This is a genomic window from Edaphobacter flagellatus, assembly GCF_025264665.1.
GTDB lineage: Bacteria > Acidobacteriota > Terriglobia > Terriglobales > Acidobacteriaceae > Edaphobacter > Edaphobacter flagellatus.
On sequence record NZ_CP073697.1, the window covers coordinates 3,052,841 to 3,168,183 of the forward strand.

General features: G+C 55.9%; 84 protein-coding genes (2 of these 84 running past the window's edge). 42 read left to right on the top strand and 42 right to left on the bottom strand.

Annotation, left to right across the window (positions count from 1 at the left end; genetic code table 11):
* The 4 genes from KFE13_RS12770 to KFE13_RS12785 all read left to right on the top strand — a co-directional run.
* Positions 1 to 1,100: the 3' portion of a hypothetical protein gene (locus KFE13_RS12770; protein WP_260703495.1), read on the top strand. Its footprint begins 232 nt before the window's first position; 1,100 of the gene's 1,332 nt are visible here — the last part of the coding sequence; its start codon lies beyond the left edge, outside the window; its stop codon occupies positions 1,098 to 1,100.
* A gap of 213 nt (positions 1,101 to 1,313) precedes the next feature.
* Positions 1,314 to 2,111 (top strand): c-type cytochrome, encoded by a 798-nt coding sequence (locus tag KFE13_RS12775; RefSeq protein WP_260703496.1) that lies wholly within the window; start codon positions 1,314 to 1,316, stop codon positions 2,109 to 2,111.
* A complete protein-coding gene (locus tag KFE13_RS12780) occupies positions 2,104 to 3,105 on the top strand; it encodes an SMP-30/gluconolactonase/LRE family protein (protein ID WP_260703497.1) in 1,002 nt (333 codons plus the stop codon). Before KFE13_RS12775 ends, KFE13_RS12780 begins: the two co-directional genes overlap by 8 nt.
* The gene (locus tag KFE13_RS12785; protein WP_260703498.1) at positions 3,102 to 4,751 is read left to right on the top strand and encodes a pyrroloquinoline quinone-dependent dehydrogenase; all 1,650 of its coding nucleotides are present in this window, start codon (positions 3,102 to 3,104) and stop codon (positions 4,749 to 4,751) included. Before KFE13_RS12780 ends, KFE13_RS12785 begins: the two co-directional genes overlap by 4 nt.
* Here the strand turns inward: KFE13_RS12785 and KFE13_RS12790 are convergent.
* Positions 4,732 to 6,015 (bottom strand): D-tagatose-bisphosphate aldolase, class II, non-catalytic subunit, encoded by a 1,284-nt coding sequence (locus tag KFE13_RS12790; RefSeq protein ID WP_260703499.1) that lies wholly within the window; start codon positions 6,013 to 6,015, stop codon positions 4,732 to 4,734. The genes KFE13_RS12785 and KFE13_RS12790 overlap by 20 nt on opposite strands.
* A 101-nt stretch (positions 6,016 to 6,116) precedes the next feature.
* Between KFE13_RS12790 and KFE13_RS12795 the strand changes: the two genes are divergently transcribed.
* On the top strand, positions 6,117 to 7,163 hold the full coding sequence (locus tag KFE13_RS12795) for an amidohydrolase family protein (RefSeq protein ID WP_260703500.1): 1,047 nt from the start codon (positions 6,117 to 6,119) through the stop codon (positions 7,161 to 7,163).
* A gap of 42 nt (positions 7,164 to 7,205) precedes the next feature.
* On the opposite strand, the gene KFE13_RS12800 is transcribed toward KFE13_RS12795, so the two are convergent.
* On the bottom strand, positions 7,206 to 8,135 hold the full coding sequence (locus tag KFE13_RS12800) for a carbohydrate kinase family protein (RefSeq protein ID WP_260703501.1): 930 nt from the start codon (positions 8,133 to 8,135) through the stop codon (positions 7,206 to 7,208).
* Positions 8,136 to 8,137: 2 nt separating this feature from the next.
* Positions 8,138 to 9,184, bottom strand: coding sequence for an SIS domain-containing protein (locus KFE13_RS12805; protein ID WP_260703502.1), 1,047 nt, complete (start codon positions 9,182 to 9,184; stop codon positions 8,138 to 8,140).
* Between the two features lie 373 nt (positions 9,185 to 9,557).
* On the opposite strand from KFE13_RS12805, the gene agaR reads away from it, so the two are divergent.
* Positions 9,558 to 10,319, top strand: a complete 762-nt coding sequence (agaR, locus tag KFE13_RS12810) for a transcriptional repressor AgaR (RefSeq protein WP_260703503.1) — start codon at positions 9,558 to 9,560, stop codon at positions 10,317 to 10,319.
* Between the two features lie 22 nt (positions 10,320 to 10,341).
* Positions 10,342 to 11,889, top strand: a complete 1,548-nt coding sequence (gene garD, locus KFE13_RS12815) for a galactarate dehydratase (protein ID WP_260703504.1) — start codon at positions 10,342 to 10,344, stop codon at positions 11,887 to 11,889.
* Positions 11,890 to 12,265: 376 nt separating this feature from the next.
* On the opposite strand, the gene KFE13_RS12820 is transcribed toward garD, so the two are convergent.
* Positions 12,266 to 12,910 carry a Pr6Pr family membrane protein gene (locus KFE13_RS12820; protein ID WP_260703505.1) on the bottom strand — a complete coding sequence of 215 codons (645 nt, stop codon included), beginning with the start codon at positions 12,908 to 12,910 and terminating at the stop codon, positions 12,266 to 12,268.
* A 298-nt stretch (positions 12,911 to 13,208) separates the two neighbouring features.
* Here KFE13_RS12820 and KFE13_RS12825 point away from each other — a divergent pair, with 298 nt between their 5' ends.
* The 3 genes from KFE13_RS12825 to KFE13_RS12835 all read left to right on the top strand — a co-directional run bounded on the left by KFE13_RS12825 (position 13,209) and on the right by KFE13_RS12835 (position 15,008).
* Complete coding sequence (locus tag KFE13_RS12825) at positions 13,209 to 13,502, top strand: ArsR/SmtB family transcription factor (RefSeq protein WP_260703506.1); 294 nt, start codon at positions 13,209 to 13,211, stop codon at positions 13,500 to 13,502.
* Positions 13,483 to 13,992, top strand: a complete 510-nt coding sequence (locus tag KFE13_RS12830) for an SRPBCC family protein (protein WP_260703507.1) — start codon at positions 13,483 to 13,485, stop codon at positions 13,990 to 13,992. The genes KFE13_RS12825 and KFE13_RS12830 overlap by 20 nt, the downstream gene beginning before the upstream one ends.
* Before the next feature lie 107 nt (positions 13,993 to 14,099).
* Positions 14,100 to 15,008 (top strand): class I SAM-dependent DNA methyltransferase, encoded by a 909-nt coding sequence (locus KFE13_RS12835; protein ID WP_260703508.1) that lies wholly within the window; start codon positions 14,100 to 14,102, stop codon positions 15,006 to 15,008.
* Between the two features lie 96 nt (positions 15,009 to 15,104).
* On the opposite strand, the gene gudD is transcribed toward KFE13_RS12835, so the two are convergent.
* The 6 genes from gudD to KFE13_RS12865 form a co-directional block, all read right to left on the bottom strand.
* Positions 15,105 to 16,436, bottom strand: coding sequence for a glucarate dehydratase (gene gudD, locus KFE13_RS12840; RefSeq protein WP_260703509.1), 1,332 nt, complete (start codon positions 16,434 to 16,436; stop codon positions 15,105 to 15,107).
* A gap of 80 nt (positions 16,437 to 16,516) precedes the next feature.
* Positions 16,517 to 17,866 (bottom strand): MFS transporter, encoded by a 1,350-nt coding sequence (locus KFE13_RS12845; RefSeq protein ID WP_260703510.1) that lies wholly within the window; start codon positions 17,864 to 17,866, stop codon positions 16,517 to 16,519.
* A complete protein-coding gene (gene kdgD, locus KFE13_RS12850; protein ID WP_260703511.1) occupies positions 17,866 to 18,792 on the bottom strand; it encodes a 5-dehydro-4-deoxyglucarate dehydratase in 927 nt (308 codons plus the stop codon). The genes KFE13_RS12845 and kdgD overlap by 1 nt, the downstream gene beginning before the upstream one ends.
* 72 nt (positions 18,793 to 18,864) lie before the next feature.
* Entirely contained in the window at positions 18,865 to 19,896 is a 1,032-nt protein-coding gene (locus KFE13_RS12855) for a DUF2235 domain-containing protein (protein WP_260703512.1), read from the bottom strand.
* A gap of 262 nt (positions 19,897 to 20,158) precedes the next feature.
* Entirely contained in the window at positions 20,159 to 21,010 is an 852-nt protein-coding gene (locus KFE13_RS12860) for an IclR family transcriptional regulator (protein WP_260703513.1), read from the bottom strand.
* A gap of 61 nt (positions 21,011 to 21,071) precedes the next feature.
* Entirely contained in the window at positions 21,072 to 22,127 is a 1,056-nt protein-coding gene (locus KFE13_RS12865) for a ComEC/Rec2 family competence protein (protein ID WP_260703514.1), read from the bottom strand.
* Between the two features lie 211 nt (positions 22,128 to 22,338).
* On the opposite strand from KFE13_RS12865, the gene KFE13_RS12870 reads away from it, so the two are divergent.
* The 3 genes from KFE13_RS12870 (at position 22,339) to KFE13_RS12880 (ending at position 25,796) form a co-directional block, all read left to right on the top strand.
* Entirely contained in the window at positions 22,339 to 23,457 is a 1,119-nt protein-coding gene (locus tag KFE13_RS12870; protein WP_260703515.1) for a cellulase family glycosylhydrolase, read from the top strand.
* A gap of 441 nt (positions 23,458 to 23,898) precedes the next feature.
* Positions 23,899 to 25,047: a sensor histidine kinase gene (locus KFE13_RS12875; protein WP_260703516.1), complete on the top strand. Its 1,149-nt coding sequence runs from the start codon at positions 23,899 to 23,901 to the stop codon at positions 25,045 to 25,047.
* Complete coding sequence (locus KFE13_RS12880; RefSeq protein ID WP_260706954.1) at positions 25,047 to 25,796, top strand: LytR/AlgR family response regulator transcription factor; 750 nt, start codon at positions 25,047 to 25,049, stop codon at positions 25,794 to 25,796. The genes KFE13_RS12875 and KFE13_RS12880 overlap by 1 nt, the downstream gene beginning before the upstream one ends.
* Before the next feature lie 35 nt (positions 25,797 to 25,831).
* Here KFE13_RS12880 and KFE13_RS12885 read toward each other — a convergent pair whose 3' ends face one another.
* From KFE13_RS12885 to KFE13_RS12895, 3 genes are all read right to left on the bottom strand, one after another.
* Positions 25,832 to 27,001: a phosphatidylinositol-specific phospholipase C1-like protein gene (locus tag KFE13_RS12885; protein WP_260703517.1), complete on the bottom strand. Its 1,170-nt coding sequence runs from the start codon at positions 26,999 to 27,001 to the stop codon at positions 25,832 to 25,834.
* Between the two features lie 73 nt (positions 27,002 to 27,074).
* Positions 27,075 to 30,572 carry a TonB-dependent receptor gene (locus tag KFE13_RS12890; RefSeq protein WP_260703518.1) on the bottom strand — a complete coding sequence of 1,166 codons (3,498 nt, stop codon included), beginning with the start codon at positions 30,570 to 30,572 and terminating at the stop codon, positions 27,075 to 27,077.
* Positions 30,573 to 31,017: 445 nt separating this feature from the next.
* Complete coding sequence (locus KFE13_RS12895; RefSeq protein WP_260703519.1) at positions 31,018 to 31,887, bottom strand: inositol oxygenase; 870 nt, start codon at positions 31,885 to 31,887, stop codon at positions 31,018 to 31,020.
* A 373-nt stretch (positions 31,888 to 32,260) separates the two neighbouring features.
* Here KFE13_RS12895 and KFE13_RS12900 point away from each other — a divergent pair, with 373 nt between their 5' ends.
* Entirely contained in the window at positions 32,261 to 32,806 is a 546-nt protein-coding gene (locus KFE13_RS12900; protein WP_260703520.1) for a DinB family protein, read from the top strand.
* 181 nt (positions 32,807 to 32,987) lie between these two features.
* On the top strand, positions 32,988 to 34,055 hold the full coding sequence (locus KFE13_RS12905) for a phosphatidylinositol-specific phospholipase C1-like protein (protein WP_260703521.1): 1,068 nt from the start codon (positions 32,988 to 32,990) through the stop codon (positions 34,053 to 34,055).
* 18 nt (positions 34,056 to 34,073) lie between these two features.
* Here the strand turns inward: KFE13_RS12905 and KFE13_RS12910 are convergent, their stop codons facing one another.
* From KFE13_RS12910 to KFE13_RS12925, 4 genes are all read right to left on the bottom strand, one after another.
* Entirely contained in the window at positions 34,074 to 34,373 is a 300-nt protein-coding gene (locus KFE13_RS12910; RefSeq protein WP_260703522.1) for a MoaD/ThiS family protein, read from the bottom strand.
* Positions 34,370 to 35,485: a WD40/YVTN/BNR-like repeat-containing protein gene (locus KFE13_RS12915; RefSeq protein WP_260703523.1), complete on the bottom strand. Its 1,116-nt coding sequence runs from the start codon at positions 35,483 to 35,485 to the stop codon at positions 34,370 to 34,372. Before KFE13_RS12915 ends, KFE13_RS12910 begins: the two co-directional genes overlap by 4 nt.
* Before the next feature lie 51 nt (positions 35,486 to 35,536).
* A complete protein-coding gene (locus KFE13_RS12920; protein ID WP_260703524.1) occupies positions 35,537 to 36,556 on the bottom strand; it encodes a LacI family DNA-binding transcriptional regulator in 1,020 nt (339 codons plus the stop codon).
* Between the two features lie 62 nt (positions 36,557 to 36,618).
* Entirely contained in the window at positions 36,619 to 37,908 is a 1,290-nt protein-coding gene (locus KFE13_RS12925; protein WP_260703525.1) for a GRP family sugar transporter, read from the bottom strand.
* A 322-nt stretch (positions 37,909 to 38,230) separates the two neighbouring features.
* Here KFE13_RS12925 and KFE13_RS12935 point away from each other — a divergent pair, with 322 nt between their 5' ends.
* From KFE13_RS12935 to KFE13_RS12965, 7 genes are all read left to right on the top strand, one after another.
* Positions 38,231 to 38,803, top strand: a complete 573-nt coding sequence (locus KFE13_RS12935; RefSeq protein WP_260703527.1) for an RNA polymerase sigma factor — start codon at positions 38,231 to 38,233, stop codon at positions 38,801 to 38,803.
* Positions 38,800 to 39,591, top strand: a complete 792-nt coding sequence (locus KFE13_RS12940; protein WP_260703528.1) for an anti-sigma factor — start codon at positions 38,800 to 38,802, stop codon at positions 39,589 to 39,591. The genes KFE13_RS12935 and KFE13_RS12940 overlap by 4 nt, the downstream gene beginning before the upstream one ends.
* A complete protein-coding gene (locus KFE13_RS12945; protein WP_260703529.1) occupies positions 39,592 to 40,881 on the top strand; it encodes a HEAT repeat domain-containing protein in 1,290 nt (429 codons plus the stop codon).
* A gap of 340 nt (positions 40,882 to 41,221) precedes the next feature.
* Positions 41,222 to 41,959 (top strand): HEAT repeat domain-containing protein, encoded by a 738-nt coding sequence (locus KFE13_RS12950; protein ID WP_260703530.1) that lies wholly within the window; start codon positions 41,222 to 41,224, stop codon positions 41,957 to 41,959.
* Positions 41,960 to 42,093: 134 nt separating this feature from the next.
* On the top strand, positions 42,094 to 45,423 hold the full coding sequence (locus KFE13_RS12955) for an alpha-mannosidase (RefSeq protein ID WP_260703531.1): 3,330 nt from the start codon (positions 42,094 to 42,096) through the stop codon (positions 45,421 to 45,423).
* Positions 45,424 to 45,529: 106 nt separating this feature from the next.
* Positions 45,530 to 45,865 (top strand): cupin domain-containing protein, encoded by a 336-nt coding sequence (locus KFE13_RS12960; RefSeq protein ID WP_260703532.1) that lies wholly within the window; start codon positions 45,530 to 45,532, stop codon positions 45,863 to 45,865.
* A gap of 9 nt (positions 45,866 to 45,874) precedes the next feature.
* Positions 45,875 to 46,516, top strand: coding sequence for a carbohydrate-binding family 9-like protein (locus KFE13_RS12965; protein WP_260703533.1), 642 nt, complete (start codon positions 45,875 to 45,877; stop codon positions 46,514 to 46,516).
* A 6-nt stretch (positions 46,517 to 46,522) separates the two neighbouring features.
* Here KFE13_RS12965 and KFE13_RS12970 read toward each other — a convergent pair whose 3' ends face one another.
* The 4 genes from KFE13_RS12970 to KFE13_RS12985 all read right to left on the bottom strand — a co-directional run bounded on the left by KFE13_RS12970 (position 46,523) and on the right by KFE13_RS12985 (position 53,821).
* Entirely contained in the window at positions 46,523 to 47,968 is a 1,446-nt protein-coding gene (locus KFE13_RS12970; RefSeq protein ID WP_260703534.1) for an APC family permease, read from the bottom strand.
* Complete coding sequence (argH, locus tag KFE13_RS12975) at positions 47,958 to 49,463, bottom strand: argininosuccinate lyase (RefSeq protein ID WP_260703535.1); 1,506 nt, start codon at positions 49,461 to 49,463, stop codon at positions 47,958 to 47,960. Before argH ends, KFE13_RS12970 begins: the two co-directional genes overlap by 11 nt.
* 77 nt (positions 49,464 to 49,540) lie before the next feature.
* Complete coding sequence (locus tag KFE13_RS12980) at positions 49,541 to 52,444, bottom strand: TonB-dependent receptor (RefSeq protein ID WP_260703536.1); 2,904 nt, start codon at positions 52,442 to 52,444, stop codon at positions 49,541 to 49,543.
* A 147-nt stretch (positions 52,445 to 52,591) separates the two neighbouring features.
* Positions 52,592 to 53,821, bottom strand: a complete 1,230-nt coding sequence (locus KFE13_RS12985; protein ID WP_260703537.1) for an ROK family transcriptional regulator — start codon at positions 53,819 to 53,821, stop codon at positions 52,592 to 52,594.
* A gap of 198 nt (positions 53,822 to 54,019) precedes the next feature.
* On the opposite strand from KFE13_RS12985, the gene KFE13_RS12990 reads away from it, so the two are divergent.
* Positions 54,020 to 56,884: a PIG-L family deacetylase gene (locus KFE13_RS12990; protein ID WP_260703538.1), complete on the top strand. Its 2,865-nt coding sequence runs from the start codon at positions 54,020 to 54,022 to the stop codon at positions 56,882 to 56,884.
* Between the two features lie 291 nt (positions 56,885 to 57,175).
* Entirely contained in the window at positions 57,176 to 58,303 is a 1,128-nt protein-coding gene (locus KFE13_RS12995) for an SIS domain-containing protein (RefSeq protein ID WP_260703539.1), read from the top strand.
* A 142-nt stretch (positions 58,304 to 58,445) separates the two neighbouring features.
* Here the strand turns inward: KFE13_RS12995 and KFE13_RS13000 are convergent, their stop codons facing one another.
* The 6 genes from KFE13_RS13000 to KFE13_RS13025 form a co-directional block, all read right to left on the bottom strand.
* A complete protein-coding gene (locus KFE13_RS13000; RefSeq protein ID WP_260703540.1) occupies positions 58,446 to 59,189 on the bottom strand; it encodes an MIP/aquaporin family protein in 744 nt (247 codons plus the stop codon).
* A 12-nt stretch (positions 59,190 to 59,201) separates the two neighbouring features.
* Entirely contained in the window at positions 59,202 to 60,761 is a 1,560-nt protein-coding gene (locus KFE13_RS13005) for a glycerol-3-phosphate dehydrogenase/oxidase (protein ID WP_260703541.1), read from the bottom strand.
* Entirely contained in the window at positions 60,758 to 62,260 is a 1,503-nt protein-coding gene (gene glpK, locus KFE13_RS13010) for a glycerol kinase GlpK (RefSeq protein WP_313900645.1), read from the bottom strand. Before glpK ends, KFE13_RS13005 begins: the two co-directional genes overlap by 4 nt.
* A complete protein-coding gene (locus KFE13_RS13015; RefSeq protein WP_260703542.1) occupies positions 62,260 to 62,403 on the bottom strand; it encodes a hypothetical protein in 144 nt (47 codons plus the stop codon). Before KFE13_RS13015 ends, glpK begins: the two co-directional genes overlap by 1 nt.
* A 186-nt stretch (positions 62,404 to 62,589) precedes the next feature.
* Positions 62,590 to 63,192 carry a glycerol-3-phosphate responsive antiterminator gene (locus tag KFE13_RS13020; RefSeq protein WP_260703543.1) on the bottom strand — a complete coding sequence of 201 codons (603 nt, stop codon included), beginning with the start codon at positions 63,190 to 63,192 and terminating at the stop codon, positions 62,590 to 62,592.
* Positions 63,193 to 63,216: 24 nt separating this feature from the next.
* Complete coding sequence (locus KFE13_RS13025) at positions 63,217 to 65,070, bottom strand: M2 family metallopeptidase (RefSeq protein ID WP_260703544.1); 1,854 nt, start codon at positions 65,068 to 65,070, stop codon at positions 63,217 to 63,219.
* A gap of 116 nt (positions 65,071 to 65,186) precedes the next feature.
* Between KFE13_RS13025 and KFE13_RS13030 the strand changes: the two genes are divergently transcribed.
* The gene (locus KFE13_RS13030) at positions 65,187 to 66,446 is read left to right on the top strand and encodes a glycoside hydrolase family 28 protein (RefSeq protein WP_260703545.1); all 1,260 of its coding nucleotides are present in this window, start codon (positions 65,187 to 65,189) and stop codon (positions 66,444 to 66,446) included.
* Between the two features lie 96 nt (positions 66,447 to 66,542).
* On the opposite strand, the gene KFE13_RS13035 is transcribed toward KFE13_RS13030, so the two are convergent.
* Positions 66,543 to 66,854, bottom strand: a complete 312-nt coding sequence (locus KFE13_RS13035; RefSeq protein ID WP_260703546.1) for a DUF167 domain-containing protein — start codon at positions 66,852 to 66,854, stop codon at positions 66,543 to 66,545.
* Positions 66,854 to 67,552, bottom strand: a complete 699-nt coding sequence (locus KFE13_RS13040) for a YggS family pyridoxal phosphate-dependent enzyme (protein ID WP_260703547.1) — start codon at positions 67,550 to 67,552, stop codon at positions 66,854 to 66,856. Before KFE13_RS13040 ends, KFE13_RS13035 begins: the two co-directional genes overlap by 1 nt.
* Before the next feature lie 52 nt (positions 67,553 to 67,604).
* Between KFE13_RS13040 and KFE13_RS13045 the strand changes: the two genes are divergently transcribed.
* Positions 67,605 to 67,934 carry a DMT family protein gene (locus KFE13_RS13045; protein WP_260703548.1) on the top strand — a complete coding sequence of 110 codons (330 nt, stop codon included), beginning with the start codon at positions 67,605 to 67,607 and terminating at the stop codon, positions 67,932 to 67,934.
* Between the two features lie 249 nt (positions 67,935 to 68,183).
* On the opposite strand, the gene trxB is transcribed toward KFE13_RS13045, so the two are convergent.
* Entirely contained in the window at positions 68,184 to 69,137 is a 954-nt protein-coding gene (gene trxB, locus KFE13_RS13050; RefSeq protein ID WP_260703549.1) for a thioredoxin-disulfide reductase, read from the bottom strand.
* A 408-nt stretch (positions 69,138 to 69,545) separates the two neighbouring features.
* On the opposite strand from trxB, the gene KFE13_RS13055 reads away from it, so the two are divergent.
* The 4 genes from KFE13_RS13055 to KFE13_RS13070 all read left to right on the top strand — a co-directional run bounded on the left by KFE13_RS13055 (position 69,546) and on the right by KFE13_RS13070 (position 74,889).
* Positions 69,546 to 69,746, top strand: a complete 201-nt coding sequence (locus KFE13_RS13055; RefSeq protein ID WP_186695064.1) for an allantoinase — start codon at positions 69,546 to 69,548, stop codon at positions 69,744 to 69,746.
* 55 nt (positions 69,747 to 69,801) lie between these two features.
* On the top strand, positions 69,802 to 70,500 hold the full coding sequence (locus tag KFE13_RS13060) for a hypothetical protein (RefSeq protein WP_260703550.1): 699 nt from the start codon (positions 69,802 to 69,804) through the stop codon (positions 70,498 to 70,500).
* Positions 70,497 to 73,385, top strand: coding sequence for an IPT/TIG domain-containing protein (locus KFE13_RS13065; RefSeq protein ID WP_260703551.1), 2,889 nt, complete (start codon positions 70,497 to 70,499; stop codon positions 73,383 to 73,385). The genes KFE13_RS13060 and KFE13_RS13065 overlap by 4 nt, the downstream gene beginning before the upstream one ends.
* A gap of 121 nt (positions 73,386 to 73,506) precedes the next feature.
* Positions 73,507 to 74,889, top strand: coding sequence for an NAD(P)/FAD-dependent oxidoreductase (locus tag KFE13_RS13070; RefSeq protein ID WP_260703552.1), 1,383 nt, complete (start codon positions 73,507 to 73,509; stop codon positions 74,887 to 74,889).
* Here the strand turns inward: KFE13_RS13070 and KFE13_RS13075 are convergent.
* A complete protein-coding gene (locus KFE13_RS13075) occupies positions 74,886 to 75,803 on the bottom strand; it encodes an MBL fold metallo-hydrolase (protein ID WP_260703553.1) in 918 nt (305 codons plus the stop codon). The genes KFE13_RS13070 and KFE13_RS13075 overlap by 4 nt on opposite strands.
* Positions 75,804 to 75,894: 91 nt before the next feature.
* Between KFE13_RS13075 and KFE13_RS13080 the strand changes: the two genes are divergently transcribed.
* From KFE13_RS13080 to KFE13_RS13090, 3 genes are all read left to right on the top strand, one after another.
* On the top strand, positions 75,895 to 77,334 hold the full coding sequence (locus KFE13_RS13080; protein WP_260703554.1) for a sodium:solute symporter family protein: 1,440 nt from the start codon (positions 75,895 to 75,897) through the stop codon (positions 77,332 to 77,334).
* A 129-nt stretch (positions 77,335 to 77,463) separates the two neighbouring features.
* Entirely contained in the window at positions 77,464 to 78,741 is a 1,278-nt protein-coding gene (locus KFE13_RS13085; protein WP_260703555.1) for a GGDEF domain-containing protein, read from the top strand.
* Between the two features lie 125 nt (positions 78,742 to 78,866).
* Complete coding sequence (locus tag KFE13_RS13090; RefSeq protein WP_260703556.1) at positions 78,867 to 79,241, top strand: hypothetical protein; 375 nt, start codon at positions 78,867 to 78,869, stop codon at positions 79,239 to 79,241.
* A gap of 80 nt (positions 79,242 to 79,321) precedes the next feature.
* Here KFE13_RS13090 and KFE13_RS13095 read toward each other — a convergent pair whose 3' ends face one another.
* On the bottom strand, positions 79,322 to 80,308 hold the full coding sequence (locus tag KFE13_RS13095) for a 2-hydroxyacid dehydrogenase (protein WP_260703557.1): 987 nt from the start codon (positions 80,306 to 80,308) through the stop codon (positions 79,322 to 79,324).
* Positions 80,309 to 80,451: 143 nt separating this feature from the next.
* On the opposite strand from KFE13_RS13095, the gene xylB reads away from it, so the two are divergent.
* Entirely contained in the window at positions 80,452 to 81,930 is a 1,479-nt protein-coding gene (gene xylB, locus KFE13_RS13100) for a xylulokinase (protein ID WP_260703558.1), read from the top strand.
* 5 nt (positions 81,931 to 81,935) lie between these two features.
* On the opposite strand, the gene fahA is transcribed toward xylB, so the two are convergent.
* From fahA to KFE13_RS13120, 4 genes are all read right to left on the bottom strand, one after another.
* Positions 81,936 to 83,222, bottom strand: coding sequence for a fumarylacetoacetase (gene fahA, locus KFE13_RS13105; protein WP_260703559.1), 1,287 nt, complete (start codon positions 83,220 to 83,222; stop codon positions 81,936 to 81,938).
* 50 nt (positions 83,223 to 83,272) lie between these two features.
* On the bottom strand, positions 83,273 to 84,571 hold the full coding sequence (gene hmgA / locus KFE13_RS13110) for a homogentisate 1,2-dioxygenase (protein ID WP_260703560.1): 1,299 nt from the start codon (positions 84,569 to 84,571) through the stop codon (positions 83,273 to 83,275).
* 34 nt (positions 84,572 to 84,605) lie between these two features.
* On the bottom strand, positions 84,606 to 85,748 hold the full coding sequence (hppD, locus tag KFE13_RS13115; RefSeq protein ID WP_260703561.1) for a 4-hydroxyphenylpyruvate dioxygenase: 1,143 nt from the start codon (positions 85,746 to 85,748) through the stop codon (positions 84,606 to 84,608).
* A 253-nt stretch (positions 85,749 to 86,001) separates the two neighbouring features.
* Entirely contained in the window at positions 86,002 to 89,529 is a 3,528-nt protein-coding gene (locus KFE13_RS13120) for a TonB-dependent receptor (RefSeq protein ID WP_260703562.1), read from the bottom strand.
* A 344-nt stretch (positions 89,530 to 89,873) separates the two neighbouring features.
* Between KFE13_RS13120 and KFE13_RS13125 the strand changes: the two genes are divergently transcribed.
* From KFE13_RS13125 to xylA, 4 genes are all read left to right on the top strand, one after another.
* Entirely contained in the window at positions 89,874 to 91,016 is a 1,143-nt protein-coding gene (locus KFE13_RS13125) for a hypothetical protein (RefSeq protein WP_260703563.1), read from the top strand.
* Positions 91,017 to 91,049: 33 nt separating this feature from the next.
* Positions 91,050 to 92,342: an MFS transporter gene (locus tag KFE13_RS13130; RefSeq protein WP_260703564.1), complete on the top strand. Its 1,293-nt coding sequence runs from the start codon at positions 91,050 to 91,052 to the stop codon at positions 92,340 to 92,342.
* Positions 92,343 to 92,535: 193 nt separating this feature from the next.
* The gene (locus KFE13_RS13135) at positions 92,536 to 94,725 is read left to right on the top strand and encodes a phosphocholine-specific phospholipase C (RefSeq protein WP_260703565.1); all 2,190 of its coding nucleotides are present in this window, start codon (positions 92,536 to 92,538) and stop codon (positions 94,723 to 94,725) included.
* Between the two features lie 173 nt (positions 94,726 to 94,898).
* Positions 94,899 to 96,221, top strand: coding sequence for a xylose isomerase (xylA, locus tag KFE13_RS13140; RefSeq protein WP_260703566.1), 1,323 nt, complete (start codon positions 94,899 to 94,901; stop codon positions 96,219 to 96,221).
* Between the two features lie 62 nt (positions 96,222 to 96,283).
* Here xylA and KFE13_RS13145 read toward each other — a convergent pair whose 3' ends face one another.
* The 4 genes from KFE13_RS13145 to KFE13_RS13160 all read right to left on the bottom strand — a co-directional run bounded on the left by KFE13_RS13145 (position 96,284) and on the right by KFE13_RS13160 (position 102,407).
* A complete protein-coding gene (locus tag KFE13_RS13145) occupies positions 96,284 to 97,717 on the bottom strand; it encodes a rhamnulokinase (RefSeq protein ID WP_260703567.1) in 1,434 nt (477 codons plus the stop codon).
* Complete coding sequence (locus tag KFE13_RS13150) at positions 97,714 to 99,921, bottom strand: bifunctional rhamnulose-1-phosphate aldolase/short-chain dehydrogenase (RefSeq protein WP_260703568.1); 2,208 nt, start codon at positions 99,919 to 99,921, stop codon at positions 97,714 to 97,716. Before KFE13_RS13150 ends, KFE13_RS13145 begins: the two co-directional genes overlap by 4 nt.
* Before the next feature lie 126 nt (positions 99,922 to 100,047).
* A complete protein-coding gene (locus KFE13_RS13155; protein WP_260703569.1) occupies positions 100,048 to 101,052 on the bottom strand; it encodes a substrate-binding domain-containing protein in 1,005 nt (334 codons plus the stop codon).
* A gap of 176 nt (positions 101,053 to 101,228) precedes the next feature.
* Positions 101,229 to 102,407 (bottom strand): TIM barrel protein, encoded by a 1,179-nt coding sequence (locus KFE13_RS13160; protein WP_260703570.1) that lies wholly within the window; start codon positions 102,405 to 102,407, stop codon positions 101,229 to 101,231.
* A 159-nt stretch (positions 102,408 to 102,566) separates the two neighbouring features.
* Between KFE13_RS13160 and KFE13_RS13165 the strand changes: the two genes are divergently transcribed.
* Entirely contained in the window at positions 102,567 to 104,180 is a 1,614-nt protein-coding gene (locus tag KFE13_RS13165; RefSeq protein ID WP_260703571.1) for a tetratricopeptide repeat protein, read from the top strand.
* Positions 104,181 to 104,197: 17 nt separating this feature from the next.
* Here the strand turns inward: KFE13_RS13165 and KFE13_RS13170 are convergent, their stop codons facing one another.
* Positions 104,198 to 105,976 (bottom strand): CRTAC1 family protein, encoded by a 1,779-nt coding sequence (locus KFE13_RS13170; RefSeq protein WP_260703572.1) that lies wholly within the window; start codon positions 105,974 to 105,976, stop codon positions 104,198 to 104,200.
* Between the two features lie 26 nt (positions 105,977 to 106,002).
* Positions 106,003 to 109,779 (bottom strand): FG-GAP-like repeat-containing protein, encoded by a 3,777-nt coding sequence (locus KFE13_RS13175; protein ID WP_260703573.1) that lies wholly within the window; start codon positions 109,777 to 109,779, stop codon positions 106,003 to 106,005.
* Between the two features lie 380 nt (positions 109,780 to 110,159).
* Between KFE13_RS13175 and KFE13_RS13180 the strand changes: the two genes are divergently transcribed.
* The 3 genes from KFE13_RS13180 to KFE13_RS13190 all read left to right on the top strand — a co-directional run.
* A complete protein-coding gene (locus KFE13_RS13180) occupies positions 110,160 to 113,981 on the top strand; it encodes a TonB-dependent receptor (RefSeq protein WP_260703574.1) in 3,822 nt (1,273 codons plus the stop codon).
* Between the two features lie 209 nt (positions 113,982 to 114,190).
* The gene (locus KFE13_RS13185) at positions 114,191 to 115,339 is read left to right on the top strand and encodes a hypothetical protein (protein ID WP_260703575.1); all 1,149 of its coding nucleotides are present in this window, start codon (positions 114,191 to 114,193) and stop codon (positions 115,337 to 115,339) included.
* On the top strand, positions 115,308 to 115,343 hold the 5' end (the start) of the coding sequence (locus KFE13_RS13190) for a hypothetical protein (protein ID WP_260703576.1). It continues 1,209 nt past the right edge of the window; only the first 36 of its 1,245 coding nucleotides appear in the window; its start codon is at positions 115,308 to 115,310; the stop codon falls past the right edge of the window. The genes KFE13_RS13185 and KFE13_RS13190 overlap by 32 nt, the downstream gene beginning before the upstream one ends.

Here is a 115,343-nt window from a genome sequence, read left to right on the forward strand (position 1 = left end):
CGATCGTTCGCGGAACGGCTCGGCTCCTCCGCCAAAGATTGGAACAGTACTATCAGGACGAGGGCCGAAACGATTCCTTCCGCATAACGATACCTAAAGGCGGCTATGTCGCTCATTTTGAGGCGAATACAGAGGCTTATCAAAACCGGATCATGGGTCAGTTGGATACCGTTTCTGCCCCAGATCCTGGTTCAGCCCATTCTATAGAGAGCGAAAGGACGGGCTGGCCCACGTCTGCCCGGATTCTTGTCAGCTTATGTTGCGCTTTGGCGATCCTCTCGCCGCTCGGCATTTATTTTTGGATGCAATCACCTCAACCTGCCTTACCCGCAAAAGGGCCGCAACCTCTTTGGCACGCGCTTTTCATGGCAGATAGAAAAACGATTATTGTGCCTGGCGATGCCAGCCTCGATGCATACATTGCATGGGAGCAGCGGAGTGTCTCTCTGGAAGACTATGCCAACCAGAATTATCAGCACAATGTAACCAACAGCCGGCCGCCTTCAAAGCGGGATGTCCCCCTCAGCATTCGCTCCGTGACGCCAATGGCAGACCTTCGTCTTGTGTCCGAGTTGGTGCGCGTTCCCGAGCGCATGGGCATGCCTGCCCTGGAGCGCAATATGGAGATCCGCTATGCCCGTGACATAGCCATTGCCGATACGCATGACAACAATCTCATCCTCATTGGGTCCGAGACCTTCAATCCGTGGGTTACCCTCTATCAACCTCAGATGGATTTTGTCGCTCACTGGGATTTCGTAAACGACATATACGTCATCGACAATAAGGCGCCCAAAAAGGGAGAGCAGGAGCATTATTACTACGATCGCCGCAAGAGCGATGCTCAGAATGCGTTTACCCATGTCGCTTTTGTCGAGAACTCACAAGGCCAGGGCAATGTTCTGGTGGTTGAAGGAACGACGATGGGTACTACCTACGGGGCCGTAAATTTTTTCAACCAGGAACAGTTATGGAAGCCGGTCATTGATGCTGCAACCGGCCCAGCTGGGCATATCCGCAACTTTGAAGTTCTCCTAAGTGGAGGATTCGTACATGGTGGCGTCAGCAACACACGCATTATTGCAATCCATATCCATTAGCTTTGCAGAATAAAACTCCCCCATCAGTCGCTCTCCTCTCCCGCGGCCTAAAGATATGCTTGCCGTCTAGGACAATTGCTCCATGACAGGACGATGAAACAATACTGAAAATACTTCTACGTGTATGAAATTGTTATAGACATCCGTCTTTGCTGATAACGATGCTTTGCATGATGCGGGTTATCTTTCGAGGATGAAGAATAGATCTCGCCTATGAAGCCGGTATATCTCACAGCACTACTCATAACATGCCTCTCCTTGAAGGCGTTACATGCCCAGCAAAAGGGTGCGGCCTCCGGTCAGCAACTCTTTGCGACGAACTGCTCCGCTTGCCATGGTGCGGATGGTCGTGGAGGCGAACGCGCACCGAATATTGCTACAACCCGGCGCGTCGTGGCATTGACCGATAACGACCTTGAATCAACCGTCAAAAACGGTTTGCCAAGTGTCGGTATGCCCTCTTTTGGTTTTCTCGGGGCAGAAAAAATATCCAATGTGGTTGCTTATCTTCGCGTACTGCAAGGTAAGAACATCGTCGTTTCCGTACCAGGCGATGCAGCAGCAGGTCGTACTCTCTTCTACGGCAAGGCCGATTGTGCCAAGTGCCACATGATGCATGGTGAGGGTGGCTTTCTGGCATCAGACCTTTCGACCTATGGCAGCAATGTCAAGCCGGAACAGGCGCGCCACGCCATCGTCGATCCAGGCAGTAGCCTAGAACCGACTGCAAAGGCCATCGAGCTTGAGACTCGCACCGGTCAACATATCTCAGGCAGCCTGCGTCAGGAAGACAACTTCAATATTGCGATCCAGACCCCTGATGGCCGCTTCCATCTCTACAAAAAAGCGGAGCTGGCACGAATACTGCACACCTCAACTCCCATCATGCCTGTGGACTACGGCGCGAAGCTCACGCAGAAAGAATTAGACGATATCGTAAGCTACCTCATTACAACGGCATCCCCTTCTGCACAGCATGCAAGAAGAAGGAGCAGTGATGCTGATGAGTAAGCAATGCCTCCTGAAGATCTCGTTGCTTCTCATCTCTCTTGCTCCAGCGGTAGTTGCCCAGACCGCCAGGCCACCCCGCGCCTTTGAGCTGCAGGCACTGGATCCGGCATTCTGGAACCTGATCGATCCCAACGCAAAGCTTGAGACGATGGGAAGCGGCTTCGGCTTTACAGAAGGCCCTGTCTGGGACCCCGCAGACTTTCTCTACGTCAGCGACGAGGAGAAGAACGCAATCTATCGTCTCTTTCCCGATGGCCGTAACGAACAGCTGATTGCACTCGGTGATCCTGATGGCAGCACTTATGACAAGCGGCATCAACTCATCGACTGTGCCAGTGTACTGCGCGCTATCATTCGCATATCGAAAGACGGTACATATACAGTTCTCGCGGACAGGTTTGAAGGCAACCGCTTCAATAGTCCCAACGATGTTACTTTAGGGCCCGACGGCTCGATCTATTTCACTGATCCCACGCTCGATCTCGTTGCAGGAGAAAAACAGGAGATTCCATTTCAGGGAGTCTACCGACTCGATGCTGCTGGAAAAGTCTCGCTGCTCACGCGCGATCTGCAGCAACCAAACGGATTAGCATTCTCTCCTGATGGACGTTACCTCTTCATTGATGATTCCAAGACGCGTAAGATACACAGGTACGCCTTTCATCCCAACGGCACTATCTCCGACGGCGTTTTATTCGCCGACGAAAATGTCGAAGGCTCGCGTGCCGTTCCCGATGGCATGAAGTTCGACACCAAAGGCAATCTTTATGTGACCGGGCCGAAAGGCATCTGGGTGTGGAGCCAGAATGGCAAGCACCTCGGTACGATTGTTCTTCCCGAGCAGCCAGCGAATCTGACGTGGGGAGCCCGTGATTATTCCACACTCTTCATAACTGCAGGCCACTTCGTCTATACGCTGAATACGCAAGTTCGAGGTTTTCTCTCTTATCCCATCGCAGCACAAGCATCCTCTGTGAGGAGCACAACCAAGTGATTCACAATGATTTCCGAGTTCGACCATTTCTGCTGGGAGTCGCGCTGTTGCTCAACGTCTCCTTTGCGGCAGCGCAGCAAATTGCTTCCACGGCGAAGCCACAGGGTGAAGTAAACGTCACGCAGCACGATCTCACCTCAACGACTCTCCGCGACAACTGGCCCTCGTACAATGGCGACTATACTGGCCGGCGCTATTCCAGTCTGACGCAGGTGACTCCCGAAAACGTGCATCAATTGCGTGCACAGTGGGTCTTTCACAGTCGCAATGCCGGCACACTCCAGGTTACGCCGGTTGTTGTAGCAGGAGTTATGTTCGTCACCGGATCCAACGATGCTTATGCACTCGATGCTGCTACCGGCAGGACACTTTGGCATCATGCTTACCCCATATCACAAGGCCTCATTGACGATGCATCCGGCCACATCAACCGTGGAGTTGCTGTGCTTGGTACGCGCGTTTATATGGAGACAGACAACGCGCATCTTCTCTGCCTCGATGCGCGATCGGGCAACCTGCTGTGGGACGTTCCCTATGCTTTTGACAACAAGAACTACGGAGCGACCAGCGCACCGTTGATCGTGAAAGACAAGGTGATCGTCGGCACCTCTGGTGGCGACGATGGTGTGCGTGGCTTTGTCGCAGCCTTCGATGCTATCTCGGGTAAAGAGGCATGGCGTTTCTGGACGATCCCCGCGCCGGGTGAGTTCGGCTCGTCGAGCTGGCCGGGCGATATGTATCTCCACGGAGGTGCCACGACTTGGATGCCAGGAACTTACGACCCTGATTTGAATACGATCTACTGGGGAACCAGTAACCCCTCGCCCGACTTCGATGGCAGCGTACGTCCTGGCGATGATCTCTACACCGCTTGCGTGCTTGCGCTCGATCCCGACACCGGCAAGTTGAAATGGTACTTTCAATTCACGCCGCACGACCTCAACGACTATGACGCGACGGAGACGCCAGTCCTGATCGACGCCGTCTACAAGGGGAGTTCGCGCAAGCTATTGTTGGAGGCCAATCGCAACGGCTTTGTCTACCTGCTCGATCGCACGAACGGGAAGTTTCTCGAGGCAAAGCAATTTGCAGAGAAGCTGAACTGGGCCAAGAGCATCGATGCGAAGGGACGCCCCATCCTCACAGGCATCGTTCCAACCGCCGAAGGCACACGTATCTGTCCCAGCTTTGCCGGGGCAACAAACTGGTACTCACCAAGCTACAACGAAAAAACGAATCTCTTCTACTTCATGACGCTGGAGGACTGTAGCATCTTCTCCACGAAGACGGAAGGGTTCGAAGAGGGTAAGGCCTACTACTCCACCGGCGCCAAACATCGTCCGGAAGAGGACGCAAAGAAGTATCTGCTCGCCTACGATTTCCGTAAAGGAGAATTCGCTTGGCGTTACCCGCAGATCGGCAATGCGCACTCCTTCGCAGGTGTGATGAGCACTGCCACAGGCCTCGTCGCCTTCGGAGACGACTCCGAGATGTTCGAGATCGTCGACGGGCACACCGGCAAACCGCTCTGGCACTTCAACGTCGGCCAGCCGCTGCACGCCTCGCCGATGAGCTATGCCGTCAATGGAAAGCAGTACTTTGCCATCGCTGCCGGCAGCGATCTCTTCACTTTTGCTTTGCCGTAGCGGGTGCGCAAGCATCGGCATACGGCTGTATAGCCTCTTGAATCTTATGGATCACCAGCTCGTGCGGAACAGGCTTCAGACGGCCTGCCCGCACGGCAAGATATTGCTGCGGTAGAGCGGCCGAGAGCATCGTCTCCGGTATCGCAACCGAAGCCAGATTCTTCATCAGAAGATCGACGGCTGCGCTGATTACGGGGTCCGGCCAATAATAACGAATGCGGTCGCTATAGCTATACCTGCGCAGCAGACGCTGTTCCTCTGCCATACCGTGATAGTGCTTGTTCCAGTTCTGGGGATGAAGCATCATCTGCTGTTCCACAATCTCGGCCAGATTCGAGCAGCGTGCGTTAGGAATAAGCTCCTTCTCAATCAGATCAAGAGCAAAAAGAGCCTCTCGCAGAGCGAAGGTGAGAGCCGGGCCTACTTTAAGAATGCCAAAGCCATCGCGCACTAGCTCTTTGTACGCTGCCGGCCTCTGATAGTCCGTCGAATGCGCCTCGAAGACGATCCCGCCCTCATCGCGCAGCAACGTTTGCAGCTCACGGGTTTTGCTGGAGACATAGTCGACGACCGAGTCATGATTGAACTCCACACCGGGTTGCACAACCAGCGCAATGACGCGCGGCCAAACAGCGCCTAACCCAGCCGCAAGAAATGTCTCACGATGAATCTCGAGCGTTCGCTGGGCATGTTCGCGTGACGTAACCTGCAGTTCTGCGAGAGACTCCGTCGCTCCGCCCGGAACAGGCACCTCTGTTCCGATGACGTAGTAGCGCGGAGTGCCTCCACTCGCCTGCTCGGAGGCCCGACACAGGCGCGCTGCTCGCTCTGCAACAACACTGTCCGGGAGTGGGGCCTGCTCACTCTCACATGCCATGCTGGCGTCCAGATGAATCTTTGCAAAGCCTGCAGCAGAATATTCCGTGACCATGGCCTCCGCAAGCTGCATCGCCTCTTCCGCAGGAAGAGACTGCCAGGGATTCGGCCCAAGGTGATCCCCCCCTAAGATCACGCGCTCTTCAGGAAGCCCATGTTCCTTCGCGATGCGAAGTGCAAATTCCCGAAAATCTTTCGGCCGCATACCGATATAGCCGCCAAGCTGGTTCACCTGGTTCGAAGTCGCTTCGACCAGTAGCGAACTCTTATCCGCAACCGCCTGCCGCACGGCGGCCTCCAGCACAAGCGGATGGGCCGAGCATACGGAGTAGATTCCTTCGGGAGCTCCGGAAAGAAAGGACCGTCCAAGTCGTTCGAGAATACTCATCAGAAAAAATCACTCCGATTGACGTCTAATATGCAGATTAAATATATACAGTTAAGGAATAAAAAGTAATAAATCGAAATCATGCCTCACCGGTGAGCATAATGGAAACTCAAGACAAGTTTGTAGCGATGGTCAGCGCCAAGGCCGAAGTTGATCTTCGGCTCAGTGACTTTCAGCCCGTCTCGGAGCTGCGTACCCCGCAGCACATTATCGAACGGCCTCGCTTTCCGGCAATCGATTACCACAATCATCTTGATGCGCTTCAGCCATCCAGCGTGCTTCGCATTATGGATGAATGCGGCCTCGAAAAGATCGTCAATATCACCATGCACACCGGCGATGAAGCCCTCGCCATCATGGATCGCTTTCATGCAGCGTCTCCATCCAGATTTCACTCGATTGGTTGGATGGATTGGCATGACGTCCATCGCGATGACTTTGTGGCGCTCACCTGCACGCGGCTTGAGCATATGGCCGAGCACGGTGCCTGCGGCATCAAGTTCTGGAAAGACTTTGGCCTCACGCTGAAGGACACGAAGGGCCGTCTGCTGAGGATCGACGCCGAACGCTTCGCGCCCATCTTCGACAAGGCAGCAGAACTTGGACTGGCCGTGATGTTCCACACAGCCGATCCGGCAGCATTCTTCAAGCCAATCGATCGTTACAACGAACGTTACGAAGAGCTGGCTGCGCACCCGGACTGGGCCTTCAGCGATGTTCCTGTCGAAAAGTGGTCGCTGCTCGAACAGCGGAATACGGTATTTGCGCGTCACCCGAAGACGACCTTTGTAGGCGCACATATGGGCGAAAGTCCTGAAGATCTCGCATTCGTCGAACGCATGCTGGATCAATATCCGAACGTTCTGATCGATATCTCCGCTCGTGCTGCTGAGCTTGGACGCCAGCCTTATACCGCGCGCAGATTCTTCCTGAAGTTCCCTGATCGCATTCTTTTTGGTTCGGATCTGCTTCCTGAAGTCTCAATGTATCGGCTCTACTATCGCTTTCTCGAGACTGCGGACGAGTACTTTGAGTACCCAACGCACGCCTCTGGCCAAGGCCGCTGGAACATCTGTGGTCTGTTTCTTCCCGATGATGTTCTGCTCAAAATCTACCGGGAAAACGCACTGAAGTTGCTGACCAGATAGCCAACAACCCGGCTTGCGGTTGCATCCGTAAGCCGGGCCAGATTAGAGATCGCCAAGCGAGCTGCGCAACGCAGGATCGAGAAGAGCGGCGATGCCTCCAGCTCGCTGAGTCGAAAGCGCAGCGACACGATTTCCCACCTCGGCACATGCCACAGGCGAATCACCGCGCAGGTACGCCTTCAGAAAGCCCGCGTTGAAGCTGTCGCCTGCGCCAATCGTATCGATCGGCGTCACCTTCTGCGTTGGCACAAACCATTGATCTTCTTTCGTGCGAACCAGTGCACCCTTGCTGCCGCACTTGATGACCACCAAGGGCACCTGCTTTGCCAACACCTCTGCGGCAGCTTCTACATCGCTGGTTCCCGTCATTCTGCAGGCCTCAGCATCGTTCGGCATCACAATATCAACCAGCCCCAGCAACTCCTGCAGGCCCGCCTCCCACTTATCATCGGGATCGTCATTCGTATCGAGCGACAAAGTAAGTCCAGCATCTTTCAGGTGGCGAAAGAGCCAGGGAAGGTCTGGCTGTAACCCCTTCTGCAAAAAGAGCGAAGACAAATGAAAGTGCCGTGCTGACTTAAGGTAATCGAGATCGAGATCCTGCACCTTCATCTCAATCATCGTCCCGGGATACGTCAGGATGTGCCTCGCCCCGGTGTGCGTCAGCAGCACGGTAACGCCGGTACTGGTGCCCGTGCGGCTATGAAGTGTCTTCGATAGATCAACGCCGGCCTGCTGCAGATACTTCAACGCGACCGGTCCAAGGGGGTCAGAGCCGACCATACTCACGAACCCCACGCGAGTATGAAGGAGCGCAAGATTGTGCGCCAGGATAGCCGATGAACTGCCGAGCGTCATATTGAAGTTGCTGGCCAGCAGTTCACGCTCCAGGGGCATCTGTTCAGGCAGGCCCTGCAGAATAAGGTCGAGGTTAATCTCACCAGCGATCGCAATATCGAGCGGTTTCATCATCTTCAAAAGGTAACAACGCGAGAAAGGTTAGTCGGATTATCAGGATTCAAACCCTTTGCCAACCCCACGTAGCTTCCGAAGAGCTGCCCCCACACAACATACGCCACCAGCAGCGACAGTGACGGAAGCGATGAAGAGAGCTCGATCAGCAGATCGGCAGCCTTCTTCGCCTCATCGGTTGCATGGTTTGCGATGATGATTGTCGAGGCGCCCAACTCCTTCATCTCGCGGATCACCTTGACTTCCTGCTGCGCCCCCTCATCCGAGATCAGCCCGATCACGAGCGCACGATTGTCGATGATGGACTTCGGTCCATGACGGAACTCCAGCGTATGGAAGTACTGCGCATAGCTCGATGAAGATTCCATCACCTTCAGCGCAACCTCGGAAGCAATGGGATAAAGCGGGCCCTGTCCAAGGACGGCGACATCTTCAAATGGGTGCAGCGCAAACTTTTCCAACTGCTGTGCATACCGCGCCAGCAGAGGAGCAACGAGCGATGGAAGTTCGCCGAGGCTCTTGAGAAATGCCTGGTTGCCAACCAGCTTCGCCGCGACAAATTGCATTGCCAGCAGCATCGAGCTGAAGGAGCCGGTCATCACCGTGCTCTCTTCTCTTACCGGCAACTTCAGGACACGGCGTGTGGTTGTCTCCAGCTCGCGGCCATCGCAGGTCAGCGCAAGGAATTCAATCTTCTTCTGCTGCAGCACTTCGGCTACAGCAAGCACCTCAGAGGTATGACCGGAGCGGGAGATAAGGATGGGAAATACTGTCTGGATCGCAGGCAGAGAAAGCTCTGGATGAAGCAGAATCTCAGATGCCGGCAATGCGCGCGACGACCTGCCTGTAAGCAGCGTCAGACTGGCGGCGGCGGCCTGCGCAAGATAGTAGCTGGTTCCGCATCCAACGAAGACCCACTCAAACTGCTCAGGACGGCGATCCCCAACAAGCGCCTCGAGGTCGAGGTTCTGTAGCACCTGGAAGCACGCATTCCATGTGGTCGGCTGGTTCAGAATCTCCTGAACAGTTTTTATGGTCGTTGTGGTCAAGATGTTTCTCCTTTGGAACCGCAAAATTGCAAAATCAGTATAACTACAATTATAGATTCAATGCATACAAAAAATAACATAAAGAAATATACTGATCTTCAATTCCTGACTTGGTGCTCGCCCGCATTCGACTTCTGAAAGATCGTCCATTTTTCAGCGAGATCGAGAGATGCATGCTATTGGCTTCATCGCGGGATCATAGGGGTGGCGGTTGAGAAAACATAGCCCCCTTGTTTCGTTTCGGCTTCGTTTGCCGTAATCTACCTGAGATCGCCGCGAGAGATAGTTTTGTTTTCCGGGATGCTTGGAAAGAGGTCAAACAACTTTGAAAAAGCGCAGCCATGCAGGATCCGCTTCCAGCCAGGACAGTCGCATGTTGATCGGCGAACGTCGTCAGCACATTCTTTCGTTGGTTCACCGTGACGGACGCGTGCTTGTCTCCGAACTGTCGGAGTCACTTGGTATCTCGCCGATCACAATCCGTAAGGATCTGGACTATCTGGAGACGCAGGGATTGGTCGACCGCACACACGGCGGCGCGCTCTCACCGCAGGGAAGCACGATGCTCGATCCTTCTCTGAAAGAGAAGGAGCATCACCAGATTGCGGAAAAACAGCGCATTGCGGAAGCCGCGGCCAAGCTCGTCTCCAACGATCAATGCATCCTGCTCGATTCCGGCAGCACGGTGACGATGGTCGCACGGGCGCTGCGCGAGTTTTCAAATCTGACGGTTGTGACCAATGCGGTGAACATTGCTGCGGAACTGAGTGATACGAACTTCGAGATCATTCTTACCGGAGGTACGCTGCGCAAGAACTCGTTCTCTCTGGTTGGGCCAATGGCGGAAGATATGCTTGAGCAGATTCGCGCCGACATTCTCTTCCTCGGAGTGGATGGCATCGACTCCAAGCTGGGCATCATGACGCCGAATGTGCTCGAGTCGCGTGTGAACCGTGCGATGGTCAAGGCCTCGCGCAAGGTGGTCGCGGTCTGCGATAGCACGAAGTTCGACCGATCGAGCATGGCGCTCATCGTGCCGCCAACAGCAGTTCATACGGTGATTACCGACGATCAGATCTCTGAGGCGAATGCTGAGGCTCTGAGAAACGCAGGCATCGAACTGATCATCGTGTGATGCTCTAACGAATGTGATCCACATGCAGAGCAAAACTCAACCTCGTTCTATTCAGGTCCATCCGCTGGACAACGTTGCCATTGTGGTGAACGAAGGCGGTTTGCCTGCAGGAACCGTTTTCCCTTCCGGGCTTGTTCTCCGCGAAGCTGTCCCTGAGGCACATAAAGTCGCGCTTGAGTCGATTCCTGAGGGCGCTGCCGTTGTTCGTTACGGTGTAACGATTGGACACGCTCTCCGTGAGTTGCCTGCTGGATGCTGGGTTTACGAAGGATTGTTGACGCTTCCTGAGGCGCCTGCGCTCGACCGTATTTCGATGGAGAGAAGGGCTCTGCCAAATCTGGAGCCGCTTGATGGCTTCACTTTTGAGGGATATCTCAACGACGACGGAACAGTCGGCACGAAGAACATTCTTGGCATCAGCACGACGGTGCAATGTGTGGCTGCGACGGTCGAATATGCGGTGAAGAAGATTAAGGCGGAGCTTCTGCCAAAGTATCCGCATGTCGACGATGTGGTGGCGATCACGCATCTCTACGGATGCGGCGTTGCGATCGATGCGCCAGGATCGGAGATTCCGATTCGCACACTGCGGAACCTAAGCCTGAATCCGAATCTGGGCGGCGCGCCGCTGGTGGTGAGTCTTGGTTGCGAGAAGTTGCAGCCGTCGCGCATGCTGCCGAGCAACACGCTTCCGGTGCTTGCTTCGCAGCCTTATGTGGTGCGGTTGCAGGATGAGCAGCATCAGAGCTTCGGCGATATGGTTGAGGCGATCGTGCGCATGGCTGAGGAGCGGCTGGAGTCGCTGAACCGGCGTCGGCGTGTGACGCGTCCGGCTGCGGATTTAGTGGTTGGGCTGCAATGCGGCGGAAGCGATGCGTTCTCCGGCGTGACGGCGAATCCTGCGGTGGGTTATGCGGCCGATCTGTTGGTTCGCGCGGGCGCGACGGTGATGTTCTCGGAGGTCACTGAGGTTCGCGATGCGATCGACAAGCTGACGGCGCGGGCGGCTTCGGCTGAGGTTGCGGAAGAGCTGATTCGCGAGATGCGTTGGTACGACGAGTATCTTGCACGTGGCGGCGCGGACCGCAGCGCGAATCCGACTCCGGGAAATAAGAGCGGCGGTCTGGCGAACATCGTCGAGAAGGCGATGGGTTCGATTGCGAAGTCCGGGACGAGTGTGATCCGCGGTGTGGCTTCGCCGGGTGATCGAGTGACGACGAAGGGGCTTGTGTTTGCCGCGACTCCGGCGAGCGACTTCATCTGCGGGACGCTACAGCTTGCGGCCTCGATGAATATGCATGTGTTTACGACAGGGCGCGGAACGCCTTACGGATTGGCGATGGCTCCGGTGATCAAGGTGGCTTCGCGGACTGCGCTGGCGGAGCGCTGGTCGGACCTGATCGATCTGGATGCGGGCACGATTGCTACCGGGCAGGCGACGATTCCCGAGGTGGGCGAGGCGCTGTTCCGGATGATTCTGGATGTGGCGAGCGGACGACGGCAGACGTGCGCGGACCGCTGGGGCTTGCATAATGCGTTTGCCTTGTTCAATCCGGCTCCGGTGACTTAGACCCCCTCCCCCCTCCCCCCTGTTTTCCGCAAAATATTCATTCGATGAGGCTTAGCCTGGGGGGTTGCTGCGTAAAATATTGGATCGAAAAGGTTTAAGTGCGAAAATATTGATTCGAAAAGAGTTAGCCCCGGCCTTTGAGCCGGGGCTTTTTGTCTGATCTATTTAAAGTCTAGCAGGGTGCGGGAAACTAATCGGCAGATTTTTTGTAGGTTTATTTGCTTTGAAATGAATGAGTTGCGGTTTTAGGGGGCTTGACAGGTTTTCGCTCCGTGAGCGGTGGGATCGTTGCCCTGTGGCTCTGCTCCCTGCCTTCGGTAGAGCCGTGGCTGTTTCGCGGCGAGTGGATTCATCGGAAGCGCGGACTATGGTGCAGTCATGGCTCAAGCTGGAGAGGGCTGCTCTTGTGCGGATGTTTGGCTGCAAGCTTCTGGTCGATCCATACGATGGCATAGCCTGCTGCGATGAATGCGGCGATGAGGAAGAGGGCATTGAGAAGTGTTCGTTGCCAGCCGAGGGACTGGATGTTCAGAAAAGGGTAGGCGTAGCTGCCGGTGATGAGTCCTCGTGTCATTCCATAGACGAAGTAGGTCAGCGGATAGATGGCCCAGAGCAGGGGGTGTCTACGGGTAAGGCCGCCTTTGTGCGCGAAGAGTATCCAGAAGAGCGAAGCGAGGACAGGCGTGATGTCGTGGAGTAGCTTGTCTGCCAAGACTGCGCCGCCTGAAAGCTCGACGGTGCCTCGCAGCAGAAGCGAATAGACGACGCCCACCATGGCGATGGAGAGCGTGGTTCCGGCAATGATCCATGGTGAACGCAGAGCGGTGCGGTTGAGAGCGATGCAGGCGAAGACGATGGCGACGAGAAGGTTGGTCGTGATGGTGAAGTACGCGAGCATGAGCCACAGAGTGCGTCCTGCAGAGTTGATCTGGCTGGTTACGACGAACTGGATGATGAGGCCCGCCCATGCGGCTGCGGCGGTACAGCCGGCGAAGATGCGGCTCGCAATCCCGTAGTTCATGGGGGCTATGTTTTCAGTCTGGTTGGCTTGGCGCAAGTACTGCGGTGCATGCCGGAGTTTGTGGGCGTGGATGAAAAAACAGGTCGTTGTATCTTCGGCTCCACTCCCAGCGTCTCACCCCAACGAACAAGCTCTTGTCGGGATCCTGAGCGATTACAACCGGTTGCGATTCGAGATCAGGGAACAGCATCAGGAGTCGCAAAATCATCCTTGACACTGTCGAGAAACCCACTACCATTCGGTTGTGGATAGATTGGATACAACATTTGCGGCTTTGTCGGATCCCACCCGTCGGGCAATGATCGAACGGCTCTCCCGCGGGCCTGCCTCTGTGCGTGGATTGACGGAACCGTTTGCACTCTCGCAGCAGATGATTTCAAAACACATCGCCTGCCTGGTGCGGGCGCGGATTGTGATCAAGAAGAAGCGTGGACGAGAGAGTGTGTGCACGCTCAGGCCCGAGGCGATCAAGACAGTCAACGACTGGGCGAGCAACTATCGCCGGTTCTGGGAAGAGAGCTTCGACAAACTGGAAGTAGTTGTCCATCAAATGAAGAAAGAGGAGGCCAGAGATGGCAGAAAACACGGTTAACGAAATTGAGCGGTTGGTCGTTACAAGAGTTTTTGATGCCCCACGCGAGTTGGTTTGGAAGGCGTGGACAGACCCGAAGTACATCATGCAGTGGTGGGGACCGAAGGGCTTTACTGCGCCTGTTTGCAAGATGGATTTTCGCGTGGGAGGAAAACTTCTCTGCTGCATGAAGGCGCCGGATGGGCAGGAGGGTTGGAATGCGGTGGAATACCACGAGATTGTTCCGTACGAGAAGATCGTTTCCTCCATGTACTTTTCCGACTCGGAGGGAAACAAGATTGACCTTGCGGAATTGGGAATAGAACATGAGGCCATCGACGGTGCGTACGACGTGACCCTCTTTGAAGATCTCGGGAACGGCCAGACGAGACTCACCCACATTGGCAATGAACCCATGGAGAGCGCAAAGAATAGCGGGCAATTGGAGGGCTGGATCGAGATACTGGATAAAGTTGCCGCAGTTGTTGCGGAGCTGGCGCAAGCGAAATAAGAAGTTGAAGTGCCGACGATTGTCATGCGCAGGATATAGCTTGGGGCTGCGCCGGAGGCTTGGTTGTAACGGGCTTGTTGTCGCCCAGCGCGCATACCACGCATGCGATGAGGCTGCGTGAATTAGGACACTCGGCTTTAATTACTGCCGGTAAAGCAACGTATCGTTACCAGCGCAGTGCGGTTTCCGATAACACTGCTATTTTGAGGCAGACTCGCAGCGGTATGCTGCTAATTGGGGGCTGCTATTCGATGGCTGAGGAAGTGCTGAGCTTTTATAACGAACTGGCAGGCTACTACCACCTCCTCTTTGAGGACTGGGATCTATCTATTCGGCGGCAAGCAAGCATCCTGGATTCGATCATCTCGCATGAGCTACGCCACAAACATCTGCGTATCCTGGACTGCGCCTGCGGCATCGGCACCCAATCCTTGGGGCTTGCTCACCTCGGACATCATCTGCTGGGTTGCGATCTGAGTTCTGCGCAAGTGGCGAGGGCGAACAAAGAGGCAAAAAAGCGTGGCCTGGATCTGGAGTTCCGCGTCTCGGACATGATCCATCTCAAGGAAATCCCTGAAACCGGATTCGACGTTGTTTCCGCCTTCGATAATGCGTTACCTCACCTTTCAGTAGGCGAACTCGCTCAAGCCGTGGAAACGATGGGACTGAAATTGAAACCGGGAGGACTGCTCATTGCCAGCATTCGCGACTACGACGCACTTCTCGAACTGCGGCCGTCTATGCAGGAACCGACTTTCTTTGGACATGTTGGAAACCGAAGGATTGTCCATCAGGTTTGGGACTGGATCGAGCCCGCTGCGTATTTGCTGCATCTTTACATCACGCTTGAAGTCGGCGAAGGGTGGCGCACACACCATTTTGTCTCTTGGTACCGCGCCGTAAGACGGCAGGAGCTGTCGAAGGCCTTGCGCGAAGCGGGCTTTCATGAGCCGGTCTGGCTGATGCCCGCAGAGAGTGGCTATTACCAGCCCCTTATTCTCGCAAGGCGGCCATAGCTGGCCTGCAGAATCGCATTTTTCGGAACTCGCCAATCAAGTAACGAGAACGCCCTTCTCGTCATAGAACGTACTCAGCTCACGATGCTTTTGTTGTCAGGCGAGGCAGGGGCGTTTGGGGTTGAAGGTCCAGCCTGGTTTTAAGAACTGCATGGCCATGGCGTCGTCGCGTGCGCATAGTCCTTCTTTGCGGTAGAGGTTGTAGGCGGCTTCGATCTGGGGCCAGTCGATTTCGATGCCGAGGCCGGGGCGCTGGGGGACGGTGAGTTTGCCGTCGACGATGCGGAGCGGGTCTTTGGTGAGGTGCTGGCCGTCCTGCCAGATCCAGTGGGTGTCGATGGCGGTGACGCGGCCGGGAGCGGCGGCGGCGACGTGGGTGAACATGGCGAGCGAGATGTCGAAGTGGTTGTTGGAGTGCGAGCCCCAGGTGAGTCCCCACTCGCGGCAGAGCTGGGCGACCTGGACGGAGCCCTGCATGGTCCAGAAGTGCGGGTCGGCGAGGGGGATGTCGACGGCGTGGAGATCGACGGCGTAGCGGAGTTGTCGCCAGTCGGTGGCGATCATGTTGGTGGCGGTGGGAAGGCCGGTGGCGCGGCGGAACTCGGCCATGATCTCGCGGCCGGAGAAGCCCTGCTCGGCACCGCAGGGGTCTTCGGCGTAGGCGAGGACGTGGTGTTTGCCGGTGCAGAGGCGGATGGCTTCGTCGAGCGACCAGGCTCCGTTGGGGTCGAGGGTGATGCGGGCGTGGGGGAAGCGTTCGACGAGCGCGGTGACGGTTTCGATCTCCTGCGCGCCGGGCAGGACGCCGCCTTTGAGCTTGAAGTCGTTGAAGCCGTAGCGGTGCTGCGCGGCTTCGGCGAGACGGAGGACGGATTCGGTGGTGAGCGCTTCTTCGTGGCGGAGGCGGAGCCAGTCGTCGGAGGCGTTGGGTTCGCTGGGATAGGCGAGGTTGGTTTTGTTGCGGTCGCCGATGTAGAAGAGGTAGCCGAGGGCTTCGACGCTGGTGCGCTGCTGGCCTTCGCCGAGAAGCTGGGCGACGGGGACTTCGAGGAACTGGCCGAGGAGATCGAGCAGGGCGGATTCGATGGCGGTGACGGCGTGGACGGTGGTACGGAGGTCGAAGGTCTGGAGGCCGCGGCCTCCGGTGTCGCGATCGGCGAAGCGTTCTTTGACGGTGTTGAGGATTTGTTTATAGGTGCCGATGGGCTGGCCTTCGACGAGGGGGCGGCTTTCTTCGAGGACGGAGCGGATTTTTTCGCCGCCGGGAACTTCGCCGACGCCGGTGGCTCCTCGGCTGTCGGTGAGGATGACGAGATTGCGGGTGAAGTAGGGAGCGTGTGCGCCGCTGAGATTGAGCAGCATGGAGTCGCGTCCGGCTACGGGGATGACTCGCATTTGGGTGATGGTGGGGGTGGTCGTGATGGTCATGGGTCTGGCTCTACGAGAGATTCGTGGCGGTTCGGAAGAAATGCGGTGGTTCCTCGGCTTCGCTCGGAATGACACTTTCGTTACGAGGATGTTTCGGGCTGGAGCTCGAGGCGTTTGATCTGGCCGACGATGACGACGTAGCTGAAGATGGCCATGAGTGCGGCGACGGCGACGAAGATGAGTGCTCCGTTGAAGGAGCCGGTCTTCTTGATGATGTAGCCGATGATGATGGGTGTGGTGATGCCCGCGGTGTTGCCGAAGAGGTTGAAGAGTCCGCCGTTGAGCCCGATGAGTTCTTTGGGCGAGGTGTCGGCGATGACGGTCCAGCCGAGGGCTCCCACACCTTTCCCGAAGAAGGCGAGCGACATCAGGAACATGACGACGGCCTGCGTCGTGGTGTAGTTGCAGGCGATCATCGTGGTGGAGAGAAGCATGCCGGCGATGATGGGAAGCTTGCGGGCGAAGGTGAGCGAGTGGCCACGGCGGAGGAGCGTGTCGGACCAGAAGCCGCCGAGGACTCCGCCGACCGAGCCGCAGAGCGCGGGGAGGGCGACGGCAAATCCTCCCTTGAGGACGGACATGTGGCGGGCCTGGACGAGGTAGACGGGGAACCAGGTGATGAAGAAGTAGGTAAGCGTGGTGATGCAGAACTGTCCGATGTAGATGCCGACGAGCATGCGCTGCTGGAGGAGCTGAGCGACGCCGGACCAGGTGAGGGAGGCGGCTGGTTTGGCTCCGGCTTTGCGGTCGACGTTGACGAGGCCGCCGCCGCGCTCGATGTGTTCGATCTCGGCGGGCGAGATGAGCGGGTGGTCGGGGACATTGTGGACGAGTTTGTACCAGGCGAAGAGCAGGACGAAGCCGAAGACTCCCATGAAGTAGAAGGTCGACTGCCAGCCGTGTTTGCCGGTGAGCCAGCCGAAGATAGGAGCGAAGGCGACGAGCGCGAAGTACTGCGACGAATTGAAGATGGCGGATGCGGTGCCGCGCTCGGCGGTGGGGAACCAGGCGGCGACGATGCGTCCGTTGCCGGGGAAGACGGGGGACTGCGCGAGGCCGGAGATGAGGCGCAGGACAAAGATGGCGGTGAAGATGTAGGCGGTGGGAAGATAGCCGCAGAGTCCGATAAGGAAGGCGCAGATGGTCCAGGCGAGGATGCTGATGCCGTAGACGCGCTTGGAGCCGAAGCGGTCGAGGAGGCCTCCGGACGGAAGCTGGCCGCAGACGTAGGCCCATGAGAAGCCGGAGAGCAGGAAGCCGAAGCGCACGGGATCAAGCGAGAGCTGCTTCTGCATCGCCGTGCCCGCTACGGAGAGAGCGACGCGGTCTCCGTAGCTGAAGCAGGAGGCGGTGAAGAGCATCGCTACGATGAGGTAGCGGATGTGCGTGGTCTTCTGCGGAGGCGCGAGCTCGACGCCGGGGGCCGACATCAGGTGCGGTCTCCGATGAGAGTCTTGAGCTCGGCGAGTTCGGCTTCGGTGAGATCGACGAGCGGCGTGCGCACAGGGCCGGAGGGGCGGCCGATGGCGGTCATGCCGGCCTTGACGATAGAGACGGCGTAGCCTTTGCGGCGGTTGCGGATCGCAATGTAGGGAAGCACGAAGTCGCGCAGACCGGCGTAGACCTTTTCGCGGTCGCGATTACGGACGGCGGTGTAGAACTGCTGCGCAAAGTTGGGCAGGAAGTTGAAGATGGCCGAGGAGTAGGTGGTGACGCCCATTTCGAGATAAGGCAGGGCGAAGGTTTCGGCGGTGGGCAGGCCTCCAACGTAGGTGAGGCGGTCGCCGAGGCGGGCATAGATGCGGGTCATCAGCTCGATGTCGCCGACGCCGTCCTTGAAGCCGATGAGGTTGGGGCAGCGGTCGCAGAGTTTTGCGAGGGTGGTGTCGTCGATGATGGCGTTGTCGCGGTTGTAGACAATGACGCCAAGCGAGGTGGATTTGCAGACGGCTTCGGCATGCGCGAGAAGCCCGGCTTGCTCGGCATTGACGAGATAAGGCGGAAGAAGAAGGATGCCGTCGGCTCCGGCGTCTTCGGCGGCTTTGGCGAACTCTTTGGCGATGGCGGTGCCGTAGCCGCAGCCTGCGAGGAGGGGAACCTTACCGTTGGTTTCTTCGGCAGCGGCGCGAACGATGGTGGAGAACTCGCCAAGTGCGAGCGAGAAGAACTCGCCTGTGCCGCCAGCGGCGAAGAGCCCGGCGGGATTGTGTGCGAGCAGCCAGGAGATATGTTCGCGGTAGGGCGCTTCGTTGAATTGGAAGTCGTTAGTGAAGTGCGTCACGGGAAAGGAGAGAAGACCCTCGCCGATCTTCTTTGCCAGCTCAGCCGGGCTTAGCGATTGCTTTAACTGGGACATCCTGCATCCTGAATGCGAATTTGATACCCCACTATATCGCAGGCAGGTTGCAGGATGTCAGACCACTGCGGGCTATACGGTGATGGACATATAGGTCGTCGCAAGTGCTCGCTGCGACGTGAGGACGAGGTTAGGAGGCGTATAGGCAGCGATGTGCTGTAGGCGGCTGGCTACGCTGCTGGCGATGGCAGCGTTGCTGGCGATGGTGCGGTGCATGGGAATTCCCCAAAGAATGTTCCACGACTCCTGAATCTCGTCGAGTGCGTTGGCGGCGGAGTCGATGGCCTGGTAGGTGTTCCATATAGTGGGGTCGATCTCGAGGCCGTTGTCCTTCGCTTTGCCGAGCATCCACTTGAGGGTGATGTCGGAGAGACCGCAGTCGGGGCATCCTCCGCCGACGCTGCTGTGGCAGCCACTGAACCAGACCTGCTCGATGGTCTGACCGGGCGCGGGGTCGCCGTCCCACAGGGTTGGCGGGAAGGAGCGTCGGCGCTCGTCGATGGAGATGGCCTGATAGGCGGCTTGGACCTGCGCACTGAGCTGCGTGTTGAGGAAGCCGTAGAGGATGGGATCGACGCCGCCGATGACGCTGGGGATGCCGAGCGAGCCGACGGTGTCCCAAACGCCGATCATGGCGATGGAGACGGGCCGGTTGCCGTAGTTCTGCGTCAGATTGGCTCTTGCGGCCTGGCGCTCGGCGGATTGCGGCTGCATGCGGTAGGTGGAGAAGGCGTCGTCGATGGCCTGCTGCGTGAGGTTGGTGGGCAGGCCGCAGGCGGTGAGCATGCCGCCGATGCTGCGCGCGGTGTAGGCTCCGCGGCTGAAGCCGAAGAGATAGATCTGGTCGCCGTCGTTGTAGTTGTGGGCGATCTGGGTGTAGCCGTCTTTCACCTTCTGGAAGAGGCCGGTGCCGAAGCCGCCGCCGAGCAGGTGTTCGATGATGGAGGTGTCGGCGCCGACGCCATCGTCGTAGAGAGGGGATTGCGTGGCAGAAGTGGTGAGGGCCTTGTAGAGCTTGTAGACGTTGGTGTCGGTGGTTGAGACGGCGTCGCTGCTTTTGGGGTGGCTCCAGGTGCCGTCGGCACAGAAGACGATCTTCTTCATCTGCTTCTCCTTTTTCGGATATCCCCGTTTCTTGTTGAGGACGTGAGCGTACGTGACGCGTCGCATCGGTCGCAGATGCGATGTGTCACGGTCACAAGATTCTGAAAGGCCCGGGGAGTTTGGTGTTACGCACTGCAGAGACTACGCCAGAAATGGTCAGGCTATGCTGGCGATCATCCTACCATCGAGGCGGCAGCAGCGGGAGAAGAACAGATTCCTCCATTCCGGCCTGCGGTCGGAATGACAAGGGCTTGTCGATTCGTTAGGACTGCCTTTTAGTTGTGCGCTTTTTGGGGGCCGGAGCGGCGACGAGGGGTTCGGTGGAGGCTCCCATGGCGTCGGAGATCTGCCGGCTGGCTTCGCGCATGGCGTCGATGATCTCGTTCTGGCTGATGTTGTCTTCGAGGCGTTTGACGTAGGGGATCGTCAGACCCGCGATGGCGTTGCCCTGCGAGTTCAGGATGGGAAAGGTAATGTTGACCACGCCCGTTACCTGATAGCTGGCCCGCTTCTCGTATCCGCGCGCGCGGATCTTGGAGAGATGGTCGTCGAGATCGGAAGGCTTCTTCTTCTGCGTCTCGCGGGACCACTCCTGGATGGCTCGCTCGCGGGCGTCCTCGGATTGGTGGGCGAGAATGACGTAGCCTGTGGCGGCGTGCATGAGGTCGACCTTCGACCCCATCTTGACGTAGAAGCCGGTGGACTCGGGGGAGTCGACCTGCGCGAGGATGACGACGTGTCCGCCGTCGATGACGCCGAGATGGCAGGACTGCCGGGTGATCTGTGCGAGCGCGTGCATGATGGGCAGCGCTTCGGTGACCATGCGCTTGGTCGGCGGGTGCTCCTGCCCGAGACGGAAGAGGCGCAGCGTGAGATGGTAGCGATCGCGATTGGCCGATTGCGCGAGGTAGCCGCGATGCTCGAGGCAGAGGAGCATGCGGAAGATCTCGGACATGGTGCGGTCGAGGCGGCGAGCGACCTCGCTGACGGTCATGCCTTCAGGAGTCGAGGCGAAGAGCTCGAGGATGTCGAGACCTTTTTCGAGCGCAGGGGTGGGGTAATAACGTTTTTCCGGAGATTTGGATGTCGTCGATCGAGGAGAAGCGGAGCGCATTCCACACAAGGTAACAAATGCTTTTCGGTGTGTCGATAAGTACGAAGGCCGGAGGGTGAGATTAGCGCGCGGAGAGAGCGGCGTAGTGCCTGGCGTTGCCGGTACGGGAGTTCAGGACGTCGAAGCTGCCGTCGCCGGAACCGTCGATCTCGATGTAGTGTCCGGTGTCGGGGCCGGAGAGGTTGGCGATGTACTCGTCGGCGGTGTTCAACTCCTCGCCACCGTCTTCGGAGAAGTGAAGCTGCCAAAGGGTTTCGAGGCCGGGTGCGGAGCCGATGGTTTCAAGCGCCGGTGCGGAGCCGCCCTTCTTTGCACCGTTATCCATGATGGCGACGCGTGCGCCGAGGGCATCGACGAGGGCCGGGCTGGAACTCATGTTCATGCCGTGATGCGAGACGATATAGACGTCGGCGCGGCCGAGACGATTGGCAGGGCAGACCAGCTCCATTTCTTTGTCCCAGGTGAGATCGCCGAGGTCGACGACCTTCCATCTGCCGAAGACGATCTGGATGCCGACGGAGCGGGCGTTTTCTGTTGTGTCCGTTGGTCGGACTTCGGAGTCTTTGCAGAAGGGGTTGGGTTCGCCGCCGCCGTCGAGGGGCTGGTCGATCAATTTGCCGTCGGAGCTGACGACGGTGGCTTTCATACCAACGATGGGCAGGACGTCGCCAGGTTTGGCGATGATGCGCTTAAGCTTTGCGCCACTGACGGCCTTCTCGTACGCAGCGAAGATGCGCTGCGTGGCAGCGTCGTCTTCGCGGTTGGGCCCGTGGTCGATCAGAGCGCCGACGGGGAACTTGTCGAGCAGCTGGGGGACGCCGCCGGCGTGGTCGGTGTGGTAGTGGGTGAGGAGAAGATAGTCGATCTTCTTGAGGCCAGCTTCCTTTGCCACGGCGACGATGCGGTCGGCATCGCGGCCGTCGTTGTTCGGCCAGCCTGCATCGATGAGCAGGGACTGACCAGCGGGAGTGACAAAGAGCGTTGCCTGGCCACCTTCGACGTCGATGGCGAAGATGCGCAGCTTGCTTCCGCCTTTGAGGCTTTGCGCGCAGAGGCTGGTTGCCGCAGTCAGGAGGACTGCTAATGTTGCTACGAGCAGATGTGCTCGCCGTCGCATGATGTCAGCAGCTCTTCGCATGGGCCCTGGCGCGCTTGCGCCTCTTACTCCTCTGGTTTAGTGGGTCGTACGGGTGTCGGCATCATGATGATCTACGGATTCCGGCTCCGCGTATAGTGTTTTGTTCAATTCTTTAAAAGACATGGAGGAGGATAGTTCCGACGACCGGTGTCGATGGGAATGCGGTTTTTGCCTGTATGATTTTGCCGATATGAAAATTCGCTCCTCTGCACTTCTTCTCACTTTGGCGCTGGCTGTCGGTGCAGGCGCTCAGACCCGCTGGACGACCGAAAAGGCGAATGCCTGGTATGCATCGCAGCCGTGGCTGGTGGGAGCCAACTATATCCCCTCGGATGCGATCAACCAGCTGGAGATGTTTCAGGCGGAGACATTCAACCCGGCAATCAATGATCGCGAACTTGGACTGGGCGAGTCGATCGGCATGAACACGATGCGCGTGTTTTTACAGGATCAGTTGTGGCAGCAGGACCCGAAGGGATTTACGCAACGGCTGGATGCCTTTCTGACGATTGCGGCGAAGCACCATATCCGGCCGATCCTGGTGCTGTTCGATTCGTGCTGGGAGGCCGATCCGCACCTGGGTCCACAGCATCCGCCGATTCCAGGAGTGCATAACTCGGGTTGGGTGCAGAGCCCGGGGGGCCGCGAGCTTTCTGATCCTTCCTATGAGCCGAAGCTAAAAGAGTATGTTGTCGGCGTCGTCTCGGCATTTGCCAATGACAATCGCGTGCTGGCCTGGGATGTGTGGAATGAGCCGGACAACACCAACGACAAGCGCTTTGCCGAGCCGAAGAACAAGCCGGAACTGGTGGCTGCACTGCTGCCGAAGGTTTTTGCGTGGGCGCGCTCGGCGCATCCCAGCCAGCCGTTGACGAGCGGGTTGTGGCAAGGGAATTGGTCGGACCCGGCGAAGGAGCTTCCGGTCACGAAGATTCAGTTAGCGGAGAGCGACATTCTTACGTTCCACAATTATGGCTGGCCTGAGGAGTTTGAGGCACGCGTCCGGGAGCTGGAGCCACATCACCGTCCAATTATCTGCACGGAGTACATGGCGCGCGGCAACGGCAGCACCTTCGATACGATTTTGCCGCTGGCTAAGAAACTGAATGTCGGGGCGATCAACTGGGGATTGGTTGCGGGCAAGACGCAGACGTATCTCCCCTGGGATTCGTGGCAGCATCCTTATGTTCTGTCGCAGCCAACGATCTGGTTTCATGAGGTTTTTCGTCACGACGGCACGCCTTACCGGAAGCATGAGGCGGACCTGATCCGGCAACTGACCGGTCGGGGGACGCAAACCGTCAACTAGATACGAAGCTTGTCACTATGGCCGAAAATATGTGACGAATCACGCATTTTGCGTGACGAGTCGCAGTTTTTGACGGCGATGTAGCTATTTTCTGCCACGAACGACGGTCGAAACGGGAACCGTCCCGATAACAGAACCGTATCCCCCTCAGTCCATTGAGTACCGGGCCTGGGCTAATGGAATGCAAGCAGTCTTCAAAACGTTGTGGACTGCAGTCAGCTCGTGCCCAATTTCTGTTGGAGGAAGCACAAATGCTATTCCGTGGCTGGAAGAGTTCAGCTCTGGTGTCCGTTTTGCTGTATGCGTGTGTGGTTCAGCTGCCGTCCAGTCATGCTCCATTGGATTGCCCTTCGTCAGGCCACACCACGCAGGCAGCAAGTATTGCGGATTCAAATTGCCCCGACGACGGTTTCTAAGCAGATAAGACTGCTTGCAGGAGGATTGACGCTGACATTTGCACGCTGGAAGAACGAGACTCACCAACCCCTGGTGCTGCATCCACTGATCTTCATTTCAGGGGCGACTTCGCTCGGGCTTCTGTTCGCCCTGCAGGAGTGGATGGATTCGCGCTTCTGGAACAACCATGTTCAGTTGAGCATTCTGCTGCAGGCATGGGGTGCTCAGTACTTCATCTGGGGTGTTCTGTGCTGGATCGTGTGGTGGACGATGCGTCGTCATATCTACACGGCAGACCTTAAGAAGATGCTGCTTCTGTTTCTACCCATGAGCATCTTTGTCAGCGTGCTGGAAGAGGCGATATGGGTGATGCTGTTTCCCAGTCTTCCGATGGGAAAGCCACCGATGCCGTTTTTGCAACGCTTGTCGTTCCATCTTGATGCAGAACTGGTCGACAGCCTTGTGATTTTCTGGTCGGCGTTCTTTCTGTTTAAGGGGATTGGCTATTACCTGCGCTATCGCGAGAAGGAGCGCATGGCTGCGCAACTGCAGGCGCAGCTTGCGAATGCGCAGATGCGTGCGCTGCGCATGCAGTTAAATCCACATTTTCTGTTCAACACGATGAACAGTATTTCGAGCCTGATGCAGACCGATGTTCCTGCAGCGGATCTAATGCTGGAACAACTCAGTCGTCTGCTGCGTATTACGTTGCATCGCGGGGATGCGCAGTTCATCCCATTAAGTGACGAGATGGAGTTTATTGAGATGTATCTGGCCATGCAGGACCGCAGGTTCGCCGGACGTGTACGGCAACAGCTGAATGTCGAGCCTGACCTGCATGACGCTTTGGTGCCTGCCATGATTCTTCAACCGATTGTTGAGAATGCGTATGCGCATGGCCTGTCGCGTTTGAGCGCGAATGGCCTGTTGTCGATCGATGCACGGTCAGTAGGTGACGAGGCATTGCGTCTTACGGTGATCAACAACGGTGTGGGGATTCTTCCTGCAGTGCCGCCGAAGAGCGGCAGCGGTGTTGGATTAGCTAATGTGCGTGAACGGTTGCAGATGCACTATGGCGAAGATCACTCGTTCTCGTTATCGCAGATCGAAGGCGGTCGAGTTCAGGTCGTTATGACGCTTCCGCTGCGATTTGCGGCAAGCCCAATCGAACAAACAACAGGATACGGTGCGTGATGGTTCAAGCAGTGTTAGCAGACGATGAGGTTTTGGCGCGACAGAAGCTGCGTCAGCTACTGCGCGAGGTTCCGGAGATTGAGATCGTTGGCGAAGGATCTTCGGCTGCGGAGACGATCGATCTGGTGCGCGCGACGAAGCCGGATCTCCTCTTCCTGGATGTACGCATGCCGGACAAGGACGGATTTGAAGTGGTGAATGATCTGGCGGCAATGGATACGCCGATGCCGTGCGTGATCTTTACTACAGCATACGATCGCTATGCGCTGCGCGCGTTTGAGATTCATGCGGTGGATTATCTGTTGAAGCCGTTTACGCTGGAGCGTTTTCGTTCGGCGACGGAGCGTGCACTGGAACAGATCAAGAAGGCGAAGCAGGACCCACAGGGTGCACAGCCGAAGAGCCCGAATGGTACGCCCTATACGACGCGCATCGTGTTTAAGTCGAAGGGGCGCATTCTCTTTTTGCCGGTGTCAGAGATTTGCTGGATCGGGGCGGAGGAGAATTATGTTCGCATCTGTACGCAGTCGGAGACACATCTGCTGCGTGAGACGATGACGCGCCTGGAAGAGAAGCTCGATCCGAATACGTTTATGCGTGTTCACCGTTCGTCGATTGTGAACCTGCAGTATGTCAAAGAGGTGCGTCCTGAGGTGGACGGCGAATATGGCGTTCACATGCTGAATGGCCAGAAGATCGCCATGAGCCGCGGGTATCGTTCGCGCATCAAAAGCTGGCTCGATCGCTAACAGCGCGAGCCAGCTTTCCGGATGCTTGCGGAACGTTAATTCTTTGTCGATGGTTCAAGCAGGCTGTCGACGCAGCCGGTGGGCTTGTTGACCGGGTTGCAGCGTGCAACGAGGCCATCGGGAAATTTCACCACAAATGGAGTCCACTGTGATGGCTCAGCCGGAGGGTAGTCGGTGCTGATCATCTGCGCTCCGCTAGAGAGTGCAAGGTCGCGGCGCCGTGTGTCGTTGGTGCGTGCTGCCTCGGTTCCCTCGTCAGTGCGTGTGCGGACGAGATAGCCTTTGCTGACGAGCGCATCGATGGCTTCCTTCGTGCCGTCGTTCTGTTCGATGAAGGCTGTCTCCGGCTGGCCGGGGTCGGAGTTGGTGAAGAGAATGCGTCCCTTCAGCGAAGGGTGTCCCTTGGCGTAGATGGAAGTGACCTTGTGCTGATCCATCAGGAAGATGACTTTGCCGCGTGCATGCGCGAGTGTGGGCCAGCCACCGGCTAAAACAGCGGCTTCCAGCGTCTTTGCGGAGCCGCGGACGACATCCGGCGTGATGATCTCGGCGGGCTTGAAGACGGAGCGAATCTCGGCATCGAGTGCGTCGAAGACTTCAGATGTAAACGGCTCGGTCTTAACGGCTTCGGGCATCTCCTTCATATCGCCTTCCTTGGTCTCGACGAGGATGAAGATGGGCAGATGGTTGGGATGCTGCTTCGACCAACTTCTCACCACAGTAAGGCAGGCGACGAAGGTGTGACAGGTGCTGCGCTGATCGATGTCCTGCATGTGCATGACCTTGAAGCCGGGCTTGTCCATTTCGTGATTTGGATCGAAGTCGGGATCGGCGGGAAGTCCGGCTTTGACGACGGCGTCGTCGATTTTGGGGTGAGCGAACCGGCCACCTTTCGCGTCGGCAAAGACGTCGATCTCAATCTGACGGACGCCGGAGCTGAGTTGATCGGGCAGCGGAGCGTGGCGATAGTCGAGGCTGCGGAGCGCACGGGGGTTCTTCATCTCCATATACTTTCGCTCGCTGGGTGCGAAGCCGGCGTGATAGCTGTTGTGCGATCCGATCACCTGAATCTGGTTGATGTGAACGATCTTGTCCTGCGCTGCCTGCGTGGTTTGCTGCGCACCGGCGAGGCTTGCTACGGATACGGCCGAGGCTGCTACCGCTGTCTTCCATGCACTGTGAATCATCCTTGTTCCTTTCAGCATGTAACGATCTTCGTACAAAAAATGAGGGCGCCGTACAGTAACGGCGCCGCTCGAAGGTAAGGTGCAGCAGCGCCTAGAAGATGATCTTCGCGGCGAGCTGCAGTTGGCGAGCTGGGAAGTTGCTGGTGATCTGGCCGAAGCTGGAACCACCAAACGTGGTGTTGGCGCCCATGTAGTTGACCTTGTTCAGCACGTTGAATGCTTCGGCGCGGAAGTCGAAGTTCGACGTATCGCTCCAGAGCGGAAATGCCTTATGCAGGCCGAGATCGGCCTGATAGAAGGCGTTGGAACGTCCCAGGTTACGCGATGCGTTGCCCCAGGGATCGGCCGAAGTGATCGACGCGTCGGTGGGAAGAACGAAGGCGCTGTTGTTGAAGTAGCCCGAGAGGGCGGTCGCCGTCTTGGTCTTGGTTGCGCCGTAGATGGACTGACCGGCCACACGGTAGGGCCGATAGTTCACCAGGTCGGAGACATACATCGGGTTGCTGTTGGAGAGCGAGTAGGTGATGTTGAGCGGAAGGCCACTGGTCATGGTGTTGATCAGCGTGAGCTGCCATCCACCGAGAACCGTGTTGGTCAGACGTCCCGATGAACCGCCCCAGTGATGTCCGTGACCGTAGGGAAGGTCGTAGACGACGGAGAGGGTGTCGGCGAGAGGCTGATCATATCCGCCCGGGCCGTAGTCGCGGCTTGGATTGGCGAAGTTGACGCGCGAGGTGTCGCCGTTCGAGGTCTCGAGGTGTCCCGAGGAGATATCGAAGTAGCGGCTCCAGGTGAAGGAGTTCAGCAGGTAGAGGCCCTTGGTGGCGCGCTTCTCAAGCTTGAACTGGAGCGAGTTGTAGTTGGCCGAGCCACCGCCGTATGCCACCTCGATGCCGGCGAAGTTTGAGATCGGACGACGAGGCTGCAGGCTTGTTGCGCACCCAGCACCACGGCACGGAGTGCCCTGATTGTAGTCGGCCAGGATCTGCATGTGGGTGCTCTTGTTGCCGACGTAGGCCAGGTCAGCGGTGATGCCATAAGGCAGCTGGCGCTGGATACCGAACTGATACTGCTGTACGTAACCGGTCTTGAGGTTCTTCGGAATATAGCGTGAAAGAACGTTGAGCGGATTGAAGTAAGCCGCGGTAGTGAGGTTTGCCGCATAACCCTGCTGTGTCTGACGGAAGCAGGTGGATTGCAGCTGCGTGTCGTTCTGGCAAAGCGAAGCCGCTGTCGGTGCTACCTGCGGAGAGATGTTGGCGTTGACGACGTCGGGGCCGTTGTAGGTGAGATTGTTTTCGCCACCTGCACGGTTCCACTGCGTGTAAACGATGCCGTAGCCTCCACGGATGACCGTCTTGTCGTTAGCTGAGTAAGCGAAGCCGAAGCGAGGAGCCCAGTTGTTGAGCGGAGTGTTGACCAGCGAACGGCTGTAGACGCCGCCGGAACGGGCGTGAATCAGTGACTTCGTCGAAGGATCGAAGTTCGAGAGGCGGTTGTCCTTCTCGTACTGCGGCGTCACGATCTCATAACGCAGACCAGCGTTGATGGTCAGCTTGGGCGAAATCTTGATGTCGTCCTGGAAGTACATGAAGTTGTAACGCTGACGCAGATTGACGACGGCGTAGGTCGTGATGGAGTAGGCGGAACGGTTGCCGAACATGAAGTCGGCGAGGTTCTGCGCCTGCTGCAACTGCGAGCTAAGCGATGGAGCGCCGCTTGCGATGCTGGTGTTGAGCGGGTTGCCGCCGTTGGTTGTCTTGTCGGCAGAGTACTGACCGAGGTAGTTGTCCTGGCCGTAGCTGGGGTTGAAGTCATTGAGGACTGTGTTGACGGCCTGCCACTCATAACCGAACTTCATGGAGTGCTTGCTCTTGATCCAGGTGAAGTTGGCTTTGGGGTTGTAGATGGTTGGGTTCTGGAATTGCGGGTTCGAGGACTGTGCGCCGAACTGCGAGTAGCCGGTGACCGACTGCGCGTTTAGAGAGCGGACGACAAGCGGAGCTGTGGGCAGGCCGTCGGTGATGCCATTCTCGACGAGCATCGAGCTCTGACCCTGACCGATGGGGAATTTGCCACCCTCGTTCTTAGACCAGCCGAAGCGGATGTCGAGCAGCTTGTTGGCCGAGATCGTCCAGGTGGCACCACCTGCGATGTTCTTGTTCTTGATGTTGACGTTGCCGTTGGAGTTTCCGCCTGCGCGTCCTGGGATGCCTGGAGGATCGAAGAGATAGCCCTGGTGCTGGCTGTAACGACCGAAGATGGTCCAGTGGTCATTGAAGGTGTGATCGACGCGTCCGTCACCCTTGTCGTCGTTGATGATGCCACGGGGGGTAATGGCGTAGTTGTTGGAGAGGATTGCTGAGTTGTTGGGCGTGGGCAGCGCACCGATCACCGCGCGGGCAAAAGGCGTCATGTCCGCAAGTGGGATCTGTCCCAGGTATTTCTTGCCTGTGATGGGGTTCGTGAGCGGAATGGCGTTGTTCGGGTTTGTTGCGTTGTCGTTCAGGTAGAACAGGCCGTTGCGCTGGTTGACCGAAGGCAGCGTCGAGGTCGTATTGGCGTTGTTGAAGATCTGCCGCACACCCTCGTAGTCGGCGAAGAAGAAGGTGTGGTCTTTCCAGATGGGGCCGCCAAAGGTTCCGCCGAACTGGTTGCGGATGAACTTGGGTTTGGTGGCGCCGGCGGCATTGAATGGGCCGATGGCGTTTAAGCTGGTGTTGCGGATGTAGTCCCAGGCGCGACCGTGGAACTGGTTGGTGCCACGGCGGACTGCGGCGTTGATGACGGCGCCGGGGTTGCGACCGTATTCGGCCGAGTAGTTGTTCGTTTCGACGCGGAACTCGCTGACAGCGTCGGGCGAGGGCGGAATATTCTCGTTAGCGAAGCCCTGGTTGGAGGTGCCGTAGTTGTTGTTGTCGAGACCGTCCAGCAGATAGTTATTGAAGGCCGATCGCAGACCGTTGATGTTGAAGGAGCCTTCACGGCTGGAGGTTCCATTGTTCTCAAGCAGCGACTTGCGTGCGCCAGGAACCAGCAGAACGAGGTCGGCGTAGGAGCGGCCATTCAGCGGGAGGTCTTCGACCTGCTTGGTACCGATGACGGTGGAGTGGGAGCTGGTTTCGGTGTCGAGCAGCGCCGCGGCCGAGGTGACGGTGACCTCTTCGGAGACGGAGCCGGCCTTCAGGGAGACGTCGACGCGCTGGCGAGCGTTGGTCAGCACAGCAAAGTTTTCAGTCACAGTGCGGTTGAAGCCCTGGGCCTCGGCTGTGACCTGGTAGTTGCCGATCTGGACGCTGGCGAACTCGTACCTGCCTTCGCTGTCCGTCTGCTTCGTCTGTTTGATACCTGTCCCAACGTTCGTCAGGGTGACATTGGCATTGGGAACGGCTGCTCCGGAGGCATCGTGCACGTAGCCGAGCACAGATGCCGATTCAAACTGCGCATAGGCTGGCATGCTGCCTGTCAGCAGGGCTGCAACCAGGGTGAGAATCCATACACAGGCTGCACCGAAGATGGGGTGCAGCGGGTTTCGTTGGCTGGGAGATTGTCCATCCTTTTCGGACTTCAAATGAAGGTCAGCGTTCATCGATTTGCCTCTCGTATTCGGTAAGTCGTTTATTTCCCGTCTTTGATCGTTGTTGGGCCATAGTCCACGGATTAGCCTTTTTCAGGCCATGAGTGAATGAGTTATGTGGACGGCGCAACAGTACTGGTGCAATGTTTGCTTTGTCAATAAATTTTCACAAACTATATCGCTAACGTAATTCGCAGAGAGTTAGATGGAAAATATTGAAAAATATATAGTTGTCGTTGTTTGCTGCTAAGTTTAGCGTCAACGTGATTTGCCTATGCCGGCATGTTCAGCGCTGCCGCAGTCTGATAAAAGATTTCATTTGCGTAAGCCTATTTTGCCGGGGCAAGATCAATCTCAAGTAAATAAGCGGTAACGCTCCGTGACCTTGTCACAAAAACGGCAAAAAAATCCCCCGGATTGCGTATCCGAGGGATTTTTATTGGTATTCAGGCTGGAACTACCAGGCGATCTTTTCGGGGAAGAATTCGGCGAAGAGGTCGTCGTAGTAGGGCTTGAGTTCCTTCATATTTGGTTTGGTGTGCCCCTTGGAGTAGAGGTCGTAGGGGTTGAACTGGTTGACCCAGTGAAGGCTTTCTTTGTCCTTCTCGTTCATCAGGTGCTGGTAGGCACCATGGCGGTGCCAGGCGTAGAACGAGTGATAGCGCAGCATGGCGAGCGCCGAATCGGGCAGGTAAGGCTTCATCACTTCATAGATGTAGCCATCGTGGCCGAAGGACATGTGCACATTGTCCAGCCCGCAGTTTGGCTCATAGATGCCGCACTGGGTGTTGTACTTCGGGTTGGCGTAATCGGCGTTCGCCTTGAAGTATTCGGGGAAGACGATCTTGTCAGAGTAGGCACAACCCACGGGGAATGTGTCGCCTACGACGCCCCACTGCGGCTCTCCCCAGAGACAGAGGACTTTGCCGAGGTCGTGAATGAAGCCGGTCAGGACGAACCAGCGGGGGTGGCCGTCTTTGCGGATGGCTTCGGAGGTCTGCAGCAGGTGTTCGATCTGGGTGAGATCCGTATCCGGGTCGCTGTCATCGACGAGCGTATTCAGGAACTCGGCAGCCTCCCAGATGGACTTCATGCCCTTGTTCAGGCTGAAGTACTCCTTCTCTTTTTGCATTACGTAGTCGAAGGTCTGGTGGTGGTGGTTCAGCCGGTAGAATTCAGCGACGCCGGGATTGGCCTTTTCGTCGTACTGGCGAAATTCCTCTTCGTTCTTGCCTTCTTTGTAGCGGCCCTGCAGAAACTCGTCCCACTCCTCCATGTCTTTTCCAAGGGGAGCATTGGGTGCCAGTGTTGTCGTCGCCATTTCCATCCTCCGTGCGGCCCACCGCAAAGTTACCGCTAACTATAGGCTCCATGTAAGACGGCTGGCAAGCGAAAAAAGCTTCACCTGGTGGAAGAAATTCCCGAAGGTCCCGAGGTACAGGACTCAGATCGTGATTCGTGGCCAGGCGCCTGTTTTCTGCCATGCCAATGTTTTTCTTCGAAAGTGCTTCCGGTCAACCACATAGCTTCTGGAATGTTGGGAGATCGGTGAAACGGCTCATATTCCATTCGGGCTCTTCTGTGGAATTGCAGTTCGTCACAATCCGCATCGAAAACGGATCTTGCGGTCCTGTTTCCTCATATGTGCTCTCTAAACTGGCATGCAGCCCTAAAGCTGAATAGAGGAGATGTTTGCGAATATGCGAAAAAGTATGCTGTCGATTCTTGCCGTTGCGGCACTCAGTCTTCCATTGACGGCGCAAACGCCGGCACCTAAGCCGCCCACCACATTGAGGGGCGTTCTGCTGGAACAGCTTCGCAGTACACATAATGTGGCGCAATGGTTTGTTCCGGCCAATACTGCCGTCGAAGGACTGACTGCCGAACAGGCCAAGTGGACCGACGGCAAGGGCAATCATTCCGTCGGACAGCTTACATATCATCTCGTCTTCTGGAATAAGACTGAGCTGGCCAGCTTCAAGGGGGAGAAACCACCGGCTTTCAGCGGCAACAACGACGAGACATTCAACAACTTCGATGCCGCCCAGTGGTCTGCTCTCGTGCACGAACTGGACCAGGTGTTGACGGAGTGGGAGAAGGCTGTCGAAGCTGCCGACGATAAAAAGATTTCGGATAAGGCATCGTTGCTTGCCCACGTCGGTGCGCATAATGCTTACCACATTGGGCAGATCGTCTTCGTCCGTAAAGAGCAGGGATCGTGGAACCCGGAGAAGGGCGTGAAATAACAGCGTCGTTTACGTGTTCCTTACACGCGGTGCATACGATGGGTCTGTGATCACCAATAAACTATGTTTCGCTTTACCGGCAATCGTTGTGTGCCTTGTTTCTTCATCCATGTGCGCACAGAGCAGTGATGGGCTGAGACTGAATCAGATTCAGGTCGTTGGCACGCATAACAGCTACCAAATGCCAGCTGACCCGCGCGTGATGAAGATAATGGGGCCGCGCCTTAAGCCTCTCTTCGAGAGTATGCAGAAGAACATGCCTCCTGATCAGGCTGCTGTCATGAAAGAGGAACACCCGAATCCGTTGACGGACAGCTTTACGGATGCGCTGGATTACATCCAGGCGCCACTCGAGATGCAGCTGCGGGCTGGCGTGCGCAGTCTTGAGCTCGATCTGCAGGCCGATCCACAGGGAGGACTGTACGCCAATCCGCTTCCCTATCGGGAGTTGCGCCAGGCGGGCGAAAAAGATCTGGCGCCCATCTATGAGGAGCAACTTCGTCAGCCTGGCATGAAGGTCTTTCATCTTGCCGATGTAGACTTCCGCAGCCAGTGTCCGCGATTTCATCAGTGCCTTACGCTGTTGCGTCAGTGGTCTGACGCGAATCCCGGCCATAGTCCTGTCTTCATCCTGCTGGAGCCGAAGTTGTCGGGGCTGGAGAAGGTTGTCCCGGGTGCGAGCGCTGTAGGCGCATTCGACAAGGCGGCCTTCGACGAGGTGGATGCGGACATTCTCTCGGTCTTCGGGCGCGACCGGCTCTTCACGCCGGATGATCTGCGCGGCAAGCACAGCACGCTTGAGGGGGCTGCGCTGGCCAATGCGTGGCCACAGGTCACCGCGGTGCGCGGCAAATTTCTATTTCTGTTTCTTGTGCCTGGTCTGAATCTCAAAGCTTTTGCACCCTATCTTGAGGGACATGATTCGCTTGAGGGGCGTGTCGCTTTTGTGCAGGGACTGCCCGGCATGAAGCACACGGCTTTTGTCATGGTCGACAACGCATTGGCCAAGCCCGGTCGCGTTTCTGATCTCGTCCGGAAGGGTTATATTGTGCGGTCTCGGGCTGATATCGATACGTGGGAGGCTCGCCATGATGATGTGCATCGCAAAGATGCGACGCTTGCCAGCGGTGCACAGATCATCTCGACCGACTACCCGCAGTCACCGAATATCTATGGCAACGACTATCAGGTTCAGCCCTTTGCCGGGGGCTTTCGCTGCAACCCAGTCGTTGCCAGTTGCGCAAAATAGAAGGCAGCGAAACGGGTCTCAACCGCCTGCGATCGCGCCGATGACCAGCAGCGGCTCGGCTCCTGTCGCGACTTCTGCAGGGAGCGGAGCGTCGGGGGATTCGTGCGAGAGATCGCGTTCGCAGGCGAAGAGGCGCATGAAGGCTCGTCGCTGCTGCGTTGCCTGATCGCGAATTGTGCCGCGTAGCATCGGGTAGGCCTCTTCTAGTGCGTTGAGCACGGAGCGTTGTGTCGCAGCGCCTTCGATTGTGACTTCGACTTCGCCTTTGATCTGCGCCAGCGTTCGCAGATGAGTAGGCAGTTGTACGCGCACGATCATGCCAGCGTCTGCACCTCGACCGAGAGCACGGCGGGAAGATCGCGCACGATGGGCGTCCAGCTATCGCCTGCGTCGGGCGACATGTACACCTGTCCGCCGGTCGTGCCGAAGTAGATACCGCATTTGTCGAGCGAGTCGACGGACATGGCATCGCGCAGCACGTTGACGAAGCAGTTGCTCTGCGGAAGGCCTTTCGTGAGCGGCTCCCACTCATTGCCGCCGGTGCGGCTGCGGTAAACGCGTAGCTGGCCGTCGAGCGGATAGTGCTCGCTGTCGCTCTTGATGGGGACCACGTAGATCGTTTCCGGTTCATGCGCGTGCACGTCGATGACGAAGCCGAAGTCGGTGGGCAGGTTGCCGCTCACCTCGGTCCACTGGTCGCCTGCGTTGTCCGAGCGCATGACGTCCCAGTGCTTCTGCATAAAGAGCACGCCGGGGCGGCCGGGGTGCATGGCGATGTGGTGGACGCAGTGGCCGACCTCTGCATCGGGATCGGGGATGAACTGCGACCGCAGGCCGCGGTTGATGGGCTTCCAGGTCTCGCCGCCATCGTCGGTTCTGAAGGCGCCTGCTGCGGAGATGGCGATGTACATGCGCTTTTCGTCGCTGGGGTCGAGGATGATGGTGTGCAGGCACATGCCGCCTGCTCCGGGCTGCCAATGTGGGCCGGATCCGTGCTTGCGCAGGCCGGGCATCTCCTGCCAGTTCTGGCCGCCGTCGGTGGAGCGGAAGATGGCCGCGTCCTCAACGCCCGCGTAGACGAGGTCGGGATTTTTGAGTGAAGGCTCGATGTGCCAGGCGCGCTTGAACTCCCACGGATGCGGTGTGCCGTCGTACCACTGGTGCGTTCCGGGAACGCCATCGTAGGCGAAGTTGTTGCCGACGACCTTCCAGGTTGCTCCGCCATCATCGGAACGCTGCATGACCTGCCCGGACCAGCTGCTGGACTGCGAGGCATAGATGCGGTTCGGATCGGCCGGAGAGCCCTTCATGTGATAGATCTCCCAGCCAGCGAAGTGCGGCCCACTCACCTGCCAGTTTTCGCGCTTGCCGTCGGATGTAAGGATGAAAGCGCCTTTGCGCGTGCCAACCAGAACTCGAACTTTGCTCATCAGGACTGCCCTCTCGGAAGATGATGCGCGGCCGATCGGATCAAAGCCGCGTTATGAGGCTTGCTTCCCCAGCGTCGAGGCTCGCGCCACCAGAGTGGGGGGTACCAGAATACTCTTTGGGGGCTGCTCCGGGGTATTGACCAGATCCAGGGCCATTTCTCCAGCCAGGCGGCCGAGCTCGGCCGTGTTGTGGTCGATGGAGCTGAGAGGAATTTTCAAATAATCGTTGTAGCGCATATTGCCGCAGCCGATGAGGGCGATGTCTTCGGGGACACGTAAGCCGGCAGCCAGTGCAGCGTTGATGGCCCCGATGGCCGAGAGATCGTTGTAGCAAAAGACCGCGTCGGGTGGCTCGGGCAGCGCAAGAAGCTGTTGCATGGCTTTGGCTCCGGCGACGTCGCCTGTTTCCTCCAGCCGGTTACAGACGATGACGTACTCCTCAGGCGCGGGGAGACGCGCTTCGGTGAGCGCATTGCGGTAACCGCGCAAACGATCGTAGGCGGGACTGGTGTTCTGCCCAGCAATGTGGGCGATGCGCTTTTTGCCGGACTGGATGAGATGCTTCGTGGCCATCTCGCCGACGAGAACATCGTTGGAGCCGACGAAGTGAGCCGCCAGGTGAGGGAAGTTGCGGTCGAAGAGCAGGTACGGCGTGCGCTCGTCACCCAGCTCGTAGAAGTTGCGCAGGCTGGGCTGGCAGGAAGCAATCAGCAGGACATCGATGCCGCGGCGCAGCAGAGTGCGGATCTCCTGACGTTCCATCTCGGGGTCTTCTTCCGATGAGGCGAGGATCAGGGCGCGATTGCTGGTTCGGAGTACGCTGCTGAGCGATTTGGCGAACTCGGCGAAGAAGGGATGCACGAGGTCGGGGACGACGAGTCCGACGGTGTAGGTCTTGCCGCTGGCCAGCCCCCGAGCAAGCATGTTGGGCTGATAGTTCAGCTCCTTCATGCGTTTGAGGACGCGACGGCGGGTCTCCTCGCCGATGTCCTTGTTGCCACGCAGAACCTTCGAGACGGTGACGACCGAGACGCCCAGGTCGCGCGCAATATCCTTGAGCCGTACTGCCATAACTAAGCCATCCTACCGTTTTCTCGCGGAGGGAGGGGAAACAATCTCCTGCCTGAGGCAGATCAGCAGAATTTTGTCCTGCGCCAGAGGCTCCATCCGCCTATGACAAGACTGACGAACAGTAGGACTCCCAGGACGCCGATCCACATCAGATTCATGTTCAGCGGAGGAACGACGGCGCGGACGCCGAGCCAGAGGAAGACTCCCGTGGCGGCAGAGACGATGGCGTAGTCCCACCAGCGACGGCGTTCGGAGCGGTCCCCGAACTCGTCGCCTGCCTGCGAGGCAAGGGTGCGGTTGTAGTCCAGGCCGTAGCGCTCGCACTCGCGCAGGACGGCCTCGTTCTGCGAGGTGTGCTCGCGGGCGGAGGCCACAGCCGTGCCAATAGCAAGAGCTCCGAGGATCATGATGACTGACCCGCCGAGAACAAGAAGCCTGTGTCTGGAGTCGGCTCCGGCGAGCTCGCCGAAGACGAGCGCTCCCCAGGCCAGTCCCCAGAGCTGGTTGGTGTTCGAGAGTGGGATGCCGCGCCCGATGCCCAGATATTTGGCGGCGAATTGCTGGAAGAGATCGCCGATGACCCAGACGAATCCGCCAAGGAAGAGCCAGAAGACAAGGCCGTGGTGATGGAAGAGATTAAACGAGGGCGAGTGCAGGCCGCCATCGAGCGCAAGCGTGAGTGCGAAGACCGTTCCCAGTTCGCCGACGGTGAAGGCCGTCACGAAGGAGAGCGGATTCATACCGCTGATGTAGGCCTTACGGTAGGGAACATACATCGTCCCCCACATGAAACTGGCCCCTATGGCGGCGAGGATGCCTCGCCCGGCGTGCTGGGCCATGGTGGTGTCTCCATGAAGCGTGCTGAAGCCGAGCATGATGGCAGCAATGACGATGGCGACTCCGCCGAGGACGACTTTGCCGATATTGGCCGGGCTGGCGCCTGCCAGCTCCTTGAACAGTACGCGACCCCAGAAGAGACCGATGAGAGAGTTCGCGTTCCACAGCGGGAAGGCGATGGCCAGACCAACATCACGGATGGCAAAGACGGTCAGCGTATTAGCGACTGCCCAGAGTGCTCCAGCCAGCAACGCCCATACAATGAGGTGCTTCTTCTCCATCAGGTCGGCGAAGACATAGCTGGTCCCTTTAAGAAGAGTGGGGAAGGTCCAGCGAGCGGTAAAGACGCCCGCAACCATGCAGAGTGAGACGGCGAAGGGCGACAAGCCGGCGTTCACCAGCTTCGTGGGCGCTTCGGCGGCTCCCAGCCAGACCCCGGCCGTAAGACCGCAGATCACACCCAGCCCATGCAGCGACATGCCGTGCCGCGTTGCTTTCTGTACGACGCTTGCCATTCCTTACTCCTAGTGAATCCAGACCAGCAGGGCAATACCGGCTACCAGCACGAAAAAAGGCACCAGAAAGTGGCTGTCCGTGATCACAGCCTTTGTTTTCGTAGCAAAATCCATGAAGTGTTCCTTATGGCTCGTTTTGCGAGATGGAGTCGCGCCTACATAAAGTTAGCGGTTACTTCAAAAGAAAAACCCTACAGAGCGGCATCACGACTGTCAATCGAAATACGGCCAGGAGTATCTTCACTTGCCTCTTGATCATAATTCCGGTTCGGGTCCAAAAAATTTCATAACCGCGGGCAAGGTTGCCTGTCTAATGCGCTGAATGGAAGAGAACGATCCCCAGATCGTCCGGGCAGTACTGGCCGGAGACAAGGACGCCTATGGCGCTCTCGTCGCTCGTCATTCGCAGAACGTCTTCCGCGTCGCCTTTCGTATCACCGGTGACGAGGCCGACGCCGACGAGGTAGTGCAGGAGGCTTTCATGCGCGGCTATCAACGATTGCAAAGTTTCGAGTCGCGCTCCGGGTTCGGTACCTGGATTTATCGCATCGCCGTCAATTGCGCACTCAATATGGTCAACAAACGCAAACCCGGAACGAACTACCAGATCGCCGAAGAGACCGATCCCTCGCAGCGGCAGGTGCAGGTTGCGGATTACGCTGCTGGACCTGAGCGCACGCTGTTGAGCCGCGAGATCGAGGCGCTGCAAACGAAGGCGTTGAACAAGTTGACTGCAACCGAGCGCACAGCATTCGTCCTGCGCCATATGGAAGAACGTTCAACAACAGAGATTGCGGAGGCGCTGAATATCGCTCCGAATGCAGCCAAGCAGACTGTTTTCCGCGCCGTGCAGAAACTTCGCCGCAGCCTTGCTCCGCTTCGGGTCACTCAATGAAGAACAGTAATCACTACAACGACGAAGAGTTGATCGCGTACTACTACGGCGAATCAGCCGGCACGGAGATGGAGCAGCATCTGTTTGCGTGCCCGGAATGCGCGCGCAACTATGCAGCGATCCAGCGTGACCTGTCTGAGATAGCTGCGCCGGTAACACCGGACCGCGACGCAGAGTATGGGCAAAGAGTGTGGGACTCCATTCGCGGCTCGCTGCGCGCCTATGAAGCGCCGCAGAAACGAAGCTGGTTCTCGCTTCCGGTATTTGGTCCATGGAAGGCTATCGGTGTTGCCGCTGCATGCTTGCTGGTAATTGCCACGGCGTTTTTTGCGGGAAGGCAGTGGGAGCAGCATAAGACGCAGGGGCCTGCGGTTGCGGGCAATGCGGCGAGCGAGCAGGCCAAACAGCGCGTCGTTCTTGTTGTACTTGGCGATCACCTGGATCGCTCCGAGCGCCTGCTCGTTGAGCTGAGGCATGCTGAGCCTTCGACGGAAGGAGTGGTGCAGGCTGAGGCCCGCGATCTTCTCGCTGCCAATCGGCTCTATCGCGAAAGCATCAAGCAGGCGGGCGATCCCACGCTTGCGAATGCGCTGGACCATCTGGAGCGCGTGCTGATTGAGGTTTCCAACGAGCCAGCAGGTCTTTCCCAGGCGCGGCTCGATGAGTTGCAGAAAGAAATGAATACAGACGGCCTTCTCTTCGAAGTTCGCGTCCTCCGCTCCCGGGTGCAGGGAGACGTGGAACAGAGAGGGAGCAGGCCGTCAGCTACGAAAGGGGTATCCATCTAAATGAAAGTCACATTTGTTCTTCCAGCCTTGTTTGCGTCCGCACTTTTTGCACCCGCAACTGTTTATGCGCTTCAGCCGATTGTGGGCGAACCCATCACGCTTGTTGGAGAGATTTCCGCAGTAGATGATCGCAACAGTCAGTATGCCGAGGGTACGCGAGCGATTAACGAAGGCCGCTGGGCCGATGCTGGAACAATTTTCTCGAAGATTGCTGCGCAGCATGGCGACCGCGCCGACGGCGCGCTCTACTGGAAGGCGTATGCGGAAAATAAGGCGGGTCAGTCCTCCAGTGCGCTTAAAACCTGCTCCAGTCTTGGGCAGGCTTATCCAAAGAGCCGCTACATCACCGATTGCGATGCTCTGCGCGTCGAAATTCAAGGCGCCGGTGCTCACACAATCACAGGTGGTCGCTTTAATTCTCCGAGTGGCCGCCACAATGCGCAAGAGTCGTCGAATCCAGACGAAGACCTCAAGCTGCTAGCGCTCAACGCTGTCATGCAGCAGGACGAGTCGCGCGCTCTGCCGATTATTCAGCAGATCCTTAACGGCAATGGCTCCGACCGGCTTAAGGAACGCGCACTTTTCGTGCTGACGCAGAGTAACTCGCCGCAGGCACAGCAGACGCTCGAACAGATTGTCCGCGGTCAGTCCAATCCTGCACTGCAGATCAAGGCCATTCGTATGTTTGCCGCGTTGGAAGGTAAGCGCTCTGTTGACACGCTCGCTGATGTCTATCAGCGCTCCAGTGATGAAGGGGTGAAGCGGACGATCCTCCAGTCTTATCTCGTCACCGGCTCTTCCGACAAGCTGCTTGTAGCGGCGCGTGGAGAGCAGAATCCAGAACTGGTGAGATCGGCTGTGCGCTCCCTTGGGGCGATGGGTGCCACCTCCGATCTCTCCACGCTCTATCACGACAGTAAGGATCAACGGATGAAGACCGAAATTATCAACGCTTTCATCGCCGCTGGTCCGAAGGGAGCCGATGAGCTCAAATCCATCGCCACAACGGAGCAGGATCCCGAACTTCGCCGCCGCGCCATCCGCAACTTGGGTGCATCCGGTGGAGCATCGGCCGCTCCGGCGCTCCTTGCTGCCTACCAGAGCAGCCCCGATGTTGAATCGAAGAAAGCAGCAATTGACGGTCTGTTTATCTCGAACAGTGCGCACGAGCTGGTCACGCTTGCCCGCGCCGAGAAAGACCCTGATCTCAAGCAGGCTATCGCCACCAAGCTCAGCATCATGCACAACAAGGAAGCGACCGACTACATGATGGAGATCCTCAACAAGTAGCACTTCAGAGATAAGGAGTACGCCCGTGAACAGGCATCTTGCGATTGCCCTAGCCCTTAGTGTGTCTGCTGTTGCTTTCTCTGCCCAGCAGCCGCGAGTCTCCGATACGCAGTTCAACACTGAGCCCGTTGGCGCAGGACTGTCCGCGACGGTGACGCGATTTCAGCACTCAACCCAGCAGCTATGGATTGGATATGAAGTTCCATCTCTTCCGCGACACAATTCGTCTTCGTGTTCTGATTCATACGGATCGAATGACGATGGATGCTGCGGTGAATATCGGCTCGAAGGATCGCGAGACAGCGTAACGGATAACTCCTCGAAGGCGGAGCCGGGAAAGATGTACGTGCTCATCCGCCTCGATCACGGAGCGATTACGAAGATCAGGCCAGCCAATGCTGGTTGCCGCCTGAATGCAGGAGGCGTCCCTTTCACCTGGCTTACCGGCGTCAAGCCAGAGGACAGTGTGCACTATCTCGCGCAGGTCGCGACGCAGCAGGCGAACGAGAATCGCGTGGCCGAAGGTGCGCTGGTTGCTCTCGCTCAACACGAAACTCCTGCAGCGACAACGGAGCTGTCCTCGATGGCGACATCTTCCAGTTCTCCTCGCCTGCGCGAGAAAGCGGCCTTCTGGCTCGCAGCCGAGCGCGGACATGACGGACTGCTCGCTCTGCAAAAACTGGTTCATAGCGAGCAGGATCCGAAGCTGCGTGAAAAGCTGGCCTTCGATTTCTCGATCAACCATGATCCGGCATCGACTGATGAGCTTCTGTCGCTTGCGAAGAACGACTCCAATGCGGGAGTGCGCGGCCAGGCGATCTTCTGGCTTGCGCAGAAAGCCGGAAAGAAAGCTTCAGAGGCAATTGCTAATGCTATTGAGAACGATCCTGAGCAACAGGTGAAAAAGAAGGCAGTCTTCGCACTCAGCCAGTTGCCAAAGGACGAGGGTGTTCCGCAGTTGATTCACGTAGCGGAGACGAATTCCAATCCTGCAGTTCGTAAGGATGCCTTTTTCTGGCTGGGGCAATCCGGCGATCCCAGAGCGCTTGCTTATCTGGAATCGGTGCTCAAACGCTGATTTTTATTCAACTTTCATTGCAGTCTCCTCCCCTCCTTCACCGGAGGGTTTTTTTTGCGTTAGACTCCCTTCTGTTCAGCTTTAGCGCTAAACCTTCGTTACGACATATATGTCTGAACACAAGGAGCCATCCGTTGATCGCCTCTTTCCGCCTTTTTTCGCTGCGTACTCCGGTAAAAATATTCGTTGCTCTGCTGATGCTTGCGTCCCCGGGAGCATTTCTTCATGCACAATTCGCAAGGGGAGCCAGGCCACTCAGCGAGGTCGTCAAATCTCTCTCTCCGGAATCGCAAAAAGTGATCGAGCGTCTAGGAACACTCAGCGAGCTTTCTGCGAATGAATGGCGCTATCATCCCGGTGATCTGGCCCACGGGGAAGACCCATTGCTCGACGACTCTTCATGGGAGCCGGTGAAGCCACGCAGCAAGGGACCGAATGAGGCCGTGTGGTATCGCCATCTTTTTGAGATTCCGAAGACGCTCAATGGATACGACCTCACCGGTGCGCGCATCTGGTTTCAGTTTCGCGCTGGAGCAAATGGCCCTGTGCCGGAGATTATCTATTTCAATGGCCGGCGCGTTGCGCTCGGTGATGATCTTGAGCCTATCGTGCTCTTTGATCAAGCCAAGCCCGGCGACAAGATTCTAGTAGCCGTTAAGCTTTTGCATACGGTCGACACGAAAACCTTTTCTGGTGTGACAACGCGCATTGAGTTTGCGTCTGGCCGCCCGAATCCATCTGATCTGCGTCTTGAGTTCCTTTCGAGCACGCTTCTGGTGCCGTCTCTGTCGAAAGATCCAGGCGCGGATCTGGCAACGCTGAATCAGGCGATTGCTACGGTCGATCTGAATGCGCTCGATAGTGGTAATCAAACAAAGTTCGATGCATCGCTTGCTGCATCGCGGCAAAAACTGGAAACCTTTCGCCCGATGCTGCAGCAGGCGACGATTCACCTTACCGGCAACTCGCACATCGATGCGGCGTGGCTCTGGCCGGTGTCCGAGACGGTCGATGTCGTCAAGCGAACCTTCTCAACGGCTCTTCAGTTGATGAACGAGTACCCAACCTACACCTATACGCAGTCAGCGGCTGCCTATAACGAGTGGATTGCCACGAAGTACCCTGCGATTAATGAAGAGATTAAGAAGCGCATTAAAGAGGGGCGTTGGGAGATCGTCGGCGGCATGTGGGTGGAGCCCGATCTCAATATGCCCGATGGTGAATCGCAGGTGCGCTCGCTGCTGATCGGCAAACGCTTCTTCCAGAAGGAGTATGGCGTCGATGTACGCATTGGCTGGAATCCCGATTCCTTTGGATACAACTGGCAGCTTCCGCAGATATACAAGCGCTCCGGAATGGATTACTTCGTGACACAGAAGATGCAGTGGAACGACACGAACCAACTCCCGTTCAAGCTTTTCTGGTGGCAGTCGCCTGATGGCTCGAAGGTACTTTCATACTTCCCGCATGATTACGCCAACAGCAATTTGAATCCTGTTCGTCTTACCGGCGACTTAGCGGTTGCGCGTGAGCGTGCTCCCGGCATGGAAGATATGATGGACCTCTATGGCGTGGGCGATCATGGCGGAGGTCCGACGCGCGCCATTCTCGATGAAGGCAATCACTGGGCGCAGCCCGGCATGGTGATGCCAAAGCTTGAGTTTGGCACGGCACAAAGCTACTTCTCGAATATTGAGACGAAGCTGTCGTCAAACTCTCCGGTGTGGAACTATGCTTCCATCGCCAAAGGGTATACCCCGCCAAAGCCAGAGCCTGGCAAGATCGGTGTTCCCACATGGGACAGCGAGATGTACTTTGAGTATCACCGTGGCGTTATGACCACGCAGGCCCAACATAAGCGTAACATGCGCGAGAGCGAAGAGCAGACCATCAATGCGGAAAAGTATGCATCGCTGGCGTGGCTGAATGGTACGCCGTATCCAACCGAGCAACTTACTGATGCGTGGAAGAAGATCGCCTTCAACGGCTTCCACGATCTCGCGGCTGGCTCGGGCATCGGCATTATCTATAAAGAGGCTCAAGCCGAGTTCGATCAGGTTCGGCTCGAGACCAATGCGATCTCGTCGCACGCGCTGCACACGCTCGCGGCAAACGTGAACACCAAAGCTGCGGGCGAGACACCTGTCCTCGTCTTCAATCCACTGGCATGGCCGCATACTGGTGTCACGACGGTTTCGGTGCAGTTGCCGAGCGCTTCATCCAACGGCATCTCTCTTCTCGACGAACACAATAACGTTATGCCGTCGAAGGTCATCTCGAGCGATGCAAAGACTGGTAGTTACAAAGTGCTAGTGCAGGTGAAGGACGTTCCTTCGCTCGGCTACAAGGTTCTCCACGCTGTTGCCGGGGAGAAAGCCTTTGCCTCCGACATCAAGGCGAACGGTACGACGATGGAGAACGATTTTATCCGTATCACGGTGGACCCGAAGACAGGCTGCATTACCAGTCTCTACGATAAGAAGGCGAACTTTGAGTCACTTTCCAAAGGAGCATGCGGCAACCAACTGCAGACCTTCAAAGACACGCCGAAGCAGTATGACGCCTGGAACATCGATCCCGGAACGTATGATCACATGACGCCGATCGATAACGTCGATTCCGTCGAATTGATCGAGAAGGGGCCGATGCGTGCCGTCATTCGTGTGGCGCGCACATGGCAGTCTTCGAAGTTTGTGCAGGACATTCAGCTCTATGCAGGCACAGACACAGTGGATGTCATTAACGACATTGATTGGCATGAAGAACACGTGCTCGTAAAGGCTGCCTTCCCGCTCGCGGCCTCAGGCCCTATGGCGACGTACGAGATCCCCTACGGCAACATTGAGCGTCCAACAACGCGCAATAACAGCTGGGAGAAAGCACAGTTTGAAGTGCCTGCGATGCGCTGGGCCGATCTTGGTGATGAGCACCACGGATTCTCGCTGCTCAACGAAGCTAAGTACGGTTACGATGCAGTGGGCAATACGTTACGGCTTACTCTCCTGCGTTCACCCACTTGGCCTGACCCTGTAGCTGATCGTGGTCATCAGCACTTCAGTTACGCGCTTTATCCGCACGCCGGAACCTGGAAGCAGGCTCTTACTGAGCGTCGCGGCTATCAGTACAACTACGAGCTGCACGCTCTGCAGGTAACACCACACGCAGGTGAGCTACCACTGGAACACTCCTATGCATCGGTTGCTCCGGAAAACGTGGTGCTGACGGCTGTCAAGAAAGCCGAAGACGATAATGGCCTTATCTTCCGCGCCTTCGAGTGGGCAGGCAAGCCAAGCGATGTCATCTTCAGCGTACCCGCTGGAGCGACAGCAGCTACAGAGACGAATCTGATGGAGAAGCCTATCGGTTCGCCCCTTACGATCTCGAATAGCCAGGTCACGGCGCACATTACTCCATACGAAATTCTCTCGATACGCGTTGATTATCTTGCTCCCGCAAAGCAGTAACGAATCTTGCTCCTTCTTTAAGGAGGTGGATTGGAAGCTGCTGCATCTTGAAAATCACACGGCTCTTATCAATTACTCTGAAGACGTACATCTTACGGAGAGAGCAATGAGTCTCGTACGCAATCAGGATCCCGAAACCTTTACACCCGAACACGGCATGCGTCGTCAGGTGCTCGCCAATACCGATCAGCTCATGCTCGTTCGCCACTATTTCGATGCCGACTGGATTGGTGCGCGTCATAGCCATCCGCATCATCAGCTCGTTTATGTCGTCAAAGGCAGCATTCGCGTCGACGTGGGTGGAAAAGTTTTCGATGTGCATGCCGGCGACAGCTTCGTCGTCGATGGCGGAGTCGAGCATCAGGCTTCTGCGCTCGAAGCAGCCGAGGTGCTCGATATCTTCACGCCTACGCGCGAAGATTATCGAGCACTTATCAAATAGGCTGACACGATGCTGTCATCCGATTCGACAATCTACGCTACGCGGATCGCGCAGGATCATCCCCTTGACCTCGATCCTCGCTCGGAACAGTGGAACAGGTCACAACCTGTCTCGTTTCGTCATGACAACTACGGGGAGCTGGTCCCAGGTATGGATACCAGCGTTCGTGCCAGATGGACTGAAAAGAACCTGTACCTACTCTTCATCTGCTGCTATCAGGAACTTCACCTGAAGCCAGACCCGCAGACCAGTCACGCAACGAACGAGCTATGGAATTGGGACGTGGCGGAGCTCTTTATCGGTACGGATTCGCACTCCACCGGCCGATATAAGGAATTTGAAATCTCTCCGCAGGCGGAATGGCTTGATCTGGATATCGACCTCCAGGCGCCCCGGCGTATAGGCGATCCCACATGGACATCACGTTTTGAAGTCGCAGCTTGCATCGATTCCATAGCTAAAACATGGTACGGCGCGATGCGCATTCCCTTTGCTGCGATCACCGCAGCATCAGTGGCCGCCGAAATGACATTCCGTGCGAATCTCTTCCGCAGTCAGGGACCACAACATCAGTTGCTTGCCTGGCAGGCCAGTATGAGCGAAACCTTCCATGTTCCTGAACGATTTGGATCACTGCACCTTGTTGAGTAAGCCACCCTATACGTTCGCAGTTCGATTGCGCGCCATGTAATTGCGCACGGCGTACACAATCAGCCCTGCCAGCAGAATGATGCCGGCTGTCCGTATCTCACGGTGAAAGTTTGGGCGCGAGAACAGGATGAAGAGAAATCCGCCGAGTGCCAGGAGTGCCGGAATCGGATAGAGGGGCATCCTGAAGCCGCGCACCTTGCGTTCGCGCCTGTGCTTCGGTAGTAGTACAGCGATGCCTTGCAGCAGAAACTGGAAGAGGATGCGAATTACGACCAGTGCGGTGATCACCTCCTGCAATCTGAACATGCAGCAGATCATCGTGATTGCGCCCAGCCACAGCAGCGAATGATGCGGCATGCGGAGCTTCGGATGGATTGCGCCAAACCAGGCGGGGAAATTGCCGTCGCGTGCCGCGGCAAACGGAATCCGTGATTGTCCGAGCAGCAAAGCCAGCACAGAGCACAGCGCAGCGACGGCGATGAGGACTACGGTGATGCCAGCAGCCGTATGTCCATAGAGCCTTTCCATAAAGACAGCCATCGTGAACATGCGTGCGTGGGTGTTTCCGGTCTCCTGCGCCATCTCTCGCCAGGGCAGTACGCCCAGCACGCTGACGTTCATCAGCAGGTAGAGCGAGCCGACAATGATGACAGATCCAAGCACGGCGCGTGGGATCGTGCGCTGCGGATCGCGTACTTCGGCGCCCATAAAACATGCGCTGTAATATCCGCCGTAGTCATAAGCTGCGACCAGCAGACCTGCTCCCAGCCCCATAAAGAAGGCACTGTTCAATGCAAAGGCCCCAGGAGGGAAGTCGAAGGCAATCTTCGGGTCGAAGTGTGTGAACCCTGCAAAGATGATGAACACCAGCGTCAGGACGACGACGAAGCCCAACCAGCGTACGATCTTGTCGATCGCAACAATGCTGCGATATAGAACCAGCAGCGCCAGCGCACAGGCTCCCATAGCAATCAGTGTCTGTCCGCTCCACACGAAAGGAACGCCAAGTAACTTCACTGAAACGATCGGCTGCGATGCGTTCGGAACAAAGAACGAAACATACTGAGAAAACCCGATGCAGCCCGATGCAATAGATAGTGGGCTGCTGAAAAGAATCTGCCACGCATACAAAAAAGAGAAGACTCGCCCCAGCCCACGCTCACCATAAAGATGTTTCAGGTAAGCGTACGATCCACCTGCCTCCGGATACGTAGTGCCTAATTCGCTCCACACCATGCCATCGCACAGTGAGAGCGCAGCACCCAGTACCCAGCCCAGCATGGCCTGCGGTCCGCCCATCGCCGCGACGATCAGCGATAGTGTGACAAACGGGCCCACACCCACCATGCCGATCACGTTCAGCCCCAGAGCGGACATTGTCGAAAGACCACGTTGCAACTCTGGCTTCGCTGGCTTTATGGGTTCAGTCAAAGGGAGACGATCAGTTTTCATGTATCCGCCGCAACAGAGAATCGTATTGCTGCTTCATCTTCACCTTTGCTTCTGCCAGATGCTGTTCCGTATCACTCAACCATTGTGTATCTGCCTGAAGCTGCGTCTTCGCGCGCTCTATCTCCGGTTGAAGTGCCTCGGCTGCTGGGCCGCCTGGAATTCGGCGCACTGCAACGAAGTTTGCTGCGCTCAGGGCGCCACGAATCTGGTCGGAAGAAATCAAAGCAGCTTTGTCGGTTTCTCTTAGTTCGCGTTCTACGATCTGCGCCATCGTATCGGCATCGTAGCCGCGATCTCGTAACTCGCGTACGGCCTTACTGACGATCGTATGCGATGCATGAAAACTCATTCCGGTCACACGCACCAATGTATCGGCAAGCTCGGTGACGGGTAAGAAATTTCCATCAGCGGCTGCTGCCATGCGCGCAGTATTGAATTCAGCTTCGCCAAGGGTACCGGTTAGCAAGCGGACACTTCTGTCGGCATCATCGAACGCGGTGTACACCAACGGCTGCAGATCGTCCTCGGCGTCGTTCATATCGGCGAACGGAGTATTATGCAGACTGCCCAGCACGCCTTGTGCCTCTACTAGCGCGCGGCTCGCAAGGACGCGCACATGCTCTAGAGGGACAGGATTCCGCTTCTGCGGCATGATGCTTGAGATCTGCACATAAGCATCGCTTAGCCGTAAATATCCAAACTCAGCTGTGCTCCAGAAGAGCAGATCCTGCGTAAACCGCCCCAGGCTTAGCATCGCAGTCGCCAGCACACTGCAGCTCTCCGCGACATAATCCACGGCGGCTATCGCTCCATACGAGTTCACCTGCAGGCCATCGAATCCAAGCAGTGATTCCGTAAAGCCTCTGTCGATCGGGAATCCAGTCGTCGTAATCGCACACGCGCCCAGCGGGTTGCGATTCACACGCGCATAAGCCTGGCGAAGCCGCTCGGCATCGCGCTCAAGGATCTCAATATAGGCCATCAGATAATGGCCAAGCGTCGTGGGCTGAGCCGGCTGATTGTGTGTATAGGCCGGCATTAACGCCGCGCGATATTCCCAGGCCAGATCGATCAACAGTCGCCGTAACGCGAGCAGTGAAGTCAGCATGCCAAGCAGGCGGCCTCGCAGCACCATCCGGTACATCGTCAGGTCGATATCGTTCCGGCTACGGGCCGTGTGCATCTTGCCGGCTACTTCTTCGCCACATGCAGCGGCAAGCTTCTTCTCGATATAGAAGAAGAGATCCTCAAATGTTCCATCGTACTCGGCGCGCTCAATTTCGCCGCGATCCAGCGCGTCCAATGCGCGCAGGCACTGGGCTGCCTCACCTGCGGGCATGATGCCCTGCCGCGCCAACATCAGCGTGTGCGCGTATTCAATCTCCAGCAGTGGCCCTAGAAAATAACGCTTTGCATCCACAAATACCGGAGCCAGCACCGTATCGCGGTACACCGGTGCCGGAAATTTTGTCGTCGACTTCGACGTTGTCATCATTTGTCCTTTACTGCACATGCACGAAGACAGAAAAATGGCGGCGCAAACCTATTATCGGTTCACGCCGCCGTTGTTGACTACCAGCGAACCGCAAGGCCGAACTGCACAATGCGCGCTTCCAGCACCGATCCACGAGTGATCGTTGGCGTGCCGATCGAGGTTCCAATCGGGCCCAGTGGCGAATTGCCTGCCTGCACGATGGCTTGTACAGGCGAAAGGGTTGTAACGTTCGTGTGGTTGAAGAGGTTGTTCGCCTCGAGGAGGAACGAAGGCGCGATGCGATCAAACAGCTTCGGGAAGGTCCTCGTGTAACGCCCATCGAACTGGTAAACATTCGGGGACCGCAACGAATTTCTTCCTACGTACAGCGGGCGTGTAACCGAGGCAACCGACGAGTCGCCATTGATAGAGACATTGGTGATGATGTTCTGCTGATCGCCCGAGCTGACGTTCGCCAGCAGCGCGACCATGTTGTGATTAGCCAATGTATTTAGGAATCCATGGCTCAGGCTGAACGTCGGTTCCATGACCGCCGTCAGGTTGAAGGCATTCGGATGATTGACGATGCTGTTGCCACGATCGCGCTTCCGGTTCGTCGTATCCATGATCGCAACGCTCTGCTCGAAGGTATTTACCTCTGGAGCATCGGAGATCGAATGTGACCATGTGTAGTTGGCATTGATCTGAATGCCGTGAGCCAGTGACCGCGTATAGTTCAGCACCAACGCATTGAAGCTCGTGTTCGCACCCGACTCTACCTGGTTAATCTGATTGAATCGAGTATCCAGACGGGTCGAAGCATTAGCCGCTGAGCTGAAAACAGGACGTCCGTCTGCCAGTTGCCCAGTCGGATTGATGGGGTTGATATTGTGCAGGTACATGAGGTTGCGGCCATTCGCCAGAATGTAGCCGATCATGAATGTGTCATAGCGGCTGAACTCGTGCGAGAGCTGCAAGGTTGCATTCCACGTGTACTCGTTCTTGAACTTCGGCGAAATCGTCGTCACGTTCTGAAGTGACGTCGCGCCGGCGGCGGGAATATTGGGAAAGGCAAGTGTTCCAGTGGTTGCACCCGCCGGTTGCGTAATCGTAAAGCTGTTGACGCGATTCGATCCATCCAGGTTGAGCGCATTAAACCAGAGGTTCGTCGGCGTGGATTGATAGAAGACACCGCCCGAAGCCTTAAGAACAGTGTGGTCGTCTAGGCGATAGGTCACACCAACGCGAGGCGCGAAGTTAAGGCTCGGCGTATTGAAGCTTCTCGAGTTGATAAAAGGAGCATTCGGATTTGATTGCGGTCCTTTGAAGCGGTCATAGCGGCCGCCATAGACCAGCAAAAGCTTCGGCGTTACCTGCCAGGTATCCTGCACGTAGGCTCCGAAGAAGAGCGAAGCATAACCGATGCCGGTGAGATCCTGCTGGCTGCGGAACTGGCTGTATCCGTAAGGATTGGTTCCGTTCTTAGCTGCGAGGTAAGACGCGAGAGACGTGAACGTATATTCGTTGAAGCTGACCAGCCGCTGACGGTTGATTAACTCTGCAAGACTGAACCCGCCTTTGATCGTATGAGCTCCGCGAATATAGGTAACGTTGTCGCTTCCGCTTGGAACTTTATCGGTGTACTGATCGCCAGCATTGCTGGATGCTCCAATATTGGCCACACCGGAGATAACAATGGCAGGATCGGCGCCTGCCGATGGCCCACGGAAGTGCGTGTTGTTACGAAATGGCCATGAGAAGCGAAGCTCATTCAGTAGATGATCATTGACGGTTGATGTCAGCTGAGCGCCGATGACATGAGCGCGATCCAGAAAGTCTGCCGCTGTGCTGCGTGCATTCAGGCCGCCAACCTGTGTGTTGAAGGGAAAGTTGTTCTTGAAGTAGTTGTAACGAACAAACATTGAGTTCTTGCTATTGATTGTCCAGTCGCCTCGTCCTGTGGCGAAGTTACCATGTAGCATGCCAGGAGTTGCACTGACCTGATCAGGAGATAACCCCAGAGCAGCAACGTTTGCTGCGGTAATGGTAACTGGCGCAGGTTGTCCGCGCGTCACATGCTCGTATGCGCCAAAGAAGAACAGCTTATCCTTGATGATCTTTCCGCCAGCGTTTACAGCGAAATCCTGGAGTTGTAGATTCGGCTTTGCCTGTGACTTGTTCGCGAAGAATGGATATGCTGTTGCATCCTGCCAGCGGCGAATCCACTGAAACATGCCGTGATAGCTGTTCGTGCCGTTGTTCGAGATCACGTTATAAACGTCGCCCGAGGTCCAGCCATACTCCGGGTTGAAGCTGTTCGAGACTGTCTGTACTTCCTTCAGAAAGCTGTCGGCAATGGGAAACAAACGCAGACCAATGCGGTCACTCTCCGTATTCACCATACCGTCCATCTGGTAGTTGATACGGTCCAGAAGTCCATTGGTGTTCAGCGTACGCGGAATACCAAGCTCCGGGTTCGGATGGCCGCTCACGCCAGGCTGAAAAAGGATGAAGTTGTAGGGGTTCCTCGAGGTCAGAGGAAGATTCTCGATCTCGCGGCTATCCAGCGTGCGCTGTACGCTCAACGTAGTCGGATCGATGTTCGTAATCGTTGCGCTTACATCGATCTGCTCCGATGCATTGCCAACCTTCAGAGAAGGATCAAGCACGGCTTCTTTACCGGCCGTCAGAATAATCTGATCGAAGCGTGCCGTCGAAAAACCATCCTTGCTCACCGAGACGCTATACGTTCCCAGCGGAAGGTTCACCAGCACAAAGTAGCCATTGCCTTCCGACACGATCGTGCGGGCAAAGCCAAGCTCGGCATTGGTTACGGTTATGCTGGCATTTGGAATGGCAGCTCCGCTCGCATCGGTCACTTGACCGCGAATGGTGCCGTTGATGGACTGCGATTGACTCCACGATGGGAGTGTTGTCACGAAACCTGGGAGCGCTGCAAGCAGCGCGGCGCTAAGGAGAGAAGAACGAAGACGGGTCAACAAAATGTGCCTCCTGAAGTGCTGAAGCTTTTCCTGTGAGATCGCAAAGCCTTTCGGCTTAAAACTTAGTAAAACCTGTTAAGTAAGTCGTGAGGTGCCCTGAGACTAGTGAAAAACTAGCCGGCTTGTCAATGAAAATTCTCGGCCTGTTTACGCCAGCAGTTGCGCTTCTGTGGCAGAAAGACTCAGAGAAATCGCACCGTGAAGCTGGGCCTGGGTTGCCAGTGAGCTCGACCGAACCTGCGGTTTGGCGAACTCATTGCGCGCCAACAGCTTCTCGGTGACTCTACAAAGCTCCGGGTGAGAGCCGACGCCGCCGCCCAGAATGACGACTCCGGGGTCGAGCACCAGCGATAGCCCGGTAATGCAATCCACCAGGATTTGTGCCGTGTAATGCACCACCTGGCAAGCCAGACGGTCCCCATCCACAGCAAGGTCGAAAATTTCCGTCGCGCGCAGCTTTTCCAGCGCACCTGTGTCCGTTCGCCGTTCCCGGGCAAGCAGACGACGCCACTCCGCTTCAATTCCATGGCCGCCGATCGAACGCTCCAGCTGACCGGGCGAATAAACCTGCAGTGCCTCGCGCGGCTGGCCCAATACAGCGGCGTAACCAATTTCGCCCGCACTCCACTTCGCGCCATGGTGCAGCCGGCCATGCAGAAAGATACCTGCGCCAACACCCGTTCCCAGTGCCATGAAGACAAAGTCGTCGACGCCTGTGGCCGATCCGCGCCAGTATTCGCCTACGGCGGCAAGGTTCGTATCGTTCTCCACCATCGCAGAGATGCCGAGTTCGCGCTCGATCATCTCGCGCAGAGGAACGCCCGTCCATTCCTTCAGATTCGGTGCCGAAACGACAACACCTGCATTGACATTCGTGATGCCGGGAGCACCCGCCGTAATGTGCATCACCTTGCGAATCGAGGTGGATTCTTCCTGGCACATGATCTTCAGGCCATCGTGAATCAGTGCGCACACGGCCTTCGGCGTTCTCTGCTTGTCGGTGAATTGCGTCGCCCATTGTGCAACGACGCGGCCATTCAGGTCGGCAAGAATCATGCGCAGCCGAGTGCCGCCAATATCGGCTCCCGCGACATAGCCGTGGCTTGCATTGAAGCGCAGCATCTCGGGTGGACGTCCGCCGCTCGATTCACCATCGCCCAGATTCTCTACCAGTCCCAGCGACTCCAGGTATCCCACCGCGCTCGATACCGTAGGTGCGCTCAACCCCGACAGTCGGACAAGGTCTGCCTTCGAGCACGGATTATGCTCCTTCAGCAGCCGCAGCAGAACGCGAGCATTTGCCTGGCGAAGATGGGATGGCCGCGACGGGGTGGCCTCAACGTCATGCAGTACTTGTGGGGGGAAATTAACTCGCATTCGCTTCCAGTGTCGTAGGACACATCATACTCTACATTTCTTAATAATCTTTACAAAGTTAAAAGTATCGTGATATCCAATTAGCCAGCTAAAGAACATTCGAGGGAAGAGCACCCAAAAAATAAAGCAGTGTCTGCACTGTTTTGTCCGCTCTGTCCATCAACTATACGGACGCACCAAGAAGGAGTCCTTTCGTTCATGAGATCTGACGTCTGCCGCGGGACCATCGCTTCGCTTCTCACCCTCTGCCTTTCGCTCAACGCCTCTCCCGTGTTTGCGCAACAGCCGGAGTCCGTCACTTCGTATCGCTCTGCTTATGCAAGGCCTCTGCCGATCGACAGTGGCTCTGCTGGTCTTTCGCAAACCCTTCAGAAGTTGCACACGCGCGCCTCGCTCGCGATGGTCACAGCACACCCTGACGACGAAGACGGCGGAATGCTGACTTACGAAAGTCGCGGCCAGGGCGTCGACACCACTCTGCTCACGCTTAACCGAGGCGAGGGCGGACAGAACGTCATGACCTCCGACTACTGGGACCAGCTCGGCACCCTCCGCACGCAGGAGCTGCTCGGCGCAGGCAACTACTATGGTGTCCATCAGTACTGGACACGCGTCGCCGACTTCGGCTTCTCGAAGACCATCGAAGAAGCGCTCAAGACCTGGGGCGAAGACCGCGTCCTTTATGACGCCGTCCGCGCTATCCGTATTCAACGCCCTCTCGTCGTCACCAGCGTCTTCGCAGGCAACGTCTCCGACGGACACGGCCACCACCAGGTTGCCGGCTACACCGCGCAGAAGGTCTACGTCATGGCTGGCGACCCCAAGGTCTTCCCCGACCAGATCAAAGCTGGCCTGCTGCCCTGGACGCCGCTTAAGGTCTACGCGCGCGTCCCCTTCGCCCGTGTCACCGAAAAAGGCATCTACGATTACGCCACCGGTCACTGGGAACCCGTACGCTTCCGCAACTACGTCGATAACACCTGGATCGAAGGTGTGCCTAAGGCAACACTCGAAGTTCCCATCGGAGAATACAACCCGATGCTTGGCAGCTCCTACATGCAAACCTCGCGTGAGGGACTCAACCAGCAGAAGACGCAGATGGGCGGTATCGGCATTCCGCTTCCGCGCTCTATCTCCAGCGGCTATCACCTCTACGCCTCGCGTGTGCCTGTAGCCGATCACGAGAAGACATTCTTCGACGGCATCGACGTCACCCTCGCCGGTATTGCTTCCTACGCACCGAAGAATGAACAGGCTCCGTGGGTTGAAAAGCTCAACGCGCTCAACGCCACCGTCGAATCCGCCATCTCCTCCTTCAATGCGGCAAATCCGGCGACGATCGCGCCTGTTCTAGCGAAGGGCCTTGCGCAGACCAACGCGCTTGTCGACGAGGTTGCCAAGAGCAAGCTGCCTGCTGAAGCTCGTTACAACATGACACACGAGCTCAAGATCAAGCAGGAGCAGTTCAACCTTGCGCTGCAGCAGTCGCTCGGCCTTGCCCTGCTGGCCAACACCAGCGATGGTCCCGCCGCTGGTGGCCGCATGGGGCCCATGGGCGATATGTCCACGCAGACACCCACCTCGCAAACTGTAGTCCCGGGCGACAAAGTCTCCGTTGCCGTCCACGTCGCCAATCAAGGTACGGAAGCCGTTGCCATCTCTGCCGTCGATGTTGTCTCCGAAGCTGGAACTGGCTTCGGCATAACTCCCAAAGCCTCTATTACCGGCGAACTCGCATCCGGAGCTGCGCGCGACGAATCCTTCGAGGTGGCTGTCCCACGCGCCGCCGAACTCACCAAGCCCTACTTCAGCCGCCCCACGCTCGAGCAGTCGTACTACGACATCAACGACCCGCGTTATCTCAATCTCCCAACGCGGCCTTATCCATTACTTGCAACGGCAACCGTTACATATAAAGACGTGGCGATCAAGCTCGCAGGAGTCGTCCAGACTGTGCATCGCGTCAATGGCGAAGGCCCTGTCCTTGAGCCTCTGCTTGTAGCTCCGGCAATTTCGCTCAACGTCTCTCCTTATGCGGGAGTTGTTCCCGTCGCCAGTAGTACGTTCGAACTGAACATTTCTCTGCACAGCTCCGTCAAGGGGCCAGCAAAGGGAATTGTTCGTCTCGATCTTCCTAAGGGCTGGAAGTCCATTCCTGAGTCCGCCGATTTCGCAACCATGCGCGAAGGCGAAGACCAGAATCTCAGTTTCAAGGTTCAGCCCGAGCACGTCGAAACCAAGCCCTACATCATTACCGCCGTCGCCGAGTACAACGGCGAAAAATTCACTCAGGGCTTTGAAACCGTCGGCTATCCTGGTCTTCGTCCCTATCCGCACTATCGTCCCGCCACTTACCGCACCACCGGCGTCGACGTGAAGACAGCGCCCAACCTCAACATCGGCTACATCATGGGGACCGGGGACGATGTCGCTACATCGCTTCAGGACATCGGCATCCATCCCACCATGTTGTCTGCGGGCGAGATCGCATCCGCAGACCTCTCGCACTACGACGCCATCGTTCTCGGCATCCGCGCTTACGCCGCTCGTCCCGAGCTCAAGACCTTCAACAATCGTCTTCTCGAGTATGCGCGCAACGGCGGCACCGTCATTGTCCAGTACCAGACGCAGGAGTACGACCACAACTACGGCCCCTACCCGCTCACCCTCTCCGGCGACCCCGAGAAGGTCGTCGAAGAGGACAACAAGGTCACCATCCTCGCTCCCAACGATCCCGTGCTCAACTGGCCCAACAAGATCAATACCTCCGACTTCGATAACTGGGTTGAGGAGCGCGGTCACGGCTTCATGCGTGGGTGGGATTCACACTACACCGCACTCACCGAGATGCACGACAAAGACCAGGACCCGCAGAAGGGCGGCCTGCTCTACGCTCGCTACGGCAAGGGAGCCTATGTTTACCTGGCCTATGCCTTCTTCCGCCAGATGCCCGACGGAGTTCCCGGCTCCTTCCGCATCATGGCCAACCTCATCAGCATGGGCAAAAACCCATCGCTTGCTCTAGGCAAAGAAGCTCCCGCAACACCTGCGGGAACGAAGTAAACCTTTCTCCATAGCGGCGCGTAGGTGATCTCACGCGCCGCATTTTTTGCAATCAAAAATCAGATTTACATCAAGACAATAGGTCATTCCGACCGGAGTGGCACAGTCACGCTCTGCAGGAATTCGCCTCTCGACAACAGACATCCTTCGGGCATGTTCATCCCGGGACAAATCGAAAGATCCGCGCTCGATCTCCCGTCCAGCCACCCCCGCGATACCATAATCACCAGCCAGTGCCGAGCATTCACCGATCCACCAGCTAAACTGGTATAGAGGTATAGACAAGGCCCCATGACCACTCCAGCACGCAACTTCCCCCACGCCATGATCCGCGAGATCTTCGAGCAGCCCGCGGCCATCTCCCAGACCCTCGCCGCGTACGCCGATGGCACCAGTCTTCGTGAGGATGTCTTCCTCGCCGCCCGTCAGGCGCTCGTCGGCCGCGACTCCATTCTTATCTCGGCCTCTGGCTCCAGCCGCCACGCCGGCCTCTCCGGCGAGATCCTCTTCGAAGACCTCGCTGGCATCGCTGTCGACGTCGAATACGCCAGCGAGTACATCTATCGCTCCACGCAGACGCTCAGAAATCCCTGCTTCGTCGTCATCTCGCAATCCGGCGAGACCGCCGACACCTCCGAGGCTCTCCGCGAGGCGATTGCCCGCGGCTCCTCCACCATCGCGATCACCAACAAGCCTGAATCCTCGATGGCCAAACTCGCTGGATGTTCGCTGCCCACCTACGCCGGGATCGAGCGCGCCGTGCCCGCTACCAAAAGCTTTACCACGCAGCTCGTCGTCCTCCAGTTGCTTGCTCTCTACGCGGCACGCATCCGTGGCCGTATGACGCGCGCCGTCGTCGAATCGCACCTCGCGCATCTCTACCAGGTTCCCGCCGCGCTTGAGGCCGTGCTCCCGCGCTGGGAAAAGCAGGTCGCCCAGCTCGCCGACACCTTGCAAACCTCCGAGACCTTCCTCTTCCTTGGCCGCGGCGTCCACTATCCCATCGCCCGCGAAGGCGCGCTCAAGCTTAAGGAATCCGCCTACATTCAGGCCGAGGGCTACCCCACCGGCGAGCTCAAGCACGGCCCTAACGCGCTCGTCAGCCGCCACAATCCGCTCATCGCACTGGCCACCTGCGATCCTTCCTCACCCGACTCCGTCCTGCGTTATGAGAAGACCTTCAACCTCGTTCGCGACATGAACAAACAGGGAGCCGATATCATCTCCATCGTCAACGAGGGCGACACCCGCGTCGCCGGACTCAGCCGTGTTGCTATCGAAGTTCCGAAGGCCGCCGAGTTCATCTCCCCGTTGTATGAAGTCGTGCCGCTCCAGCTCCTCGCCTACTTCATGGCCATCGCCCGCCATATCGATGTCGACAACCCCCGCAATCTCGTAAAAGCCGTCGTCCAGGAGTAATCGCAGGGGCACTCTTCAAGGGGTGTCATTCCGAGCGAAGTCGAGGAACCCCCGCATTTCTCATCCCGGTCACGAATGCATACAAAAAGCCCACACCTCCAAACCTGAGATGTGGGCCTTTTGCATCTACACCACCAGAGAGCTACGCCATCCCCAACCCGCGAATCGCCGCCACAGCCAACGCCGCACCAATCACGGGCCCCAGCACCGGCACCCACGCATACTTCCAACCTGAATCACCCTTCCCCGTGATTGGCAGAATGGCATGGGCGATGCGCGGACCTAGATCGCGCGCAGGATTGATCGCATAGCCCGTCGTCCCGCCCAGCGATAGCCCGATACCCCATACCAGCGCACCTACCAGCACCGGCCCCAGCCCAGGAGCAACGCCCGCCGGAGCGATTCGCTTCGAGAACAACGCCGTCGCCACCAGCACCAGCACAAACGTGCCGATGATCTCGCTCAGCAGATTCCACCCCGGGCTGTAAACCGCAGGAGCCGTGCAGAAGCAGCCTAGCTTCGCATCCTTATCCTCCGTCAACTCCCAATGCGGCCTGTAGTGCAGCCACACGGCAATGCCTCCACACAACGCGCCAAGCACCTGCGCCGGAATGTAATAGAGCAGTCGCTCCGCATGACCGGTCATCATCACCGAAGCCACCGTGAATGCCGGGTTCAAATGCCCGTCCGCATCGCCCAGCGCCGCGCTCACCGCGACACCGGCAAACACCGCAATCGCCCATCCGGCCGTGATCGAAATCCATCCGGCATTCTCGGCCTTCGACTTCTTCAGCAACGCGCCCGCAACCACACCGTTGCCCAGCACGATCAACACAAACGTGCCGACAAACTCACCCATCACAGCCGCAAGAGAAGGACTAACCATAGACTCGAACCCTCACATACCCTCGTACACATATCCGCGAGCAACTGCGGTAAACATCGCAAGATCGCGCGCCTTCCATTCCTCGCTGCGGCCCAGTTCACGCGCCAGTATATCGGCAACCTTCGGTGCGGCCTCAATCGCAGCACGCGAATCCAGAAACAGCGCCCGCGTCCGTCGCGCCAGCACATCCTCCACCGTCCGAGCCATCTCATGCCGCGCAGCCCACACAACCTCACGCGCCCGGTAGGGGAGCCGCGGATGCAGCAGCTCATTCAGCGAAGCATCCTCTTCCGAAAACTTCACGATCTCCGGCAGATCCGACCCATACACACGCTCCGACTCAACCGGAGCTACCTCACGCGTCCAGCCATGCAGATGCAGCGCCCGCGTCCGCGAGGGCTCTTTCTTCAGTCCCGCTACAGCGGCGGCTTTATTGATCGTGTCCTCACCCATGCGTCGATACGTTGTCCACTTGCCGCCTGTCACCGTAACCAGTCCCGTCGGCGAAACGATGATCGTGTGATCGCGCGACAGCTTCGACGTCGCTCCACCGCCCTTGCGTACCAGCGGCCGCAGTCCCGACCACATGCTCCGTATCTCCTCGCGCTCCGGGCGCCGGCCAAGATATTTGCCAATGTGATCCAGCAGAAAGCTGCGTTCCTTCTCCATCATGTGCGGCTCGACAGAGGCATGATCCACAGCCTCATCCGTTGTGCCGACAACCGTTGCTCTATGCCACGGAATCGCAAACAGAACGCGGCCATCCGATGTCTTAGGAATCATCATCGCGCGGTCCCCAGGCAGGAAATCGCGCGGCAGAACAAAGTGCGATCCCTGACTCACCGACAGCAACGTCTCGTTGTCCTTGTCCATCTTCAGAATATTTTCGGTAAAGACACCCGTCGCATTGATCGTCACCTTCGCACGAAGATCGAACGTCTCCCCGCTCTCGATATCACGCGCACGGACACCTGCTGTCCTGCCGTTTCTTTCAATCAATCCGGCCGCTTCGACGTAGTTGATCGCAACCCCGCCAAGGCCCTCAAGCGTTCGCATCAGCGAAACCGCATAGCGCGAATCGTCAAACTGCCCATCGTGATACAGCACGCCACCACGCAGTCCATCCGACTTCACGCCTTTCAGCATCGCCAGCGTCTTCTCGCGCGAAAGCATCTTCGAAGCGCCAAATGAAAGCTTGCCCGAGAGCAGCTCATACACCTTCAGCCCAAAGCCGTAGTAAGGAAGCCCGACCAGATCGTAGACCGGCACAACAAACGACAAATTGTGGACGATGTGCGGAGCGTTCTCCAACATATGCCCGCGCTCCTGCAGAGCATCCAGGACCAGCGTGATGTTCATCTGCTCCAGGTAGCGCACCCCGCCGTGCACCAGCTTCGTGCTGCGGCTCGATGTCCCCTTGGCAAAATCCGCGCGTTCGATCAACGCCGTCTTATACCCACGCGAGGCAGCCTCAACCGCGGCGCCCAGCCCGGTTGCACCGCCGCCAATCACCAGCACGTCCCACTCTGCCTGTGCCCCCAGCCTGCGCAAAATCTCAGCGCGATCACTCAAGCTTGCTTCTCCTCTTCACGCGCCCAGTCGCCCGCGCGCTCCAACGCTCTGCGCCACGTCGCGCGAACCTTATCGCGATCGCGCGCCTCCATTGCGGGTTTAAAGACGCGATCCATCTGCCACTGTCGCGCAATCGTGTCCTTATCGGGCCAGTATCCGACAGCAAGTCCCGCAAGATATGCTGCCCCAAACACCGTCGCCTCCGCATTCTTCGGACGCACCACTTCAATGCCCAGCACATCCGACTGAATTTGCATCAGCATATTGTTGGCAGCGGCTCCGCCATCCACGCGAAGCTGCGCCAGCGGCAATCCCGAATCCGCCTGCATCGCTTCCAGTACATCGGTGGCCTGCAGCGCAATCCCTTCCAGCGCCGCACGCGCAATATGCGCCCGCGACGTCCCGCGTGTAAGCCCCAGCAGCGATCCCCGCGCATAGGGGTCCCAGTGCGGAGCGCCAAGCCCCGCAAACGCAGGTACCAGCACGACGCCATTCGAGCTCGTCACCGTAGCTGCCAGCTGCTCCACCTCGGCCGAGGTACGAATCATCTGCAGCTCATCACGCAGCCACTGCACCACGGCACCCGCCATCAGCATGCTGCCCTCAAGCGCATACTCCACCGTGTCGCCAATCTTCCACGCTACCGTCGTCAGCAGACGATTCTTCGAGGCCACCGGCTTCGTGCCCGTATTCAGCAGCATGAAGGCGCCCGTGCCATACGTGCACTTCGCCATCCCCGCCGACGTACACATCTGTCCAAACAGAGCCGCCTGTTGATCGCCAGCAATTCCGGCAATCGGCACACCCTGAAGCAAACCGCTCGTCGTTCCGCACACGCCGCTCGAAGCCACCACCTCCGGCAGCATCGAATGCGGCACGCCCAGCAGCTTCAGCAGCTCCTCATCCCACGCCATCGTGTGGATGTTGAACAGCATCGTGCGCGAAGCATTCGTCGCGTCCGTAACGTGCCGCGCGCCGTTCGTCAGCTTCCAGATCAGCCAGCTATCCACCGTGCCAAAGGCCAGCTTGCCTGCTTCTGCCTTCGCCCAAGCGCCATCGACATTCGCAAGAATCCAGTTCACCTTGCTGCCCGAAAAATACGCATCCGGAATCAGCCCCGTCTTCTGCTGGATAGCACTGCCCGCTTCCGCGCGCAGCCGGTCGCAAAACTCCGCCGTCCTCCGGTCCTGCCACACAATCGCGTTGTAGACCGGCTCGCCCGTCTCACGGTCCCACACAATCGTCGTCTCGCGCTGGTTCGTAATGCCGATCGCGGCAATCGCGCGGTCCGTCAGGTCGGCCTTCGCCAACGCCTCGCTGGCCACGCCGCTTTGCGACGACCATATCTCCGTCGGCGAGTGCTCCACCCACCCCGGCTTCGGAAAGATCTGTTTAAACGGATGCTGCGCAATCGAAATGACGGCTCCGCTTTCATCCACAACCATCGCCCTTGAGCTGGTCGTGCCCTGATCGAGCGCAAGAATATATCGCTTCGCCACTAGAAAGTTCTCCTCGTCTTCGCACTGAGAGTCATCACGCCAGTCTGCTGCTCAACCTCGAGCCACTTTACAGCAACTGCCCATACGTGTGAGCCCGCAGTTGCTGCACGTCGTAGAGGACCGTCGAATGCGTTGAAGTTCATCGTTTCCATCCCTCCATAGAGCACAAAAAGCCGTCCCCGCTCCACAACAACAGACAAAGCATTCATCGCTGAATGCTGCCGGTTATTCCAGATCGGGGACGGCTCGTCTCTAGGCTAATGCCGTACGCTATGGACACTAACAAGCCGCCAAAGCCTTGTCAAACCATAACCGGATCTCTTCTGTCGCTAAACCACCCAAAGCCCCGGCCGGCTCAGCGACACTGCATCGACACCAGCCTGCACAAGGCTCTCCACCTGCTTCAGGTCGCTGATCAATCCACCCGCAATCACCTTCAACGTGGGATGCGCCTCGCGAATGCTGTCGAGAACCACCGGCGCCGCAATCGCTGGCAGCAGTTCAACGGCATCCGGCTGAAAGTGAGCAAGAAATCGCTTGGCCCCTTCGACTGCCGCCGAGTCGATCATGAAGGTTCGCAGCACCGTAATCAGGCCGTGGGTGCGCGCCGCCTGCAGCGTTCCATGATGCGTCGAGATAATGCCTGAAGCGTCGCAGTGCGCCAGATACTCCACCGCATACGCATCGCGGGAAAATCCCTGCAACAGATCCGCATTCACCAGAAGAAGTTTCTTGCGCGAGCGCGCAGCCGCAATCATCCGCTCAAGATTCATCGGATTGCCAAACAGCAGATAGACAAGGCGCACCGGAGAAGCCAGCGCACTCTCCAGCGTCTCCTCGCTGCGAACCGCAGCAATGACCGGAGACTCCTTCAGCGCCTCATCCCAAAGCGCCTTATCGCGCACAGGCTTGTTCGTCTTCTTTTCCAGCATCTCCTCAATCCATTCAGCCGGTGGTCAACGCTTTGGAGCAGTCCAGCCCGTCGTCACATGGTTGGCTTCGTTCTGCTGCTTCAGCCAAGTGTACAGAGGAGCGAAGTACTCCAGCATCGGACCTGCATCCAGGTGGTCCTCGCCCGTCATCGCCTTCAGCGTCTCCTGCCAGGGCTTCGACTGCCCGGCCTCCAGCATCGCATTCAGCTTCGCGCCCGCCTCCTTGCTTCCGTAGAAGCTGCAGCGGTTCAGCGGCCCTTTATAGCCCGAGGCATCGCACATCGCCTTGTAGAACTGGAACTGATAAATCCTCGCCAGGAAGTAGCGCGCATACGGCACATTGCCCGGGATATGGTATTTCGCACCCGGATCGAAGTTTGTTTCATCGCGTTCCGTCGGCGGAGCCACGCCCTGATACTTCTCTCGCAGCGCCCACCACGCCTTGTTGTAATCGGCAGGCTTCGTCTCACCGCTGAACACCTGCCACCGCCACTTGTCGATCAGCAGGCCGAACGGAAGAAACGCAATCTTGTCCAGCGCCGTGCGCAGCTGCAGCGGAATATCCGCCTCAACCGGCGGAGCTTCATCGATCAGCTTCAACTTCTTTAGGTAGTCCGGCGTGATCGAAAGCGCAATCGCATCGCCGATCGCCTCATGAAATCCATCATTCGCACCGTTGCGGAACAGGAACGGCTGCTTGCGGTATGCCCGCTGATAGAAGTTGTGCCCTTCCTCGTGATGCACCGTCGTGAAGTTATCCGCATCCACCTTAATGCACATCTTGATGCGCAGGTCCTGATCGTTGTCCACATCCCACGCGCTGGCATGGCACACCACATCGCGGTCGCGCGGTTTGATGAACTGCGAACGTTCCCAGAACGTTGCAGGCAGCGGCTCCAGTCCAAGCGAAGTAAAGAAGCCCTCCCCATACCGCGCCATCTTCTTCCCGGCTTCCAGCTCCGTCACCGGCCCGATCTGCTGCTTCAGCGCAGCCTCCAGGTCGTACATCTTGTAATTGCCCGTCGGCTCCGGAGCAACGATGTCATAGATGTTTCCCCACTCCTGCGCCCACATATTGCCCAGCAGGTAGGCAGGAATCATCCCATCCGGCCGCTCCGCCGCCGCGCCGTACTTCTGAATCAGCTTGAACCGCACATACGCATGCAGCTCTTTGTACAACGGCTCAAGCTGCGTCCACGTGCGCTCCAGCTCCGCCGAAAACTGCGCCGGAGTCATGTCGTACCCAGAGCGCCACAGATCGCCCGTGTCCTTGAACCCGAACTCTTTCGCGCCCTGGTTCGACAGCTCCACCAGCCGCGCATACTTCTCCCGCATCGGCGGCGAGATTCTGTGCCAGCCCTCCCACAACTGCTGCAGCTCCTTCGGGTCGCGCGACTTCGCCATCAGCACATCCAGCTGCTCAATCCCTAGGCAGTCCTCGCCGGTCTTCCCCGCAGGGCAATACTTCCCCTTGCCATACATGCCATCCAGCGACGTACCCAGCTGCGTCAGCTCGGCCACCAGCTTCGGGTCCGTCGGTGAACCATTCAGCCGCAGCAGCATAAACTTGCGCGCCATCTCCGGCGGAAGCTTCATGCCGTTGAAGCGTCGAGAAGCGATCACGATCTCATTCGTCTTCGTCAACAGCCGCTCATTCGCCTTCGCCGCCAGAGCCTCTGTGTCGTCCGTGATGTAGGTCTCCTGCACCCACGCCGCCCGTTGCGCCTCATTCGACAACGCCAGCAGCTCTGCTTCAGCATGCTCAAGAAAAACCCCAGCCTCCGCCACCGTCGGCGGGCCAGCAGGAGCGGGCGAGTGAGTCTGCGCAGCGACAACCGCGCTCAAAGCGAAAACCGGCAACATCCATGAAAGCTTCATGGCCGGAGTTTACCGAAATGCAGGCACCTATGTTCTTTGCGGCCATATTTCTAAATGGTCATACCAATCTCGTGTAATATCTCGCTGAACAGCCAGGAAGCACGGAGAAGCAAGTTATGACCCGTCCCATCTCTCTATCGCTCGTCATCCTCTTCGCATCAGTAACTCTCCCCGCAAGCGCGAAGGTCTGCGACGCCATAGCCTACGGAGCCAAACCCGACGGCGCGACGAAAAACACCACCGCCATCCAGCACGCCATCGACGACTGCGCCTCAGCAGGCGGAACCGTCAAGCTCTCCGGCGGCACCTTCCTCTCCGGCCCCATCGTCCTCAAATCCAACGTCACCCTCGACCTCGCCAGGGACACCACCCTCCTCGGCTCACCCGACCACGCCGACTACCCGAAGAAGACCGAATTCCGCGCCCCCGGCACGCAGTCACTCGTCAGCGCCACCAGCGCCGAAAACATCGCCATCACCGGCTCCGGCACCATCGACGGCAACGGCGAATCCTGGTGGGCCGAAGCCCGCAAGACCAAAAACGCCGGAGTCGTCGGCGCCGTCGACTTCCGCCCGCGCCTCGTCGTCTTCGATCACTGCAAACATGTCCGCATCGAAGGCATCACCATCCAGAACTCGCCCTCCTGGCAGGTCGTGCCTTACTACACCGACGACACCGTCATCCGCAACGTCCGCATTCTCGCGCCCGAGCACTCGCCCAACACCGACGCCATCGATCCCTTCAGCTCCTCCAACATGGTCATCGACCATGTCCTCGCCGATGTCGGCGACGACAACATCGCCATCAAGAGCGGCATCATCAACTCGCCTGGCCCCGACGCGCCCAGCACCAACATCACCATCACCGACTGCGAATTCCTCCACGGCCACGGCCTCTCCATCGGCTCCGAGATCGCCGGCGGCGCCAACAACATCCACGCCGAGCGCATCCACTTCAAGGGCACCGACCAGGGCATCCGCATCAAAGCCAACCGCGACCGCGGCAACCAGGTCTACAACATCAGCTTCAAAGACATCTCCATGGAGGACGTCAAAACCTCCATCCTCATCAGCGAGTACTACCCCAAAGTGCTCCCCGAAGGAGACGTAGCCGCCGCGCCCATCACGCGCCTCACGCCCTTCTTCCACAACATCAAAATCGAGAATGTGAACTCCGTTAAAAGTGGAACCGCAGGCATCATCGTCGGCCTTCCCGAATCTCCCGTCAAAGACGTCATCCTCAAAAACATCAACATCACCGCACAAAAGGGAATGACCATCGCCTACGCCAACGTCGCCGCCTCCGACGTGCACCTCATCATCGCCAACGGAGAAGCCATCACCAAAGGCGCAGCCGCCAACATTGACATCAAGTAACTCAGTGAAGTGTCTGGCTTCCAGGGAGCCCAGGGCTTTAGCCTGGGTCTCTCAACTCATCCAAAGCAGAAGGGGGCTTTAGCCCCTGGGTATACCTCAAGCATTCGCATCAGGCGAAAGAGCCGCCTGTATCTCCGCTGCACTCCTGCCCATGATGCGCAGTGTCTTGCTGCGACTGGCCGCACCCGCCACCAGCGAAACCTTTGTGCGCGGCACACCCACCTTCTCCGCCACAAACGCGATCAACGTGTCATTGGCCTTCCCATCCACCGGAGGCGCATGCAACGCAATCTTCACCGCACCCGCATGCAGCCCAGTCACAGCATCGCGCTTCGCCCCCGGATGCACCCGCACACGCAATGTGCATCCATCCGCAACATCCCGCGCAAACTCACTTGCCGCATCCATCAGGCACCTGCCGCATACACCCGCTTACCAAAGATCGCCGTCCCCACACGCACGCAGGTGCTGCCCTCTTCAATCGCCACGGCAAAATCATTCGACATCCCCATCGAAAGCTGCGTCACCGCCGGATGCCGTTTCACCGCCTCATCGCGCAGCCGCCGCAGCTCGCGAAAGTAAGGCCGCGCCGTCTCCGCATCCTCCGACCACGGAGGAACCGTCATCAGCCCAACCGCCTTCACAAACTCGAATCCGCTCATCGCGTCCAGCAATCCGGCCAGTTCATCCGGTCCCACACCATGCTTCGACTCCTCATGGCTTAGCTTCACTTCAATCAGCACCGGCAGCCGCTTACGCAGAGCCGTTGCCGCCGTCTCCAGCCGCTGCGCAATCTTCAGCGAATCCACCGCATCGATCGCGTCGAACAACTCTGCCGCCTTGTTTGTCTTGTTCGACTGCAGCGGCCCGATCAGGTGAAACTTCGCACCCGCCAGCTCCGCCACGCGCTCGGACTTCTCCTGAAACTCCTGCACGCGGTTCTCGCCAAACAGCCGCTGCCCCGCTGCATAGGCCTCCACAATCGCCTCAACCGGATGCACCTTGCTGACCGCCATCAGCTGCACCGCGCCCGCATCGCGCCCTGCCTTCGCGCATGCCTGGGCGATCTCCTCTTTCAATCGTGCAATGTTTTCTGCAATGCTCATCTAGATTGCATCTTACTTCCTGAAACCACTTTTACGGAGACACGCACATCGCATGTGGACCATCCTTCTGCTTATCGGCTCGAACATCTTTATGACCTTCGCCTGGTACGGGCACCTCAAGTACAAGGAGGTGGCCTTGTGGAAGGTCATCCTCGTCAGCTGGTCCATCGCGCTTTTTGAGTACTGCCTGCAGGTTCCTGCCAACCGCATCGGCGCACGAACCTTCACGCCCGACCAGCTCAAGGTCATTCAGGAGGTCATCACGCTCTCCGTCTTCGGCGTCTTCTCCGTCTTCTACTTCGGCGACCATCTCCGCTGGAACCACGCCGTAGCCTTCTGCTGCCTCATCGCAGGAGCCTTCTTCATGTTCCACAAGTTTTAGAGTTCGTCATAAGCCTGGATGAGTAGTTCATCATGAGCCTGGATGAGTATGGTTGCTCGATATCGAGAAAGTGTCATTCCGAGCGAGCGCAGCGAGCCGAGGAACCCCCCGCATTTTTTGCAGGATGTCGGTCAGAGAAATCTGCTCGGTCAGAGAATTCTTATTTTTGGAGAAAGTACGATCGTCACAGCATAAAAACTAAGGCCAACCCCGCAGGGCTGACCTCAGAATCTCGTAGTTGGCAACGACTCAGTGCCCATGCTCTTCCAGATACTTCTCCACCTCAAGCGCCGCCATGCACCCTGATCCCGCAGCCGTGATCGCCTGCCGATACCGCCGGTCCTGAATATCTCCGCATGCAAACACGCCGGGAATCACCTCGCCGTTCTTCGTCGTGAAGACATTGCTCTTCGTCAGGATGTAGCCGTCCTGATCGAGGTCCATCAGCCCCGCGAACGCCTTCGCATTCGGTTCATGCCCAATGCCCAGGAACATCGCCGAGACGGGCAGCACGGACTCCTCGCCCGTCACCGTATTCTTCAGCTTCAGGCCTTTCACGTCCTTGTCTTCAACGCCCAGCACCTCTTCCACGACGGTTGAGCTCATGAACTTAATCTGCGGATGCGCCATCGCGCGGTCCAGCATGATCTTTGAGGCGCGAAACTTCTCGCTGCGGTTGATCAGCGTCACCTTCGTCGCGAAGCGTGTCAGGAACAGAGCCTCCTCCATCGCCGAGTCGCCTCCGCCGATGACCGCAATCTCCTTGCCTGAAAAGAAGAACCCATCGCACGTTGCGCACGAGCTCACGCCATGACCAATCAGGGCCTGCTCGCTCGGCAGGTTCAGCCACCGCGCGCTCGCACCCGAAGCGATAATAATGGTCCGCGTCTTGATCGTCTCTTTCCCGATGTTCAGCTCATACGGGTGCTTCGACAGATCAATCGAATGCAGGTGAGCCATCTTCAGCTCGGCGCCAAAACGCGTCGCCTGCTTCTTCATGTTTTCGATCAGCTCCGGCCCCTGGATGCCCTCCGGCCAGCCCGGAAAGTTCTCCACCAGGGTCGTAATCGAAAGTTGTCCGCCCGGCTCATGGCCTTCCAGCACCAGCGGCTTCAGGTTGGCGCGTGCGGTATAGATGGCGGCAGTCAGTCCGGAGCAGCCGGACCCCAAAATCACAGTGTCACGTGTCGTGTTTTCACTCATAAACGTTCCCTCAGTGTAAATGCGGCACCGGCGGAAACGATTCAAATGGCCTGCGGCTGAGCCTGATGCCCGTTCGTCTCTGAGCAGCCAGTAACCGGCAAGCCCGACCCGCGCCAGCGCAGAAATCCTGTCAAGCCCCCTGAAATCGTAACCATCTCATTTCAAAGGAAATAAACCCTAAAAAATCTGCCGATTCACTCCACCCGTTTTGCTAGACTTAAATCATCGTCAGCAAAGGAAAGCCCTCAGTCTCCCCGGCTGGGGGCTAACTCTTTTGGAATCTATATTTTTAAGGTTAAACCTTGTCGTTTGAATGTTTTGCCCTGTGCAAAACGTGCAACATATTCATTCTGGATAACTTACTCTCCGCAGGGGAAGGGGGTGGGGCCGACCTCATACAATCAGGCTATGGCAAATCTAACGCTGGTTTATGGAATGCGGCTCCTGCCCGCAGACGAGATCGCCCGAGTCGGCGATGCGCCGATCGAGCTCAAGAACGGCAATCAGGCCCAGGTAACAATGCATGTGCTCGAAGGCAGCCGCGAGCAGATCGAAGCCCAGCTGCGCATGAGCCTCGATGCTTTCTTCGATTTTTATCCGGAGATCTAAGGTCGCTTCCCGTTTTGGAACCAGCCATCTTCTGATCGAGCACGAATGACTCATTTTGGGTCACGCTGCGGACGAAGAAGTAAGCGTGATTCCCGCTCCATCGATAACGCGCTGCTTCCTGCTTGCGCTGACGGCAATAGTTTCATCGCCGCAGGCCAGTCCGGCGCAGGAAACCGCGCCGATGCCGCAAACCGTCGAGGACGCGCTGCATCAGATGTCCGACGCAGCAGGCATCATCTTCGTCGGCGAGGTTACAGCGATCCGGCAGCGCGAAGGGCAGAACGGCTCTTCCGGCATCGTCGAGATCGACTTTCGTATCGACGATGCAATCCGCGCATGCACCACCGGAAACACCTACACGCTGCGCGAATGGGCCGGTCTCTGGTCTGCGGATGAGCCGCGCTATCGCGTAGGCCAGCGCCTGCTGATGCTGCTGCACGCTCCTGGCGCAAGCGGCATCAGCTCGCCGGTCGGCGGCATGACTGGTGTCATCCCGATTCGCGGAACAACATCTGCGCCGCTGGGAGTTTCATCGGCATCGGCTGCCACATCGCCGATGCCGGTGATCGCCGACCTGCGCTGGGTTGGCACACGGCTGGCGCGCACGATTCCAGTAGCCAGCTCTCCGATGGTGACTGCCGCAGACCAGACGAACCGCGGCAACACCGTTGGAGATAATTCCGTCGCGTCGCAGCAGGCTCCGGTTACTGTGGTCGTAAAGATGCTCCGCTCGTGGCAACAGGCCACGCCATGAGGAAGCCTCTATGGATCTTCCTGTTTGTTCTTGCTGCCGCAGGCAGCAGCGCCGCAAGCGGCCCTCGCTGGGTGACTGGTCCGCCGTACTTCAGCCGTCCAGGTTGGCCGATCTTCTGGTACACCGATAGCCCACAGTACTTCACCGATCCCGGCGATCTGAGCCCGTATGTCAACCACACCGCGGCCGATGCGATCGTAGCGGCCGCCGCTGATGTGTGGAACGTTCCGGTCTCCCGGCTGACGCTGGCATACGGAGGCTCTCTCGCTCAGCACGTAAGTTCAGCCAATGTCTATCCGGATACCAACGGCATCGTCTTTCCGGCCGATGTGCAGTCGTCCAACTATCAGGCAAAACAGATTGCCGTCATCTACGACAGCGACGGCTCGGTGACGGATACCCTGCTGGGACAGGGAGCCAGCAGTCCTGGAAGTTGCAGGCAGAATGCAGTCACCGAGAGCGTGGATTCGTTCAGCACGGACGGCTATATCCGGCATGCGATCCTCATCCTGAATGGCCGTTGCACAGGACCTGCTCCGGAGCAGCAGCTGCAGCTGCAGTATCAACTCATGCGCGCCTTCGGACGCGTGATCGGGCTGGCATGGTCGCAGACCAACGATAACGTCTTTACAGGCAATCCAAGCCCGACGTATCAACAGGCGCTGTACTGGCCTGTGATGCATCCGATTGACGTGATCTGCGGGCCATATACCTATCAGTGCATGCCGCAGCCGTTTACGCTGCGCGACGACGATGTCTCGGGGCTCGCGCTGCTTTATCCCGTGCAAAGCTCTCCGGCGCCGGGAAAGACGCTCACCTTCGCGCGCGGGAGTCAGGTCAATGGCACGATCTCGTTTCCGAATGGTCAGGGCATGCAGGGCGTAAATGTCGTGGTTCATCGGCTGGAGCCTTTCTGGAACTATCCAGAGACGTGGGAGTCGGTCTCCTCGGTGTCGGGCTATCTCTACACGCGTAACGGAGGCAATCCGGTATCCGGACCTCCATCCGGATCAGCGACGGCAGGCATGGGACTGGCGTGGGCTCCGCTTGAGGGACAGTTCAATCTCTACCGGATTCCCCTGTATGACTGGGAAGGGTGGCAGAACTTTGTCATCCAGACACAGCCTATAAACCCGCTCTACGTGGGAAGCTTCGCGGTTGGGCCCTATACCTCGAACTCGGTCGCTCCTTCGGGAAGCTTGCTGAATGACCACATTTGGCTGGTGAGGCCGGGCGACTTTTACATTTACAACAGTACGACCGCAGATGCGGCGAACGGGTGCGACAGCTCTGGCGATGGAACGGAGAGGGCGCCAGCACCGGTTCCCTCAACCGGTTGGTGGACGGGAAACCTGTGTTCCTATGGCCACGCGGCATGGTCGGCGATGACGGTGCGGCAGAATCGCAGCTGGACGCTGGAGGTCACAGCTCAGGACGAGAGCGGCTCGCCTTCGACTGCTAAGATGCTCCCCATCATCGGAGTGTGGAATACATCGGACACCATCGGCACGCGCCCTACGGTTGCCGCTGCTCCACAGGCATTCAGCAGTCTGTCGAGCGGCATGACGAGCCTTGCGGTTCCAGGTGCGGCATCACAGCAGCAGCTTCGCCTTGTGATTGCCGACCAGCGCGGCGATGGACGGCCCGACTACGCCTACCAGGCGCGAGTGTTATATGCAGACTCTGTTGCACCGGCGACGGTCCCAGCGGGTGGCGGAGCGGTCACGATCACGGGCATGGGTTTCAGGCCGGGTAATACGGTCACGATCAACGGCATCGCGGCGAGCGTTACAAGCTGGACCGCGAACAGCATCACGGCGATGGCGCCTGCGCTTCATGCTTCGACAGCGATCACAGCCGACGTTGCGGTACGTGACACGTTGACGGGCGCAACCTCGACGATGAGCGGAGCGCTTGCCTATGCGGCGCCGCAACCTGCGTTGGTGCTGTTCTCAGCGCCGCAGGGACAGGCGTTTACTGGAGTGGCAGCAACGCCTGCGTTTGTGGTGCAGGCAATCGCGGCCGATGGTGTCACGCCGATGGCTGGAGTAGCTGTGAACCTGTCGACAGCAGGTGGTCAGGCACGATTTGATGTGTGTGGTGCGGTCGTGTGCACCGTGCTGACAGACGCGACAGGGAAGGTATCGAGCACGGTCACTCCGCTAACGGCGGGGACGATGACACTTTCGGCTGTGAGCAGCGTGGGAAGCGTTGCGTCGAATCTGACTGCCATCGCGCACGTGCAGACGGTGACGGCTTTGGATGCGGCGCTCTACCTTGCGGAAGGGGCGCAGGTGCAATGGACGCCTCAGGTCATGGTCGCCGACAATGCAACGACGGCTGCAGGCGTGCCCGTCGTGTGGAGCGCGGTTACGGACGGGCTGTCCTTTTCGCCAGGCGTCTCCAGCGTGGATGGGCAATCGATGGCACGGACGACGGTTCTCGCCGGACCGATTGCCGGAGGCGTCAGCGTCGCAGGTACAGCATGTGCATGGACGACGATATGCGCTGGTTTCAACGTTTATGGCGTTGCGCCGAATGCGTTGGCGCTTCAAGTAGTGAGTGGCACAGGGCAATCCGTCGTAGCGGGAGTTTCGCTGAGTCCCGTTGTGATGCGAGTGGTAGACCCAGCCGGGCATTCCGTTGCTGGTGCGCCGGTCAGTATTCATCAGGCCGTACAGCCATGGACGCTGCCATGTCCCGAGCAGGGCCGGTGCCCGATTGCTCCGATATTGAATGCAACCAGCTCTGCTCAGATCTCTGCGATCGATGGCACTGTGACGATTGCTCCGCTCGATCTTGCAGGGCAGCCAGAGGTGACACAGATAGTCGTCTCTACGGGGACGCAGGGATTTGTCTCCCTCTCGCTGCAGAGACAGCCGTGAGCATCAGTGCGCGATTATAGGCTGTGTTTGCAGGGCAAATCTGTAAGAATCGTGTCGGTACCCATATCTCGGGCATCAAAAGAGTGGAGTCGAAGTCCGGTGCGATTCGGAGGAGTCACAGATGGCGAGTGCTGTGGGCGATAGCGTGCGCAAGCGGGTGATTGTTATCGGCGGTGGATTTGCGGGCATCAATGCAGCGATGCATCTTGCCAAGCTGCCGGTGGATATTACGCTGGTCGATCGCAGGAACCACCATACCTTTCAGCCGCTGCTCTACCAGGTGGCGCTGGCGGTGCTTTCGCCGGCGGAGATCGCTCAGCCGATTCGCAGCATTCTGCGCGACTATCGCAACATGGAAGTACTCATGGACGAGGCGGTCGGCTTCGACTTGTCTGAACGGCGCGTGAAGCTGAAGACAGGTGCTGAGTTGGAGTATGACTACCTGATTGTGGCCACGGGATCGACGCACTCCTATTTTGGGCGCGATGATTGGGCCCCGCTGGCGCCGGGTTTGAAAACGATAGAAGACGCGACAGAGATACGACGCAGAGTATTGCTGGCATTCGAACTGGCGGAGCGGCAGATGCAGGAGCAAGGCTCGCATCCTCCGCTGAACTTTGTCATTGTTGGCGGCGGCCCGACCGGGGTTGAGCTGGCGGGCGCGATCAGCGATATTGCGCGTCTCTACATGGCTCGCGACTTCAGGCATATCGATCCGGCATCGGCGAAGGTGCTGATCCTTGAAGGATCGCCAAATGTGCTCGCGGCGTATCCGCCTGATCTGCAGAAGAAGGCCGTGGAGCAGCTGGCGAAGCTGGGTGTTGCGGTGCGCACGGGCGCACGCGTGACAGATATTCAGCCCGGGTATGTGATGATTGGCGACGAGAAGCTGGAGTCGGCAGTAACGCTGTGGGCTGCCGGTGTACAGGCTTCGCCTTTGGGCAAGATGCTGGGCTTGCCGGTCGACCGGCGCGGTTGCGTGATGGTGGATCAATTCCTCAATCCAGAGGGGCACCCGGAGATCTTTATCTGCGGCGACCTGGCGCATGTAGAAGAGAACGGCAAATTGGTTCCCGGCGTAGCGCAGCCTGCGATGCAGATGGGAACCTATGCGGCCAAGCGCATTGGGCTGTTCCTTCGCCAGGAGACGACCGGCGACCGCACTGGACTTGATATTCCGTTTCACTACTTTGACAAGGGTGACATGGCGACGATCGGCCGCAAAGCAGCAGTCGCGAATATCAAGTGGCCGTTTACGGCTCGTTGGAGCGGCTTGCCGGCATGGGTGACATGGCTCGTCGTCCATATCTTTTTCCTGATCGGCTTCCGCAATCGCATTGCAGTCTTCCGCCAGTGGGCGTGGACATATCTGACCTTTCAGGATGGCGCGCGTCTGATCACTGGCTCGCAGGAGCTTCCGGGCTGGGATAAGAACTGGAGTGAAGAGCAAGCTTCGCGGACGGTTGATCCTGTCGACAATACCTTCGCGGCACCGAAGACTTAAAGGCGAAGTGTCTCGCCTTCGTTCAGCACGCGGACACGGTCAGTGATGCCGAGGCGTGCAGCCTCAGCGCGCAGGCGTTGCACAGGTTCTTCCATCGGCTCGCGACCCAGGCGAAAGGTCCCGAAATGCATAGGGACCATCCACTGGGCCTTGCAGTCGAGGAAGCCACGTACCGCTTCCTCGGGGCTTACGTGGACGGCGCGGTAGTTGTCGGGGTAGTAGGCTCCGATGGGCAGCAGGGCAACCTGGGGTTGCAGCTGACGGCCGATCTCGGCGAAGCCGTTAAACCATGCCGTGTCGCCGGAGTGATAGACGGAGTGTCTGTCGCTGGAGATGACATAGCCGCCGTATCCGCGATGCATGTCACGGAACATGCGAGCTCCCCAGTGACGGCAGGGCGTCATCGTGATCTGGAGGTCAACGACCTGGGCGCTCTGCCACCAGCTGAGTGTGTGTACGCTGCGGAATCCGCGGGAGGCGACGAGGTCTTCGACGCCGGTGGGAACGAGAATCTCCGGCGTTCTTCCGTACAAGCGGCGGTTGGTGCGAACGATGTAGCGCAGCGAGGCGATGTCGAGGTGATCCATGTGGGCATGGGTTATCAGGACAAGGTCGATGGCGGGCATCAGGTCGGGGAGGCTGCCGGGGCTGCGCTGACGGCGCAAGAGAATCAGGTTTCTGGAGAAGACCGGGTCGATAAGGATGTTGCGTCCGCCAATCTGCAGGAAGAACGACGAATGCCCGATGAAGGTGATCCCCAGCTCATTGGCGGAGACGGCTTCAGGTGGACGCGGCTGGCCGATAATTGGGTTTTCGCGGCTCTCGCGCACGAGCCGCCAAAGCTGGCCCATCTTGATTACGGCGAAGGGGCGCCTGCGCCACACTCGCCTGACGGTATCGTCAATTCGTGCCACGTTACTTATAGATGCTTTCATAGGGCCTGTGGTTCGGCCAATGCTTTGGGTGACCGGAGCCGTTGCTGTCAGGCTACAATCTCAGCACCTCATGAATCTTTACACGGCTGTTATCGCGGCGATTGTTTTGACCCTGCTTGCTGTATCGCTTGCCCGCCTGGGCAAGGTGAAGACGAAGGCAGACTATCTGGTAGCTGGACGTTCGCTGCCTGCCTTTGTGCTGATCTTTACTCTGCTGTCGTCGTGGATCGGGTCTGGCTCGTTGCTGGGCGGCGCCGAGAATGCCTACAAACATGGCTTTGTAGCGCTGTGGCAGGCAGGAGGAGGCTGGGCTGGACTGGTGTTGATCTACTTCATCGCACCGCGGGCGAGGAAGTTTGCGCAGTATACGATTCCAGACCTGCTGGAGGCCCGTTATAACCAGACGGCGCGTGTGCTGGGCGTGATTGCTATCCTGCTGACTTACACTGCGATCACGAGCTACCAATTTATAGGCGGCGGCGACATCCTGCACTTGATCTTTCCGGATATGATTACGCCGATCCTGGGGCGCTACATCATCGCCTGCTTTGTGATCGTGTTTACTGCGATTGCCGGTATGTCGTCGGTGGCTTATATGGATTTGTTCATTGGCCTGCTGGCGACGACGACGATGTGTTTAGCCCTGCCCGCTCTGATTCATAAGGCGGGTGGCTGGCAGGCTGTGCACGCCGCTCTGCCTGCTTCGCACTTCACAACGTTCGACGATCTGAGCGTGATTCAGTGCCTGGAGCTATTTCTGCCGACGTGCCTTCTGTTGATGGGGAATCAGTCGATGTATCAGAAGTTCTTCTCGGCGAAGTCTGAGAAGGATGCGCGAACGGCCGTGGTGGGATGGATCATCGGCACGATCGTTCTGGAGACGGTGATTGTGGCGATTGCGGTGACGGGATCAGCTCTGTTTCCGACAGGTGAGGTGAGCAAGGCCCCGCGCGAGATATTGGCCTACTGCGGACTGCATGGCTTCAGCGAGATGTCCGGGCCATTCCGGCTGTTGGGCGCGTTGTTGATGGGAGCGATCTTCGCCAAGATTATTTCGACCGCGAATAACTGGTTGTTCTCTCCGGCAACGAATCTGGTCAACGATATTTATGTTCGCTATATCAATCCGCAGGCGTCGAATAAGAAGATATTGATCGTTGGGCGGCTGATGGTGGTGCTCCTGGGGCTATGGGCGTTGTTCCAGTCGCTGGGGACGGAGTCGGTGCTGAAGAAGGCGCTGTATGCGTACACGATCTACTCGGCTGCGCTGACGCCGGTGATCCTGGCGGCGTTCTTCTGGCGCAGGGCGACGGCGGCAGCGGCGGTGGCCAGTATTGCCGTCGGAACCGTGGTGACGGTTGCGTGGGACTGGGTTGCGCCTCATATGCCAACAGTGATTGGGCAGCGTGATGCGATCTTTCCGGCTCTGGTAGCGTCGCTGATCTGCCTGGTGGCGGTCAGTTTGGCCAGCGGCCCAGGCGAATCCAGGCAGGCCGAGGAAATTGCCTGAGGGATAATAGGTTCGGAAGAGTTAAGAGGGCTCTTCTTTTTCATCTTGAAGTAACAAATTCACCTAACGGTCACTCAAGACCGATAGCTACGATAGAGTGAACGGGCCCCGTTTTGCGGATAACGATTGATGAACATTCAGCTTTTGCCAGATCTGTTTGCTATGGCCACGTTGTTGACGATTCTGTACTTCCTGAGGAGGCGTCACCCTCAGGAAGGAGTCGGCATGTGGATTGTCGGGCTTCTTTTTATCTTTCTTGAGGCCATCGCCCATGTTTTCTACATGGCCTCGGGGCCCAGACATATTCCGGCACATATCGTGGCGCTGGATTCGTATCTTGCGGCAGGAATGATTTTTCTGTGGGCGGGGGCTAAGGAGCTCTATCCAAGACGCGCGACCCTGGTCTATTTGATTGCGAACTCGCTGCCACTGGCGGCTATTGAGACGACGTATGCCCTGGATATTCGTAGGTCAGGGCCGTATCACGCGGTCGTGGTCTGCGGTCTTGTGGTGGGTTTGGCGACGCCTTTTCTGTTGTCGCGTTCGTTTCGTCTGGGCAAAGCCTGGTGGCTGGTGCTGGCACAACTGGCGATCTGGATTCCTGCATGGTCTGCTGCGTCGCAAGCGCAGTATCGGGATGCAGCCTATCTTCCCCTATTTGTGGTCTATCTCTCGGTCGCGGTCCTGTTTCAGATTAGTTTGCCGCGCAGAAGCCTGGGCAAGATCGCGATTGTGCTGGGCTTCACGGTCTGGGCGGTGGTCTTTTTGCTGCACTCCTGGGTGACGATGCGGCCGCATTTCATTCCTGTTGCCGCTGAGGTATGGGACTGGCAGAAATTCCTGGTCACGATTGGAATGCTACTGGTGATGCTGGAACAGCGAGTCGCCAGTAATGAATGGCTGGCATTCCACGACCAGCTTACCGGGTTGCCGAACAGGAGGTTGTTCGAGGACCGGCTGGAGCAGGCTATTCGGCGCTCGATGGAGAACGGCACAAGGACAGCGCTGATTATGATCGATCTGAATGGCTTCAAGGCGATCAACGATTCGCAGGGACATGATGCTGGCGATCTGTTGCTGCAACAGATCGCGCACAGCCTGCGGCATGCAATACGGTCACCGGATACTCTGGCGAGGCTCGGTGGGGATGAATTCATTATTGTCGCAGTTGATCTTCCTATCGACCGTCCAGTTACTCAGATTGTGCAATCCAGCATGAGCCGCATTCAGGATGCCTTGAAGAAGCCCTTCAAGGTGGCTGGTCAAGAGCAGTTCGTCACTGGCAGCGTGGGGGTTGCCGTGTATCCGGACGATGCCGCTGATGAAGTGTTGCTGCGGCGGCTGGCAGACCAACGTATGTACGAGCAGAAGCGTATGGCCGGAGCATTGGCCGAGACACACTCCTAGATATTGCAGGGAGTGGCAGACTTTCGTCTTTCTTCGCCCCAGGGCGGAAACTCAAAATTCACAGAGACCTTTGGTCTGTTTTCAGCGTCATACCCAAATACAATAGAGCCACAGGAGACTTGTTCATGGCCACAGAGCCCATCATTCAGGAAGTGATCGATTCGTTCCAGTTTTTTGTACCTTCCGTTTCAACCTCGACCGACTTGTTCTTTGCAAAGGAACTGTTCGCTATGCCCCGTAATGACGACGATAGTGACTATGACGATGACGAAGAAGACGAGGATGAGGACGACGAAGAAGAGGACGACGACTACGAAGACGACGAGGATGATGAGTACGAAGACGAGGATGAGGACGACGAGTACGACGATGAGGACGGGGAAGAAGACGAAGACGAGGACGGCTACTACGAAGATGACGACGAGGATGAGGAAGAGGACGAAGACGAGGACGGCTACGATGAAGACCTTCCCCGCGTACCTCGTACCCGTCGAATGTAATCGCTAATCTCTGTTGTTGGCAGAATGTCTATTTCACGAGCTAACTGAAAGGCCGCGCTGTCAGCGCGGCCTTTGTGCGTTTAGTAGCCGTGTTCGGAGACGAGGTTTTCGAGCGGCTGTCCGGCGATGTATCTCCTGACCTGTGCTGCACCAAATCGGAAGGCACGATGGATGAACTCCGGCGTCGATCCAGCCACGTGTGGTGTGATGAGGCAGTTAGGAGCGGACCATAAAGGGTGATCAGCAGGAAGCGGCTCTGGATCGGTAACGTCGAGCGCGGCACGGATGCGATGGGATTGGAGCGCTTCTACTAAAGCCGTAGTATCGACGACGGGGCCACGTGCGGCGTTCACTAGAAGGGCTCCTTTCTTCATCAGCTGAATTTCCGGGGTGCCGATGAGACCGCGCGTTTCGTCGGTGAGTGGAACGATGGCTACGACAACGTCTGCTTTGGGAAGCAATTGGTGGAGCGTACTGATTGGGAAGACCTCGGGAGCCTGTCTTGCGCTGCGTGCGATTCGAAGAATTTGGACTCCGAAGGGTGTTAGCCGCGCTTCAATTGCGGCTCCAATGGAGCCATAGCCGATGATGAGGACCGTCTTTCCTGCGAGATCTTCACCAAGGATGCGATAGAGTCCTGTTTGTGGGCCGGTTTCGTTGAGGTAGCCGTCGGTCACGGCAGCCTGGCCAGCCCATTCGTGGCGCATCTGCAGGTTGCAATAGAGAGGGATGCGCTTGACGGAAGCAAGGATGGCACTCATCACCCACTCGGAAGTGGAGATGTCGTGGATGCCGCGGCCATCGCAGAGAAGGACTCCAGGCGGCAACCAGGAAGTGATCCAGTCGACGCCGGCCATCATGGACTGTATGACCTTTACGCCACGAAGATGGGAAAAGGCCTGAGCTGCATCGCGACGACTGAAGGGAATGATCCAGAAGTCGACATCGACTGCCGCGGTATTGTTGCGAGGGATACGAACAATCTGTGCTTCCGGAGGGAAATCCGACAACAACTCGTCTGCTACATTTTCGTCTATGCCAACACGCACCATGTTCAGAGTGTGCATGAAAGTTTCTAAAAAGAAAAATCACAGATAGGGGTGATGGCATGGTCGCGTTGACAAGGGAAGGTGAGCCGGATATTTTTCGTACTGAAAAGGATTGATCCTGCCCGTTTTCTTCATACTCCACAACTGAGAGATTACACAGAATGTATTTAGGTATTGATTGTGGCACGCAGGGAACGAAGGCTCTACTGATCGACGTGGAGGGAACTGTTCTCGGACGGGGCTATGCCTCTCACGCTTTGATGGAGCGTGAGGATGGGACACGTGAGCAGGACCCACAATGGTGGATTGAGGCACTTTGCACTACGGCGCGGCAGGCTTTGGAGGCTGCAGGCAGCAAGGATGTCCGGGCGATTGGAGTATCGGGGCAGCAGCACGGGCTGGTGGTGCTGGATGAGCATCTTCAGGTAATCCGGCCAGCAAAGCTATGGAACGATACATCCACGGCTCGGCAGAATGCTGAGTTGATCGAGATGCTCGGCGGTGCGAACGCGTGGATGGAGCGTTTCGGCATCGTTCCGCTTACGGGATACACAGCGTCGAAGCTGTTGTGGCTAAAGCAGCATGAGCCGGAGAACTTTACGCGTATCCGCCATATTCTGCTGCCGCATGAGTATCTGAACTTTTGGCTTACAGGGGAGCTCAAGGCCGAGTATGGTGACGCGTCGGGGACGGCATTCTTCGATCCGCGCACGCGCGTGTGGGCGCGAGATGTGTTGGATGCGATCGATGGTGGCAGCGGTCAGCTTGCTGCGGCACTGCCAGAGTTAATTGCCCCGGATCAGATAGTTGGCGTGGTGAGGCCGCAGGTTGCGGATGAGCTGGGGATTTCGCGCCATTGCATTGTGGCTCCCGGCGGGGGCGACAACATGATGGGCGCTATCGGCACAGGGAACGTTCGCGATGGAGTCGTTACTCTGAGTCTGGGGACGTCGTCCACGGTGTACACCCACGCGTCGGCTCCTTCGCGCGATCGAAGTGGAAGCGTTGCGCCGTTCTGCGCATCATCGGATGGCTGGCTTCCACTTGTGTGCACGATGAATGCGACCAATGTGGTTACGCAGACATTGCAGGTTCTGGGGCTGACGGTGAACGATATTGATCCGGCACTCGATGCAACGGAGCCTGGTGCCGATGGACTAACGTTTCTTCCGTTCCTGAATGGAGAGCGAACGCCCGATCTTCCGGAGGCGCGTGGTTCGTTGCTGGGGATTTCGGCGAACAACTTCACACCGCAGAATCTGGTTCGCGTGGTGATTGAAGGCGTGAGCTTCGGTGTACTTGGTGGGCTTGACTTGATTCTGGAAGGAAGAAGAGCCGATGTGATTTATGTGATTGGAGGCGGTTCGCGTTCGAAGGCCTGGCGGCAGCTCCTCGCCGATGCTACGGGAGCAAGGATCGAGGTTCCTGTAGAAGGAGAGGCTGGAAGTCTGGGTGCTGCTGTTCAGGCGATCTACGTTGATGCTGCGCAGAGTAGTAAACCGATAGGCTACGAAGAGCTTGTGGGGCGTATTGTGAAGGTGGATCCTGCGCGTTCTGTTGTTCCACAAGATCATCAACGCGCTCTTTACATTACGGCGATAGAAAGATACCGTAGTCGGTTGCGTGAATTGTATCTATAGGATTGTCAGGTCCGCACTGGCGCATTGACTGTTCCGGAGCACTCGCCAAATCCGATTCTGGGAAAGCCGGGGCGATAGGAGTAGGCGCGAAAGACGACAGTATCTCCATCTGCGAGAAATGTGCGTGTTTCACCAGTAGGCAGACGGATTGATTGTTTGCGATGCTTCATCTCCAGCAGGCATCCCTCAGATCCTTCATCGGGGCCGGAGACTGTACCGGTAGCTATTAAATCGCCGGGACGCAGATTGCAGCCGTTACTGGCATGGTGAGTTAGCAGCTGAGCGATCGTCCAGTACAGCGTGCGGAGATTTCCACGGCTGAGCATGATTGGTGGCTCATTATGTATGCGCATTTGTTCTGATTGCAGGTAGACCTCGAGTGTGAGGTCGATGCCGTCTCGATCTACTGATGATGAAGAGAGATACGGTAAGGTAGCAGGATCGTCAACGCTACGGATACGCGCGGGAGTACGGTAGGGAGCTAAAGCTTCCAGCGGGATAATCCACGGTGAGATGGTTGTAGCGAAATTCTTGGCAAGAAAGGGTCCCAGAGGCTGATACTCCCAGGATTGCATGTCGCGTGCTGACCAGTCGTTCACAAGGCATAGCCCGAAGATGTGTTGCTCTGCTTCCGCGATGGGAATAGTTTGTCCGAGAGCGTTACCTGTGCCTATAAAGCAGCCAACTTCTAATTCATAGTCAAGAGATTGCGTTGGCCCGAAGGCTGGAGAAGCACTATCGGCAGATTTGATCTGTCCGGATGGGCGCGTTATTTCTGTGCCGCTTATCACAATCGATGAAGCACGGCCATGATAGCCAATTGGTACATACTTGTAGTTCGGCAGCAGAGGGTTGTCAGGACGAAGTAGAAGGCCTACGCGCGTAGCGTGGTCGATCGAAGCGTAGAAATCGGTGTAGTCACCGATCTGTGCGGGAAGCTGCATGGCGGCTTGTTGCATCGGAATCAGCAGAGTCGCGATGCGATCGATAGCAGTCTGACTAATGGAGAGGAGCTCGTTGACTTTGCGGCGCAGGACGGACCAGGATGCAGGACCGAGCGACATCAATCCGTTGAGATGCTCTGTGCGACATGCTGCGATGACTGGTTGCGGAAGTCCGGAGAGCATGTCAGACTCGGCGCAGCCACGGAGATCGAGGATTTGGTCGCCGATGGCAATGCCAATGCGGTTTCCGCCGATGTGACTAAAGACGCCATAAGGCAGATTATCCAGCGGGAAATCGCAATCAGGGTGATTGGCCGAGACAACCCAGCTCTCTTTTATAACGGCCATTCGTGATCTCTCATGCAGTAAGGTGTTCGGCGAGTATTCGCAGGTAGTCTTCAGGACTTCGAGTTGAAGTGCTTTTTGAGCCCTTGCCAGCATTCGAAGTATTCATGCTGCAGAATGCTTGTCTTCATGGCGAATTCCGTTGGACGTACGACGAGTTGCGTTTCGAACATGAAGGCCAGCGTGTTATCGAGATACTGCGGCTTCAGCTCGGCAGAGCTTGCGCGCTCGAAGGTTTCGGCGTCGGGTCCGTGGCCGGCCATGCAGTTGTGGAGGCTGGCACCCCCTGGGACGAATCCCTCGGCTTTAGCATCATATGCGCCGAAGACAAGGCCCATGAACTCATTCATCATGTTGCGATGAAACCATGGTGGGCGGAAGGTGTGCTCGGCAACTATCCAGCGTGGAGGAAAGATGACGAAGTCGCAGTTTGCAGTGCCATGTACGGGCGAAGGAGCCGTGAGGACGGTGTAGATCGAAGGATCAGGATGATCGAACGATACACTGTTGATGCAGTTGAAGCGTGCCATGTCGTACTTGTAAGGAACGTAGTTACCATGCCACGCAACGACATCGAGCGGCGAATGGTCGATAAATGCCGACCAGAGTCGCCCAAGAAACTTCGACGTAATGTGAAACTCACCTTCCCGATCTTCAAAGGCTGCGGTGGGAGCCAGAAAGTCGCGGGGGTTCGCGAGGCCATTAGCTCCAATTGGGCCGAGGTCGGGTAAACGGAATGTCAGGCCGTAGTTTTCGCAGATATAGCCGCGAGCCTTTTCTTCTTTCAGTTCGACCCGAAATTTGACACCTCGCGGAATGACGCAGATCTCGCCGGGAATCACATCGAGAATGCCGAGCTCGGTGCAGAAGCGCAACTCGCCGAGTTGCGGAACGATCAGCATCTCCCCATCGGCGTTGTAGAAGAAGCGGCCGTTCATAGAAGCGTTTGCCGCATAGAGGTGGATGCCGACGCCGGTCTGCATGGCCGGGTCGCCATTTCCGCCCAACGTAACAATGCCATCGACAAAGTCGGTTGGCTCATCCGGGAACGGCAAGGGATTCCAGCGCAGTTGATTGGGTGAGGTGGGAACCTCTGTAAATGGCCCGCTACGAACCTGGCGTGAGGGAATCTCCTGATAGGGATGGTGTGTCACTGAAGGGCGAATGCGGTATGTCCATGTGCGTCGATTGACAGATCGCGAAGCGGTAAATGGTGTTCCGCTGAATTGCTCTGTGTAAAGCCCAAGCGGATGCTTTTGCGGCGAGTTTTGACCGACAGGCAGTGCTCCTGCAACGGCTTCGGTGGCGAACTCATTACCAAAGCCGGATTGATATTGAACTTCACTGGACATGAATTCCTCACCTATTAACTCGCCAGAATTTTGGCTACATATTGCCTCGAGCCTGCTGCTCTCGCTCGATGGCTTCAAAGAGCGCTTTAAAGTTGCCCTTGCCAAAGCTTCGGCTGCCCTTACGTTGAATGATTTCGAAGAAGAGTGTGGGGCGATCTTCGACAGGTTTTGTGAAAATCTGGAGCATATAACCCTCGTCATCGCGGTCGACGAGGATGCCGAGCTTCTCCAGTTCATGGACCGGTTCATCGATCTTGCCGACGCGTTCCTGTAATTGCGTGTAGTACGTGTGCGGCACGCGGAGGAACTCGATGCCTTGCTCCTGCAGCTTGCTGACGGTATGCAGGATGTCCTTGGTGGCAAGCGCAATATGCTGTACGCCGGGGCCAGCGTGGAAGTCGAGATATTCTTCAATCTGCGAACGGCGCTTCCCCTCGGCCGGTTCGTTGATGGGGAATTTGACGTAACCGTTTCCGTTCGCCATTACCTTCGACATGAGAGCAGAGTATTCGGTAGAGATGTCTTTATCGTCGAAGTGTTGATAGAGCGAGAAGCCCATCACTTTGGCATAGAAGTCGACCCAGGTATTCATCTCGTGCCAGCCAACATTGCCGACCATGTGATCGATGTGAAGCAGTCCGACAGGGCGAGCGATGGGATCGTTTTCGACAGCGCGGAAGCCAGGAAGAAAAGGACCGGTATAAGCGCTGCGGTCGACGAAGGTGTGAATCGTGTCGCCGTAGGTCTGGATGCTCGACAGTACGGCGGTGCCGTGTTCGTCTGAAAGCACATACGGTTCGGCAACGCTGACTGCACCACGGCTTACGGTCTCGTTCCAGGCGGAGCGGGCGTCGTCGACCCAAAGAGCTACGGTATGTACAGCATCACCATGCCGCTGCACATGATCTGCAATGGAGTTATTGCTGCGCAATGCGGTGGTCAATACAAAGCGAACTTTTCCCTGTTGAACTACGTAGGAGACACGGTCGCGTTGGCCAGTCTCCGGGCCGGCATAGGCAACCAGCGACATCCCCATGGCCGCACGGTAAAAATAGGCAGCTTGCCGTGCATTACCTACATAGAATTCAACGTGATCGGTCCCTTTTAGCGGGAGGAAATCAGGCTGGATGCTGACCGAGTTTTGTTCTAAGGGATGGATGCTTGTACCAGTGCTCATAATATTCCTGTTTCTGCGGGGTGCAGATGTAATCCCCAGCAACCCAAGCAGCATAGGCTTAATCAGATATGAGAGGGAAGAGCTCTGGCGAAAAAAATGATGTTACGGGATATTCACAAGCTTCTGAAAAGGGTTGTCAGAGAGCGGTGGTTCAACCATTGCAAAGTCAACAGAGGGAAAGGCTTCATGAAGCTAAAGAAAAGAGAGCGGCTTGATGGCCGCTCTCTTTTGTTGGAATGAAAGGTTGAATTACTTAGAAATCCAAGCGCATAGATATCTGCCCGCTGCGAGCTCCTCCAAAGTCGGAACCGATGCTGCTGCTGATTAAGCCAAAGCTCGGTGACGCGATGTTCATGTTCGGGTCGCTCAGGTTGGTGTGATTAAGCACATTGGTAAATGTGCCCTCAGCTTTGAGGTTGACTCTTTCGGTGATGCGAAAGCTTTTGCTGAGGCCTGTCGAGAGGTTGACTGTTCCAGGGCCGACCACAGAACCTACGCCAGCGTTTCCGAAGCGGCCGATCGGTAGAGGTACGGGACCAGAGCCGCTACCTGTCGTGCATGAAGTTCCAGGTTGCCAGTTCGGATTGCCGGGGCATACAAACGCTCCTCGGTTGATCCATTGCATTCTTGTCTGCTGCGACGGCTTGATGCCGATTCCGGGATTTCGGTCTGCAGCCTGATTGCGATGTCCTCCATCAAAGCCAGAGGCTGTGCCATTGAGACCGGAGCCGGTGCCAGAGGGATCACCCTGACCTGAGGGGAAGTAGGGGGACTCGAACGGACCCGTCTGCCAGAGGAAGATATTCGATAGACGCCATCCTCCGACGAACAGATCAGCGATACGGGACATATTCCCACCGTACTGGCGTCCGCGCCCGAACGGAAGGTCATACACCACGGTTGTGTTCCAGCGATGACGACGGGTGCCGTAGACGTTACCGAAGTCGGGTTTTCTGGTGAGGATAGATGTTGCGCGCGCGCCACCGCTCTCACCGGCGAAGCCTGTATTTGCAGGACCCTGGTTGTCGGCAAGAGAGCGCGAGTAGGTCCAGGAGGAGTTGAACTGCAGCCCTTTCTGGAAGCGGTGATTGAATTCTGCCTGTGCGGAATGCAGATTGGCGTTTGCGCCTGTTGCACGTGTGTTGATACGACCCCAGTTCGGGAAACGGCGAGCGCTGAGCGGCTGGTTATTGGCAGAGACTGTGCTGGAGAAGGGAAGCGTGTTTTCGTCAGGGGCCCAGACGAGTTGGTGGGTGACAGAGCCGATGTAAGAGATTCGGCCGGCATACCCAGAGCCGAAGTCATGATCGACGCTCAGAGACCACTGCTCGGTATAAGGATCTTTCCAGTTGGTGCTATTAGCTGTTCCGAAGTAATCCTGGCCATAGCATGTTGTGCAACCGCTGCTGCCTGCTCCGGCAAAGATGTTGGGCCACTGGTATCCAATGGCATGGGTGACTTTGTCGTAGGTATTGGTGTACTGGGTTGTTTGCGCCTGTAGAGTTCCCGTGAGGGAGTAGAAGTTTGAACCCAGCATCGTGATGTTGTACATGCCAAAGCCACCACGGATAGCCGTCTTGTCATTCCCAAAGGGACGATAGGCAAATCCAAAGCGTGGCATGAAGCGGAGATGCGGGTACTTCTTTAAGCCGGCGGGATAGCCTGCCTGGCTGTTTGTCATCACTGGCATGCAAGGAGCACCGTTGATAACGGCGGAGTTTGTATTGTGGATGCCGTCGGGATTGCAGGCATTGGCGCTTGCAAGGAAGCTCTGCGCTAGCAGGCTAGCCTTTCCATCCGGGTAGATAGCGGCACCAGAGAGAGGCACAGAGGGGTCGAAGTTTCCGATGTCCCCTCCGACATCGTGATAACCGGGATGAAGTTCATAACGGATGCCATAGCTAAGGGTCAGATTCGGCGTTGCCTTCCACTGATCCTGGGCAAAGAAGTGGTAGTGAATGGATCGGCCATCGTTGTCCTGCTGCACAACGTCATAGAAGGTCTGATAAGGCATTCCGAGGAGAAAGTCAGCGAAGTCAACGCCTGTAAACAGGCCCGCGCTGTTGTTGGTGTTGAACTGGAAGGTTCCGTAGTTGTCTGCGCCATTGAAGCCCAAGGGGCTGGCTGCCTGCAGTGTACGGATGTCAACGCCAAACCTGAAATCGTGATGGCCTTTGGACCAGCTCAATGAATCGGTGTAGACCAAGGTGTTTGCCTTGTTGAGCGAATCGAGGCGGTCAGCATCAAGGGCGCTGATGTTATTGAAGTCGACCTCAGGAATACCGTTGTAGAAGAGATTTTGCAGTCCGTTCAGACCAAGTCCTTGTGTGAAGGACTTGCCATTGAAGCTGTTGGTCTGACCTGAGGTATACCGCGTAAAACCAAATCCACCTTCGTTGATGAGGCGTGGGGTAATTGTCCAGTTGGCGCTAATCTTCAATACGCGCGACTTATTTGTATTGAGCGCCGAGGGAACGGAAAGCGGCTCGGGGCTATTGATAGGGAAATTTTTCCATGTGAATCGTCCCCATAGGAGGAACTTCTGGTTCGAGCCAAAATATTGATCGGCGCGGATATCAAACTGATCGGAATGTCCACTCGCATCCTTATTCACAACATAGTTTGATACACCGTCATCAGTGAATGCTGCAGGATCGCCAACGTTTGGGTCGGGGTAGAAGGAAAGCAGCTTTTGAGCCGCAGCATTGATGGAAGGTAGCTGGGTTCCATAGCTACCACCTGTATTCGGATTGATCAGGCCTGTGAAGCCAGGGGAAACATATCGTGAGAAGTCGCCTTTCTTCATAAGAGTGCTGGGGACTTTGTATTGTTTTGTCTCTTGAGATGGATGCCGCCATCCTTCATAAGCACCATAGATGAAGGTCTTATTGTGTCCGTCATAGAGGTGCGGAATGACGACCGGACCGCCAAAACTGCCACCGTAGGTATTGCTGACGAGCTTCGGCTTCACTTTGGTCGTGGGGAATGTATACGGAATGGCATTGAAGGCAGCGTTTTGGTGATACCAAAATGCAGAACCGTGAATCGTATTGGTGCCGCCTTTGGTCGTGACGGTGATTTCACCGGGCTGCCCGAATTCGGCGTTATTCATGACTCCTTCCGCACGCAGTTCTGCGATCGATTCAGAAGAAGGGAAGGCATCCGCAATCGGCGAGTTTCCGTTCGCGCTCTGGATTGTAATGCCATCAACGGAGACTTCGGTCTGGAACGGAAGGCCTCCCTGGAGCGCGAATGAGTTATGGTCGGCCTGAACGCCGGGTAGCGTGGCGACGATACCTAATGCACTGGTGCCGCTGGCGCTTGCCCGGGTGTTGACTGGCAGGTTGGCGACTTCTGTTCCCGAGTAGGTGGCTGCGATTGCGGCTGAATCGGTATCGATTGTGCTGACGGTGTCACCTGAGACCTGAATCTCTTGTTGAATATTTCCGGGGACAAGGGACGCGTCGATACGGAGCTGTTGCCGGACGACCAGGACGATGTCGGTCGCAGTCCATCTTTCAAATCCGTCGCGAGCGACTTCAAGGGTGTAGCGGCCGGCTTTTGCGTCGATGAACTGATAGGTGCCTGAGGCACTTGAGGTTGTGGAACGGGTCGTTGCTTCGTTGATGTTTTTTAGGGTAACAGTTGCTCCGGGGATGACGGCACCTGTTGCGTCCGTTACCGTTCCAAGGATGCTGCCTTGAATCGATTGCGCATGGAGGTGGCCTGCGAACAGAGATAAAGCCAGCATCGCGAAGAAATTGAAAATGTAGACAGACATGGTCCAATGTCGGGACACGAATCTAGAGGGATTGCTCATAACGTCTCGGGCTCCTGAATGCAGCGGATTCTGTGGTTGTCACTCTCAGGCGTACTGGAAAGTAGCGTTTGCCAAGAGAGAGAGATGACCTTGAGAATTTGGGGAAGCTGCAACGAACGTAGAGTGTTTCCTTGAGCCACGGAAGGTTTTTAACGGTTCAACGACGCATTGAGCGATTGAATCTAAATAGCTTAGGCAATGTTTATTTACATGAATGAAATAAATTCGTGACAAAGATCTGCCATCTTTAAAGCTGTCTATTCATTTCAAGTGAGATTAACGAACCGGGTCTACGATCGATCTCAATGGCTATCGAGATGTTAGAGGTATCTGCTCGGTCAGGCCGTTCGGCGACGCAGGCTGGACCGCCAGAGCCTGAAAGCTTTGTTGAGGCGGCGCGCCTGCAGACGGCTGTGAAGGAGGAACTGGCTACAATCCTTTCTAGTACGAGCTTCAGCAGCAGCAAAAAAAGCTGCGAGTTCTTGGGCTACATCGTGCAGGTTGCGCTTGATGGTCGCATTGACTCCCTCAAAGAGCGCAGCATTGGTTTGGATCTGCTTGGTCGCGATACCTCCTACGACCCCAGTTCCGATGCCACGGTCAGAGTGCGGGCTAACGATGTTCGAAAACGGTTAAAGTCCTTTTATTCAACACAACCCGCGAAGAGCGGCTATCGAATCGAGTTGTTACCCGGTTCGTATAGCCCAAGGTTTGTATATGTCACGGAGCAAACTTCGGGTTCGGAGCATCCATTATCGGAGTCTGCTACGGAGCAGACAAAAACACTGGCCGAAGCGCAATCCATTGTTCCTCCGATAAGCCTTGTTGGTATCACTCGGCCAACCTTTATCGCGCTCTTTATTTGTGCATTATTCCTGCGCCAGCAAATTATGAGTGGCGATCCATATCATCAGTTTTGGGATGCACGTTTGCAGGGAAAGACCGCAATGATTTTTGCCGACGAGAGGCCAGATCGGGAGACGGCATCGAATGACGATCTGCAGGCGATTCTTCCATTGATATGGCTCGCTGGGCGTTACGATCTAAAGCCAGTGATGAGTGGCCACGATCCGAAAGATGAGCCTAAACCGGGTGAATTTGAGAGCTATGCGGCAATGATTCACAGCAGTTTGGCGACGCCTTACGAATTGGCAAAGGATAAGCGTCTGCGTTATCGAATCGTTGGGCTACCCAAAGCTCTGCATCTGGTCGACCAATTCAATCCGGCGCTTCCGGATGAGCATGGGGCGATCTTAACAGTGCTGCCCGAGCACCCAGCCATATTGTGGATGTGCGGAACCGATGGGGAGTCGATAAATCGGTTGGCGAAACTTATTACCAGCAAGGACACCTTTCCAGCGCAACTCAACGAAGGTGCGATGGCGGGACATGTGGTGCAGGCTGTTTTGAGGGATTCTTCTCCACAAGTGGAGTTCTACATACCGTGATTCAGGTCTTCAAAGTCGTGGGGAAATAGTCGGATGGCATCAGAGTCAGATCTGCAAGGGACAAAATATGGCCGATTGAGAAGCCGTGTATTCGGCTCCAGCTGGCTGTTATATGCAGGCTATTACTTGTGCCGCAAAGATGTCAGGCTTCTGCAGCGATTACAAGGAACGGGCACAAGCCTGATCGAAGTTGCGAACCTGCTTGTCGCTTTTAGCCTGGCTTATACGGTTGGGCATATCATCGCCGGTACGCTTGCGGATATAAAAGGGCCGCGCCGGACAGCTCTTATTGGCGGTCTCGTCTCTGCGTGCAGCACTGCAGCAATGATTCCTTTCCATTCGCATAAATCGATTCTTGTGCTGCAGGTGCTGAATGGCTTTGGACAGGGCTTTGGTTTTCCAGCACTGGCAAAACTTCTGTCTTCATGGTTCGTGCGTAAAGAGCGGTCGGTTGTATTGGCGTGGTGGAGTTCAAGCTACTCTCTCGGTGGCATTGTTGCTACAGGGTTAGCAGCGTGGTGTGCGACAACTCCACTTCTCTTTACTGCGGATGAATGGAAGCGTACATACTTATTGCCATCTTTGCTGCTTACGATTCTCTCGTTTTCTTTCTACAAGACAACGAAAGATGATCCGCAAGATGCGGGGTTACCGCCTCTGTCCAGCGAAGAGGGGGTATCGCCAAGCATGGGATGGAAGACGATTCTGCAGCATAAAGAAGTACAGGCTATTGCTGCTATGTATTTCTTTCTGAAGATGACTCGTTATGCTCTTCTTTTCTGGTTGCCACTCTATCTGGTGCAGAAAGTCCATTATTCAGACTCATTAGCGGGTTCGACCTCTGCGCTGTTCGAGTTGTTCGGATTTGTGGGTGCTGTCCTGGCTACCTACATGTCGAATCGGTATTTTGAGGAGAGGCGATATCCAGTTGCGGCCATAATGCTGTTTGCTCTTGGCTTTATGTCATTGCTGGAACCTTTGGTGAGCACGCTGGGATGGTGGGCAAGTGCTGCGAGCATCTCTTTTATGGGCATCCTTATCTATGGTCCCGATGCTCTGATGGTATCTACTGCAGTACTTGAGAGTGTGCCATCTAGTGTCTCTGGACGTGCCATCGCTTTTGTCAATGGAGTGGGGTCGGTCGGCCAGGTATTTTCGCCGTATCTGGTAACACGCTTTGCCCACCACTATGGATGGGATAATCTCTTTAATCTTCTCCTCGTGACATCTCTCATTTCAGCCGGAATCATGGCGCGCTATTGGAATTACAGTAATGCAAACCCGGGTCCTTTTCATCCGATAGAGGCATCAAGTGAGGTTGGATAGGTAGATCCAAAATTTACAGTTCCGTAAACTATCCTTCTAGATAGCCCTCTCAAGTCGTTATGAGAATGCTGCTGAACTGTTAAGAACCTTCCTCAACATATATCGACACCGATAGAGTCAAGGTATTACGCATATTTCTGTGCGCGCATATTGCAAACGTCGGTAATACGACGAGGACGAGGTTTTAATTCGCATGAAGAGCAGAAAAAGCCGCCGCGATTTTCTACGTATGGCTATGACCTCGGCTGCAGGTGCCGCAGCCGGAGCAAGAGTTTTCCCAGCAAGCATTAGCAAGGCTCTATCCATTCCGGCTAATCATGTTAGCGGTACGATCAAAGACGTAGAGCATGTTGTCATTCTGATGCAGGAGAACCGATCGTTTGATCATTATTTCGGCACTCTTAAAGGGGTGCGCGGTTTTAATGATCCCCGGCCGGTCAGGCTTCCGAATGGGAAGCCGATCTGGTATCAGCCCCCGGCCACCGTTCACACTAGTCGATATCACTCCCGAGGATTGCGTTCTGATGCTCCTTATGTGCTGCCTTTCTACTTAAATCCGAAGGCAACGACAGAGTTTTCTCCCGGTACCGATCATGGATGGAGTAGTGGACATCTGGCATGGAATCATGGAAAGCACAATCAGTGGGTGAACCAGAAGCAGGATGTCGTGACGATGGGCTATCTCAAGCGGGAAGACGTGAGCTTCCATTACGCGCTGGCAGATGCTTTCACGATATGCGATGCATACCACTGCTCAATCCACTCCAACACAGCGCCGAACAGAATCTATTTGTGGTCGGGCACCATCGATCCGCGCAATGTCTATGGCTCCAAACCCAATGGCCCTGGCATGGGGGAACGCGGTGAGACGAACGGATATACCTGGACAACTTATCCAGAACGGTTGGAGGCCCATGGAGTCAGTTGGAAGCTTTACCAAGGAGGCTCTGGAGAGCCGGGCACACCAACAGACAATTACACGGACAATTCTCTTGAGTTTTTTGCGCAATACCAGGTAAAAGAAGGAGCGTCGCCTTCAAGTCCCCTTGTGATGAAAGGGGTGTCAAATTACACTCTCCGCGAATTTCGCGAGGACGTCGTCAAGAACCGACTGTCTCATGTGTCCTGGATTGTCGCGCCCTATAAATACAGCGAGCATCCTGAGGCCTGCCCATCTGACGGCGCGTACTATATCAATCTTGTGCTTGAAGCCCTGACGGCTAATCCGGATGTTTGGAGCAAAACTGTCTTCTTCATTAACTATGACGAAAATGATGGTCAGTTTGATCACATCGTCCCTCCGATGCCTCCACTTACGAGTGAGGTGAACGCACAGGGGATGGTTTCGAAGGATCTGTTGGAGAGCCTGGGAGACGAAATACTGGATCTGGACAAGTATCCAGACAATAAGCGGCCTCTGATTCCGAATGCCGATCCTGGCGGTCTTCAGCCGATTGGCCTTGGGCCACGTGTCCCTATGTTGATTATTTCCCCGTGGACGACTGGCGGGTGGGTCTGTTCGCAGGTCTTCGACCATACCTCTGTTCTCCGATTCCTTGAGGCAAGATTTGATATTCCGGAACCCAATATCAGCACCTGGCGTCGTTCTCTCTGCGGTGATCTGACCTCAGCGTTTAACTTTTCCAGTCCGCCTGAGCCCGGTATTCCACATTTTGTGGTGCCGAAGCTGATTGTCTCGCAACATCGGCCATATCATGTGCCCGATGTCCAGTCCATGCCGAAGCAGGAGCCGGGCGTTCGTAAAGCGCGTGCTCTCCCCTACGAATTCTTTGTGCATGCACGTTTACGTGACGATGAGACAGATGCGGTAGTAGAAAAGGTCTGGATTGATTTTGCGAATACGGGAGAAGCTGGAGGAGGGTTTTATGTATACAACGGCATGAAGCCCGACGATAACCCAAGGCGTTACTCGATTTCGGCCGGGGATAACTTTTCCGACTATTGGTCAACAAAAGAAACGAATGGAGCTTACGACCTTTCCGCCTACGGCCCGAATGGATCTCACTGTCACTTCCGAGGAAATGTCGAAGAGGTGAGAGAGCATGGGAGGGCCCACCCTGAGGTGAAGGTTCGATATGACATTACGAAGGGTAATGTGTCGCTCGCACTAACGAACTATGGCTCGTCGCCGTGTACTTTCAGGGTAATGAATACCTATACCAAGAGCGCCGTACGCACCTATAAGGTTGTCGCAGGAGCAAGCGTTGATGACCATTGGGACTTGGCTTCCAGTTCGAGTTGGTACGATCTGTCTGTTGCCGTTGCGGAGATGCCAAACTACCTGAGACGTTTTGCCGGACATATTGAGACAAGGCGACCAAGTACCAGTGACCCGGCAATTTTTGAAGAAACAACATTGTGAAGAGAGAATCATTTCCCGAAGAAAGAAGCGACAGAGTTTCTTGACATAGAAATCAATAAAGAGGAACAATTTTGTTGTTCTTCTTTTACGTTATGCATGGAAGAGCATTGCCCCCCGCTCGAATTTTTTACCCAGTCATTCACTGTTCGCCATGAGATGAAAGGAAAAGCATTTTGTCTGAAACAATCTTTAGCCACTTTCCCGCGGTGAAATTTGAAGGTCCTTCGAGCACCAATCCCTTAGCGTATCGGTACTATGATCCTGCCTGCGTTGTATTGGGTAAGCCGCTAAGCGAGCATCTTCGTTTTGCCGTTGCCTACTGGCACTCATTCGCCATGACGGGTAGCGATCCATTTGGTGGCCCAACGATCGACCGTCCGTGGATGGCTCCAGGTGATCCGCTCACCCTGGCAAAGCTGAAGGCCGATGCGGCATTTGATTTCTTCCGTGTGCTTGGCTCGCCGTTTTTTTGCTTCCATGATGCTGACATTGCTCCCGCGGAGCCAACATTAGCGGGCACTTTGAAGAACCTGCATACCATGGTGGACTATCTGGCCGAAAAGATGACCTCGTCGCAGACGAAGTTGCTATGGGGTACGGCAAACCTGTTTTCACATCCACGTTTCATGGCGGGCGCTGCGACGAATCCTGACCCGGAGGTCTTCGCTTGGTCGGCTGCTACCGTAAAGCACTGCATGGATGCGACACAACAGCTTGGCGGCTCCAACTATGTGCTGTGGGGTGGCCGTGAAGGGTACGAGACATTATTGAATACCGACATGAAGCAGGAATTGGAGCAGATGGGACGCTTCCTTTCGCTCGTTGTCGACTATAAACACAAGATTGGCTTCAAAGGGCAGATACTCGTCGAACCGAAACCCAAAGAACCAACTTCGCACCAGTATGACTTTGATGCAGCCACAGTCTACGGCTTCCTAAAGCGCTTTGGCTTAGAGAAGGAAGTCAAGGTCAACCTTGAAGCGAATCATGCTACCTTGGCTGGCCACAGCTTTGAACATGAGATCGCAACAGCGGGTGCGTTGGGCATTTTTGGTTCGTTAGATATCAACCGTGGCGACATGTTGCTCGGATGGGATACAGATCAGTTCCCAAATGATCTATGGACGATGACGATGGCTATGTATCAGGTGATTAAAGCCGGAGGTCTTGGGCTTGGAGGCTGCAACTTCGATGCGAAGGTACGTCGTCAGAGCTTTATGCCAGAGGATCTTATCCATGCGCATGTTGGTGGCATTGACCTGTGTGCACGAGCCTTTCTGACTGCTGCTCATCTGATTGAAGAGGGAGAGTACGACTCCATTATCGCGGAACGTTATGCAGGCTGGAAGACGACGGAAGCTCAGGCGATGCTTGCAGGGAAGCTCTCACTAGATGAAATTGCAGCTAAGGCGGAAAAAGATGCAATAGCGCCAAAGCCAAAATCCGGTAAGCAGGAGCGTATTGAGAATCTGCTTGTCAGGAAAATTTATTCCTAGTGTCTACATGCAAATGCATGAGCTTAGGTAGTGGTGATGATGGCAATCGACGCATTTCACGGTTAGGAAATGTGGGCTTCAGCAAGCTTTATGGCTTTCGAAGCAATTGAGTCCAAAGACGGACTGCCCTGTGTTTGATCGAGACGAGCCCATTGAATTGCAAAATTTCCAAGCGTCGTACTCTCCACAGAGCATCGATGCACGGGAACACCCGTTGCGACCGCCGTCAATGTATTGAGGTAATCATTACGGCTGCCGCCTCCGACGGCATATATACGCGCAGCGCGCCGTCCTGTTAAAGATTCGAGATCGTCCAGTAGTGTTGCATAACGTGCGGCAAGACTGTGAAAGATCAAATTTGCATATTGTGGCGCGGCCTCGTGCCCCTGTGGAAGCTGTTGTAGCTGACGACGGATTCTCTGATCGTTGATACGCTGCGCCATATCTCCAGTGAGACCAAGCGTGGGATCATCCAGATCAAGCAGCGAATCGGGAGGGTGTAGTCTTTCAGCCTCTGCAATCAATTCAGGAAAGTCCCACGTACGTGCCGGATCCCAGACATTGAGGTACTGGCGCAGCAGCCACATGCCCGGAATACCGCGATGAAAGAGAATCTTTCTGCCCGCGCTACCGAGGTTGGTGAAGCCCCGCGCGCAGGCGTCAGAAGTTCTAAGTGGAGTTGCAAGCAACTGGCCCAGCAGCGACCAGGTTCCAGAACTGAGATAGGCCCAGGGCTCGCTGCTCATTACCGGTATTCCTGCCACGGCTGAAGCCGTATCATGGCAGGCCGGGGCAATGAGTTGCGTATTGGCGAATGCGGGAAGGCTGCGCAAGTCGCAGTTCAGCGTGCCCAGAATCATTCCGGTTTCTACGAGCTCGGGTGCTGCCTCCAAGGAAAGTCCGAGAGCCGCGAAAAGCGGAGCGGACCATGCACGCTTCTCCAGATCAACTAGCCCGGTGTGTGTCGCATTCGTGTATTCCGCTATACGAGGTGCGCCGAGTCGATGAAGCACATACTCTGGCAGATTGACCCACGGAGTCGAAGCAGAGATTCCAGCCAGCTTGTCCGCATAAAGTTGATAGATCGTATTGATCGTTTGTATTTGCGTTCCAGCAATCGCATATAACTCTGTTTCTGGAATCAGCGCATGCACGGCTTTCAGGGCTTTTTGATTGCGCTCATCCCGATAACAGAATGGCTGCGACAGTGGCTTGCTTGCCGAATTGAGACGCACATAGTCCACAGCCCAACCCGTCACGCCAATCGCATCGATCGGTTTGCTCGCTAATGCTGCACACTCGCGAAGTCCCGCATCGACTTCGTTGCAAATCCGGTCCAGATTCCAGCGCAGGCCGCCTGCTCCGTCGTCCTGTGGCTGATTGTTCGTCCGCCGCACGATCGAGATTTTCGGTCGACAGTTGTCCCATTCGAGCAGAGAGATTCTGCAGCTTTCTGCGCCGAGATCAATTGCTACCAGAGTTGGCTGCAAACTCACCGCAGGAAGGCCTCAGGCAGGCCACCATCAACGGGAATTAAGTGGCCGCTTGTGCAGCGTGTGTGCGGTCCGGCAAGAAACAAAATCGCCTGTGCGCAGTCCACGGGGTCAATGGGTTGGTGGGTCAGGGTACGTCTTGCGTAGAACGTAGCGAGTGATTCGCGAAGCTGGTCGTCGCTGGCAGCATTGTCAAAGTCTATATCGTATTTTTTTAAGGATGCGATCACTCGGTCGCGCGGAAACATCGTTGACCCTTTGACCACTGTGGCCGGACTGATGCCATTTACCCTTACATGTGGTGCCAACGCTACAGCCAGCTCTCGTACCAAGTGGCTCAATGCCGCCTTGCTTACATCGTAAGCCTCACTGCCTCGTTTGGGCACTACCGCATTCGCTGAACTGGTTAGTACGATGACTCCATTAAGGGCCTGCGTAGCGAAGAGTTTGGCCGCCTCATCGGCAAGCAGATAGTTCGCTGTCACATTTAGATCAAGCGTGGTTCCCCAAGTGCTATCGTCAATCACGCCTGTGGGAGAAGATGGGAAGATCGCTGCCGTATTGATCAGAATATCCAGGCCGCCGAACTGCGCCACGGAGGCCTTCATGGCGCTCTCAATCGCAGTCCGGCTGCGAATGTCAATCTCGGTAATACCAATAGCGTCCTTTCCGGCAATCTCGCGGGCTTCTTTCGCTACTGCTTCTGCGCCAACCAGATCGCGGTCCGCGATCATAATGTGTGCGCCGCGTTGAGCTGCGAGCAACACAGACGCTTTACCTATGCCGCTTGCTCCGCCAACAACCAACACAACCCGTCTGCTGAGTTCTTTTTCCGGAGGCTGCCTGCGAATCTTTGCTTCTTCAAGAGCCCAATATTCGATGCGGAATGCCTCTGATGGGGGCAGCGACACATAATTAGCATGAACTTTGAATGCATCTCTTGGGGCTGCGGGTCCCGCCTGAGGCAGTTCGTGCATCGGTTCATTCCCGTTCAGCGCCGTTGCGCCTTCCATGACATGAATCGCATTGACGTAGAACTCGCCGGTGATTCGTGCCTCCGCTTTGGTCTTGCCAAAGGAGAACATGCCGAGGCCAGGAATCAGCACGACCGTTGGATTTGGATCGCGCATGGCTGGGGAAACGGGTTCCGCATGTTGCTTGTAATAGGATTCATATTCTGCTCGATAATTGGCTAACGCCGATTCAAGCTTCTTTTTTAGGACGGCAACATCATCTTCCGCGCTTGCGGCCACAAACATTGGGCGGATTTTTGTTCGGATAAAGTGGTCCGGACAGCTGGTGCCCAGATGTGCCAGTGCTGCCGCATCGTGCGCATTTACAAATTGCATAACATCCGGAATATCTGTCCAGCTTCCGATCAAAGGTTTCTGCTGGGAGACATGCCCACGCAGAAAGGGCAGGAGCTCGAGAGCGAGATCTTTGCTATTTGCGCGTGTTTTAGTAACTTCTCCACCAAATATCGCGCCCTGCTTGCGGAACTGATGTTCTTGCACAAATTGCCCTAGGTGATCGATGACTGCCAGCGTATTCAGGTAGCACTCACGTTGTGTGTTGCCCCATGTGAACAGGCCGTGTCCACCCAGCACCACGCCATCGGCGTTCGGATTCTGTTCTATAACCTGCCGCAGCATCATCCCCAATTCAAATCCGGGTCTCTGCCATGGAAGCCAGACAAGAGAGTGTCCAAATTGCTGGTTGAATTCCTGCATCTTCTCCTTGCCATTGGCAGAAGCGGCCAACGCAATGGCCCAATCCGGATGGAGGTGGTCGATATGGGGGTAGGGAAGAAATCCGTGCAAGGGCGTATCAATCGAGGCTGCAATTGGATTCTGGTCAAACGTGCACAGAGGATACTTCTCAACCATCAGGTCTTCTACGGCTACTCCACCGTATTGCTTCTCCAGTGCGCGTAGTTTGTTGAGATAGAGCGTAGCAAAGCCCTTACGCTGGATACTGCCAAGATCACCGCCACTGCCCTTGATCCATAACACTTCAATTGGTTCACCGGTCAGGGGATCAGGCTGCAGGAGCTTCGAACTGGTATTACCGCCGCCAAAATTTGTGATTCGCAGGTCAGCTCCAAGAAGGTTGGAGCGGTAACGCAATAGCTCGGGTTCATCGAGCGTGGAAGCTACTTTTTCGTCCCACAGATCTTTTAAAAGCCGCAGATTAGCAAGAGCCTTCATCTCGTTTCCCCTGTCCATGCTGGCAGCATATACCAATAGGAAAAATATTTCTATATTGATATATGCTCCAAAACAAACCTTTAGGTCGTCGATGAAAAACGATGGATTGAGAGAGCACACTACTATTTAAAGATGACGGTTGTGCAATGATTCAGCTGTTACCAGCTTGTGTTCAACAAAGTTATATGGGGCAACAGTCTGTCCTTGAAGTAGGGACAGTCCTAGCTGTATGAGCATCGGACCGTAGCTTGCTGCTTCATGAGAGACGGAGGCCACCCAAGGACTGCCTGGGCGTCGCATCTCCTCGAGGACTTCAGGAATGCAATCCTGTCCCACAATGGCAACATGTTTTTCACGTTTCAGGCTGCGCGCAGCTTCTAGGGCACCCAATGCGCTCGTGTCTGTAGCGCCTGCAACCAATATGTGCCGATCTTTAGGATGCCTGTTCAGAAAGTCAGTGACCAGCCGGGCGCTTTTTTCGCGGATGCCTCTGCAATCCATGCGGACAAAAGACTCCACCGGAAGGTCCGGCAACTGTGCGCGTATGCCTTCGAACGCACCAGTGATGCGACTTTGCACCAGCGGCCCAGCATCTTCAATATCGAGTCCGAGCACCCAATTCACCTTCCCACCCCAGTTCGCAACTGCATGCTCGGCTAAAGACTGCCCTGCCACCATTCCAACGCGAAAATTATCTACGCCGAAGTATGTTGCGTGTGGATGCGGAATATCAATCGCAATCAGTGGGATGCCTGCGGTGGCGATTTTATCCGCAATAATGGGTGCAACCTTCTGGTCAATCTGAAATTCAATGACTAGATCCACGCGGTTCTTTACGAACTCTTCCGCTGCTTTCACCGCAGTCTCTGCATCATAGCAATTGTCCAGAATAGTTAGATCTACCCCAGCTTGCGCTGCGGCATCCTGAAGACTGGCTGTGACAGCCTCTGAAAACGGCATGTCTCCACTCTGCTTACCGAACCCAAAGCGTACCTTGCGAGGGCGGCTGATCAGCCGATACTGCCCATCCTGTGACTGCGCCACGTACCCGCGATGCACAAAGGTTTTGAGCACACGATATACGGTGGTTTTTGAGATGTGAGTGCGTTGGTAGATCGCCTCAAGCGACATAGGGCGATCCTCACGCTGCAATAGTTCCAGGATGTCTAAAGCTTTAGAGAGAAGAGGAACCAGGTATAGTCGTTTCGTCGTAGAGATAGGCAAAGCAGGCCTCGAATGAGCTTACAGTCAGCCTTATCATAAAGGGTTGCTATCGGAATTCTCTGGTGCAATTCGATATTGCGACATTATGCATACGATGAGGCAGACTGTGCATTCGCGGCTTTTCTCTCAGCGCGAATGCGTTCCACGTACCCACTCTGGCGTAACGCTGCCATCGGCTCTTCTGGCAGTTCACGCTGTTTTCTCCATTCACGGACCATAGGGCGCACATCAAGCCAGAAGGCCCGACGCAGGCATTCTTCCGCATCTACTAGGCGGCATTGCTTTTGGTATTCGACCAATTCCTGACGGTCAACACATGCAGCCTTCGCAAATATCTCCTGCGCGGTGCATACAGTTTGAACCATCGCCTCCAATTTGCCTTTCATGTTGTGGCTCTGGTCGACCATAAAGGCGACCTGGTCAAACCCGTTTTCAGAAGAAAGCAATTCGTGGAAAATACGGAATACCTGGTATGGGTCAATCGACCCTAATGTCAGATCATCATCCGCGTATCGGCGATCATTGAAGTGGAACCCTCCAAGCTGGCCTTCCCGGAGCAACCAGGCGACGATCTGTTCAATGTTTTGCCCCTGGTAGTGATGTCCCGTATCGACCAACACCGCCGCCTGCAGGCCTGCCTGTCGCGCCAGCAGCAGAGCCATGCCCCAGTCTGCAATATCGGTGTGATAAAAGGCTGGCTCAAACGGCTTGTATTCAATCAGCATGCGCTGTTCCAACCCTAGTTCGGCATGTGTTGCAGCGAGCGCGTCAGCCATCCATTCGATCCGCTTTCGAATACTCTGCGTCCCGGGATAGTTCGATCCGTCCGCTATCCATAAGGAAATGTCTCGTGACTCAAGTCTTTTGCCGATCCTCACCGATTCCAGCAGGTGGTCTAAGGCAAGTTGGCGGATTACCGAGTCAGGATTGCAGATAGATCCGAATTTATATTCCTGCCGCTCAAAAAGATTGGGATTGATAGAGCCAGGGCGGATGCCGTGCTTCGTTGCCAAGTCGCGGATTTTTGTCGTGTCCGCTTCGCCGCCTGGAAGATCCCACAGAACATGCAATGCGAGCGTAGGGCAACATCCGGTCAGCGAATGTACCTCTCCAGCATCGGCAAACTTTTCCTCAATGCAAGTTGCAGCCTCAGACTGTAAATACTTACCGAATCGCGTGCCGGTGTTGGCGAACCCCCAGGACGGCAGTTCGATTTGAAAAACATCGAGAGCCTTGCCAATCCGCTCTTCTATGTTGTGCAAGTCCCCTCCACTTGAGTAGGAATAAAGTTTCCTATTGAAATGACCCTGATAATATCACGCTGCGGGAGTTCGTCCGAGAGAGCGTCGCTATGTGTTTCTCGACTGACGTGAGAGATGCTAATGCGTCTATCCAAATCTCCAGAGTACAATTCGGAAATTATGGCACGCTTTCTCGCCTTCCAGAAGATCACGCGAAATTTTTGTAGGGGGAGAGCCAGTCTATTGCTGATATCTACTTTTCTCCCCGGAATCAGTGAGTGGGGCATTGCGCAACAGACAAAACCGGCTGCAATTTATGGTGTCGTAAATGATGCGAGTGGCAACCTGATTCCAGATGCTGTTGTACGGTTGCGGCAAGCTGAAACTATCATTGCTACGACACGAACAGACTTGCACGGTAGTTTTGCATTCGCGACAGTGGGATCTGGAAATTATCGAGTGGATGCAGAAAAGGAGAATAAGCACGCGTCTGCGATGTTATCGACTCGCGCAACGACGACCTCCGTCGTTCTGACGATCGTTACAAGTGCCACTGGCGCTGAGAACATAGATTTTGCCGATAAGCCCAACTTTACAGTCGCAGGCATTACTGATTGGACTGCTGTTGGAGGACACGGATCGGATGCAGTTCTTAGGACAAGTGAAACGCTTGCGCGTGCGACGGAAACGCTAAAGCAAAATAAAGTTGTTGTACTTACTCAATCGGATGAAAAGGAGAGGGCATTACGTGATGCTGTGGTAGCCTCACCGCTAAGCTTCACTGCGAATCACGAACTTGGAAGATTTTATTTGCAAAAAACTTCCTATCGTGAGGCGAAGCCTTTACTGGAGGCCGCGTATCACATTGATCCGGCAGATCGCAGTAATGAATATGATCTTGCGCTTGCTTATAAAGAAACGGGCGACCTGAAGAATGCACATGCGCATGTGAATTACCTACTTGCCAGTGGAGACACCGCTGATTTTCATCGCCTTGCAGGTGATGTGGATGAGGCGCAAGGGGATGCGCTCTCAGCAGAGCGAGAATATGAAGCAGCTGTGCGCTTGGACCCAGGTGAGCTCAATGAATTTACCTGGGGCACTGAACTTTTACTGCATCGTGCTATATGGCCGGCGATCGAAGTTTTCAGAAAAGGAGCTATTGCCTATCCAAAATCAGCAAGAATGAGATCTGCTTGGGGGGCCGCACTTTTTGCCAGTGCGCAGTATGAAGAAGCAGCCCAGCATTTGTGTGAAGCTTCCGACTTGAATCCTAAAGACAGTGAACCATATATTTTCCTTGGTGAGATCGAGATGACGGCCCCTTTGCCGCTGGCCTGCGCCGAGTCTAAATTGGCACGATTCATTCAGGTGCAACCAGAAGATAGCCGTGCTTATTATTACTATGCGGAGGCGATCCTGAAACGCCAAGATGTTTCTGCGAATCTCTTAGATGTAGAGAGAGCACGGTTGTTGTTGATTCGGTCTATTGAGATCAATCCGAAATATGGAGAAGCCTATCTGCAACTCGGGATTTTGAATGCGAATAAGAAAAATTTTACCGAGGCGATCCATTATTTCACCAAGGCGATCGAGGTTGAGCCGCAGCTAGCAGATGCGTATTATCGTCTTGGAGTCGCATACCAAAGAATCGGTGCAGAAGAGAAGGCAAAACGGGAGTTTGATCAGCACCGTGAAGTTGAAAGGGCTCAGGCTGAAACCGTTGATCAGCAGCGACACAAAGTGAAACAATTTCTTGTTGTGTTGCAGGGACAGCCATCCAATTTAAATTGATGCAGGACGTAGTCTGTTCAAGACTTTTTCGGTTTGTAGGTCGAGATAATGCCCTCACCTTCTCGAATAGTGAGTATCTGATTCGGTGAGATATTCGTAAATTTCTCGACTTTTTGCGTTGTTGGCCATTTCACTTCGACAGTGTCAATCGTCTCTGACTTGCCCAGGCCAAAGTGCAGGCGCAGATCGCTCTGTGACATCACGCTGGTGCCACTGTGGACTTCGTCCATCTGTACGTGTTTTCCAGTTGTGACATGGACTCGCGCCCCAATAGCGGTACGGTTACATTTGGTCCCTATAAGCTTCAGCTTTATCCAATTTTGCTGATTGCCTCCGTCGTTGCGGAGCAACGACGGCACATCATTCATGTTGAAAATAAGGGCATCGATGTCGCCATCATTGTCATAGTCTCCGAACGCCGCACCGCGACTCGAAAAATGTTCGGCAACACCTGGTCCTAGCTCTGTGGAGACATCCTTAAAGCGACCATTCCCCATATTCTTATAGACGAGCCGAGGATTTTTGAAGGTTTGGCCGAAGTGATATCTGTCGATTTCCGGATAGACATGACCATTAGCCTGAAAGATGTCTGTCCATCCGTCATTATCGTAATCGGCAAAACCGCAGCCCCAGGCGACGTATCCGTTATTGACCGCGGTACCAGCTTCAGCAGTTACATCAGTGAACGTACCATCTCCGTTATTGTGGTAGAGGTTGCAGGTGTCGTCGGCGAAGTTGGTTTTGAAGATATCGAACCAGCCATCGCAATCGTAATCTGCAACGGCGACGCCCATGCCAGCCTGCTCGTGTCCATCTTCGTTGTAGGCGCAGCCAGCCGTAACAGCAATATCGGTAAAGGTGCCATCATGGTTGTTCTTCAATAAAACACTTGGTTGTGAGTCTACAGCGACATAGATGTCAGGCCATCCATCATTATCGAAGTCGTAGGAGACGGCAGTGATGGAGTAACGTGGCCCGACTTTGAGGATGCCGGATTTCTCGGATACGTCCACAAACGTACCATCGCCGCGATTGTGATACAGAATGTTCGTGTCGGCAGGCAGGCCACGCGGGCCGCACATGACTGGCACGCCTTTCCATTGGCAGAATTTAGTGGTGGTATCCGATGGAGTATCCTTGGTATCGAGCTTGAGGTAGTTGCAAACAAACAGGTCAAGATAGCCATCGCGGTCATAGTCCAGAAATGTACAACCGGCGCCCAAGCGTACTTGTTTTTGATTGAGCCCAGACTTTTGAGTGACGTCACTAAAAGTGCCGTCGCCATTATTGTGGAAGAGAATATTTTGGCCCCAGAAGCAGCAGAAGAGATCGTCCCAGCCGTCATTATCGTAGTCTCCGATACAAACGCCTGTTTGCCACCCTGTGCGTGCTAGTCCAGACTTCTCCGTGACATCAGTAAAAGTGCCGTCGCGGTTGTTCTTATAAAGATGCGTCGTAGGAGCTTGCCCCGCAGGCCACTGTGTATCGAACCGAGTGCCGTTTGTGAGATATATATCCAGCCAGCCGTCATTGTCGTAGTCAAAGAAGGCAATACCGCATCCTTTTGCTTCGATAATGGAGCGCTTGTGATCAACGCCTCCCCATACATTTGGAATTGTGAGTCCCGCCTGCTTTGCCACATTTGTAAACTGTACGGGTGATGTGGGAGTTGCGACTGCAGCATGAACAAGATCGGGATTATGCCACCTCCAGAGCGGAGTGGTAAGAACATCAAGAAGGGTTCCGCCAAATAAAAAGAGCGATGACCCGAGAAAGCGTCGGCGTGGGATGTTCACGGTCAGAGTCTACACGAAGCATTTTGCTATGGAAGTGATGATTTCAGCATCTCTATCGCCTGCTGTGCCGTACGGTTTTCCGGTTGTAATGCCAGCAATTGCTGTAGGGTTTGAATGGCCTGCTGTTTGTCATGACGGATTGCATAGACTCGTGCAAGGTTGAGATAGGACTGATCGAATGAAGGCACTAGACGAATGCAGGTCTTGAATTGTTCTTCTGCGCGGTTATAGTCTCCGTTCCGGACATAGAGCACCCCGAGATTGTTCAAGGCCTCAGGGTAGGCAGGGCGCAGTGCGATAGCTTTTTGCAGATAATCGGCTGCTTGTTGTGATCGTCCTTGCTGCGCGTACAGCATGCCGAAGTTGTAGTGGAGCTCCGGATCTTCGGGTTGAAGCTCAAGTGCCCGATTGAATAGGTCTTGCGCTTTATCGAATGCTCCCTGGCGACGATAGAGATTGCCGAGGTTGACTAGAGCGACAACGTAGTCGGGGCGAAGATTTAATGATTGTTCGAAATTCCGAACGGCTTCCTTTGGTAAGCCTTGCTGCGCGGCGGTCATGCCGAGGTTGTTCCATGCCTCTGGGTAGTTCGGTCGCATTTTTACCGTCTGTTCGAGGTATTTGCGCGCTTGCAAAAGGTCATTGCGATGCAGGTTCAGCGTGCCAAGATTATAGTAAGCCTCTGGATCGTTGGGTTTTTGCTCGATGACCTGCAGGAATGATTCTGCAGCCGCATTAAGATAGCCGTGCTGGAACATGGCCACGCCATAGGTGAAGTCATTGCGTTGGAAGGCATCCTGATAGACCTTTCCGGGAAAGGGGAGAGCCTGCAAAAGACGCTGCGCTGCCGAAGTTGGCACCGACCGTATGTCTTTAAGGATTTGCTGACTATCTATGAGTCCCTGATAGACCTTGACGATCATCCCATCTGTATTGATGAGGAACGAGCTGGGAAGCACAAGATCCCGACGGCGATCATATAAGTAGCGGAAGGTGATGTTGTAGATTCCTGTAGTCTCGGAGTTTGCGAAAAGGATTGCAACATTAGGACCGAGATGCTTGGCCAGAGATTTTCCTGCCGACGCATCTGCATCCCCATCTGTGTTGATAGCAAGAATATTTACACTGGCGGTATTGAATGCCTCACCATGTTGATGCAGGTGTTCCAACAAATCAGTGCATTGTGGTGACTGAGCTGTCCAGAAAGTGAGCAGTACATATTTACCGCGGAGGGAACTTAGGCTATGTGTGCCGCCGGAAATATCAGGTAAGGAAAATTCAGGTGCCTTCAGCGGCTCGATAAGCCATGTGCTGAAGGATTCAGGAATTTGATCAACTGGGGGCACCAGAGATGGGGAAGAAAAGATGGCGGGTGAAACGGCAAAAGGCTTTGCCACGAAATCCGTTCTGCCTTCTTCTATCTCAATGCGATGATCGTTGGGGATGTCCTCGAAGGACTGATTGAATCCGCTGGGCCAGTGAATGATTGCGCGCATTTTTTCGGAATGGACACCCGTTCCAAAAAAGATCTCTTTGGAGTGTTGTGCGAGGAACCCGGAACCAGCTTGAACTGATTTTGTTTGCCGCAGCGTTCCCACTTCCAGATGAATTATGGCTCCGATGGCGTCACGGTTGCTCTTCGTTCCAGATAAGCGGAAAGAGATTGAATTGCCAATATTTTGCAAGGCATTGTGCACGATGCGAAGTTGGGGGGCATTACGATTCTTCAGAATGATTTCCAGACGGCCATCGTGATCGATATCAGCGAGAGCAAACGAGCGGCAGTCCTCTGTGAAGTCGAGCCCAATTGCTCCTGAAATCTCTGTAAATGTTCCATCGCGGTTGTTTGCGAACATCACATTGCGCTCATACCCGCTCCACGAGTTATCGGAACGAATGAGCTCATTGAGCGCATTCCATCCTCGCTCATAGACTTGAGATGGAGTCGAATCCTCGGGCGACTTGCCAACGACCTGACGCCAGAAAAAACTAGCAAGATCATTGTTTTCCGGCCCGGAAATATAACCGTTCGTGATGTAGAGGTCCGAGTAGCCGTCATGATCGAAATCCAAAAAATCCGAGCTCCACGACCATCTCCCCATCTCGACGCCAGTTTTGTCGCTCACATTTTGAAAGGTGCTGTCGCCATTGTTGCGATAGAGGGAATTGCCATGAGCGTGGCGGCGATAAAGTGCACGAATATTCTCAGGAGCCTTTTTGTGAAAGATCGCTTGCTGAGTAATTCTTTGCCCTGCGGCTGACCACATATTGGCGGCATACACATCTGGATGTCCGTCGTTGTCAATATCAGACCACGAAGCACTCATGCCTGCCCCTACATCTTCTACGCGAGCGCTTGTTGAGACATCGGTGAACGTGCCGTCGCCATTATTGCGATAAAGATTACTGCGGCCGAAATCATTTGCAACATAAATATCGGGAAACCCACTCGATCGGGAATCTTGCCAGGCGCAAGCGAAGCTATAGCGGTTATTGTTTTTGTTTAGCCCAGCGGCTTCTGTGTGATCTGTGAATGTGCCGTCGCCTTCATTATGCAGCAAGAAGTTGGGCGGTCCGTTACGGGCATCGAAGTAGGGCACAGGGTAGTGATACTGATCGAGACCAAGGTAGTAGCTGTAAAGGCAGAAATAGATATCGAGTCGTCCATCCTGATCGTAGTCAGCTAGAGCTGCATGAGTGAACGTTCCCTGCGGAGCCTGTGCGAATTTAAAGGCATCCTGTTTGATTGTGAATAAGCCATTGCCTTGATTGAGGAATAGCAAAGGGCCGCTGCCGCAAACGACGAGCAAATCCTGCAGCCCGCTATTGCGAAAATCGGCAAATAGCGCACATGCCGTATTGTCGAGTACACCTACACCTGCCCGTTCGGTAACGTCTTCAAATGTTCCATCACCGCGGTTGCGATAGAGCCGATTGGGTAATCCTGCCGGTTGGCAGATATAGAGATCATCAAAACCATCGTTATCATAATCGCCAGCTGCGATACCATTGTTGCCGTAGACATCGATCCCACAGGATGCATCTAGAACAGTGCGCCAGTAATCGGTACCACGTAGCATCTGAGAGTGATATGAATCAATCGATCCGAACACATGGTGCGTAACATCGATGAAAGCCGATGCGGAAGCGATGCTTCGCGATTCTTCGTCACCCTCCCATCGGAGTATCTTCCACGCGTTGGAAGAATCGTGGCTCCATCTCGTATTCCATTGTCCTATGCGCTCTTCGCGACGCGCACCGACGGTTTCGAATACGAAATCGTAGCGAATATCAATAGATAGTACTAGTGGGGTCGTAGAGATTTCTTCAAGTCCAATAACATCGAACTGCGCCGTCACGATACGGCTTGCTGGTTGAAGGTAGTCACGAAGATGCTTTAGAAAATTATCGCTCCCTGTAACAATTTCCCGAGAGAACCTTATTCTTAATGTCTCGACTCCATGTCCACTGCGTAGTGTTGTCTGTTGTGCTGGCTTTAAAGATGTGGCCTCAATTGTGGTATCGAGTAACGGGCCAATAATTTTGAAGTCACCAGTAGAAACCAGCGCGGTGCTCCATTGCTTCAGTTCAAACTCGATTTCGGCGGCATATTTTTCGGAGACAAATTCATCAGTCCCCGGTGCCATATAGCGAAGCACATCTTCCAGTGGAGATTTTGCCGGGTAATTGGGTTTGAGATGAAACTCCGGAAGAGGCAGGGCAAGATGGCTGGCCTGAGAAAAAGAGCTGCGGAAAAATGGCCAGCCCATGAAAGGCGCACTGTGCAGAAGAGTTGGAACCATACCCATCTTTTGCAGAAATGCGCGGCGGGAGAGAGACGGTCTAGGCACGTGGCAATACAACATCCTTGAAGTAGTTACAGCCAATGAAATCGGGTTCGTAAGCCAACAAAATGCATCCTAGCATCAATGCGGAGCCGGCCCAATGAAGGGCCCTTAGCCCTCACCGAATTTGACAATAAGATTCGGCTCTAGATCGCTAATTGAGGGAGAAATAACGGGGGTTGAACATTTTGTTTGACAAAGAGGAGCGGGAAGACTAAATTTCGTGCGAAATAAAAGTAACCGGTTACATCGATGTGAGTGCTGTCGACTTTATTGGCACCAATGATATGTAGCGGAAATGTAATACCTGACTTGTATCAATTGCGGAGGTTCACGGGATGAGTTCTAGAAATAGTTTCTTCGGGCGTTTCCATGCCTTCAGTCTGACAACAATTGCGTGTGTGTGTCTCCTGCTTATCCAGAGCCAGTGTTTGTTCGGTCAGGTTGATCAGGGTGCGATCACTGGCATTGTTACCGATCAGTCGGGCGCTGTGGTTCCTAACGCTCACGTCACGCTGCAGAATACCGATATCGGTCTAACCTTGGAAACCACGACGGGCGGTAGCGGGCAATATACCTTTTCACCGGTCAGGATTGGCCACTACTCCGTTAAAGCGTCCGCATCAGGTTTTTCGTCGACAACCCAGGAAAACTTGCAGGTAAATGTGCAAGAGCGTTTGCAAGTCAACATCCAGCTACAGGTTGGAGCTGCGACTGAATCGGTCACAGTCACCGGCGCTCCTCCACAGCTCCAGACGACTGAGGGTTCTGTTGGTCAGGTGATTGGCAGTGAGACCCTGAACAATCTGCCATTGAATGGCCGCAATTTTACGTTTCTGGCCCAACTCTCTGCCGGAGTCAATACGCCTCAGGCAGACACTCGCGGCAATGCGGCGTCAGGTGCATTTTCCGCTAATGGACTACGCCCCGCGCAGAACAATTATCTGCTTGATGGTATCGATAACAATTCGAATGCAGTCGATTTCTTGAACGGTACCAACTTCGTCATTCTCCCCCCACTGGATGCGATCCAGGAGTTCAAGGTCCAGACTGCGCAGTTCAGCGCCGAACAAGGACGTTCGGCAGGGGCCGTTCTGAACGCGACGATCAAATCCGGAACCAACAATATTCACGGCGCAGTCTGGGAGTTCTTCCGCAACGACAAACTGGATGCTGCTGACTGGTTTGAGAACAATAATCATGTAAAGAAGGGTAAACTTCGCTGGAACCAATTCGGAGCATCAATTGGCGGCCCCATAATTAAGAATAAGCTGTTCTATTTTGGGGACTATCAAGGCTTCCGTCGTGTACAGGGGACGGTGCTGAACGGTACGGTCCCGACATTGAGTGAGCGCAACAGCAATTTTACGAATCTTGCAGACCTCATTACCGGACAGAATTCCGATCAAAGAGATCAGGACTGCATTGCATATCAGCGTCCTGGAGAAACTTCACCGAAGATCCATTGTCATCAGGACGCACTCGGGCGTTGGATCCCTTTAGGTACAGTTCTTGATCCCGCAACAACACGCCCGATCTCTCCGGGGTCAACCACGTATGTCCGCGACCCATTCGGCACGTGTGGATCGGGGACAACAACGTTTTCTCTAAGCGGTTGCGGGCTGAACCAATTGCCGCCGAATCGCATTGATCCCACCGCCGTTAAGATAATGAATCTTTACCCAACTCCGATCAACGGGGGGTTCACGTCGAACTACACCACAAGCCCTGCACTTTACGAACACAGCAATGCTTTTGATGTCCGTGGTGACTACAACGTGAGCGACAAGAATCAGGTTTTCGTACGCTTTAGCTATGTGGATGATCCGCAGTTCATTCCTGGTATCTTCGGTGGCGTTGCTGATGGTGGCAGTTTCCAGCAGGGTATTCAGAGCGCAAAATCCGATCAGGCCGTTGCAGCTTGGACGCATGTGTTTACTCCAAGTACGGTTAACGTTGGCCGTGTAGGGTTCAATCATCTTCATACCACTCGCTTCGGCCCACAGGGAACTGTCATGGGAATCCCGGCGCAGTATGGTATTCCGGGGATTCCGCAGGTACCACAGAACGGCGGCTTACCGGCGATTGTGATTAGTGGCCTGCAGACTCTGGGCAGCAATGGTTATTTGCCGTCTGACGAAGTCAGTCAGACGCTTCAGGTAACAGATGACTTCACAAAGATCTATGGGAGCCACAGTTTCAAGACCGGCTTCGAGTTCCAGAACGTCCACTTCAATACCCTTCAGCCCCCAACGTCACATGGTGAGTTTGATTTCAACGGCAATTATGCAGGTGTTCCTGGCGCGGGTGGAGACCAGACTGGCCGCGCACAACTACTGCTACTGCTGAAGCCACATATCCCTACCATAGCCAACGGGGTCGACTATGTGGGAGGCGCCAATCAGGTCCTTGCCTCCAATATCGCCAAGACCTACGACACCAGAATCTATTTTGCTGGATACGTTCAGGATGACTGGAAGGTCAATTCTCAGTTGACCCTTAACCTTGGTGTTCGCTGGGATTATTTCAGTCCAATATCCGAATCGAATGGGGCTCAGGCAAATTTCATACAATCCGGTCCGCCGTTTAATACTCCGACGTTGCTATTTTCGGCTTCCGGAAAGGCAGTTGGTTCGCCGGATAACCTTCTTAAAAATATTCTTTCTTCAACGTTCCAGAGCCTCCTTGGGCAAGACAATATAAAAATTCAGGTAACTGACGCTTATGGAAAGGGACTTGTTCAGACGCAGAAGACGAATATTGCGCCCAGAGTAGGGTTTGCATATCAGGTATCGCCCAGGTTTGTGGTTCGTGGTGGTTCGGGCTTGTTCTTCAATGCATTTGAGAATCAGGGTTACGGTCCAAATATTGGGTTGAATTATCCCTTCGCGTATACTTTTACTTTCGCCGGGGGAACAGATTCTGCCCCGTTTAGCACGGGATCAAATCCGTACAAAACTTGCCCGACCGCCGGCCCAGGTGGAAGTGCGACTCTGGAATCAGGCTTGACCTGCGCTCAGTTCAATCCACAGAATGTAAACGGTAAGGGAATAGGGCTGCAGGGATTGCAGTTCAACTACAAGACCCCACGTACTCTAAGCGCCAACCTTACAGTACAGTACGCCATTACCCATACCATCTCGGCACAGGCTGCCTACGTCCTGACCGATGGGAGCTCCCTGCAGGTTGGTATCGGCAACAACGCCGTCTCTCAGATTATTCCGGCAAACACCAACACCAACAGTTATGTGCCATTTCCCGATTTCGGCCAAGGTAAAAGTTATCAACGTACAATTGGACGGAGTGTCTACAACGGTCTCCAGACAAAGCTGGAACGCCAGTCCGCAAATGGAGTAGGCTTCCTATTTACATATACCTACGCCAAGACCCTTTCTGATGCAGGCGACCTGTTGAACGGAGGCAGTGTCAGCGGGTACCGGGCAGCATGGGTTCCTGGGTTCGGACCACATTTCGATTGGGGACAGGCGGCATTTGATATACGCCACGTCTTCCACCTCAGCGGTAGCTATGAGTTGCCGTTCGGTAAAGGCAAGATGCTTCTTGCCAACTCGGGTAAGGTGACGAACGCGGTGCTGGGCGGGTGGGCAGTCAATGGCATCGCCACACTTCAGGGAGGACAGCCCATCACGTTGAGCTGCCCATCTTCGACAACCTCAGGAACGAGTTGCAGGGTACTCGCCGTAGCTGGACAGAGTCAGAAGCTTGGTCTGCATACCGACGCAAATGGCAAGCTAAATTGGTTTGGAAATCCTGCTGCGTTCAATCAGCCATGCGTGTTAGGCGCGAGCGGTCCCATAACCGGTAGTCCTGCCGGTTGTGTGCCGCTTCCAGCGAATAGTCCGTATATTCTTGGAGGCCCAGGTACGACGAGCACATATGGCCCTGGATTCCACCGGTTTGACTTCTCGACCTTCAAGAACTTCCCTATCCATGAGGCATTCTCGCTCCAGTTCCGGGCTGAGTTCTTCAATATCTTCAATCACCCGAACTTCAATGCCCCGAACTTCGGCGGTAACGGTGTCACTGCGATTGGAAACTCGGGCAACTATCTCAGTTCCACATTTGGTGAGATTGGATCGACGCGCGATGCTCCGTTTGATCCGAGACAAATCCAGTTTGCGCTGAAGCTGTATTACTAGGCTAAGATGAAGGCACTGTAGGCATGCCATGCTCGTATGGTATGGCATGCCATTGACAGCGGAGACGTTGCTTCTGGAAAGTCGGATGCCCACTACCGGTCAGGACTATATCCACATCCACATCGTCTATATGGACTGTGCAGATGAGTAGTGTTTCTCCGGCATATCAAGGTCGTTGAAAATGGTGTTATTCAGAGGCGGTCAGTTCCATGTATTCTCTGCGTGAGGTGGCGCAGTCCCTCAGTTGTAGTCGCCGCGACTTCCTGCGTTCCGTTACCGGCATGGCTCTTGGGGGCGCGCTGGCAGGAATTAGCCCATTTCTATATGCGGGGCCAATAAAAAAGAAGAAGGTCATTGTCGTTACATTTGGGGGCGGAGCGCGCGATCAGGAAACGTTTGCGCATGGCGGGCAAGAGAATATTCCGCATATGTTGCAAGAATTGGCGCCTCAGTCCAGTTTCTTTACGCAGGTTGTCAATCGTGGGATTCTGGGGCATTACGTCGCGACAGCAAGTCTTGCTACTGGAGTCTACGAGACACTGAATAATTTTGCTTCTGTGCCACCGCAACATCCCACCGTTTTTGAATATTTTCGAAAAGACCTTAAGCGGCCACCGATGGATGCGTGGGTTGTTGCGCCAAGCAACGGATTCAGTCGTATAGGTGAAAGCGAATCCCGGCCATATGGCCCTGGTTGGGGCGCACAAGTGGTTCTGCCCAAGCATTTGCTCATGACGGCTATGTCAGATGGAACGACAGAGTATGAGCATTTATTGCGAGATAACTATGAGAGCCCTCTATATGCCCCGCAGCTGGGTGGGAACGAGTTTGAGCTTCAGCAACTTGAGACCATGCTGAAGTTGTCGGTTAGCGATTTTAAAGCACACGCGAAGGCATTATCGAGCCCTGATGAGCTTTCGATTTATATCGTGCAGCAGTTGATCCGCCAGCAGGCACCGAGTCTGATATGGATTACGTTGCATGACATTGACGTAGCGCATACAGGCGCCTATTCGCTCTATCTTGATGCCATTCGCAGGACAGACCGCCTATGCGCTGAGCTGTGGAAGATGGTGCAGAACGAGCCTGACTACGCAGGCAATACCACAATGCTTATCCTTCCGGATTTTGGACGTGATTCTGACGAGGAGGCGGGTGGAAACGGTTTTCAACATCATCGCACAGGCGATCCCTCATCACGTACAACATGGATGATGGCCTTGGGAGCAGGAGTTCGTGAAGGAGTCATTTACGATCACCCGGTGCAATCAACAGACTTAGTCCCTACATTAGGGTCAATTCTGGGATTCCAGGCAGTGCTTTCACATGGGCGCCCAATACAGGATCTACTACTTTAGTAAA

Bases quoted from the DNA above. Each gene is read 5' to 3' on its own strand.
- gudD (WP_260703509.1), bottom strand. From the start codon at position 16,436: ATGACCATCACGACCACCCCCACCATCACCCAAATGCGAGTCATCCCC.
- KFE13_RS13055 (WP_186695064.1), top strand. From the start codon at position 69,546: ATGGCAAATCTAACGCTGGTTTATGGAATGCGGCTCCTGCCCGCAGAC.
- KFE13_RS12830 (WP_260703507.1), top strand. From the start codon at position 13,483: ATGGCAGAAAACACGGTTAACGAAATTGAGCGGTTGGTCGTTACAAGA.
- KFE13_RS12910 (WP_260703522.1), bottom strand. From the start codon at position 34,373: ATGATCGTGCGCGTACAACTGCCTACTCATCTGCGAACGCTGGCGCAG.
- xylB (WP_260703558.1), top strand. From the start codon at position 80,452: ATGTATTTAGGTATTGATTGTGGCACGCAGGGAACGAAGGCTCTACTG.
- KFE13_RS12905 (WP_260703521.1), top strand. From the start codon at position 32,988: ATGCCAGCTGACCCGCGCGTGATGAAGATAATGGGGCCGCGCCTTAAG.
- hppD (WP_260703561.1), bottom strand. From the start codon at position 85,748: ATGAGCACTGGTACAAGCATCCATCCCTTAGAACAAAACTCGGTCAGC.
- KFE13_RS12895 (WP_260703519.1), bottom strand. From the start codon at position 31,887: ATGGAAATGGCGACGACAACACTGGCACCCAATGCTCCCCTTGGAAAA.
- KFE13_RS12970 (WP_260703534.1), bottom strand. From the start codon at position 47,968: ATGAAAACTGATCGTCTCCCTTTGACTGAACCCATAAAGCCAGCGAAG.
- KFE13_RS13040 (WP_260703547.1), bottom strand. From the start codon at position 67,552: ATGAGCATTGCAGAAAACATTGCACGATTGAAAGAGGAGATCGCCCAG.
- KFE13_RS12870 (WP_260703515.1), top strand. From the start codon at position 22,339: ATGAAAATTCGCTCCTCTGCACTTCTTCTCACTTTGGCGCTGGCTGTC.
- KFE13_RS13155 (WP_260703569.1), bottom strand. From the start codon at position 101,052: ATGTCGCTTGAGGCGATCTACCAACGCACTCACATCTCAAAAACCACC.
- hmgA (WP_260703560.1), bottom strand. From the start codon at position 84,571: ATGTCCAGTGAAGTTCAATATCAATCCGGCTTTGGTAATGAGTTCGCC.
- KFE13_RS12885 (WP_260703517.1), bottom strand. From the start codon at position 27,001: ATGCTGAAAGGAACAAGGATGATTCACAGTGCATGGAAGACAGCGGTA.
- KFE13_RS13185 (WP_260703575.1), top strand. From the start codon at position 114,191: ATGTATTCTCTGCGTGAGGTGGCGCAGTCCCTCAGTTGTAGTCGCCGC.
- KFE13_RS13180 (WP_260703574.1), top strand. From the start codon at position 110,160: ATGAGTTCTAGAAATAGTTTCTTCGGGCGTTTCCATGCCTTCAGTCTG.
- KFE13_RS12920 (WP_260703524.1), bottom strand. From the start codon at position 36,556: ATGGCAGTACGGCTCAAGGATATTGCGCGCGACCTGGGCGTCTCGGTC.
- KFE13_RS12950 (WP_260703530.1), top strand. From the start codon at position 41,222: ATGTACGTGCTCATCCGCCTCGATCACGGAGCGATTACGAAGATCAGG.
- KFE13_RS12845 (WP_260703510.1), bottom strand. From the start codon at position 17,866: ATGTCGGCCCCCGGCGTCGAGCTCGCGCCTCCGCAGAAGACCACGCAC.
- KFE13_RS12775 (WP_260703496.1), top strand. From the start codon at position 1,314: ATGAAGCCGGTATATCTCACAGCACTACTCATAACATGCCTCTCCTTG.
- KFE13_RS12925 (WP_260703525.1), bottom strand. From the start codon at position 37,908: ATGGCAAGCGTCGTACAGAAAGCAACGCGGCACGGCATGTCGCTGCAT.
- KFE13_RS13120 (WP_260703562.1), bottom strand. From the start codon at position 89,529: ATGTCTGTCTACATTTTCAATTTCTTCGCGATGCTGGCTTTATCTCTG.
- kdgD (WP_260703511.1), bottom strand. From the start codon at position 18,792: ATGTCCCAGTTAAAGCAATCGCTAAGCCCGGCTGAGCTGGCAAAGAAG.
- KFE13_RS12940 (WP_260703528.1), top strand. From the start codon at position 38,800: ATGAAGAACAGTAATCACTACAACGACGAAGAGTTGATCGCGTACTAC.
- KFE13_RS12795 (WP_260703500.1), top strand. From the start codon at position 6,117: ATGGAAACTCAAGACAAGTTTGTAGCGATGGTCAGCGCCAAGGCCGAA.
- KFE13_RS12900 (WP_260703520.1), top strand. From the start codon at position 32,261: ATGCGAAAAAGTATGCTGTCGATTCTTGCCGTTGCGGCACTCAGTCTT.
- KFE13_RS13135 (WP_260703565.1), top strand. From the start codon at position 92,536: ATGAAGAGCAGAAAAAGCCGCCGCGATTTTCTACGTATGGCTATGACC.
- KFE13_RS12780 (WP_260703497.1), top strand. From the start codon at position 2,104: ATGAGTAAGCAATGCCTCCTGAAGATCTCGTTGCTTCTCATCTCTCTT.
- argH (WP_260703535.1), bottom strand. From the start codon at position 49,463: ATGATGACAACGTCGAAGTCGACGACAAAATTTCCGGCACCGGTGTAC.
- KFE13_RS12945 (WP_260703529.1), top strand. From the start codon at position 39,592: ATGAAAGTCACATTTGTTCTTCCAGCCTTGTTTGCGTCCGCACTTTTT.
- KFE13_RS12995 (WP_260703539.1), top strand. From the start codon at position 57,176: ATGACCACTCCAGCACGCAACTTCCCCCACGCCATGATCCGCGAGATC.
- KFE13_RS12825 (WP_260703506.1), top strand. From the start codon at position 13,209: ATGATCGAACGGCTCTCCCGCGGGCCTGCCTCTGTGCGTGGATTGACG.
- KFE13_RS13015 (WP_260703542.1), bottom strand. From the start codon at position 62,403: ATGAACTTCAACGCATTCGACGGTCCTCTACGACGTGCAGCAACTGCG.
- KFE13_RS12960 (WP_260703532.1), top strand. From the start codon at position 45,530: ATGAGTCTCGTACGCAATCAGGATCCCGAAACCTTTACACCCGAACAC.
- KFE13_RS13045 (WP_260703548.1), top strand. From the start codon at position 67,605: ATGTGGACCATCCTTCTGCTTATCGGCTCGAACATCTTTATGACCTTC.
- KFE13_RS13000 (WP_260703540.1), bottom strand. From the start codon at position 59,189: ATGGTTAGTCCTTCTCTTGCGGCTGTGATGGGTGAGTTTGTCGGCACG.
- KFE13_RS13030 (WP_260703545.1), top strand. From the start codon at position 65,187: ATGACCCGTCCCATCTCTCTATCGCTCGTCATCCTCTTCGCATCAGTA.
- agaR (WP_260703503.1), top strand. From the start codon at position 9,558: ATGTTGATCGGCGAACGTCGTCAGCACATTCTTTCGTTGGTTCACCGT.
- KFE13_RS12965 (WP_260703533.1), top strand. From the start codon at position 45,875: ATGCTGTCATCCGATTCGACAATCTACGCTACGCGGATCGCGCAGGAT.
- KFE13_RS13175 (WP_260703573.1), bottom strand. From the start codon at position 109,779: ATGGTTCCAACTCTTCTGCACAGTGCGCCTTTCATGGGCTGGCCATTT.
- KFE13_RS12915 (WP_260703523.1), bottom strand. From the start codon at position 35,485: ATGAGCAAAGTTCGAGTTCTGGTTGGCACGCGCAAAGGCGCTTTCATC.
- KFE13_RS13085 (WP_260703555.1), top strand. From the start codon at position 77,464: ATGAACATTCAGCTTTTGCCAGATCTGTTTGCTATGGCCACGTTGTTG.
- KFE13_RS12890 (WP_260703518.1), bottom strand. From the start codon at position 30,572: ATGAACGCTGACCTTCATTTGAAGTCCGAAAAGGATGGACAATCTCCC.
- KFE13_RS12860 (WP_260703513.1), bottom strand. From the start codon at position 21,010: ATGCGCTCCGCTTCTCCTCGATCGACGACATCCAAATCTCCGGAAAAA.
- KFE13_RS13130 (WP_260703564.1), top strand. From the start codon at position 91,050: ATGGCATCAGAGTCAGATCTGCAAGGGACAAAATATGGCCGATTGAGA.
- KFE13_RS12985 (WP_260703537.1), bottom strand. From the start codon at position 53,821: ATGCGAGTTAATTTCCCCCCACAAGTACTGCATGACGTTGAGGCCACC.
- KFE13_RS12880 (WP_260706954.1), top strand. From the start codon at position 25,047: ATGGTTCAAGCAGTGTTAGCAGACGATGAGGTTTTGGCGCGACAGAAG.
- KFE13_RS12800 (WP_260703501.1), bottom strand. From the start codon at position 8,135: ATGATGAAACCGCTCGATATTGCGATCGCTGGTGAGATTAACCTCGAC.
- KFE13_RS13090 (WP_260703556.1), top strand. From the start codon at position 78,867: ATGGCCACAGAGCCCATCATTCAGGAAGTGATCGATTCGTTCCAGTTT.
- KFE13_RS13070 (WP_260703552.1), top strand. From the start codon at position 73,507: ATGGCGAGTGCTGTGGGCGATAGCGTGCGCAAGCGGGTGATTGTTATC.
- KFE13_RS13020 (WP_260703543.1), bottom strand. From the start codon at position 63,192: ATGCTGGAAAAGAAGACGAACAAGCCTGTGCGCGATAAGGCGCTTTGG.
- KFE13_RS12835 (WP_260703508.1), top strand. From the start codon at position 14,100: ATGAGGCTGCGTGAATTAGGACACTCGGCTTTAATTACTGCCGGTAAA.
- KFE13_RS13065 (WP_260703551.1), top strand. From the start codon at position 70,497: ATGAGGAAGCCTCTATGGATCTTCCTGTTTGTTCTTGCTGCCGCAGGC.
- KFE13_RS12855 (WP_260703512.1), bottom strand. From the start codon at position 19,896: ATGAAGAAGATCGTCTTCTGTGCCGACGGCACCTGGAGCCACCCCAAA.
- KFE13_RS13150 (WP_260703568.1), bottom strand. From the start codon at position 99,921: ATGAAGGCTCTTGCTAATCTGCGGCTTTTAAAAGATCTGTGGGACGAA.
- KFE13_RS12865 (WP_260703514.1), bottom strand. From the start codon at position 22,127: ATGCGACGGCGAGCACATCTGCTCGTAGCAACATTAGCAGTCCTCCTG.
- KFE13_RS13125 (WP_260703563.1), top strand. From the start codon at position 89,874: ATGGCTATCGAGATGTTAGAGGTATCTGCTCGGTCAGGCCGTTCGGCG.
- trxB (WP_260703549.1), bottom strand. From the start codon at position 69,137: ATGAGTGAAAACACGACACGTGACACTGTGATTTTGGGGTCCGGCTGC.
- KFE13_RS12820 (WP_260703505.1), bottom strand. From the start codon at position 12,910: ATGAACTACGGGATTGCGAGCCGCATCTTCGCCGGCTGTACCGCCGCA.
- KFE13_RS13080 (WP_260703554.1), top strand. From the start codon at position 75,895: ATGAATCTTTACACGGCTGTTATCGCGGCGATTGTTTTGACCCTGCTT.
- KFE13_RS13035 (WP_260703546.1), bottom strand. From the start codon at position 66,854: ATGGATGCGGCAAGTGAGTTTGCGCGGGATGTTGCGGATGGATGCACA.
- KFE13_RS12935 (WP_260703527.1), top strand. From the start codon at position 38,231: ATGGAAGAGAACGATCCCCAGATCGTCCGGGCAGTACTGGCCGGAGAC.
- KFE13_RS13165 (WP_260703571.1), top strand. From the start codon at position 102,567: ATGGCACGCTTTCTCGCCTTCCAGAAGATCACGCGAAATTTTTGTAGG.
- KFE13_RS13025 (WP_260703544.1), bottom strand. From the start codon at position 65,070: ATGAAGCTTTCATGGATGTTGCCGGTTTTCGCTTTGAGCGCGGTTGTC.
- KFE13_RS12990 (WP_260703538.1), top strand. From the start codon at position 54,020: ATGAGATCTGACGTCTGCCGCGGGACCATCGCTTCGCTTCTCACCCTC.
- garD (WP_260703504.1), top strand. From the start codon at position 10,342: ATGCAGAGCAAAACTCAACCTCGTTCTATTCAGGTCCATCCGCTGGAC.
- KFE13_RS12790 (WP_260703499.1), bottom strand. From the start codon at position 6,015: ATGAGTATTCTCGAACGACTTGGACGGTCCTTTCTTTCCGGAGCTCCC.
- KFE13_RS13095 (WP_260703557.1), bottom strand. From the start codon at position 80,308: ATGCACACTCTGAACATGGTGCGTGTTGGCATAGACGAAAATGTAGCA.
- fahA (WP_260703559.1), bottom strand. From the start codon at position 83,222: ATGGCCGTTATAAAAGAGAGCTGGGTTGTCTCGGCCAATCACCCTGAT.